The 97,439-nt window shown below is 57.6% G+C and carries 99 protein-coding genes (1 of these 99 running past the window's edge); 35 read left to right on the top strand and 64 right to left on the bottom strand.

What is annotated here, in order from left to right:
• Positions 1 to 290 (top strand): hypothetical protein (locus Q1B40_RS08650; RefSeq protein WP_299812459.1); only part of this gene is annotated, 290 nt, incomplete at its 5' end.
• 203 nt (positions 291 to 493) lie between these two features.
• On the opposite strand, the gene Q1B40_RS08645 is transcribed toward Q1B40_RS08650, so the two are convergent.
• The 16 genes from Q1B40_RS08645 to Q1B40_RS08570 all read right to left on the bottom strand — a co-directional run bounded on the left by Q1B40_RS08645 (position 494) and on the right by Q1B40_RS08570 (position 19,740).
• Positions 494 to 850, bottom strand: a complete 357-nt coding sequence (locus Q1B40_RS08645; protein ID WP_299812457.1) for a hypothetical protein — start codon at positions 848 to 850, stop codon at positions 494 to 496.
• Positions 847 to 1,311, bottom strand: coding sequence for a lysozyme (locus Q1B40_RS08640; RefSeq protein WP_299812455.1), 465 nt, complete (start codon positions 1,309 to 1,311; stop codon positions 847 to 849). The genes Q1B40_RS08645 and Q1B40_RS08640 overlap by 4 nt, the downstream gene beginning before the upstream one ends.
• Complete coding sequence (locus Q1B40_RS08635; protein ID WP_299812453.1) at positions 1,301 to 1,516, bottom strand: hypothetical protein; 216 nt, start codon at positions 1,514 to 1,516, stop codon at positions 1,301 to 1,303. Before Q1B40_RS08635 ends, Q1B40_RS08640 begins: the two co-directional genes overlap by 11 nt.
• An 80-nt stretch (positions 1,517 to 1,596) precedes the next feature.
• Entirely contained in the window at positions 1,597 to 2,331 is a 735-nt protein-coding gene (locus tag Q1B40_RS08630) for a TylF/MycF/NovP-related O-methyltransferase (RefSeq protein WP_299812451.1), read from the bottom strand.
• Positions 2,332 to 2,422: 91 nt separating this feature from the next.
• A complete protein-coding gene (locus tag Q1B40_RS08625) occupies positions 2,423 to 2,932 on the bottom strand; it encodes a hypothetical protein (RefSeq protein WP_299812449.1) in 510 nt (169 codons plus the stop codon).
• Positions 2,932 to 4,860, bottom strand: coding sequence for a hypothetical protein (locus Q1B40_RS08620; protein WP_299812447.1), 1,929 nt, complete (start codon positions 4,858 to 4,860; stop codon positions 2,932 to 2,934). Before Q1B40_RS08620 ends, Q1B40_RS08625 begins: the two co-directional genes overlap by 1 nt.
• Positions 4,861 to 4,907: 47 nt before the next feature.
• Complete coding sequence (locus tag Q1B40_RS08615; RefSeq protein WP_299812445.1) at positions 4,908 to 9,113, bottom strand: hypothetical protein; 4,206 nt, start codon at positions 9,111 to 9,113, stop codon at positions 4,908 to 4,910.
• An 11-nt stretch (positions 9,114 to 9,124) separates the two neighbouring features.
• Complete coding sequence (locus Q1B40_RS08610; protein ID WP_299812443.1) at positions 9,125 to 11,770, bottom strand: hypothetical protein; 2,646 nt, start codon at positions 11,768 to 11,770, stop codon at positions 9,125 to 9,127.
• Between the two features lie 11 nt (positions 11,771 to 11,781).
• Entirely contained in the window at positions 11,782 to 12,261 is a 480-nt protein-coding gene (locus tag Q1B40_RS08605) for a hypothetical protein (RefSeq protein ID WP_156510649.1), read from the bottom strand.
• A 22-nt stretch (positions 12,262 to 12,283) separates the two neighbouring features.
• Positions 12,284 to 14,716, bottom strand: a complete 2,433-nt coding sequence (locus Q1B40_RS08600) for a hypothetical protein (RefSeq protein WP_299812439.1) — start codon at positions 14,714 to 14,716, stop codon at positions 12,284 to 12,286.
• Entirely contained in the window at positions 14,713 to 15,300 is a 588-nt protein-coding gene (locus Q1B40_RS08595) for a hypothetical protein (protein WP_068419559.1), read from the bottom strand. Before Q1B40_RS08595 ends, Q1B40_RS08600 begins: the two co-directional genes overlap by 4 nt.
• Before the next feature lie 18 nt (positions 15,301 to 15,318).
• A complete protein-coding gene (locus Q1B40_RS08590; protein ID WP_299812432.1) occupies positions 15,319 to 15,675 on the bottom strand; it encodes a hypothetical protein in 357 nt (118 codons plus the stop codon).
• Between the two features lie 70 nt (positions 15,676 to 15,745).
• Positions 15,746 to 16,783, bottom strand: coding sequence for a hypothetical protein (locus tag Q1B40_RS08585; protein WP_299812430.1), 1,038 nt, complete (start codon positions 16,781 to 16,783; stop codon positions 15,746 to 15,748).
• Positions 16,784 to 16,860: 77 nt separating this feature from the next.
• Positions 16,861 to 17,739, bottom strand: coding sequence for a hypothetical protein (locus tag Q1B40_RS08580; RefSeq protein ID WP_299812428.1), 879 nt, complete (start codon positions 17,737 to 17,739; stop codon positions 16,861 to 16,863).
• A 2-nt stretch (positions 17,740 to 17,741) separates the two neighbouring features.
• Positions 17,742 to 18,053 (bottom strand): hypothetical protein, encoded by a 312-nt coding sequence (locus tag Q1B40_RS08575; protein WP_299812426.1) that lies wholly within the window; start codon positions 18,051 to 18,053, stop codon positions 17,742 to 17,744.
• Positions 18,040 to 19,740 carry a portal protein gene (locus tag Q1B40_RS08570; protein WP_299812424.1) on the bottom strand — a complete coding sequence of 567 codons (1,701 nt, stop codon included), beginning with the start codon at positions 19,738 to 19,740 and terminating at the stop codon, positions 18,040 to 18,042. The genes Q1B40_RS08575 and Q1B40_RS08570 overlap by 14 nt, the downstream gene beginning before the upstream one ends.
• A 520-nt stretch (positions 19,741 to 20,260) precedes the next feature.
• On the opposite strand from Q1B40_RS08570, the gene Q1B40_RS08565 reads away from it, so the two are divergent.
• A complete protein-coding gene (locus Q1B40_RS08565) occupies positions 20,261 to 21,592 on the top strand; it encodes a hypothetical protein (RefSeq protein WP_299812422.1) in 1,332 nt (443 codons plus the stop codon).
• Between the two features lie 169 nt (positions 21,593 to 21,761).
• Here Q1B40_RS08565 and Q1B40_RS08560 read toward each other — a convergent pair whose 3' ends face one another.
• The 7 genes from Q1B40_RS08560 to Q1B40_RS08530 form a co-directional block, all read right to left on the bottom strand.
• A complete protein-coding gene (locus tag Q1B40_RS08560) occupies positions 21,762 to 22,184 on the bottom strand; it encodes a hypothetical protein (protein WP_299812420.1) in 423 nt (140 codons plus the stop codon).
• 44 nt (positions 22,185 to 22,228) lie between these two features.
• On the bottom strand, positions 22,229 to 23,806 hold the full coding sequence (locus Q1B40_RS08555) for a hypothetical protein (RefSeq protein WP_299812418.1): 1,578 nt from the start codon (positions 23,804 to 23,806) through the stop codon (positions 22,229 to 22,231).
• Positions 23,803 to 24,369, bottom strand: a complete 567-nt coding sequence (locus Q1B40_RS08550; RefSeq protein WP_299812416.1) for a hypothetical protein — start codon at positions 24,367 to 24,369, stop codon at positions 23,803 to 23,805. The genes Q1B40_RS08555 and Q1B40_RS08550 overlap by 4 nt, the downstream gene beginning before the upstream one ends.
• Positions 24,370 to 24,831: 462 nt before the next feature.
• Positions 24,832 to 25,224, bottom strand: a complete 393-nt coding sequence (locus Q1B40_RS08545; protein WP_299812414.1) for a hypothetical protein — start codon at positions 25,222 to 25,224, stop codon at positions 24,832 to 24,834.
• A 184-nt stretch (positions 25,225 to 25,408) separates the two neighbouring features.
• Complete coding sequence (locus Q1B40_RS08540) at positions 25,409 to 27,781, bottom strand: hypothetical protein (RefSeq protein ID WP_299812412.1); 2,373 nt, start codon at positions 27,779 to 27,781, stop codon at positions 25,409 to 25,411.
• A 314-nt stretch (positions 27,782 to 28,095) separates the two neighbouring features.
• Positions 28,096 to 28,467 (bottom strand): hypothetical protein, encoded by a 372-nt coding sequence (locus tag Q1B40_RS08535; protein ID WP_299812410.1) that lies wholly within the window; start codon positions 28,465 to 28,467, stop codon positions 28,096 to 28,098.
• Between the two features lie 11 nt (positions 28,468 to 28,478).
• Positions 28,479 to 28,895, bottom strand: a complete 417-nt coding sequence (locus Q1B40_RS08530; protein WP_299812408.1) for a thermonuclease family protein — start codon at positions 28,893 to 28,895, stop codon at positions 28,479 to 28,481.
• Positions 28,896 to 29,556: 661 nt separating this feature from the next.
• On the opposite strand from Q1B40_RS08530, the gene Q1B40_RS08525 reads away from it, so the two are divergent.
• Positions 29,557 to 31,350, top strand: a complete 1,794-nt coding sequence (locus Q1B40_RS08525) for an AAA family ATPase (protein ID WP_299812406.1) — start codon at positions 29,557 to 29,559, stop codon at positions 31,348 to 31,350.
• Between the two features lie 141 nt (positions 31,351 to 31,491).
• Here Q1B40_RS08525 and Q1B40_RS08520 read toward each other — a convergent pair whose 3' ends face one another.
• Genes Q1B40_RS08520 through Q1B40_RS08505 form a run of 4 tightly spaced genes read right to left on the bottom strand, consistent with a single transcriptional unit; the run spans position 31,492 to position 33,493 of the window.
• A complete protein-coding gene (locus tag Q1B40_RS08520) occupies positions 31,492 to 31,908 on the bottom strand; it encodes a hypothetical protein (RefSeq protein WP_068419918.1) in 417 nt (138 codons plus the stop codon).
• On the bottom strand, positions 31,908 to 32,177 hold the full coding sequence (locus Q1B40_RS08515; protein WP_299812404.1) for a hypothetical protein: 270 nt from the start codon (positions 32,175 to 32,177) through the stop codon (positions 31,908 to 31,910). Before Q1B40_RS08515 ends, Q1B40_RS08520 begins: the two co-directional genes overlap by 1 nt.
• A gap of 43 nt (positions 32,178 to 32,220) precedes the next feature.
• Positions 32,221 to 32,670: a hypothetical protein gene (locus Q1B40_RS08510; protein WP_299812402.1), complete on the bottom strand. Its 450-nt coding sequence runs from the start codon at positions 32,668 to 32,670 to the stop codon at positions 32,221 to 32,223.
• Between the two features lie 4 nt (positions 32,671 to 32,674).
• Positions 32,675 to 33,493, bottom strand: coding sequence for a DUF1376 domain-containing protein (locus Q1B40_RS08505; protein ID WP_299812400.1), 819 nt, complete (start codon positions 33,491 to 33,493; stop codon positions 32,675 to 32,677).
• A gap of 44 nt (positions 33,494 to 33,537) precedes the next feature.
• Here Q1B40_RS08505 and Q1B40_RS08500 point away from each other — a divergent pair, with 44 nt between their 5' ends.
• On the top strand, positions 33,538 to 34,173 hold the full coding sequence (locus Q1B40_RS08500; RefSeq protein WP_299812398.1) for a hypothetical protein: 636 nt from the start codon (positions 33,538 to 33,540) through the stop codon (positions 34,171 to 34,173).
• Positions 34,174 to 34,277: 104 nt separating this feature from the next.
• On the opposite strand, the gene Q1B40_RS08495 is transcribed toward Q1B40_RS08500, so the two are convergent.
• Positions 34,278 to 34,760 carry a hypothetical protein gene (locus Q1B40_RS08495; protein ID WP_068419928.1) on the bottom strand — a complete coding sequence of 161 codons (483 nt, stop codon included), beginning with the start codon at positions 34,758 to 34,760 and terminating at the stop codon, positions 34,278 to 34,280.
• Positions 34,761 to 35,003: 243 nt separating this feature from the next.
• Positions 35,004 to 35,246: a hypothetical protein gene (locus tag Q1B40_RS08490; RefSeq protein ID WP_299812394.1), complete on the bottom strand. Its 243-nt coding sequence runs from the start codon at positions 35,244 to 35,246 to the stop codon at positions 35,004 to 35,006.
• On the opposite strand from Q1B40_RS08490, the gene Q1B40_RS08485 reads away from it, so the two are divergent.
• The 3 genes from Q1B40_RS08485 (at position 35,227) to Q1B40_RS08475 (ending at position 37,180) form a co-directional block, all read left to right on the top strand.
• Positions 35,227 to 36,012 carry a LexA family transcriptional regulator gene (locus Q1B40_RS08485; protein WP_299812392.1) on the top strand — a complete coding sequence of 262 codons (786 nt, stop codon included), beginning with the start codon at positions 35,227 to 35,229 and terminating at the stop codon, positions 36,010 to 36,012. The genes Q1B40_RS08490 and Q1B40_RS08485 overlap by 20 nt on opposite strands.
• Before the next feature lie 18 nt (positions 36,013 to 36,030).
• Positions 36,031 to 36,453, top strand: coding sequence for a hypothetical protein (locus tag Q1B40_RS08480; RefSeq protein WP_299812391.1), 423 nt, complete (start codon positions 36,031 to 36,033; stop codon positions 36,451 to 36,453).
• A gap of 418 nt (positions 36,454 to 36,871) precedes the next feature.
• Complete coding sequence (locus Q1B40_RS08475; RefSeq protein ID WP_299812389.1) at positions 36,872 to 37,180, top strand: hypothetical protein; 309 nt, start codon at positions 36,872 to 36,874, stop codon at positions 37,178 to 37,180.
• 285 nt (positions 37,181 to 37,465) lie between these two features.
• Here the strand turns inward: Q1B40_RS08475 and Q1B40_RS08470 are convergent, their stop codons facing one another.
• On the bottom strand, positions 37,466 to 37,651 hold the full coding sequence (locus tag Q1B40_RS08470) for a hypothetical protein (RefSeq protein ID WP_299812387.1): 186 nt from the start codon (positions 37,649 to 37,651) through the stop codon (positions 37,466 to 37,468).
• Between Q1B40_RS08470 and Q1B40_RS08465 the strand changes: the two genes are divergently transcribed.
• From Q1B40_RS08465 to Q1B40_RS08430, 8 genes are all read left to right on the top strand, one after another.
• A complete protein-coding gene (locus Q1B40_RS08465) occupies positions 37,644 to 38,630 on the top strand; it encodes a PD-(D/E)XK nuclease-like domain-containing protein (protein WP_299812385.1) in 987 nt (328 codons plus the stop codon). The genes Q1B40_RS08470 and Q1B40_RS08465 overlap by 8 nt on opposite strands.
• The gene (locus tag Q1B40_RS08460; protein WP_299812383.1) at positions 38,627 to 39,385 is read left to right on the top strand and encodes a recombinase RecT; all 759 of its coding nucleotides are present in this window, start codon (positions 38,627 to 38,629) and stop codon (positions 39,383 to 39,385) included. Before Q1B40_RS08465 ends, Q1B40_RS08460 begins: the two co-directional genes overlap by 4 nt.
• Positions 39,382 to 39,564: a hypothetical protein gene (locus Q1B40_RS08455; RefSeq protein WP_299812381.1), complete on the top strand. Its 183-nt coding sequence runs from the start codon at positions 39,382 to 39,384 to the stop codon at positions 39,562 to 39,564. Before Q1B40_RS08460 ends, Q1B40_RS08455 begins: the two co-directional genes overlap by 4 nt.
• Positions 39,564 to 39,962 carry a hypothetical protein gene (locus tag Q1B40_RS08450; RefSeq protein WP_299812379.1) on the top strand — a complete coding sequence of 133 codons (399 nt, stop codon included), beginning with the start codon at positions 39,564 to 39,566 and terminating at the stop codon, positions 39,960 to 39,962. Before Q1B40_RS08455 ends, Q1B40_RS08450 begins: the two co-directional genes overlap by 1 nt.
• On the top strand, positions 39,959 to 40,204 hold the full coding sequence (locus tag Q1B40_RS08445) for a hypothetical protein (protein ID WP_299812377.1): 246 nt from the start codon (positions 39,959 to 39,961) through the stop codon (positions 40,202 to 40,204). The genes Q1B40_RS08450 and Q1B40_RS08445 overlap by 4 nt, the downstream gene beginning before the upstream one ends.
• Before the next feature lie 187 nt (positions 40,205 to 40,391).
• Complete coding sequence (locus Q1B40_RS08440) at positions 40,392 to 41,489, top strand: site-specific integrase (protein ID WP_299812375.1); 1,098 nt, start codon at positions 40,392 to 40,394, stop codon at positions 41,487 to 41,489.
• Between the two features lie 121 nt (positions 41,490 to 41,610).
• Positions 41,611 to 42,645, top strand: coding sequence for a hypothetical protein (locus Q1B40_RS08435; protein WP_299812373.1), 1,035 nt, complete (start codon positions 41,611 to 41,613; stop codon positions 42,643 to 42,645).
• Positions 42,646 to 42,746: 101 nt separating this feature from the next.
• A protein-coding gene (locus tag Q1B40_RS08430; RefSeq protein WP_299812371.1) for an IS630 family transposase occupies positions 42,747 to 43,696 on the top strand; the annotation gives its coding sequence in 2 pieces (ribosomal slippage) (positions 42,747 to 43,089 and positions 43,089 to 43,696; 951 coding nt in all).
• A 583-nt stretch (positions 43,697 to 44,279) separates the two neighbouring features.
• Here the strand turns inward: Q1B40_RS08430 and Q1B40_RS08425 are convergent.
• Positions 44,280 to 45,212 carry a reverse transcriptase domain-containing protein gene (locus Q1B40_RS08425; RefSeq protein WP_299812369.1) on the bottom strand — a complete coding sequence of 311 codons (933 nt, stop codon included), beginning with the start codon at positions 45,210 to 45,212 and terminating at the stop codon, positions 44,280 to 44,282.
• Positions 45,213 to 45,386: 174 nt separating this feature from the next.
• Positions 45,387 to 46,265: a retron St85 family effector protein gene (locus Q1B40_RS08420; RefSeq protein WP_299812588.1), complete on the bottom strand. Its 879-nt coding sequence runs from the start codon at positions 46,263 to 46,265 to the stop codon at positions 45,387 to 45,389.
• Between the two features lie 218 nt (positions 46,266 to 46,483).
• On the opposite strand from Q1B40_RS08420, the gene Q1B40_RS08415 reads away from it, so the two are divergent.
• Positions 46,484 to 47,023, top strand: a complete 540-nt coding sequence (locus Q1B40_RS08415) for a hypothetical protein (protein WP_299812367.1) — start codon at positions 46,484 to 46,486, stop codon at positions 47,021 to 47,023.
• Positions 47,024 to 47,430: 407 nt separating this feature from the next.
• On the opposite strand, the gene Q1B40_RS08410 is transcribed toward Q1B40_RS08415, so the two are convergent.
• A complete protein-coding gene (locus tag Q1B40_RS08410) occupies positions 47,431 to 48,144 on the bottom strand; it encodes a GntR family transcriptional regulator (protein ID WP_299812365.1) in 714 nt (237 codons plus the stop codon).
• Positions 48,145 to 48,277: 133 nt separating this feature from the next.
• Between Q1B40_RS08410 and Q1B40_RS08405 the strand changes: the two genes are divergently transcribed.
• From Q1B40_RS08405 to Q1B40_RS08375, 7 genes are all read left to right on the top strand, one after another.
• Positions 48,278 to 49,309 (top strand): TRAP transporter substrate-binding protein, encoded by a 1,032-nt coding sequence (locus tag Q1B40_RS08405; protein ID WP_299812363.1) that lies wholly within the window; start codon positions 48,278 to 48,280, stop codon positions 49,307 to 49,309.
• Positions 49,310 to 49,423: 114 nt separating this feature from the next.
• Positions 49,424 to 51,499, top strand: coding sequence for a TRAP transporter large permease subunit (locus Q1B40_RS08400; RefSeq protein ID WP_299812362.1), 2,076 nt, complete (start codon positions 49,424 to 49,426; stop codon positions 51,497 to 51,499).
• Positions 51,500 to 51,509: 10 nt separating this feature from the next.
• On the top strand, positions 51,510 to 51,632 hold the full coding sequence (locus tag Q1B40_RS08395; RefSeq protein ID WP_299812360.1) for a hypothetical protein: 123 nt from the start codon (positions 51,510 to 51,512) through the stop codon (positions 51,630 to 51,632).
• A gap of 14 nt (positions 51,633 to 51,646) precedes the next feature.
• On the top strand, positions 51,647 to 53,377 hold the full coding sequence (araD, locus tag Q1B40_RS08390; RefSeq protein WP_299812358.1) for an L-arabinonate dehydratase: 1,731 nt from the start codon (positions 51,647 to 51,649) through the stop codon (positions 53,375 to 53,377).
• Positions 53,377 to 54,582 carry a mandelate racemase/muconate lactonizing enzyme family protein gene (locus tag Q1B40_RS08385; protein WP_299812356.1) on the top strand — a complete coding sequence of 402 codons (1,206 nt, stop codon included), beginning with the start codon at positions 53,377 to 53,379 and terminating at the stop codon, positions 54,580 to 54,582. The genes araD and Q1B40_RS08385 overlap by 1 nt, the downstream gene beginning before the upstream one ends.
• Complete coding sequence (locus Q1B40_RS08380) at positions 54,572 to 55,477, top strand: dihydrodipicolinate synthase family protein (RefSeq protein ID WP_299812353.1); 906 nt, start codon at positions 54,572 to 54,574, stop codon at positions 55,475 to 55,477. The genes Q1B40_RS08385 and Q1B40_RS08380 overlap by 11 nt, the downstream gene beginning before the upstream one ends.
• Positions 55,478 to 55,516: 39 nt before the next feature.
• Positions 55,517 to 56,242 (top strand): ribonuclease activity regulator RraA, encoded by a 726-nt coding sequence (locus Q1B40_RS08375; RefSeq protein ID WP_299812351.1) that lies wholly within the window; start codon positions 55,517 to 55,519, stop codon positions 56,240 to 56,242.
• A 77-nt stretch (positions 56,243 to 56,319) separates the two neighbouring features.
• Here Q1B40_RS08375 and Q1B40_RS08370 read toward each other — a convergent pair whose 3' ends face one another.
• The 4 genes from Q1B40_RS08370 to Q1B40_RS08355 all read right to left on the bottom strand — a co-directional run bounded on the left by Q1B40_RS08370 (position 56,320) and on the right by Q1B40_RS08355 (position 61,668).
• Positions 56,320 to 57,195 (bottom strand): DMT family transporter, encoded by an 876-nt coding sequence (locus Q1B40_RS08370; protein ID WP_299812349.1) that lies wholly within the window; start codon positions 57,193 to 57,195, stop codon positions 56,320 to 56,322.
• 185 nt (positions 57,196 to 57,380) lie between these two features.
• Positions 57,381 to 57,917 (bottom strand): nucleoside-diphosphate kinase, encoded by a 537-nt coding sequence (locus Q1B40_RS08365; protein WP_299812347.1) that lies wholly within the window; start codon positions 57,915 to 57,917, stop codon positions 57,381 to 57,383.
• A gap of 144 nt (positions 57,918 to 58,061) precedes the next feature.
• Positions 58,062 to 58,511 carry a nucleoside diphosphate kinase regulator gene (gene rnk, locus Q1B40_RS08360; protein WP_299812345.1) on the bottom strand — a complete coding sequence of 150 codons (450 nt, stop codon included), beginning with the start codon at positions 58,509 to 58,511 and terminating at the stop codon, positions 58,062 to 58,064.
• Between the two features lie 397 nt (positions 58,512 to 58,908).
• On the bottom strand, positions 58,909 to 61,668 hold the full coding sequence (locus tag Q1B40_RS08355) for a cation-transporting P-type ATPase (RefSeq protein WP_299812343.1): 2,760 nt from the start codon (positions 61,666 to 61,668) through the stop codon (positions 58,909 to 58,911).
• Positions 61,669 to 61,835: 167 nt separating this feature from the next.
• Here Q1B40_RS08355 and Q1B40_RS08350 point away from each other — a divergent pair, with 167 nt between their 5' ends.
• Positions 61,836 to 62,678 carry a universal stress protein gene (locus tag Q1B40_RS08350; protein ID WP_299812341.1) on the top strand — a complete coding sequence of 281 codons (843 nt, stop codon included), beginning with the start codon at positions 61,836 to 61,838 and terminating at the stop codon, positions 62,676 to 62,678.
• A gap of 68 nt (positions 62,679 to 62,746) precedes the next feature.
• On the opposite strand, the gene Q1B40_RS08345 is transcribed toward Q1B40_RS08350, so the two are convergent.
• Both Q1B40_RS08345 and Q1B40_RS08340 read right to left on the bottom strand, forming a co-directional pair.
• A complete protein-coding gene (locus Q1B40_RS08345; RefSeq protein ID WP_299812337.1) occupies positions 62,747 to 62,923 on the bottom strand; it encodes a hypothetical protein in 177 nt (58 codons plus the stop codon).
• Between the two features lie 182 nt (positions 62,924 to 63,105).
• A complete protein-coding gene (locus Q1B40_RS08340) occupies positions 63,106 to 63,294 on the bottom strand; it encodes a hypothetical protein (protein ID WP_299812335.1) in 189 nt (62 codons plus the stop codon).
• A 277-nt stretch (positions 63,295 to 63,571) separates the two neighbouring features.
• Between Q1B40_RS08340 and Q1B40_RS08335 the strand changes: the two genes are divergently transcribed.
• Together Q1B40_RS08335 and Q1B40_RS08330 are read left to right on the top strand one after the other, a co-directional pair.
• Positions 63,572 to 64,807 carry a cytochrome P450 gene (locus Q1B40_RS08335; RefSeq protein WP_299812333.1) on the top strand — a complete coding sequence of 412 codons (1,236 nt, stop codon included), beginning with the start codon at positions 63,572 to 63,574 and terminating at the stop codon, positions 64,805 to 64,807.
• A gap of 88 nt (positions 64,808 to 64,895) precedes the next feature.
• Positions 64,896 to 66,095 carry a glycerophosphodiester phosphodiesterase family protein gene (locus Q1B40_RS08330; RefSeq protein ID WP_299812331.1) on the top strand — a complete coding sequence of 400 codons (1,200 nt, stop codon included), beginning with the start codon at positions 64,896 to 64,898 and terminating at the stop codon, positions 66,093 to 66,095.
• 120 nt (positions 66,096 to 66,215) lie between these two features.
• On the opposite strand, the gene Q1B40_RS08325 is transcribed toward Q1B40_RS08330, so the two are convergent.
• The 6 genes from Q1B40_RS08325 to Q1B40_RS08300 all read right to left on the bottom strand — a co-directional run bounded on the left by Q1B40_RS08325 (position 66,216) and on the right by Q1B40_RS08300 (position 70,774).
• Positions 66,216 to 66,821 (bottom strand): MerR family transcriptional regulator, encoded by a 606-nt coding sequence (locus Q1B40_RS08325; protein ID WP_299812329.1) that lies wholly within the window; start codon positions 66,819 to 66,821, stop codon positions 66,216 to 66,218.
• A gap of 10 nt (positions 66,822 to 66,831) precedes the next feature.
• Positions 66,832 to 67,146, bottom strand: a complete 315-nt coding sequence (locus Q1B40_RS08320) for an integration host factor subunit alpha (RefSeq protein WP_023003819.1) — start codon at positions 67,144 to 67,146, stop codon at positions 66,832 to 66,834.
• A gap of 144 nt (positions 67,147 to 67,290) precedes the next feature.
• Positions 67,291 to 68,268, bottom strand: a complete 978-nt coding sequence (locus Q1B40_RS08315; RefSeq protein WP_299812326.1) for a beta-ketoacyl-ACP synthase III — start codon at positions 68,266 to 68,268, stop codon at positions 67,291 to 67,293.
• Complete coding sequence (gene plsX, locus Q1B40_RS08310) at positions 68,265 to 69,329, bottom strand: phosphate acyltransferase PlsX (RefSeq protein ID WP_299812324.1); 1,065 nt, start codon at positions 69,327 to 69,329, stop codon at positions 68,265 to 68,267. Before plsX ends, Q1B40_RS08315 begins: the two co-directional genes overlap by 4 nt.
• A 245-nt stretch (positions 69,330 to 69,574) precedes the next feature.
• Entirely contained in the window at positions 69,575 to 70,141 is a 567-nt protein-coding gene (locus Q1B40_RS08305; RefSeq protein ID WP_299812322.1) for a DUF177 domain-containing protein, read from the bottom strand.
• Between the two features lie 63 nt (positions 70,142 to 70,204).
• Positions 70,205 to 70,774, bottom strand: coding sequence for a ubiquinol-cytochrome C chaperone family protein (locus Q1B40_RS08300; protein WP_299812320.1), 570 nt, complete (start codon positions 70,772 to 70,774; stop codon positions 70,205 to 70,207).
• Positions 70,775 to 70,876: 102 nt separating this feature from the next.
• Here Q1B40_RS08300 and Q1B40_RS08295 point away from each other — a divergent pair, with 102 nt between their 5' ends.
• Positions 70,877 to 71,314, top strand: a complete 438-nt coding sequence (locus tag Q1B40_RS08295; protein WP_068415324.1) for an outer membrane protein assembly factor BamE — start codon at positions 70,877 to 70,879, stop codon at positions 71,312 to 71,314.
• A gap of 197 nt (positions 71,315 to 71,511) precedes the next feature.
• On the opposite strand, the gene Q1B40_RS08290 is transcribed toward Q1B40_RS08295, so the two are convergent.
• From Q1B40_RS08290 to Q1B40_RS08215, 16 genes are all read right to left on the bottom strand, one after another.
• Positions 71,512 to 73,650, bottom strand: coding sequence for a sodium-translocating pyrophosphatase (locus Q1B40_RS08290; RefSeq protein ID WP_299812317.1), 2,139 nt, complete (start codon positions 73,648 to 73,650; stop codon positions 71,512 to 71,514).
• A 218-nt stretch (positions 73,651 to 73,868) separates the two neighbouring features.
• Positions 73,869 to 75,092 (bottom strand): MFS transporter, encoded by a 1,224-nt coding sequence (locus tag Q1B40_RS08285; RefSeq protein ID WP_299812315.1) that lies wholly within the window; start codon positions 75,090 to 75,092, stop codon positions 73,869 to 73,871.
• Between the two features lie 87 nt (positions 75,093 to 75,179).
• Positions 75,180 to 76,178: a thiamine-phosphate kinase gene (thiL, locus tag Q1B40_RS08280; RefSeq protein ID WP_299812313.1), complete on the bottom strand. Its 999-nt coding sequence runs from the start codon at positions 76,176 to 76,178 to the stop codon at positions 75,180 to 75,182.
• Between the two features lie 2 nt (positions 76,179 to 76,180).
• Entirely contained in the window at positions 76,181 to 76,714 is a 534-nt protein-coding gene (nusB, locus tag Q1B40_RS08275; protein WP_299812311.1) for a transcription antitermination factor NusB, read from the bottom strand.
• A gap of 5 nt (positions 76,715 to 76,719) precedes the next feature.
• Positions 76,720 to 77,169, bottom strand: coding sequence for a 6,7-dimethyl-8-ribityllumazine synthase (gene ribH, locus Q1B40_RS08270; protein WP_299812309.1), 450 nt, complete (start codon positions 77,167 to 77,169; stop codon positions 76,720 to 76,722).
• A gap of 148 nt (positions 77,170 to 77,317) precedes the next feature.
• Positions 77,318 to 77,929 (bottom strand): riboflavin synthase, encoded by a 612-nt coding sequence (locus tag Q1B40_RS08265; protein WP_299812307.1) that lies wholly within the window; start codon positions 77,927 to 77,929, stop codon positions 77,318 to 77,320.
• Position 77,930: 1 nt separating this feature from the next.
• Entirely contained in the window at positions 77,931 to 79,055 is a 1,125-nt protein-coding gene (gene ribD, locus Q1B40_RS08260) for a bifunctional diaminohydroxyphosphoribosylaminopyrimidine deaminase/5-amino-6-(5-phosphoribosylamino)uracil reductase RibD (protein WP_299812305.1), read from the bottom strand.
• Positions 79,056 to 79,075: 20 nt separating this feature from the next.
• On the bottom strand, positions 79,076 to 79,552 hold the full coding sequence (gene nrdR / locus Q1B40_RS08255; protein ID WP_068415300.1) for a transcriptional regulator NrdR: 477 nt from the start codon (positions 79,550 to 79,552) through the stop codon (positions 79,076 to 79,078).
• A gap of 29 nt (positions 79,553 to 79,581) precedes the next feature.
• On the bottom strand, positions 79,582 to 80,892 hold the full coding sequence (glyA, locus tag Q1B40_RS08250) for a serine hydroxymethyltransferase (RefSeq protein ID WP_299812302.1): 1,311 nt from the start codon (positions 80,890 to 80,892) through the stop codon (positions 79,582 to 79,584).
• A 362-nt stretch (positions 80,893 to 81,254) separates the two neighbouring features.
• A complete protein-coding gene (locus Q1B40_RS08245) occupies positions 81,255 to 81,482 on the bottom strand; it encodes a serine hydroxymethyltransferase (RefSeq protein ID WP_299812300.1) in 228 nt (75 codons plus the stop codon).
• Positions 81,483 to 81,592: 110 nt separating this feature from the next.
• Positions 81,593 to 82,879, bottom strand: a complete 1,287-nt coding sequence (locus Q1B40_RS08240) for a L,D-transpeptidase family protein (protein WP_299812298.1) — start codon at positions 82,877 to 82,879, stop codon at positions 81,593 to 81,595.
• A 443-nt stretch (positions 82,880 to 83,322) separates the two neighbouring features.
• Positions 83,323 to 83,838 carry a MarR family winged helix-turn-helix transcriptional regulator gene (locus Q1B40_RS08235; RefSeq protein ID WP_299812296.1) on the bottom strand — a complete coding sequence of 172 codons (516 nt, stop codon included), beginning with the start codon at positions 83,836 to 83,838 and terminating at the stop codon, positions 83,323 to 83,325.
• 155 nt (positions 83,839 to 83,993) lie between these two features.
• Positions 83,994 to 84,887, bottom strand: a complete 894-nt coding sequence (gene mmsB / locus Q1B40_RS08230; RefSeq protein ID WP_299812294.1) for a 3-hydroxyisobutyrate dehydrogenase — start codon at positions 84,885 to 84,887, stop codon at positions 83,994 to 83,996.
• A gap of 111 nt (positions 84,888 to 84,998) precedes the next feature.
• A complete protein-coding gene (locus Q1B40_RS08225) occupies positions 84,999 to 85,418 on the bottom strand; it encodes a DUF6163 family protein (RefSeq protein WP_299812292.1) in 420 nt (139 codons plus the stop codon).
• Between the two features lie 18 nt (positions 85,419 to 85,436).
• Positions 85,437 to 86,471, bottom strand: a complete 1,035-nt coding sequence (locus Q1B40_RS08220; protein WP_299812290.1) for an enoyl-CoA hydratase/isomerase family protein — start codon at positions 86,469 to 86,471, stop codon at positions 85,437 to 85,439.
• Between the two features lie 56 nt (positions 86,472 to 86,527).
• Complete coding sequence (locus tag Q1B40_RS08215) at positions 86,528 to 87,667, bottom strand: isobutyryl-CoA dehydrogenase (RefSeq protein WP_299812288.1); 1,140 nt, start codon at positions 87,665 to 87,667, stop codon at positions 86,528 to 86,530.
• A gap of 287 nt (positions 87,668 to 87,954) precedes the next feature.
• Here Q1B40_RS08215 and hemB point away from each other — a divergent pair, with 287 nt between their 5' ends.
• The 5 genes from hemB (at position 87,955) to map (ending at position 91,955) form a co-directional block, all read left to right on the top strand.
• Positions 87,955 to 88,950: a porphobilinogen synthase gene (gene hemB / locus Q1B40_RS08210; RefSeq protein ID WP_299812586.1), complete on the top strand. Its 996-nt coding sequence runs from the start codon at positions 87,955 to 87,957 to the stop codon at positions 88,948 to 88,950.
• Positions 88,950 to 90,197 carry a threonine ammonia-lyase gene (locus Q1B40_RS08205; protein WP_299812287.1) on the top strand — a complete coding sequence of 416 codons (1,248 nt, stop codon included), beginning with the start codon at positions 88,950 to 88,952 and terminating at the stop codon, positions 90,195 to 90,197. Before hemB ends, Q1B40_RS08205 begins: the two co-directional genes overlap by 1 nt.
• 108 nt (positions 90,198 to 90,305) lie before the next feature.
• A complete protein-coding gene (locus tag Q1B40_RS08200) occupies positions 90,306 to 90,812 on the top strand; it encodes an RDD family protein (protein ID WP_299812286.1) in 507 nt (168 codons plus the stop codon).
• Positions 90,813 to 90,974: 162 nt separating this feature from the next.
• Entirely contained in the window at positions 90,975 to 91,181 is a 207-nt protein-coding gene (locus tag Q1B40_RS08195) for a ParD-like family protein (protein WP_299812284.1), read from the top strand.
• Positions 91,182 to 91,955: a type I methionyl aminopeptidase gene (map, locus tag Q1B40_RS08190; RefSeq protein ID WP_299812282.1), complete on the top strand. Its 774-nt coding sequence runs from the start codon at positions 91,182 to 91,184 to the stop codon at positions 91,953 to 91,955. It abuts the gene before it with no gap.
• A 68-nt stretch (positions 91,956 to 92,023) separates the two neighbouring features.
• Here map and Q1B40_RS08185 read toward each other — a convergent pair whose 3' ends face one another.
• A complete protein-coding gene (locus Q1B40_RS08185) occupies positions 92,024 to 92,608 on the bottom strand; it encodes a YeeE/YedE thiosulfate transporter family protein (protein WP_299812280.1) in 585 nt (194 codons plus the stop codon).
• 3 nt (positions 92,609 to 92,611) lie between these two features.
• Complete coding sequence (locus Q1B40_RS08180) at positions 92,612 to 93,163, bottom strand: YeeE/YedE thiosulfate transporter family protein (RefSeq protein WP_299812278.1); 552 nt, start codon at positions 93,161 to 93,163, stop codon at positions 92,612 to 92,614.
• A 338-nt stretch (positions 93,164 to 93,501) separates the two neighbouring features.
• Between Q1B40_RS08180 and Q1B40_RS08175 the strand changes: the two genes are divergently transcribed.
• Positions 93,502 to 94,365, top strand: a complete 864-nt coding sequence (locus Q1B40_RS08175) for a hypothetical protein (RefSeq protein ID WP_299812276.1) — start codon at positions 93,502 to 93,504, stop codon at positions 94,363 to 94,365.
• Between the two features lie 112 nt (positions 94,366 to 94,477).
• Here the strand turns inward: Q1B40_RS08175 and Q1B40_RS08170 are convergent, their stop codons facing one another.
• A complete protein-coding gene (locus Q1B40_RS08170; protein ID WP_299812274.1) occupies positions 94,478 to 95,008 on the bottom strand; it encodes a TspO/MBR family protein in 531 nt (176 codons plus the stop codon).
• Positions 95,009 to 95,231: 223 nt separating this feature from the next.
• On the opposite strand from Q1B40_RS08170, the gene Q1B40_RS08165 reads away from it, so the two are divergent.
• Complete coding sequence (locus Q1B40_RS08165) at positions 95,232 to 97,067, top strand: SLC13 family permease (protein WP_299812272.1); 1,836 nt, start codon at positions 95,232 to 95,234, stop codon at positions 97,065 to 97,067.
• An 85-nt stretch (positions 97,068 to 97,152) separates the two neighbouring features.
• A protein-coding gene (locus Q1B40_RS08160; protein ID WP_299812270.1) for an arginyltransferase crosses the window boundary here: on the top strand, positions 97,153 to 97,439 show its 5' portion. 481 nt of this gene lie beyond the right edge of the window; only the first 287 of its 768 coding nucleotides appear in the window; it begins with the start codon at positions 97,153 to 97,155; its stop codon lies off the right edge, out of view.

Raw genomic sequence — 97,439 nt, 5'->3', positions numbered from 1 at the left:
CATTCCCAAATCGACAATGGGTATGGATTCCAGCATCACGACGGGAGCGAACAGGTGGGGTCCAGCCGCCGCTTACAGCCAAGGCGCTATCGCCTTGGCTTAATCCATGTGCTGTGAATTTTGGCTATAATCTGAACGACCAGCCAAAAAGCACCGAGAAGCGGCAACATCAATTGCGCTTCCCTTGCCGCGAATTCGACAACGCCGTGAATGTTTGGCCACGCAATTGCACCAGCAGCAACAGGCACGGTGACCAAGTCTTGTTTATTCATCTTCAAAGCCCATTTTGATTTCGTCATACCATCGGCTGCAACGCCCTATCCGGGCATTGGCGCGGCCAAGTGCTTGATCTGTTCTGACAAGCGCGACATCGAGCGGCTCGCCAGCGCGCACACCTGACGTTTCCCGCTGTCCACAGTCAATTGGATAGAGTGGCAGCTTCCTGCGCGCCTCTTGCTGGCCGGTCTGGACCGCTGCAGCGCGCAGTCGATCCTCAGCGGTTGCGCAGGCGGTCAAGAAGATCAGACTGCACAGTGCAGCCATCCCCCACACTCGAGACATAGGTTTCAAGCTCCTGTGTTGCGGCTAAAGCTTCTGCTTGGGCCAGATCGATTTCGGATTGAAGGCGGTGGCGCGCTTGGTCAGCGACAGTTTCCCGGCGCTGCAATTCGTCCAGTTGCGCTTTGGCAGCAGTGAGTTCCATGTCGGCGACATACTCGGCCACCGCCCGCCGTACCGCGCTCGACTTGTCGACTGTGTGCCAAACAAAAAGGCCGCCTATAGCGGCGGCCACAGCTAGGACTGAACAGGCGGCGCGGCTTTGAAAGATAGTTCCAAGAAGCCCGATCATTTGAGCCCCGCCAGACAAAGCTCGTGCTCAGCCGCGCGCCGGTTCACAAGCCCCCGGATTGTCTGGCCACCGGCCTTGTTGAACCAGGTTGCCGCGTCACAAGCGCCTCGAACGTCCCCCCGGTCGAGGCGTTTGCGCGCGGTGGATCGGCAGAAGGCCCCTACCCCGATGTTGTAGGTCAGGCTTACGAAGGCGACGTAAGACTTGGCAGGAACGGCGTCCGGCCTCTTGAGGCACCGACGCATCCCACGTTCGTGCTTCTTGAGCGAGGCCAGCAGCATTGCGTCACACTTGGCCTTTGTGTGCTTGTCGCCCAACTCCACCCCGTAGGTTTCGCCATAGCAAACCGTTGGAACGCCGACCACGTCGCGATAGGCAGTCAGGCGCAGACCTTCCCAGGCACCGACAAGCGCGATTGCAGCCGCGCCGACGGTCCCGGCCAAGCGGGTTTTACGTCCCATCTTTCATATTCCTTTGTGCGAGAATGCGTGCCACGAACGCGGCCGCTACAGTCAGCGCCGAAAGAGCGGCGAACCAGCCCGGCGCAATAAAGTCACCCAGGAAGGGCAACGCCACTTCCTCGCCAGAGAGCAGCACGGCAAGGATCATCAGGCGCACGGTCCAAGCCCTTTGCAGGACAGTGCGCCAATTGGGAACCAGATGCATGAGTGTCCTTTCAGGCACAAAAAAAGCCGCCTCAGGGGCGGCTTTGCTTGATTGCAATTTCAACAATGACCAGTTGAGTACTACGGCTTTATCAGGATGCCAGAACCGGTTGGCATCGTGAGAACCGAAGTTCCCTTTGATGCTGCAAACTCGTTCCACATTTCGTACTGCTCTTCATTTGATTGAAATGCATAGTCGTCAATGAGAACTATTGCAGATCTGGAAAGTCTATCCCAAAGCTCTGTGATGACTTCTTTTTCGTATTTGGCGTGATTTAGATCTACAGAAAGGTACGCAATCTTTTCGACTGGAGCTTCCGGCAGAGTCCCTGGTAATGCTCCCTGAATTAACCTGACGTTTGGAAACGGCGAGAAATTTTTCTTGGCATATTCGAAGCAATCAAAATAAGCTCTGTTTTGCTTCTTTGTCGCGTCTCTGCCGTCGTCCGGAATACCGTCGAAAGTGTCAAAGAGGTAGAAATTTCTGGGGATCTGTTCGAACTTCAGACTGTGGCAAATCGTAAGTGAAAGTAGTCCTAAGAACACTCCACATTCGACAAAATCCCCTTCCAAGGTGAGTCCGTGTTTAGCAGCCCATACAGCGGTGTGGGCTCGCCACCGCACATCCTTAGTACGACCTCCCCACGCTGGTCTATTTCCTTCGACGGCCTTTCCCCAAGCAAAAGCAAAATCTTTGTCGCTCATGAACGAAAGATTTTTTTTCCGAACCGCAATATTATCTCCCGCATAATCAAATTGCAGAGGTTGCTGAGGCTTAAGCATTTTCTTGATCGCTCGCCCTACTCCGAATGCCATGTTAACCTCTTGAAATCTGTTGTAGTGCAGCGCGAGATACCACCAAGTTCAAGACTTTGGAATGCAAAATCTGTTTCAGCACACTTGGATGTTAAAGTTGCAAAGCCCTTGCCCATAGCACGTCTATGTCCTCAGGCTTGAAGCCCAAGGACACTGACAAATTGACCACTAGCGGATGCATCCTATTGAAGGTCGCAGCATATTCCCATTCGATTTGCGCTTTCGCTCGCTCGGTTTCGTCTTCTATCGTAGCAATCGCAGCTTCCACCTGGGCGAATGTTCCGCCAGCGTCGAGGAGCCCCAGCCGAAATTGGCGGGCAGACAGTGGTTGCATGCCCTCTCGAATTTCCTCAGCAGTCGGCGGAACCCACGCGCCGATCACCCCGCCAGCACTACGCCAAACCTGTGCGGCCTTGATGACCTCAAGGTTCCATGCGTTGTTCTCACCGGGACGGAGGCCTGTGAAGATTGCCTCGGTGGAGCCATCCGGGTATTCAACTTCGTAATGTGCAACGCCAATGATCCGTCGCATATCCATTTCGGCATGATCGGTTTCCGGGTGACTCTCAAACCCGAAGAAAGAGATGATTTTTGCCTTCATTACGCAACCCTTTGATAGAGAGCTCTTGGATCACCTGCTGTGGCTCCCCTGTATCTCCATGTGCCAGTCAGAGCGGAACCAAGTGATAGGCCACTGTCGCTGGTGTAGAAGTCGGCATTATTGTTGCCTGATAGGCGAAGTGCCTTTGAGGCGGCGCGGTTCGTGAGTGGCCCGTATGCGGAAACGACCGTCCCAATCGGAAAGTTGGTATTGGACGAGGACGATCCATCATAGACCAGCGCTAGCTTGTGAATTCCCCCGTCATTCTCTTCAGCGACAAAAGCGTTTGCGCTGTCGTCCCATCCAAGAAGACGGTCTGCGCCACCGCTGTTGCCATCTTTGAACACGACCCAAGCATCGCCGCTGTTGTCCATGTTCACGTAAATGTAGCCAGTAGCGTACACGTGACCGCCGACACTAAGGTTCCCCGAGATTGTCCCGCTTATGTCAGACCGCAAAAGCTGGCTTGGCGACAACCCTCCAACGGTGCCAGCGTCGTAGCTGGTCGAGCCCTGCGGCCCTTCTGGTCCTGTTGCGCCAACCGGCCCCAGATCACCCTTTGCCGCCAGCAGTCCCCAATCATCGGGCGAAACACTCGGGTTCTGACCGATGTTCACCCGCAACGAGATATATGAAGACCCGTTGTAGGTGACCGTTTCCTCCGAATTGTAGGTATCGCCAGAAGACCAGAAACCGCGATAGATCAAACCGGGATCGCCCTGCGGGCCTTGTGGCCCCTCCGCACCGGTCGGCCCTTGCGCGCCTGTATCGCCTTTCGGACCTTGGATGCCTTCCGGGCCTTGCACACCTTGGGGGCCTTCCGGACCTTGAATGCCCTGCAATCCCTGCAGACCGCGTTCCCCTTTGGCGGTGACAATGTCCCACTCGGCCGCAGCATCGTCCGGAGTGACGCCGGTATGAGCTCCCATGCAGATGAAGTAAGACCCGTCATAGCTGACCGTATCCCGCTCAACGTAAGCCGTTGCGATGTTCCAGGTTCCCCGGTGGTTCAGCCCGACGGGACCGGCCGGACCTTGAATGCCCTGCGGCCCCTGCAAGCCCTGCGGCCCGCGCCCGAAGTTGACACCCGTTGACCAGGCGCCGACCGCGTTGGAGAGCTTCCAATAGACAATTCCGGCCTCAGTATCGAGAAAGGACGTGTCTTTGGGTTCTGCGTCATAGGCTGCACGGTCGGCCGTTAAGCCGGTGTAATCCGGATCGAAAGACTTCCCAATCGGCCCCTCCGGCCCTTGCGGACCTTGCACACCAATCGGACCTTGTGAGCCCGTCGGACCAGATGGGCCTTCGGGACCGCGCGGGCCTTCCGGCCCCTGATAGCCGGTCGGGCCTCTTGGACCTTCATAACCGAGCGGGCCGCGTTCTCCCTGTGGCCCCTGCGGACCTGCAGGGCCTTGCGGACCAGACGGTCCTGTCGGCCCCTGATTGCCAACCGGGCCTTTCGGCCCTTGAGCGCCGGGGAGAGAAGCGATTTCAAGAACCTGCTGCAGTGTCGGCAAGTCCTGATTGTTCGCAGCGTCAAGCGCATTGATCATCCGCCGGCCTTTTAGGTCAAAGCCACCATTGGCCTCAATCAAGGCTCGGGTGGCTACCGACTGCATGTTGATCGCCGTCCTGTCCATGGCGCGTTCCATGACCGCCGGGTCAATCTCCCCGCCCGCCAGGCTGTAAGGCTGATCGTATTTGCTCACCAGCAAGACTGTCAGCGTTTCGCCTACCTGCAAGGCGCTGGCGTCAAAGAGCACGGTTCCTGTGCCGAAGTTGCCGCCGGTAAAATGCCAGTTGCCCGGGCTTTGCTGATACTGCCAAACAGTGATTGCGCCGGAAGAAGTCCGGTGCGTCACCTGCAGGTTGTTTTGGTCGACAAACTGGAAAGGCAAGTCGACACGATCCGTCATGCCGTCGCCCAAGATTTGGGCCCGGCCTTCGGTCAGGGCTGCTACTGTCATGATGTCCTTTAATTCACGGCGTCGAGAAGAGCCGGTTTCACTTGAGTTTCCATTACCGTGCGCGCTCCGGGGAGCGATGCGAATGGAACCTGCCGGATGGCAGCGCGGGCACCGCTTCTCGTAACTTCCCCGCTCAAGGCTTCGCGCACGATTGAAACAATGTCCTGAATGGTCCCGACAGTCGGGCCGCCCAGAGCACCAAGAGTGTTTCGGCTTGCATATCGGGACACATCAGCCCCCTTGTCCGTGTCACCGGCAAGAGCTTGCGCGGCCGACTTGATGCCGAACGGCATACCGACCTTTTCAGCCGTGTTTGAGATGTCCATCAGCACCGGCGCTATGCCGGTTCGGTCGAAGCCGTCAGCAACCCACAAGCCGGGATTTTCTAGCAAGGCATTCGACCGGTCGAAGTCCCCGCGCTCGATGTATTTGAGGTAAGACACCATCATCCCCATCAGCGTTCCAAACAGCAGAAATTCCGCAAGATGCTTCTGCCGCCCCTGCAATCTGGAAAGCATGATGCGTTGATGCGCAGCCAGCCCGAAGCTCTTGAACTGCATGACCAGCTTCCCCGGATTGGTCCGCGACCACAAAGGCCGGTCAGCCACACCGGGCGTGACAACCCCGCCGTCAGCTTCTTTTGCAAGAGCGGCCCCTACGACGCGTCGAGCTTCCTTGTCGGTCCACGATCTGAGATCGAGACCCCAAACCCCGTTTTCCCTAACGCCGAATTTCTGGACCTGATCCGCGACCCTTGAGGCCATACCTTCGTCAATGCCGAGCTTGCCAAGATAGGCTTTGTCCCAGCTAGACAATTTTCCAAAGTCGGCGACCTTGCCGCGCCCCTGCCCCAAATCCTTGAGACTGGATGAAGTAAGCCGCGCGATCCGGCTTCCGGCCTGCACTGTTACGACTGTCTTGAGTGTATCGTTCCAGACACCCATGAAGGTCATCCGCGAGAACAGCGAGACCACATTTGACATGAGCCTATCCGCTGGTGTGCCAGACGCATACGGATCGTTCAGCTCTGCCATTTCAGCAAGACGCGTTTGCAGCACGGTTTCCTTGATTGTTCCCCACTCCCGGCCATCGCGCTTGGCAATTCGGACGGCCTTCGAATTCGATACCAAGACTGGCAGTCCTTCACGCGCAAAGGACTGCATGCCCTGCCGGGTCATCACGTTCGCAAGGTCGGGAATGCTGGAAATCGTCATGCCGCCCAAAAGGCGGATGAAGTTCCAGGATAGGGCGAGCCGAGTCAGAGCCGACCAGTTAGACCGCTCTTCGGCAGTCCGGTAGGTGCCGCGAAGGATGTCCCGGAACGCTTCAACTTGCTTGATGTCGCGCCGCTCACGCACTTCAAGCTTGTCGATCTCTTTTTGTCCCTTCGCCTTCGCCCGCAGAGCGCGATAGTCCTTCCGGATGTCTTCCAGAGCGTCCTTCATATCCGCCCGCCCGAAATTGCGTGTCAGCTCGATTTCCGGCCCCATCTTGCGGACATACCGGCGCGCGATCATTTCCATGTCGTTGACCAGAAAACCTTCAATCAACTCATCGGGTATGTTGAGCGTCCGCCCTTTCAGCGGACCTTGTGTGACCGGCACCGCCCATTCAGGCACATCTGAAACGCTCTTGCCCGTCACCCGATTGAAAACGTCTTCGGTAATCGTTTCGGCATAGGCTTCAAGGTCCAAATCGTCGGCAAAATCCAGTTCGTCGCCACGGTCCTTTGGCTGCATTGGCTTGAGCTTTTCAACCTTTGCCTTGGCCTTAATGACGCGCTCATCAATCGCATTCTTGTCTGAGCGCAAAGCCCGGAGCTGATCAGCCATTTCAGGCGTGAACTCCGCAGTCCCGTCCAGACGTTCGATTGCCTCGATTTTGCGTGTTGCGCCGGTTTGCTCGTAGCGCGCTTTGGCGAGCCTTTTGCGGGCGTCGGCATAGTCCACGACCAGTGCAACCCGAGGGGATGCATTTGCCAGTTCCCTGACCTCGTTTATGTCAGCTTCCAGTTTGTTCAACTCATCAAGAAAATTGTCGGCTTCAGCCTTTGCAATTGCCCGCTGCCGGCTGATTTCATCGGTGAGCCGGTCGAACTCTTCAAGCTCGCCGTTCATCCGGTTGATGGCCTGATCGAGATGGGAAAGTCTGTCCTCGTTTTTCAAGGCTTGCCCAAGATGCTGGCGCACATCCCGGACAGTTGCGTTTTCAGGCAAGCCGATGTCTTTCAACCATTGCCCGACATTCGCCTCAAGGACATCTCGCGCAGCTTCTTCCGCCAACTGGTCTTCCGTCAGAACCGGAGCACCTGCCAGTTCACCCTGGATCGCTTCCAGAATTTCGGCCGGGTCCGCATAGCCGTTCTGATCGGTGCGCATGTTCACCAAAAGGTCATGCTCCCTTGCAACAAGGTTGTCAGCCTCCTTGAGCCTCCCCTTGTCCGAGATCAGGCCGCGCACGGTTTGCGGCGTCACTCCAAGAGCCCGCAATTCCTGATCCAGCCGGGAGTGTTTGCGGACGCCGCCGAGTTGTTTCAGAAGCTGCAAGACAGGGTAAGTTTCACCGTTCTTTGCAGGCTTGGAAACCTCGCGGACAGCCCGCACCATGTAGTCGTCATCCTTACTCGCTTTTGCCGCGTCGATGACTTCGCGTGGTGCCCGGCCTCGGAGCAGATCGAAACGCTCTGCCTCATTCTTGCGGATGGCACTCAGTTTCCGGTCTCTGGCTTCTGCCCGGCCGGTCAACCTACCCTGAATCGAATTGACCCGATCCATGGCCTTCCCAAACTGCTCGTTAACGTCGTCGGAGCGGCTGATTTTCTTGGCCAAATCAATTTCTTCCTGCCGGGCGACAGCGGCCTGCACCTGCTCCTTGACATACCGCTGCAAGATCGACCGGAAGCGCGGCGCTTTCCAGCCTGCCGCTTCGCTGGCAACAATCCGGGCCTGATCGTAAAGGCGGTGAAGGTAGGACGGGGCCGTTTTGACCTTGACGCCTTCGTCCAGCAAACCAACGTCAACACCCTCGTTTTTCAACAGGTCGGCAAGCTCGCGCCAGGCACCAGCCACCTTTGTAACGAACGCGTTGCCATCCGGATCGACATCTCCACGGCGACCCGCACGGGCTACAGCAAGGTCGAAATCCTTCATCTTGCCTTTGAACCCTGCCTTGCGTGCTTCCCTGTAGCTCTGACGCCGAGTGTCGAGGAAGACAGCCAACCCGCCATCATACCGTTTCATTGCGGTTTCAGCGGCAGGCCCAAGCGAACGTCCCTGAATTTCACCCTCAGTCGCAACGTGGTTTTCGGTTAGCCGAAGGAAAGTTTTCCGGGTGACCATTGACGGGCTCGTCAATAGCTCAAGGCCCGGATTGAGCTTGACTGCAGCCGTTGCCTTGGCGACAGCTTCAGCAACACGCCCACCGCCAATTCCGAGCTCTTTCTCCCAATCGATCTTTTCCAGATCCTCGGTTGCTGCAGCACCACCGCTGCGCAGTCTTTGCAGAACGCCTTGCGCTACATCCGAGGGGTTCGCGACCTCCCCGCTGAGATCGTTTTCAAGCGCCTTGCTGAACTTGTTAAACTCTGCACGGCTCAAAAGCCCCGCCCCCGCGCCGCCGAGCAATGTGCCCAGGATGACAGACGAGCCGATAGCAACCGCGCTTTCCGCTCCCGTGCGGGTTTGTTGCGTCATCTGCAACACGCCCTCCTGAAGGCCAGTGCCAACAGCCGCCGCGCCACCCACAGACCCTGCGGAGCGCAGCGCTGAAAAACCAAGTCGGCCAGAGCGAACCATTGCCCCGCCCGGTATCAGGCTTGTTGGGCTCGCCATGGAAGCCCCGAACCCGAGCGCAGTTCCGGTCCAGCCTGAAGCGTTCTGGATGTCCCGGTCCCCCCGCTCCCGCTCGATGTCGGCTTTCACGGCATCGAATGCATCGGCATTGAAAGTATCAAGCAACCGGTCCTGTTCGTCTTCAAAGCCATCGAGCATGTCCGGCGTGATATCGAACTCGGGATCGACCCGATTGAACTCGGCAGATGGCATGTTGGTTGCCTCTGAAACGACAAGCGACACCACTTCATTCTCAAGCCGTGCAGAGGCTCCCAATGCTTCCCCGAACGTCGGCGAAAGCCCGGCTTCCTGATCCTGTTCACCTACCCGGTTCAGGTCATGAGGCGAAAACACGTCTTGAGCCCGTTCAACCGGGCTGCTCATGTCAAATGGCATCAGTTTTTGTCTCTGTGTTTGAATGACCGCCGCGAACGCGGATCATTGCCCCGGCTTGAGCGATCGGGGAATGCATCGACGACAGCGTCAATCCCGCCATCAACCGCGGCGGCCACTGCCGCGGCGCCGCTCTTCAGCGCAATTCCGGCCTCTTTCAGTGTCTCGCTGTCCGGCTTTGATCCGGCACCGCGTTTCTTCTGGCGTTCATATCGGCTGGGAGCTGCCGACTTACGGTCTCGCTCTGCCCGCCAACGCTCGATTTGTGCGCGCTGATCGTCTTCCTGCTGCTGTTCGAAAGCAGCATGCGCCCCGGCAACATCAACCCGGAAGGCAACCGGCCAATATTCAAGCGGGCCGTCTTCGCCTCTGCGGTACTGCAGGGTCATCCGGGGACCAAGCGCTTGATTGCCTGCGCTGGAGCGCATGTCCTGCAATGTGTAGGTCGGGTTGAACTCTAGAAAAACCTCACTTGCGTCAACGCCGTTTTCCTCGAGCAGAGAAAGCGCCTCATCCCTGATATACCCATAACTCTCGCCAATCGGCGGATGCAGATTTTCTGCAGCGTATTTGATGACGACACCGTCACCATGCGCCGAATAGTCAGAGACACCCCAGCTACGAGAGAACCGTTTGAATGCAAGCTCTTTTGCAAGGTCCGGTTCACCCCCGGTTTCAGCAAATGTCTCGGCATAGATCCTCTTGAACTCGCCAACCGCATAGATTTCCGCTTTGGGATTCGATCCAACATCGGGCGCAAACGACAACCAGCCTTCATCGAACAAGCCCGCAATCGTCCCGGCATCCAGTTTTTTATCGGCCGCCTTGTATTCATCGCTTTCCAGCAGAAGCTTTCTACGCTCTTGCGCGTCCGGACTGTTCAATTCCGCCAGGCGCTGCGCGGCTTCGTCTTCGCCAAGCCCCATTTTTTCGCGGTAAAACCGCCATTTGAGCGCGGCCTCTTCAAGAGCTGCACCATTTTCCGCGCCGACAACCGCTTGCTCATCGATCCCGTAAAGATCCACTGCGCGCCGGTAAGCCTGCCCAACCTCTTGCGCATTGCGGCTGTTCAAGCCGTTCCGGATCATGTTGACGTAAGGCCGGGCTACAACGCCCTTTCCCGACACCAGAGTTCGCGCCACTGCATCCGGATCGGCCCCGGCTTCCGTAGCTTGCTGGAACATCAGCTCGGCTGACTTGCGCGCCTCCGGGTCGAGAGGGTTGGATTTCTGTGGCGCGTTCGCCCAATCAATCGCTTCACGCTGCCGCTCGCCGCTCTTTAAAGCGCCATCATGGGCTTTGATCAGCACGGCCTTTTGACCGTCATCAAGCATCGGATCGGCAAGGATTTGTTGGCGTTCCACTGACAGCGGGTCAGTGGCAATCTGAAGCCGAAACCCGTCCATACGGTCAGCAGCAACGCTCACAAGATCTGACTGCGCTTGATCGTACAGTTTGACCTGATCTTCATAGCTCAGGGTGTCCAGCCGCTGTTGAACCTCGGGCGAGGCATTCGGGATTGCCGCGACACCAAGGATGATTGCGGCCTCTTGTTCCCGCCGCGCTTTGTTGACCCCGCCGTTGTCACCAGCCAAACCAAGCACCGCATTTGCCAGTGTTTTCAGATCACCGGACTTGGCAGCCGCATGAAGCCTTTTCGGCAGTTCACCGTAGTTGTAAGTGATCGAGGTCAGAGCTGCTTGCGCCCTGGGCGGCATTGCATTCCACGCGTCAACGCCAATCGACTTGATTGCACTTACACGCGAATTGGCTTCCCTGCGTTTAAGGTCGCGCTCTGCGTCTTCCCGCGTCACGACTGTGTTTTCAGTGACCGTTACAATCGATCCGTCGGCCCGCGTAACAGTGTCGGAGCCAAAACCGGCCCGCCAGCCCGAAAACTGTTTTCCATCCGGCCCGCCTGTGTCGGCATAAGCCTTTTCTCGAAATCCTTCTTTCGAACGGATCAGCGACAAGGCATCGACATTCGAACCTTGCAACAGGGATGCGCGCTCGGATGCTGGAAGCGTTTCGAACCAAGCCAGAGACGCCATGCGCTTCCACGCTTTCAGAGCGGTCTCTTTTTCAATCCGATCCAACCCGCTTTCCTCGATCATTTGTCTGCCGCGAGCAAGCGAACGTTCGTAGGTTTCAGGGTTTGAGCGGATAGTTTTGGCAAGCTGATCGTTGCTCTCAAGGATACCTTCTTCGAAATACCTCTTTTGTTCGTTGGACTGTGTCGCGCTGTAGCGGGCCTGATAGCGATTGCGCAGCGCCTGCACATCGTTTTGGGCCTGCTTGCGAGCGCTTGCCGGTACCGCCCCCAGGAAGGCCTGAGCCTGTTTGTCGAAATTCGCCAGCATGTCTTGCTCAAACCCGGCAGCGCCCGGAGCAAGGTTCTCTAGCGATGTGCGCTCACCTTCGGCAAGCTGACCTTCAAGAGACAACAGACCGCGCTTGCGCTCAAAGTCATCAATGCGCTGCTGGTCGGAGGTAAATTGCTGCCCCAGCCGGTTGACATCGCCAGCCACCCCTTGGAGCTGACGGCCAAATTGCTGGGTCGCCTGTGCGGCAGAAGTGTCCGCGATGACCTGCGCACGCCTCACCCCCGGCAATTGCTGAGTGCCGGCGTACCTGTCCAATCTTGCCACTGCGTTTCTCTCTAGTTTTGCGCGCTGTAGCGCGAATAGGCTGTGCCCAGTGTCGTCACCCCGCCGCTGATCCCGCCAAGGATCGCGCCCGCCGCCCCTGTGCGGCCTGATTGACGGCTTGTTGAGGCTCGCCGCCGGGCCGCACCGGCCTCATATGTCAGCGTGTCCCGTTCACCTTCGGAGCGGAACCGCGTTGCCTCAAGGTCTTCGGCAGCTTCCAGATCGTTTGCTTCCAGGACATCGACCAAAGACCCGGTTTCAGCCAGGCCGTTCTCGGCTCCAGCAGCGCGCACCTGACCCTGAACACGCTGGAGCCTCCCGAGTGTCCGGCGGCGTTCATAGGAAGCTTGCGTCTGGTTGACCGCCTTTTGCCTTTCGGCAAGCTCAGCGCGGGTTTCTTCGGCCTGAGCAGTTGCTTCTGCTTCGGCCCTGATCCCTTGCGCCTGTGTCGCTCCACCAACCAGTGAGAGGCCTGCGCTAATCCCTGCCAAGATAAACCCCGGCTCACACATTCTATGGTTCTCCCGATCTTCCGAAGTTAAGCGCAAGCACTGTGCAGGGCTTTCCGCCCGAGGCTTCAATGGTCAACTGCCCGCCGTCTTCCCAACGGGTCTCGAGGGTCTGATCCAGTACTCCGGTGCGCAGCGGTGCCGGTTGCCCGGCCTGATCGCCCGCCCGGTAATAAATCAGCTCGTCCATGTAGGTTTGAGGCGACCCCACCTTGAGCGTGCCTGTCTCAAGAACAGCGACCTTGCATTCATCAACCCGCGTTTTCCGGCCCATCGATGACCCGTCTTGCGCATTGACCGGAAAGGGCAGCGTTACCGCACGCGCCGTTACATCCAGCCCGATCAGAGCCCGCGCCGCCGTCTGGCCGGAAGGCAGGCGAACGGAACCATTTTCGACCGTTGCCGGGTAATCTGTCCCGTCCGCGTAGATCACAACGTCCTGGCCTTCCAGATGCCCGAGGCCTGAAAAGGAAGAGACCGCTGCCCCGTCATAGAGCGCTGCGCAGTCAAGGTGCCATGCCTCCTTGATATCGGCCGTTCTGAACGGCCTTTGCATGACTTCAATGTATCGCCGGGTCTGGCCATCCACCGTCCTTCGAACGATCATCCAGACCTCATCGGAACGCACCCCGCTCAGTTCCCCCATGCATTCGACGACGCCGCCGAAATCATGCCGGTGCATCCCGTAAACCTGCTGTTGGCGCTCATACGTGAAGCCAATCGCAGCCCCGCCCGTGTCCCACGACCAGATGATGCTGTCCGGGTATTGCTGGTAACAGGCACCCGATATTCCGCGCATGAACAGATGTGACTGGAACTCGCTGACAGATTGCGACAAGCGACCGTCTGCTGAGAAATCGTAGGCCATTTCCCGCATGTCAGTCCCATATGGCCCGAAGTAGAGCAGAACCGATCCGATCTTGATCGGACTGACAGCGTTCGCGCCGAAATTCGTTTCCGGCTTCTGCTCCACGTTCTCAGGCCCGAACACTTCCTGATCCGTCGCCTTGCCTATGGAGCGAACCGCCCGAGAGGTTCCCGCGATCAGGTCATTGTCATCCACCAACCATTGAATGCGGTTCACCTGTCCGGACAGAACGCCCACTGTCACCGCGTCCGTGGCTGTCAGCACATGCGATACAGTGAAGTTGTTGAAGTCACCTGTCTGGCTTTCCCAAATCGTTTGCGGCTCTGTTGCCGTCCCGGCAAACGCAAGCCGGTTCTTGTGCCAGCCCACTGTTTCGGGAAAGCCGGTTGTCTTAGACCAAGAACCAAGCCGCCAAAGCGTGGTTGCACTGGTGTCGGGCAGCGTTTGGCCGAACACTCGAACAAGTGCCTTCGTGGCTGAATTTACCGCGGTGATTTTGAACCAGCGCCAAAATCCATCCGCCCCTCGAAAGCGAACATGCCTGCCGACATCGGAAGCCAGAAACCCCTGTCCCCCATTGATGCCTTCGGTTCCCGATGCCGTCAGGGTGAACGGAGCCTGCGTATCTCCGGCCTGATGGAACAAAATCTGCCCGATGGCGGAATCATCACCCGCCGAACCGCCGCCTTGCGTGAAACGCAGACGGTAGTAAGTGAATGCCGTTTCGTTGTGGAAGGCATAGTCCCGCCATTCACTCGATGCCCAACTGTCCTGAGCATCCTGACTGTCCAAAATGGTCCAGGCAGCACCGTTGTTTGAACCTTCAAGGCTCCACTGCCAGGGCATGTCGTCGTTCTGGCTGTTGTCGTTCGGCGCTTGAAGCATGTAGGCGTCGATCACGACAGCAGCCGGAAACCGGTACTGCACCCAGCCTTCGGAGTCGCTTGAAAAGACCATCTTGCCCGGTTGCCGGTTGAACACCTGAAACGCGGAGCCACTACCGTTTGATGACGATACAGCCCCGCTTGGGACCGTGTTTGAGGTCATCTCCGGGACCGGGTTGCCTGTTTCGGCCGGTACAAGGCTCGTTGGCGCAATGTTCACATCCAGAAACGGCCCGTCTTCAAAAGCCATCGGCGAAATGGACCAATCGGTCTCCGCGCGCCGCTGCAAGGCCTGCGGAGCAACACCGCCACCGGCAATGAACAGAGTGTCCGTCGATTGAACGAATTTCAGAGATGGCAAAACTGCCCGGCTGTACGGGGTCTCAACCTCGACACTCCCCACCCGTCCTTCGCTCGTGAACACCCGAAAGTAGAAGTCACCGAACTCGAGCATGTAGAACTGCCCGTTGCCAAACTCGAACGGGATCAGCCAGCCGCCTTGAGCACTGTCCTTGACCTCACCAATGAACCGCGTTCCGCCTCTTCGCCGAAGTCCACCGCGCTTCAAGGTGATGAAGTTCACGCACTCGGCCAGGGAGGCACGGAACAATTCCAGATCGGCACGGTAGATCAGCTCAGGGTCAAGCTCGCCCCGGCTGAATGTGGCCTGTAGCTGGTAGCTCATCTGCCCTCAATGATTTCAAGATCAGCCATCGGCAAAGGCGTCCCCTGCCCGGCGTCATAGGTTTCTGCACTCTCGAGCGCCTGGCTTGCCGCCTCCCGGAGCTCCTGTGCACGACTGTTCTTGCCCGTGATGACGTGTGCACAGCCCGAGGCTAGAAACAGCGCAAAGCCATGCACAAAGAGCGGCGAAAACTCACTTTCACGTGTCACCCTGCTGATGTAGCGAAGCGGCAATGGCGGTGCCCGGTCTGTCATGATCCACTGACCAGCGACCTCAAAGCGGATGAGTGCCCCGTCCGGAGCCCCGTCAACGGTCTGCTGTGGTATGCGCAAAGCGTCATTCGGCTTTCGGTACCGGTATTTCCAGCGAAACGGCGGCGATACGCCATCCGCCCCGATCCGGGTCAACTCGATTGCGAAATCCCAATCATGTTGTGCAAGATAAGCATCCCGGAAGCTCGCATAATGATTCCGGAACCAACGCGATGCCACGGACGAATAATCGAAATCGCGGATTGGCGCTTCCTTCAAATGAGCAAGTGCAAGATTGGCGACATCGACTGCAGTGTTGACGGTTCCAGACACTGTGCCCCCTTTCTCGCGCTACTTCGAAACTCTGGCTTCGTATGCTTCAAGTGCCTGAATGCTCTCGTCTTTGTTGGACGTTTCAACACCAGCAAATTCGGCGGCCATGGCCTGAAGTGTTTTCCAGTGTGCCTCCCTCCAGCCTTCCGGCAGCGGCCCTTTCTGACCATCTGAAGCGGTCGCCTCTGCGCTACCGAGCCTTTCCGTGCCCGACCGGCTCTTGTTCCAAAGCGCGGACATTGCATCTGCAAGAGCTGCCCGCTTTGCGTCCTTGCGGGTCTTCTCCCGCCCGTGCTCCTTGTCGAACTCTTCCCTATGACGTGCCTCAAGGGCTTTCAAATGCCGTTTCCGGCGCTCGTCTACTGCGGTTCCCATGTGTTCCCTTTCCCAAACAAAAACGGGCGGCCAATGCCGCCCGCTCCTTCAAGCCTGATCTTTCAGTCGGTCAGATATTCACCTTGAGACAAGCGAACTTGACGTTCTTGCGCCGGTACTTCCGGTCCCAATTGGCCGCGTTCTTCAACTCAGCCAGGGCTGCGCCTTGCTGTTTGGCAAGGCTGGCGGCGGTGAAGTCCATCCCGTGCGGGTGGATCAATTCAAACCGGCGCGTGGTCAGGTAGTCCGCGCCGCCGCCGTCACCGATATCCGGATCACGCGTGATTTCCGTGCCCTCGTTGCCGTATTGCGTCGGTCGGCTCGGCACCTGATCGATGTGCATGAACGCGCCCGGAGCGAACAGGAAGCAATCGTATTCATCGGAATTCGCGCCAGCGTTCACCGGCATCATTTCCGAATGAATGACCATCATTCCGGCGAAGTAAGGGACTTCAAACGGCGCTTCGGACGGCTTCTTGAACTCAATCTTTTCATCGTCCAACAAGGTACCGTAAACGAAGCTGTGCATGGCGATCACACGCAGATCGTCAAGGTTTTCGCCCATGGTCAGCCGGGCCTTGTTGATCGCCTGATAGCTGATCCGGTTTGCCGCCGTGGGTGAGGCAACATCCGAGTAGACCGAAAACACCATGTCAGCGCCATCGTTCGCAACGTTATCGGCAATCACCCCCGACGCCGTTGCCATGATCCTTTCTTCCTTGCGACGGCCCCAATAGGAGCCGATCCGCTCCGCAACCCGGTTCATCGCACTATCGCCCCGGCCCGTAGCCGCGTAGCTGGCGACCGTCTTCGCACCCCACTTTTTGGCCATGCGGTGCTTGTAGGCCTTCATGTCGGAAGCGCCGATTTTCGCGGTGCTGATTTTGTTGTCGCTGTCATCGATGATGACCGGCTCGCCATCGTCCAGATCTTCCCAGAAGGGCGTCTCGATCAGGCTGCCGCCGCTTTCAAAACGCTTGCCAATCTCCGGGTCCGGAGCGGCCAGAATGCCGGAGTTTTCAAGAAGGATCAGTTTGGCCGGCTTGTTCTCGGCCATGTAAGGCGTGAATACGCGTGGAACGACGATATCGGAAACAGCAGTGGTCATTCAGTCAAACCTTTCTGTTGGGACTGTCTGGTAGTTTTGTTTTTTTCAGGAATGGAGCGCCTTGCCCCGAGTGGGGCTTACAGCCCGAACAACGCCGGATCGCGGCCTGCAGCCTTGATGAGCGTTTTGGCCCGCTCCGGGTTGGTCCTCAAGAGCTCGTCTTGCTTGGCAAGGTCAGTCTTGCTCTTGTCGAAAGGGTTGCCGCCCTGTTCACCGCCAATCTGGGACAGGCCATCTTCCGTCAGCGCCTTGTCGTGAACAAAAGCCAGCAGCTTGACCGCCGTGGGATCCAGAACCTGCTGGTTCCCCTTTTCATCCGCTTCGCTCATCAGGCCCTTGTCTGCAAACCAGTCGGTAACGTCTACGCCGCCATCTTTCAGCGCCGTCTGAGCACGGACAGCCTTCTCGATCAGGTTCTTGTAGCCATCGCTGTCCGGCTGGCCGTATTCCTTGACAAGAGCGTCATGGGCGGCGCTTGCAGCTTCCGCCGTCTTTGCGGCCTCCGCTGCCTGGGTGGCCGTTGTCTGCTCATGCGCCGCCGCCATCTTGCCAACCCACTTATCATGCAGCGTTTGCGCGACATGAGGCGGCAGCCCGGCTTCCTGAAACCAGCCTCCCGCTTCCTTGGCGAAGGCCTCGTCATAGGGAAAGCTCTCAGCCAGGCCATCCGGCATCTTGAACTCGTAGCCGTCTTTCGGCGTCCAGTGCTGGGAGACAGAGCCGTAAAAGTCGCTCACCTGCTCCGGGGTTGCCCCTTCGCCCGGCAAGGCCACAGAACTTGAGAGCTGGCCCTGCATAGCGCGGTAGCCGTCAAACACCGCACCGCTATCGTTCCAACCCTGCTGGGTGGCCAATGTCTTGTTGTCGTCGCTCAGGGACGACAGGAAGTCAGCACCGGGATTTTCAGCGCCGGGAGTAGGCTGCGTTGTCGTGCCAGCACCAATTACAGTGGTCATCGTCAAGGGTCCTCGTGTGGGAGTGATGGAAGGGTTTCGAGCCGGGCCGCTTCCTGCAAGGCGGCATGCTCTTCCTCAGAAATGCGGATCATTGAGAGGATGCGGGCAAACAGCGCCTTTCGCCCGTCCACGTACCCGCCCCTGCGCGGATCAACGTCAATGGGCGGCGCTTGGTAGATACCGCTCAGCGCCGCGAGATCGGCCAAAACTGTTTGACCATCCGGACACAAAAAAACGGACCGATAGGCCCGTTCCAATTCTGCCGGTCTGCGGCTTATGAAAGGCGTTCGCCGCCGAAGGCTACGCCAGATCATGGCCGCCACCTTCCCGCAATGCCGTCAAGGCCGGGGCAGCATCCTTTGCCATGCGTGCCATGCTTTCACCGGCAGCAAGCTGTTCGGCCTGTTGCTGTTGTTCAGCCCGGTTCTGCCGCACCTGCGCTACCTCTTCCGGAGAGCGCCTGAGCTTTGCCGGAAGCCCGAGAGACTTAAGCGTCAAATCGTATTCCTCTTCCCGGTCATGCAGATCAAGAATGGTTGGATCAGCAGCCGCAGCCGCCCCAAGATACTCCTGAAAGCCCATGATTGCCTCGAAGTGGCCTGCATCGCGCATCTGATCGATTGGAGCCGTGGAAGTCAGCGTCACCTCGCCATCCAGAACGGCTTCAGGCGGCTCTAAGGGCGAGCCTGGGGCAAATGCACCACGGCGGCCGAGCACCCCGATCTCACGCTCAAACAGGTTTTCATTGCCTGCCATGATGTTCGTGGAGAACGGCCCGATCATATCGGCCATTTCCTGACGCCGAATGTTCGCCTCCGTCGCCGTGCGGCCATTGCCTTCCAGAAGCGTTTGCCAAAGGTCGCCATAAAGCCCGATCCGGAGCTTTTCCCGGATGTTCTCAATCTGATTGTCAGCCGCTCCCGGATTGACCGTATCGATCATGGGCCGGAACATTGGCTGACCGCTCTCGTTGATCAGGCCGGGATTGACCCTGCCCGGATTGAGATTGAGCTGCCGCTCCATGTCATGGGTGGCTAGAGGCGGCCGCACCGCCTGAGAACTGGCAATCAATGCCTCTTTGGCCAAGCTCTGAAGGCTCTTGATGTCTCCCATGAGCTTTGCCTGCGGAGGCGAGCCGTAAGGCGACAGCCCGTCCCGATCCCAGCGGCTCACAACAAGCGGATACTCGAAGAAGCCGGAGCGGCGGCAGATATGGCCGCTCTCTTCTTCAAAGTGCAGGCTTTCAAAAGCGGAGCGCGACACATCGCTTGCCCCGGCTTTTCCACCTTCGCGCTTGAAGCAGGCATGCACAAACACATGCTCATTGGACTTGCGCTTTGGGTCGCCCGCGTCCGTGCTGACCTTATCCGAAACGTTGCCCTGATACTCCTTCACGGCCTGCCACGCTTTCAGCGTCCGCACCCGGAAGAAGCCGCAATCGTTGCCCTGTGCGTCCACGACTAGGAACATTTCATAAAGCGGAATATACCGGTAGTGCAGCGGCACACGGATGTCAGCAAGGCTGCCCTCATTCTCGTGCGGCATCAAAATGCCGGTCCCCAGCTTGATCGTGGAAACCAGCCGGGACCGGTTTGCCAAAGCAAAGCCCGAACGCGGCGCATACCGCACCTTGAACAGATGGTCCCGGACAGCCTCAAAGAACTCTTCGTCTACCTGCCCTGGCTCCGGAGCGAACGGATCGCCGAACCCAACGCCGTGCCAGTGGAAGCCTTCCGGCATCGTCAAGGCACCAACACCGGATACAAGCCGGTCAAGCAGCCAGACAGCAGTGCCGTCATAGAGCCCGCGAGAACGCTCTTTCGCTGCCGAACTTTGTAGAGCAACCATACCGGTTGGCGCAGAGACGCCGCGCACCGTGTTGAAACCTCGTTCCATATCCGGCGCCGTGTACTTGATGTAGTCCTGCCAGTCGGTTTCGTACCAAAGCCGCTCGGATCGGGCTGCCTGCAGCTCTTGTTTCAGATCGTCAACGATACCCATCAAGCACCCCCGAGGACCGTGACACCGCCCCGAGAGGCGGAACCGTAGTTGCTCACCCCAAGCGGGCTCGTAAGCGTGGTTGCCCGACCACCGAAGGCCGCAGCCCGGCGGCGGCGGTTGTTCTCACTCAGGTTCTTTGCCTGCCTTTGTGGATCAGGCTCTCGCGGCGCTGCCGGGGCCGGTTCCGGCTCTGGTGTCTTCGCACCACCGCCAAACATGCACATGTCCTAAGACCTTTCTGACTCGTCAGGGAGATTGCTTAACAACTGAATTCATGCCGTCTTGAAGAGTTGATCCTGTGTTCGTGAAACCGCCAAATGGGTCACGTCTGCAACATTCAAGACTCGCTGCTTTTGCGAAGGCACAATCCAATTATGTCGCCATATGTGTGTTTATTTGCAATGCAATTTTAAAATGAACTTATTTGCAATCAATAATATATAATTAATTATTTAATGCAAAAAATTACAACTAAGACTGCACATAATCATAAAAAAATCACTTCATAAGAGGAAATAAAATGAATACTTCTAATACCCTGCCTACTCCAGCCTGCACTTACCTTAAGTTTATAGATACCGAATATTTAATGCCAGGTACTGCTAGTGCATTTATTCGATTCGAACCGCCTGTTTTCGATGGAACTAGCATCACTTTTCTGGGAGACAATGAAGAGCGAGAGGGTCTTTTCGTTCTACGGTATAATGGTGTGTTGGAGCGGATCACAGACAACGCCACCCCGTTACCGGGATTGTATGGTCCGCCGACGGGAGCTGGACAAACCGATGCTTACGTTCAATCATTCAGCAATTCTCCTCTTGATCCCAGTGGTACACTGAATCCCTGTGATACACTGACCATTCCACGCCCGGTGTTTGTTGACGGATTTGTTGCCTTTTTCGCGGCAAACTGGCCACAAAGGCGTGCAGGAATTTTTCTATACGACCGCAGCTCCGGGACTGTTCGACCTAAGCCCTTAGTGTCTAACTCGGAAGGAGCTTTCTTAAGAGGGGCATTCGGACAACCGGTGGCAGGGGCGTCCGGCTCAGTCTATTTCCCTGGCTTTGGGGGACCACAAAATGATCACTCTGGGACAAAGATGGATCCGGGCATCTATTCGGTTTCCGTTTATGATCATGAGCAAAAGATTACGCAAATTCTGAATACCGTGACCGCCAGCACCCCAGAAAGGAATATGCTTCAGTCTATAGGTAATCCGAATGTGTGGCCCCGGTTGCCAGAAGATGAACTCTTGTTTTTTGGACTCAATCTTGACGAGAACGAGGCAATATTTGGTTGCAACATTGACGGATTGCACACCAAAGTAGGACCAGGATACCAATTCAGTGATGGAACTATTTCTGGTGTTTCCGATACCTTCTCGAGCCAAATCAGTGTAGGGAGAAACGGAGGATTATTAGCCTTTAAGACAGAACTTACAATATCAGGAGGCGGCGCGGCAGGTGCTGTAATTGCCCTTTCTTTTGACACTCATCCCGCGCAACCAGAACTCATACTAACGGCCGTGAGCCCCGTGCCTGGGGTAACCGGCCCCAACGTAATGTTTACAGGGAACTCATTTGCAACCCCGCCTGCGACAGACGGCAAGAGAGTCGCATTCTGCGCAGGCTATATGGATGACAACACCACTAACGGGGTCGGACTGTTTGTCTGGAACTCGGGAGCAGCTACCACGAAGTTGGCTCTAAAGGCTGGTGATTTCATGGATATGAAAGAAGTCACGAATATCCACATTGGGACTGACTGCTTTGTAGATGGCATACTGGTTGCGAAAGTCAATTTCCACGACGGGAGCGAAGGCCTTTACAGGTTGGATCTGTCAAACTTCTGATCTCAATATGTGAGTTGCGGCGCGGCCAGAAGGCGAGACTGACTAAGGTCATCCCAAGAAGGCTGCGCCGAAATCATACAGCCGCTATACACATTTCTCATTTCCGCTAGAGATCAGTTTCTTTTATTTTGCGAACAAAAATTCACCTCTCATCCAGCAAGCGATCCAATCAATCTTCCCGAACCCACCCATAAATAACGAAATCCTCTCCATTCCGCCCATACCCTCGTACCTCCCCCTCACGCTTTGCCCCAAAGCCTTCAATCCACCCATGCGCAACATCGTGATCGACATGGGCAATCGCCTGTAACCGCCTGCAGTCCTTCTCAACAATGGGCCGGATCTCGTTGAGGTGCCTTGTCATAATCGGCAGGCACCTCTTGAAATCCTTCGTCCCGAAGGCCCAGGCTTGCCAGCGTCCCCTGTCAAAGGGAGTGACATAGCTGAACCCGTAGGCCGCTGCAGGCTGACCATCGAGCCAGACCGCCCAGCTCATCCCCGGCACCTCACTTTGTAGCGCGGCGATGGCAAAAACCCGGCTATCCCAATGCTCGAACTGGCAGCAGATTTCAGCCCGGTCATGGTCTCGCATATTGGCGGCTATGTAGGAGGCGTCACGGACGGTCAGGCGCTCAATCAGAAGCCTGCAAGTGGATCGTCCATTTCCGCGCTCTGTGCCGATTTCTGAGCGCCCAGCACCTTCTTCAACACTGCTTTGTCCCGCCATTCATTCCCCATCACGATTGCGTCGGCCTCATCTGGTGAGGAACCGGTGCGCTCTTTGATGTCTTCCTTGCTTTCGATCAGGATCTTGCCGCCTGATAGCTTCCAGCGGTGCGCCGTGAGCTGAGCCTTGACCCGTGCGGAGCGTTTGATTGCCAGCCCTGCCCCGCTCTTCGGGTGAAGCGCTTCCCGGAGCCGCCAATAGAGCTGAGCCCGTAGATTGTAGAACGGAATGCGGCTGTCCTTGGCTGTCTCTCCCGAGTGCGAAGAGAACACGCACTTTTCAACCTTGATGCTGTTCTCCCGGCCGAGGAAGCCCACAGTGTCGCCGCCCCAACCGCCCGTGCAGTCAACGACAATCAATGCATTGTCGCGCCGCTCCCTGATGACCAGAGAGCCAACGTCGGCACCATCCTTGGTATCGACACCCTTACGGCTGATTTGCTCCTCAAACCGCCGCCCGTGGACTGGCTGCAAGACTGTCTTGTCTTTGCCCCCTTGCGCCACATCCACGGACAGCACATCCATCGGCAACCCGGCATCAACCCCGGCGTCATACCGTTCGAATGCCAGATCCACCCAATCGGACGGAATAACCTGCATGTCATGATCTTGCCGGGCGGCCATGAAGTCGCCAGTCAGCAACGCCGTGCGGAGCGGTTCCGGTTGTGCGTTGAGCTGCGCCAGATAGTCCCCGCCCAGAAATGCGTTGTCCTGCGTCTTTGCCGGTATGAAGGTCCTGGAGGGCACATCGACAAGCTCACCCTCGATTTCAATCTGTGTGGGCTCCGTAAACCACTCAGTGCGGATTTCAGTGCCGTCCGTGATGAAGTTGCCCCACAGCAGTTGACCGGGCGCGACCGTACCGAACAGCTCATGCAGCGGATCGAGCCAGGGAGCGAACCAGTCAACCAGATAGTCCCCCTGCCCACCAACGGGCGGGTTGGTCGCAATCAGCGCTCGGCAGCGTTGACCCGGGCGCGTGGAGCGCAGCCAGCCCATGACGAACAGAACCTTGCGCGGGTCCATCTGTGCGCCCTCATCGAAGGCTTTCAGGTCATGGTCACGGCCTTGCCAGTCTTCTTCAGCGCCCGGCACACCCAAGTGGCCGAATTCAATCATCCGGCCGTCGGGACCGATCCAGCGGGGCGGGTTGCCGACAATCCGGCCAAGCCCCGCATCCCGCATGATCGCGTTCATACGCTCTATCAGGCCCTTGAGGGATTTCAGACTGTCCCGGAAGATCGCCACCTTGTGGTGAGCGAACAGCGAAAGCCCGGCAATCAGGTCCGTTTTCCCGCCGCCGGCCGCGCCACCATAGAGCGTCAAATCTGCGGTGCTGAAGTAGCCTTCAGTTTGCGGTCCCTCTTGCGGACGCCAGACGTTGAACTGCTCAAGCACCCCGGCTTCATCCAGTTGCTTTTGAAGCGCAACCCGATCCTCTGCAGACATCCGCTCTATCTGCGTGATCAGCGTTTCAAGAGCGTTCATTCACCGCCTGTCTTCTGTTTTGTGAGTAGCGCCATAATGCCAAGGGCAATCTCGGTGTCGCTCCGGGGCTTCAGCGCCTCGATCTTCGCCGCATCTTCAGGGCCACCGAGAATGTTCCGGCTTTCAACGTCCGTTTTGTCCCGCCACCCGGCCCGGTTCTGCATGTTGAACTTCCATGAGGAAGCGTTGAAGCCGTCAATCAGGCCCTCAGTCCCCTCTTTCCCTAGCTTCTCCCACTCAAACAAACCCTTCCTTGCCGCCTCTTGGAGCTTGTCGGCAGGGAAATCATCTGGGTATTGCTCGGCGTAGTAGCGAATGGTCTTCTTGTCCGCGTCAGCGAAACTCTCAAGCGAATACCCTGCTGCTATGTGATCGCAGAACCTTTTGCAGGCTTCCTTGCGAGCTCGCGAGGTCTTCCATTTTTTTGCGTAGTCGTTCCCTTTAGGTGCAGCCATCTGCTTACCTTTCACGCCGTTTCGCAGCTTTTTTGCTAAAACTTGTTTTGAGGCCCATTCAGCGCGAATGCACGGTGAGTTGAGCCCTCTTTTGCCCGCAGGCTTCACACCTCAGGCCACCTCGGAAGCGTTCGTTCCCCGAAACCCGGTAGCCAGGCCCTAGCCGTTCAATCAGATAGCCCATATCCAGCCAGACAAAGCGGCCACAGCACAGGCAATTGACTGACAGGCGGTAGCCGCCAGCCTTCATCTCTTGCAGGGTGACGAAGGATCGCATTTCCATGCCTTGGAGATAGCATGCCGCGAAATGAGAACAAAATAGGAACTTTTCTCAAGTCGCCTATCTTCCCGTAGCCAGCCCCAAACACGAAAGGCCCGCTTTGCGCGAGTCCATCAAATCAGATATCAAGCCGGGTGTTGGCTCCCACCAACGTTGACGCATGGTCCATGTCAAATGACCCGGCGCATGTCTCTGAAAGATGCCTTGAAGGTTCCGCCCCGTTCCGGCCGCACTTCTTCAAGGTATCTCGATGGGGCTGCTTTTAGGCCCATTCTGTGAAACCTGTCCAGCTAGGCAGCTCTTCTGGAAACGTCCCCTAGGGCCAGCTTTTCAGATAGCTTTTTCAGAACAACACGATTGCGCTTGAGCACCGTTGAGCGTTCCCACCCATATTTTTTGCATACTTGGGTGAATTTGCCCCCACCAGCCTTGCACATGACCTCGTATTGCAGGGCTCGGCGTGCGTCGATGTCGTCAATCAGAGCCCACCAGGTCATCGCCTCTTCTGCCCTGGCTATCTCTTGAGCGCTGCAGATCCGTTGACGCTTTACCTTCCTGATCATGTTCGGGTCCGGCCAAGACGCCCACGAGGTACGGGGGCCATCACCTCGGCCCGTAATGGCATTCACTTCGACTGCCTCGACCAGTCGGACCAGCACTTCTTCTAATTTGAAATTCGGCAAAAAAGCCTCCTTTATGAATCTACTCAGCCCAGTTCCCAATGAAATTTGGGAGATGTAGCTGGTTCGAAATCTTTCAAATCAGATTGGTTTTTGGTTGGCCAGCGCTTGTGCAAATTGACCGCTCTATGAAACAGACGCGCAAGGGCAGAAACTAGTGGCCGACCACGACTAAAACTCTCTGCTACTATTCTGGCCTATCAAGCTGATCAAGCTTGTCCCAATCGAATATTAGCACACGTTGATTGGGGCTCACACGAAGGTAAAGTGTCTCAACAAAGATAGGATGGATTGCAAATTCTATATTTTTCATAACTGCTTCAGAGTCAAATGGGAGCTTATGTTGCTTCGCCATAAAATCGAAGTTGAACCCGTTATGGATTGCTCCAGCACCAGCCTGACGCCTACTTCGAAACCCGATAAAACCAATATAGTAAAGAAATTCCACCTTCTCATGAAATGCATTCAAATTTGAGTCGTGGTGATAAAACTCAAAATCCACTCCTCCGATTATGTTCCTTAGATCACGAGACGAAAGAACCTGTTCCACTCCCATAAAAAGCTTTAGAACCTCTTCAATATTCGTCCAAGTATCTCGGAGTTCTCCAATAAACTCAAATTCAACAATCCGTTGAGCCTCCTGGGATATGATCTCTCGGATTGGTTCGGTTACGTCACGCGCACCGCGTTTTTTCATAGACTCCAGATAAGACAATATTGATGAATAGTGTATCAAAACGTCCCGCGGCCTGAAAAGTGTATGCCGCAAAACATACAGAAATAGGTCCATCTTTATTTTTTTACTACCTAACAACACATGAGAGGTCGAAGGAATCTCTGGACAAGCAATGCGACGGCAACTTTCAAATCGAGCTAGAGCATCCTTATGCTGGTGTTTCCTAATTTTTTCATCAGAAACGTCGTACAGAAGCTGAATACGTTTTCGTAACATTGTGACTAACTCTTTCGGTTGCCACCTAATTTCCTCAACGGTTTCTGAGGATACTGAATCCCTCTGTACTCTGCGGATTTCTTCAATCCGATCGAAAGGTAAGACAACCAGAAACTTTACTCTTCCGAAAAACTCAAAAATATCTAATTCTTCGGACAGCCGGTCAGGACGAATAGTTTTATTTACGAAGAGCACCAGAGAACCTAGCCAGTTTACCTCTCGCTCAGATCTCCTTGATCGGATTTGGCTGGACATCTTCGCATCAAACTTGCGATAGCTTTGTATTTCTGTATCAAATCTATCGAGACAGAATAGAAATCTCTTATTTCCGTTGGCATAAATCCCAGATTTCAACTTGGAAAATTCAGCACCAAATAGATCGGTGAGAAACATTCTGATAGAGATGCTCCTGAGCACATCTTGCCTAAACCGAGCCTCATCAACTGAATTCGCATTGTCTACTGCACGCTGGATATAATGCCGGGATGCGGCTACTGAATGATCGAACAACGCAGCGTAGCTAAAGTCCTCGACGCGCTCTGAGTCCGAGATTAGTTCGTCCAACTGCTTGGCACTGAAACTAGAATTTAAGTACCGCCCTGCCCCTCCCAAATACTCATTACCGGCCTTTTTCTCCGAATAAATAATACTCACTACCATGCTAAACGAAACAAATGCCGACCAAACAAAATCGAAAAACTTCACATCAAGATCAATATAACGGAAATCACCTTCAGACTGATTGAAACTAGTATTCTGTATTAATCCATGTAGATTCCAATCGTTTACCGATACGTCGATTACAGGAAAGTAGTCTGAAGCTTGCGCTTCATGCTCTCTAATCTGTACGAGAGTGGTTTTTCCAGCACCCTTTCGACCACTGATAAGCCCAACGTTGCGGTTCTTAAGACGCTTGGAAAATCTTGTTTTCGTGAAGTACCGGTTGAGAAAGCTTTCTGCGTCATAAATGCCATGCTCGTATTTCGTCTGAAGGATCTCTGCAACCGACCGAGTGTCATCAACTGCAGGCTCTTCAGCCTCCAGCATTCGAGAAAGGTTCCTCTTCATCCCCTTCAAGACGCTTTCGGAATTGATTTCCTCATGCGCCAATAGAGCGCTAGCAATTTTGTCGAGAGTTCCTGCATATCTGACTGATAACTCTGAAGCCAAAAATGGGGCACCGTGCTTAGCTCCATGAGCAATGAACCCACCCAAGTTCGCCACAATTGGATTGCGTACCATCAATAAATCTGGGATTGAATTACTAATACTATCACCAGACCAAAGAACTGGTATTAACTTAGGCTTTACGCCCTCAATTCGACCATTTAAACGAGTTACGATCGTATCATATTCTTGAAATGCACCTGAATTATGTGCAGTATTATTTATTCTTTCCTTGTATCCAGGGCCAAACAATCCGAGTATACACTTGCACTGCACCAATCTTTCGTGCATGAATTCATGCAAGCTACTTCCGATCTCTTCATTGTAGTATGCATGGAATTTTATCTTCCCATCCACTCGCTTTTCGAGCTCGGTTATTAGTAACTTCACATCAATTTGACGTTTATCATCTTCACAAAATGTGACAAAGCAATCAATCAAACTCTCCTCCCCCATTTTTTTTCAAATTCAGTTGTGAGCACCACAGATTTTCTTTGGCACGAATTATTTTTGCTCATTTTTGACTGCGAAGTCCGTCAACCTAGCAGTCATATCACTTAAAGTCACAACCTCGCAAATTTGCAAACGTGCAGTAGTTTTTTCGACGTTCGTGGGCCAAAGCTCGTGTTTACTATCTCTCGCACTTCGCGTTTCTGGAGTGATGCCCACCCAAATATTTCGGCCAGGCACAAGCCAACCCCGCCTCCACCAACTCCATCCCAATATCGACTAATCGACCACGGGAAAATACGTCCCTATTCAGGCATTCGAATCCGGTGCACCATTTCAGAAAGAAAGCCAGCTGTTCCCTTGGGTGTTCTTGGCAGGTTCAGAATTTCAACCTGCTTTGAAATAACGCCGTCTTTTCCGAAGTGATATTTCTCAGCTGCAATTGCCAAAATACCGAGGGATCTAGAGAGGTCTGGAGTTGTCTTCCCCGAACCAATGCTAGAGTATTTCATACACAGGTTCATGAAAAACATTCGGGTCGGTAGCTTCCGAATCTTGAAGATATAAAAATCGATTTCCGCTTCTTCAATTATCACTCGAAAAACGTCTGGGTACTTTTTCCGAATGAATTCTAATTGAATATTGATGTCTCTTATCGCTTGCGAAAGTTCAGACATTCACGCCCCCATTATTTTATGCAACGCCCCGACTTGAAGTAGTGCTTTCCTGAGTATTTCTCCCATGCACAGGCGTTGCCCGCTTCCACCAGTTCCCCTGCGATATCCTCCCCGTCCACAAAGCACTGCGCCACAAAGCGGTCGTACGACTTCTTACGTGATCGCCCATCGCATGGCGTCCCCTCGCCCACCGTTCGGCATTGCACGGTTTTCCCGGCAACCAGCGTCTCGGTGTACTGGGTCGCTTCTCTGTAGCCCCTCTGGCCCTTTTCTGGCGTATCGACGCCGCATAGGCGTATCCGAACCAGCGGCCGGCTTAGTTGAAACGTGTCGCCGTCGATCACCCTGGCCACCTTGCTTGTCCATTCTTCAGCATTTGCGCTGGCGGTCAGCAGACACAGGATCGCGGCAATTGTGGCTCTGAGCATTCGTTTCCTCGAGAAAAGGCTGTCTCTGAGCAAGAGTTGCACATGACTGCAAAAACACGCAACCTGTCATTGTGAAGGGAGGTTGCAATTGTGGTCAGGTTTCTTTTGGCTCTAACTATGTTGGGTGCGTTGATTGCTCCAACCCAATCTCAATCAGGCTGCCATCCTAGCTATGACCCATGTGTGCTATTTGCGCTGGATGTTGATTGCGCAGGAGGCCGTGGAGATGGCCCCGAATACGTGGCAGGCCCTATTAGAGTCAAAGGACCTGACGTCTATGATTTGGATCGGGACAACGATGGTATTGGGTGCGAACCTCAGGACATTTTTCATCAAGCCGCCTTCGCCCCAACAAGCCGATCCCCCTCATACGCCAGCAGCACCGCCATCGTAATCGTCGGCAGCCCCCCAAGCCGGACGTTCGGTGTTTCTCGGTCCTATCTGCAATGCAGCCGTTCACTGCAGGCTGATCTAATGCCTTGAAAGGGCGGACAGTGGACCTTCGTTGCTTGGGCAATGAACTCTGTCAGTCGGCTTGAAAGAAGCCGTTCGCGGGGCGGCTTGACCGAAGAAGCAGGTGCCAACCGAGAAAAGAACGCTGCTCGACAAGAGCAACTAAGTAGTCAAAGATCACAGCAACAAACGATTTCGGAGCAGAAACGTGTACTTGCGAAAATCCTTGATCTTACAGAGCGGCCCGATTGAAGACCTCCGGCTCGACTTCGATTTTCACGGAAACGGCAACCCAAAACCGATGGTCATCGTGGGAAAGAACGGTTCTGGAAAATCGAATTTTCTTTCTTACGTGACAGATGCGTTAATCGAGATTGCCGCCAAGAAGTTTGCAGACGTAGCGCCGCCATATGCATCGGGCCAAGGTCATCACTGGCATCGAACCATTGGACGAGCTACAACAAGATCCGGAAGCGCATACGAGCTTGCTCTTCTGGAATTTTCTCATGAGGATGAGGTCCGTCTTTATGTTAGTAAAGGCGGGAACCTTCAGCGAGATGAAGTAGCAGACAAAGTTACCGACTTTGCCAATCCGAATTGGGAGACCGAAGGTTCTCACAAATCGGTCTCAGGTCCTCGCGGAACAATAGATTCGGTCTTCTTGTCGGGATGCTATGTCAGTTTTCCTACTGGCCGTCAGGAGACAACATACTGGTCGGGCATGTCGAAAGACAGAGACATCTCTGACTTTGAGGATCGGTTCGCCCGATTCCTTCGCAAACCAATCTCTGTTGAGTCTACGCTACATGATTTTCGCACTTGGTTGGTTGATGTTGTCATGGACTGTATGGTTGATGCAATTCCCATCCTTCAGCACTTCGAGGCCCATGCAGATCGCAACCAATTACCTGCATCTCTGCCGTTAGCTGCACAGAACGTCAGTGCGCTGGAGAACGTAAATGCAGTCCTGGGACATATCCTTCGAGAACCTAGTGCGAGAGTTGTTCGCGTGGGGCGTCTAGGCAGGTCCCGCAAGTTGATGATTTTTCGGGAGAATGAGTTGCTAATTCCTGGGCTCGATGCGTTATCGGCGGGGCAGGCTATGCTGCTCAGCATATTTGGAACAATACTGCGATATGCGGATACCGGCACCGGTCCACAGCCAACACAAGAGATGACAGGGATTGTCCTCGTCGACGAGATTGATGCGAATCTGCACGCCGATTTGCAACATGATGTCCTTCCCAAACTGATCACCTTGTTTCCAAAAATTCAGTTTGTGCTGACGGCACATTCCCCGCTTTTTCCACTCGGGTTGGAGAAAGCTTTTGGTGACGACAACTTCACCTTGGTCGAATTGCCGGCGGGTACTCAGATCACAGCGGAAAGGTTCAGTGAGTTCGTTAACTCGTTCGAATACCTGCGAGCAACGAAAGCGTTCGATGATCATGTTCTCGAGAGAGCAGCGGCAGTCGAACGCCCTCTTGTTCTTTGCGAGGGGCAGACAGATCCCAGGTATTTGAAGACTGCTGCCGAGCTGCTCGATTTCCAGAGGCTCAACGAGCAGGTCGACTTTGACTGGATTGGAGTGCTTGCCGACGGCCAAGCGAGGGATGGTGGCGAGGGGAAACTCCGACAAGCGCAAAAGACGCTAGAGAATAATCCAGGTCTTCTCCAATTCCACACACTGCTATTGTTCGACTGCGACCAAGCCGATCAAGAAATTGACCACGGGCTTCTGCATGTTCGAGTGATGCGCCAGAATGCCGAGGATGCGAAATATGACGTTGGGATCGAAAACCTGTTGCCTTCGGCCGTGTTCGAAGACCCGTTCTATTCTGAGTCTCGCCACGAGAGGGGAACTAAGACGGTTGTGACGACCGATCTCAACAAGGTTCAACTGTGCGACTATCTTTGCAACGAAAAACGTGATCCCGCCGACTTCGAAAAGTTCAGACCTGAATTAGAACGGATAGAAGCGTGTCTCTTTCCCGAGGACTGAGAGAAATGCCATTTGCATCACCGCAGCATCGCAGATCGACGCCCTATGACAGCAAAGGGCCGGAAGCGCCAACGTTAGCACTATCGGCCAATGTCGGTTTCGCACTTCTGCATTGCCCCCTCACCTCAAGGCCTCGCCCTCTCACGCAGCCTCCTTCGCCTCTTGCTCGGCTATCAGCCGATTGACTTCGTAGGACAGCAGAACCGCCGTGGTAACGGTTGGGGCCGAGGCGTTTGCCTGTTTGGCGCTCTTCAAAAGAGCATCCAGATCGATCCGGTCGAACAGGTCCAGAAAGTCCGCCCGCTTCAAGAGATCGGGCTTGTTTAGCACCAGCCTGGACACAGCCGTGAAGCAGGCCGCTTGCCAGTTTCCCCGGTTCTTGGTCGTGTTGATCAGCCCAAACACAAGCCGCAGGTGCTCCGGCCCGTGTTTCTTCAGGATCGTTTGGCAGGTTCGCCGGGCGCGGCTTTCGTGCCGTCCACGCGGTTTAATCGTGTGGTCCACGAAGTGAACGCCAAACTCGGCGGCGATACGGTCTACATGCCCTCCGGAAGCCATCAGGAACCTACTTTCTGCAGCGATGCGAAGGCTGCTTCTGCTCTGTCTTTTGCGGATTTAGGCTTTGGCTGCGGCGCCTGTCCTCTCGCCGGCTTCTTTTGCAGCCGCACGATCTTGTTCAGGACGCGGTTTTCCAGTGTCAGGAGCCAGTTTCTCGCGCACTGCAGGCGCAACTCATCTTCAATCGTCGCATTCGGCCTGGCTGCCGCTCTCTTGCGGATTTCAACCTGCCTCTGGGCTTCTTCTATCTGCTCTTTGAGGTGATCCATTGTCTTTGCCCCATTCTTGTTTTTGTTTTGTTCTGGCAGCGCTTTACGCCTGCCCTATCGACTTCCAGAATGCGATGGTCTGGCTAATCCGACCTTCCATGTCCGGCGCGTAGCAGATGAACGGCAGTTCCAAGTCCTGGAACCCTTTCCGCCTCTGCTGGTGAAGCTTCAAAACCGCGTCGTATTTCACCGGGTCATTGGCCTTGAACACGATCCGCAGGCCGCAGACGCCGAAGTCCATCAGCCGCCGCTGGAACTCCCCCGCCTCATCGACCAGCTCTTGCAGGAACTCGTGAACCTCAGCGATGGCCGGGGCGAACTTGCGGCCCTTAGGGATGCCGTTGACCGGGCAAGCCGCGATCAACCCGGCTTCAACCGGATAGCTCTGGAACACGGCAGACATGCCAGCCGCGAACGTCTTCGGGTCGTGCAGGTCCGAGGCCCGGTAGAGCCCGATCAATCCCCGTGCCATCCACGAAGCCTGTTCAGCCATTGGCCTACCCTCGCCCTTCAGAGCGGCCGAAAGAGCCCTCAAGGTCAAGAACTGGTCCGGCGTTGGCGGAACCATCGTCGCCCCAAGGGTGCGGGCCATCTTCAGCAGCCCGGATCTCCCGCTGCAGCTCGTCAAAAGCGTTTGCAAGCTTTTCGCCGTTTGATCGATTGCCCACCGGTCGGCCACGGCCTGCGGGTTTTCGCTCCGCTGCATTGCGGCACCAGTTGCGCCATGTCGCATCCCAATCGAGCTTGGAAGCTTTGGCTCCAGTTGCTGAAATCCAGTAGTCTCGGAATTTGTTGGCCTCATGCCGCACCTCGTCCGTTGTCAGGCCGCAAGCCTGAGCGTCTTGGATGTTTCGATTTGAAAGGGTCCAGTGAGGGGGAAGCCGGGTTCCCCTTTTTTGGGAACCTTTAGGTTCCTTTTTATCTGGTTCTGGTTCTGGTTCTGGTTTAACGCGCGTTAGTTCAGCGGTCGCTTTTGTTAAGCTGTTGTTTTTATTAGATCGAGAGCCGTTTTCACGGTTTTTATCTCGCAGTTTCGACAGAGTTTCGAGCTGTTTTAGCGCGCGATAATTCGTCAGAAACTCGCCTGAAACGACGATTTTATCTGCCGCAATCAGCTTCTCGCGGATGCTCTTCCACTTGCGAATTGAGCAGCCGAGAAGCCCTGAAATGTATCTTGCATCATCCGGCAGATCGCCACCCTGCATGTAGATCAGATCCAGTATCACCCGGTAGGTGCACTTGACCTCGAACTCCATGCCAATGGTGCCTTCGATGAAGTCACGCGGATAGGCTTTGTAATATGGAAGCCCGTTCACGCGGCGACTCCACAGCACAACTGAGCCGTGTTATGGCGGATGGTATGAAACTCTATCGCCAAAACATTGCTGTTGTGATTTTCTCGATAACTTTGCTGACAATCGTCGTTGGTGTTTTCCTGACATCCACTGATTGGAACGAAGGACGCGCATTGCAATGGATAAGCGCGTTGAGTGGCTGGGTTGCAGGCATTTTCGCAGCAATAACGGCTGGCGTTCTGATAAGTCAGATGAAGACAATGCGAAAGCAGCTTGCTAATCAGGAAGCACAAACAAATTTTGTTACGGGCAACCTTCCACCCGAATTTTACCCCTACACGCCTGAAAATGAATTCGCACTCGAGTTTCGCCTCGAAAATAATAGCATCAGATCCGTCAGAGAAGGCGCAATCGAAGTGCTGCGTCCTTCCCAAATCCAACCGCAGCTGTTTGATCATGGCCGTGAGATTGACTACGCTGATACCTACAATGACGCGACAATGTTCATCTGCGATTTGCCTGGCTGGTACAACCGAAACGCAGCTTCGCCATACACAATAATTTCGCTCTGCTTTGTTGATCAAGCAGGAGAAACTTTCAGAGGTTCGGTAGAGCTTAGAATTAGGCTCAAGATGTCTGGGGACGACGATTTCTCTTTTGAACGAGTGATTGAAGTCGACCTCGACAAATGGCTCCCGTGAAATTCTCGTTGATGAACAATCTCCTACGGAAGTCATCAAAAACGCCGCGAAACTGCGCCTACCGCCCACCGGTGGCTGCAAGAGCCTTTCATGCCAAATCTGCTTCATCCCTCCACCCTCTCCCCGCGAAGGATCACGAGCGTTCGGGAAGCCTGATCCAGCAGTGCATCAAGCCGTTTGATGCATTCCTCCTGCTCTTCCGCTGTAAGCTTTCCATCCGCATAGGCATCCATGACCGAGCCGGTTGCCTCACCGAAGGACTTCATCAGATCGGATAAAGACGAGAGTGTGCTGGTATCCCCCCGGCAGGCCGTTCTGCGGACCAGATCGAACCCGGCCATGTCGGCCAGCACTTTGGTGACCGGCGGAACCCGGCCGCTCTCGACTACGTCAGCTTCAAGCTCCGCAATTGCCTTGACCGGCAGAAAGCGCCGGTCCTGGCCCTCAATCGTCGTGCAGCGCTGGATTTGATAGGCCTGCTTGTAACCGGTGATCTCAAGCGCCCTCACCGGCCCTCCTGCCAGTTTCACAAGGTCTTTGCTGGCAAGCGACAGGCGGTCGTATTCTTCGCGGCTCAGATAGTCCATGGTGCTGTTATTCCATCCTCACAACCGTGAAGGTCTTTTCTGGAGTTGCTAAATCCGGGGCATGGATGAGAAACAAACACCCCGTAGGCTTTGGCTTGTTGCTTCTGGAACCCGGCGCTCCGATGGCTTAGCTGACAGGCTCAGAAAGCGTCGGATCAGGTTGGTGTGGAACTGCGACGCAGAACCATGTGGCTCCGAAAGCTCACCCGAACGAAGGGCAAGCAGTAATGACTTCGCGCCCTACTAGGCGGCGGCATTGCCTTCGGTATCCTGCCGAGCGGCGACGTTCGCGGCATAAATCTCGTTGGGCTCTGTGCCAGCCAGATCCGCAAAAATGTCCCAGTATTTTTCCGGGATGCCTGCAGACGGCCACTTGTACGGGCCCCACTTCGACAGCTTCAGTTCGCGGGCGTTCGCTTCCTCGACGATCTTCTCTGCGCCACCTGCGCTATCGATAAGTTCAGCGATGGTTCTTTCTTCTAACATCGGGCAAACAGCCTTAAATATGGATTTAAATTCCAATATTGGTATTGGCGATTTTTTCCAACCTGTCAATTCCGAATTGGAATATCTTTTGGAAATGACTTGGAACAACCGAATTGTTGAACTTCGGAAAGAGAAAAAGCTCTCGCGCGCCGAGCTGGCACGGCGGGCCGATGTGAATTATGACGCGCTCAACAAGTCGGAACGTGGAGAGGTTGAGCAGCCGCGCGGTGACTTCCTTGCACGGATTGCTCAAGCCCTCGGTACTACCGAACAGTTCCTGCGATATGGCAGCGAAGGCGGCGGAGAGCAGACAAAGATCACCCCGAGAGGTCTGGTTATCCGCGGCGAAGTAGCTGCCGGACTTTGGCTTGAGGCTGACCTTTTCGAAGGCGAAAAGGAAGAGCGATCAAACCTTTTTGGCGGTGATGAGCGCTATCCAGCCGACGCTCAATACCTGCTCCGCATCAAGGGCGAGAGCCTCAACCGGATCGCCCAGGATGGCGATTTGATTTTGTGCGTCGACTACCTTCAGGCCGGGTTTGAAATCAAAGCTGGTGACCTGATCGTTGTGGAGCGGTCCCGTGATGGTGGGCACACACTTGAACGCACAGCAAAGCGCATCATCCGGCACAATGGAGAAATCGAATTGCGCCCTGAATCTAATGATCCGCGTTTTCAAGAGCCAGTAATCTACGACGAACACAGCGAGGAAGCTTCCGAGGTTCGCATTTTAGCGAAGATTATCGGGGTATTCCGCCAGTTTTAGCTTCGTTGGGAGGACGCTATGAAGTGGTCGATAGTCGTCGTTTTGGTATCTGGCCTCTACGATTCAGGCGCAGGCGGCGGCACTGTTACCACCAACACCTCATTTGATACTCTCGAGGAATGCTCGATCGAGGCTGGCGCCTATATCGATGATTGGCGAGCAGCATATAAAAGGATTGAAGACGTCAAAAAACAGCGGATGAGGTCTTTGACCAATTCCGTTAACGAGCAATACAGCGACGAGAAGATCGACGCCATCGAAGATGCAATCAAGACGAACGTGCCAAATCGCGAGGATGTTCCTGCATTTCTTCGTAAAATCGGCGAAGAAGATCTGGCCAAAATTTCGGAGCAGATGGACACTCTCAAGTCCTGGCGTCCAGATAAGCAAGCACGCCTGGCGAATGATGCCGAGGCTGTCTGCATTCCAATAACCGACTGATCTGTCGCTACACTCTAACTCATTTGTCTGTAGATTGGAGGGTGAGGAGTTCCACGCGCGATAGCCCCTCCCCTGACAAACCCAGAAGACGGGGAATCCATGACCTGCGTCAGTCGACCAGAGCCGGGAATGGGATACGTACGCCAGAACGCCTTTCGGCTATTCCGTCCTCTGTTTCTTGCAGCACCGCAGGACTTTCGACCCTGGCGCTTGTGATTTTCATCCGGCAGGGAATTGCACCCCGTCTCTGCGATTAAAACATAGCTCCCCAGAAACCCCTCCGCCGAGCATAGTTGGATTTTATTTCCATTTTATATTGACACCTCCCAGATTTGGATTTAAATTCCAATTCGTCAGCACAGGAACGAAGACGGCACCCCGCCAGATCTTCCGCAAAGCTTCAAGAGGAAAAACGCCCATGTCTCTCAACACAGACACCACCTTCTTTTCGATCATCTGCGACCTCGACCAGACGGTCTATGCGCAGGAACTCGACGTTGAAGAGATGCGGTTCAACAAGATCGTTGAGGACATCCGGGACGGCCAGATTGAGAACGTGAAAGCGGTCTTTGAATTCAATCCCGCTGAGGGCTGGTCGAACGACATCACCGCCGACGTGATGGCGGCTGCATTCCCCGAACAGGACGAAGACGACGGTTACAGCGACTACCATGCTGAGCGGATTACCGGCGCTGTTGCTGGTGTTGAGCATCGGATGGCGGCTTGAGCCGCCTCTCTTTGCCGCCGCAACTTCGCGGCGTGTCCTATAGGGGTTTTAGCCTGCTGCATTCCGCACTTTCCCATGCCGGATTGGCTGCAATGCTCCTTCTGGCCCTCACCATCTTGAGCCACTTCCGACACTGACCGAATTGCAGCGGGTTTTCCTCCCCGCTGCATACCCTCCCCCGGCTGGATCATGCGGCGCCAGCCGGGGGCAACGAAAAGCCCGAAACCGGGCACTGACCATCCTCCCACCAACTGGCCGGATCTTCCGGCCCCTTTTTCAAACTGCCTATGGCGGTTTCAACAAGGCGACTCCGGAGTTCCCCAAATGGATTTCAATTTGGTCTTGATGACAGACGACGGCGAGCAGCGCCGCTTCTTTTGCGAGAACGGTTTTGTCTCTCGCGTTGTTGCGGCTGTGTTCGCCGAGAACCGGGCGGACGCTGAACGGGTCTGCAAAATCCTGAATGAGCATGCAAAGCGCTGCGAGCGATGCCATGATTGAAGCGATTGAGTGGGATGGTTCAACAATCACTGAACCCGGCGTCTATACCGGCATCGATCTGGCCGACTATCACGGCAAGCTGGACCTTCTGGATGCGCCGAGCGTTTCCAAGTCGTCCCTAAAGCATCTGTTTCCAGCCCTTGGCGGCAGCCCGAAGCAATTCTGGCATCTTTGGAAGCACAATCCGAACCACATCACGCTCAAGCCCACCAAGGCGCTCAATATGGGCCGGGCCGTTCATTCGCTCATGCTCAACGACGAGGTCTTTGCGGACAACTTTTCAGTTCAGCCGGAGAGCTATGAGGACATCAAGACCGGTGCGGAAAAGCCTTGGAGCAACAACGCCAAGGTCTGCAAGGCATGGACGGAGGCACAGGAAGCGGCCGGCAAGGCTGTTGTCACCCTTGAGCAGATCGAGAAGATCAAGCGGATGGCGGAAGACGCTGCCCGCGATCCCATGGTGCAGCAGGGCATTCTGAACGGCTCTGTTGAGCGCTCGATGTTCTTCAAGGATGCCAAAACCGGCCTTTGGTTCAAGTCCCGTCCGGACAACGTGGCGATAGACGGCTTTTACGCCGACCTCAAAACAACCTCTTCCATGGATGAGCGTTTCATCCGCCGTCAGATCAAGGACAATGGCTATTTCGTTCAAGGCGGCGGCGTAAGGCGCGCGGCCCGAGAGCTTGGCCTGCCCTTTGACAGCTTCTGGAATGTCTACGTCTCCACCGGCGACACACCGGACACGCAGTCCGTCGAGTTGGCCCCGGAAGATCTGGAGCTTGGCGAAGCTGTCATTCGCAAGGGCCTCGACACGATTGCCCGGTGCATGGCGTCCGGCTTCTGGCCGGGAGCCCGCCCCTTTGAGGCCCGCCCCGTCCGCATCGGTGATTGGGACCGGGAAGCCATTGAGCAAGACCTTCAAACCCCGCAACTGGAGCAAGCCGCATGAGCCAGACTTCACAGCTACAGCAATACAGCACATCCGCAGCGCAGGTTGGCATTGCGTCCGACCAGGGCGCGAAGATCGCCCCGCAGAACCTTTCCGAAGTTGTCCGTTTCGCCGAGGTCATGTGCCGGGCTGACATCGCCCTGCCGAAGCACCTTCGCGGCAATGCCGGTGCCTGCATGGCTGTCGCCCTTCAGGCCATGGAATGGGACATGTCGCCCTTTGCGGTCGCCTCAAAGTCCTATGCGGTAAACGGACAGATTGCCTATGAGGCGCAGCTCATCGCCGCCGTGGTCAACACACGATCCGGCATTCAGGGCCGCTTGCGCTATGCCTTCGAAGGTGAAGGCGACAAGCTCACCTGCACCGTGACCGGAACACTGGACGGGGAAGAGTACAGCTACCAGTCGCCGCCAGTCGGCGCGATCACCACCAAGAACTCTCCCCTCTGGAAGACCGACCCGCACCAGCAGCTTGGCTACTACTCCGCCCGAGCATGGGCGCGCAGATACACGCCCGAGGTTCTGCTTGGTGTTTATGACCGGGAAGAGGTTCAGAGCTTTCAGGGGCCTGATAACGCGGTGGATGTCACCCCGAGCGGTGCGCAACGCCTTGCAGCCAAACGCGCTGAGCTGGCTGAACTGCAGGAGACAGAGCAACAGCCAGCCGAGCCGGAAGAAGGCTTCAATCTGGATTTGGTGGAATGGGTCGCCTCAGAAGCAGCGAAGGACAGCGAGAACACGGAGAACAAATCATGAATCACGACATCGTTCTGTGCCCTGGCACCAAGCGCTCCCGCCCCATCGTGATCAAGACCGAGACAAGAACGGCTCTCGACCACCGCTGCAAAAAGGCCTCGTGGAAGAACCCGCAAGGCGGACAGCGGGTTACAATCACCCTGCCCCGCATCGATGCATTGAAGGGAAAGCAAGCCTGATGGGGTTCCAGTTCTTCAATCCCCATGCCCGGACAGCGTTCACGCTGGACCCGAGCGGCAAGGTCCACAAACGAATCAAAGATGAAGAGCATCTGGCCTTCATCCGGCAACTGCCGAGCCTGATATCAGGCATTCAGGGCTGTGAGGCCTGCCACGTCCGCTACGGCGATCCGCGCCACCGCAAGCCGAGAACAGGTAAAGGGGTGAAACCGGATGATGCGTGGACGGTGCCATTGACGCCAGAGGAACACCGCCTCCAGCACAGCATGAACGAACAGGCGTATTGGCAGAGCGTTGGGATCGACCCGCTTGAGGTTGCCATTCAGCTCTATGCCGTCTCCGGAGACATCGAGGCGGGGCGCGCCATTATCATGAAAGCTAGGAATGAAACCAAATGAACGATCAAGAGATGCAGTTCCTTCCAAAGTGCGAGCACCTAGCCGCAAAAATGATCGATCAATTGGATCTCGCCACAATGGTCTTGGACACATCCGAACGTCGGGCAGTCTTTCAAGGTGCACTTATTGTGTGTGCCAGGACTGCCATCAAGCGTGCGCTGAAGACAGATCCACTCCTTGCTCAACGCCTTGCCGCTTCCTTCAACGAAGGTATCGATCTAGCACTTAGAGAAACTGACTAATGGCTCTACCGGAAAATTGGGACGAAGACACTCCAATCACGCTTGCAGAGGCCTGCAAGGTGCTGTTTCGCGGGGCCATCAAGCCCGCAACTCTGAAGGCAGAGGCAGAGCGTGGAAAACTTGTGCTGGAAAAAATCGGCCGCGCGTATTTCACTACACCCAAAGCAATTCGCGAAATGAGAGAGCAATGCCGCGTCCAAGAAAAGCCCCAAGACTCTGGTTCCGCAAAGAAAGAAGCGGCACCGGTCAATGGCTCATCCTCGACGGATCAAAGCAAGTTCGCACAGGCTGCGCTTATGAAGACACTGCAGGGGCTGAACAGCAGCTCCAAGCCTACCTCGCGCAAAAATACCAACCAACCAACAGCCTCGATCCTCGAACTATCCCAGTCGCGGACGCGCTGAACTTCTACGCCACTCATCACATTCCGACTTTGGCCAACCCAAAAAACGAGGGCTACATCCTGAAAGCCCTTGTTCCTTTTTGGGGGGAGCTCTTTCTAAGCGATGTCGCCCGCTCAAACAGCAAGCGATACGCAACCGAGCGGTTCGCGACAGGCGTAAAGCCCGGAACTGTCCGCCGCGAACTCAAGGCGCTACAAAGCGCAATCAACATGTACGTTGAAGACCGGGAAGTGCCGTTCGTCTGCCGGATGGAGTTTCCCCGCGCCGGCGAATCGCGTTTGCGCTGGCTGACCAGATCAGAAGCCGCCGCATTCGTTCATGCCGCAAGGCGCAGAGGCAATCACCACATTGCCCGCATCATCCTGATCGGTATCTACACCGGCACAAGAATCGACGCGATCAAGCGCATGCAATGGTACCCGAACCCGGCAAGCGGCTATTTCGATCTGGACGAAGGCGTGATGTATCGGAAAGGCTGGGAGGAAACCAGCACGACGAAGCGACGCCCGAGCGTCCACATCTCCGATAGACTGCTGCCGCATTTGAAGCGTTGGAAGCGCCTGGACGCCAACCTCCCCTGGGTCATCCACTATGAGGGCGAGTCTGTGACTTCGGTCAAACGGGCATGGCGCAACAGCCGGGCCGACGCTCAACTCGGCGCCGAGGTAGTCCCGCATACGTTACGCCACACAGCTGCGAGTTGGGGCATTCAGAACGTTGAATCAACACAGGAACTTCAAGCTCTGGCAGACTTTCTGGGCATGTCATTGAAGATGTTACTTGAGGTCTATGGTCACCTGAATCCGGCGCACCAAAAATCTGCGGCGGCAGCGATTGGTCGTAGGCCAACGCAAAATTTGGGAATTTTTTCAAAATCTTGATAAGTGTGGATCCTGAAACCAATAGCAGCACGCTGTCTAGAGACATCATAAAGATAGAATATTGGATTCCCGGAAAGTAAACTCCTCAAAATTGAATATTGCTACAATGAGGTCAGAGTAAATGCTAAGTGAACTTGCAAATTTCCTAGGCTTCTCTGGCGTAGCAAGCGCAATTGTTCTTTCAGTTATCGCCTTGTTCTGGAAAGGTGATGACTTATTTTCAACAGAATTCAAAGACGACATTGCGCTTGCTCTACTTTGCTTAAAAGCACCATCTGACTCCAATAGCTGGACAAAAATATACGTAAAAGTTTTTGAGAAAATATTTGGATCACGCCACCTAAGCTGGAAATGTATTTTAAACTCAATACTATTTTCAACTTTTTTCTACCTTGCTTGCCTTTATACGATTATTTCTCTATTTGGAGCTGACGTCGGAGGCATAGAAGAAGATGACTTCTATATAGCTATCTCAATTTCCTTATTATTCGGCATCCCCATAAATCTATTTGGCGACTACTTATCACTATGGCAGACTCGAATATTTCTGAAAATACTTTCAGGTTCTAAATATATATTAATTTCAACTATTTATTTATTTATTGACTTTATGCTATCGGCACTACTGTTTGTGATAATTTTTTCATTTGCTTTATCTCTTCTTCAAGATCCGCCGCATCTCGTACCTCATTATCTTGTTTTGTTCTGGTTTAAGACTAACCCAGCCTTGCAGGCTATGGTGATTAGCGCATTAGTGCCATCACTTTGGCTATGGTTCTATTTTATTGGAGTGACACTACTGCGAGCAGCTTCGCAGTCTCGTCCTCTGTTAATTTTCTTGCAATACGCCTTGCCAATTGAAAGCCGACCAGTTCGATCTATTGGGATCGTCGCAAGTTTAGTGACTGGTGTGCTATTCGTGATAGTTGCGGGTCTAGGGGTACATAGTTCTGAGAAAGCGAATGGCGTGCCGATTGTTCCAGAAATCACGCCTGAACTCCCCATAACTCCGGAACTTACGCCCGACCTTCCGGTAGTTCCAGAGCCAGTGCCAGACCTTCCGGTAGTTCCAGAGCCAGTGCCCGACCTTCCGGTAGTTCCAGAGCCAGTGCCCGACCTTCCGGTAGTTCCAGAGCCAGATTTTTATAACCTGTAGCGACCTGCTAGAGCATTTCCCGAGAAGTCTGAATCGTCTTGGATTCCGTTTGATCACGAATTGTGATTCAAACTGAGGGCTGGACAAGGAGGCCAGCCTTCATGACGCGACCTTTATCGATTGACTTACGCAAGCGTTTGATTGGTGCCGTTGAAAGTGGAATGTCCCGTCGGGCGGCGGCAGAGCGGTTTGGAGTTGGGGAAGCAACGGCAATCCGCTGGGTGGAACGGTATCGACGAACCGGCCGCATCGAACCCGAGAAGATGGGACCTCGTTCGCCGCGCAGTCCGCTCGAGGCATTTCGCGATGAGATTCTTGAGCTGGTGGAGGCGAGGCCCGATATCACTCTCGCGGAAATCGTGGACCATCTGCACGAGATATTCGGTCTGAGAACATCAACCAGTTCTGTTGATCGCTTCCTGGCCCGCAACGCCATCACGTTCAAAAAAAGACTGCGCACGCCAGCGAACAGGAACGCGCCGATGTGAAACTCCGGCGGGAGAGTTGGTTCGAGGCCCAGCCCGATCTCGACCCAGAGCGTCTGGTGTTCATCGACGAGACCGGCGTCTCCACCAAGATGGCTCGAATTCGCGGGCGTTCGCCGCGCGGTGAACGTTGTCGCGCACCGGTTCCGCATGGACACTGGAAGACGACGACATTCGTTGGCGCTTTGCGGTTGTCGGGGATCACAGCGCCCATGACGCTGGGAGGCGCTATGAATGGCACTGCATTCCTGGCTTATGTCGAGCAGGTCCTGGCTCCGACGTTGACGCCGGGGGACATCGTTGTCATGGACAACCTGCCTGCCCACAAACCCGTCGCGATCCGCCACGCTATCGAAGTCACAGGCGCGCGGTTGTTCTTCCTGCCGCCGTACAGCCCCGACTTCAATCCGATCGAGATGGCTTTCTCGAAGATCAAGGCCCTCCTGAAAAAAGCCGCCGCCAGAACCGTCGAGGATCTATGGGCGGCAACCGCGTCTGCGATAGATGCAGTCACGCCCGCAGAGGCGAGAAACTACTTCGCTGCGGCCGGATATGAACCGGAGTAAGTGGGAAATGCTCTAGTACCTGATCTGCGAATACTCGAAATATCCGGCACGAATACTCAACTAGACAGTCTAGCGAAAACCCAAGTGACAACTTCCGTACCGACGCAATGAAACTGCAATGAAACCCGCGAACAGACCGGAACATTTCTAGAACTTTCAAAAACAAAAACGGCTGTTTTCTGCCATTTCTGGCTACGCCCCACCCACTGGGGGTGAAGGGGTCGTCGGTTCAAATCCGGCCTGCCCGACCAAACAATCCAGATTTTTCCATCATGTCACCGACATCGGTATTGCCCGTGAAGACCCCTTGTCGTCATGTAGCGCTGTAACGCGCAACTTCGGTTGGCATTCAGTTTTTATTCAAAACCGGCCAAATTCAGGTCAAGCAGATCTCAGTGCCGAGATGTCCGCATTGCGCTTCAAATTCAGTCGCTCGTCCATATTCGTCTCGACCCTTGAAGCCGACGTTCATCGCGACGCAGTGAATTCACAGTTTGGGCGGGAAGCGGGCGTTTGCTGCAAGAGCATAAAATCTGTGTGGAATGAGAAGGAGCGGTCATTGACGCTAAATCGTCGTCGCGGTTTACTGGCTGCGATAAGAAGTATGAATTTTGAGACTGCTAATGTTTTTATGTATAGCTCTGTACTGATTGAAGGCGTCGTCCTTACCGTGAACGCTTTTGTACCACTCAAGAATTCCCTTTAACCGGGCTTCGTTTGCGTATGCCCATTCGAAATCACGCGACGCTCTATGAAATGCGGCTCGATACTCCTTTCGGGCAGGACCGGGAATTCTTGGTTTGTCCCCATGAGTCAGCAATCCAAGTGTTAATCTAGGCACCCCACGCGGATGGAATCGAGTTTTTGCAATATTTACTGCAAAACCATTGTGTTCGATAATCAAGGTCGCAAGCTGCGCCAGTTTAGGGTGATTGAAATTTTTATCTTTATAAAAGAACACGTCATCGCTGTAGCGTAGATATTTCATTTCCCAAGAGGTCGCGAGCTTCTTCATTTGCCGATCAAAGCGCCTCATGATCAAATTTGATATGGTGGGACTAGTCGGAGCTCCCTGCGCGATGCAGTTATTCCTTAATGACAATTGAGACAAAATATATGCGACGTTGTCGTTGAATCCTAAACTCTTATAGAGACCTACAACGCGCTGTCCCGTAATGCTGGGAAAAAAGTCCTTAATGTCCAATTTTAGGACTGCCTTGCCACCGCAGAACTCTTTAGCCGCGTGGTAAATGGATTTACCACTAACATACGAATAAGCGCATTCGCTCAATGGATATTTTTGGAGTATTTTTCGATTTATTGCTCGCTGAACACCTTTTAGTTCGCTGTAAGGAATATCCAAATTTCTGAATGAGAGTGGATTAGAGTTTTTAGGTATTCTAATTGTAGTATAAAAATTGTTTGGATTTTCAACGAGATAAAAAATGTGCTGCGGAGCAAAACCTATAAAAGAGGAAATGCCCACCAAATCTAAGCTATCCTCCGCAGCACTCATATCCTACTTCTTCTCTGTTTCGATTCATTTCAAACGATTTCTTAGGCGAAGAGCCTACGACTTCGTTTGGAATGAAGGCTTCTGCGTACTTTTCGTGCTCACAACGATGCGTTGTGTCTCCCATTAGGGACTTGCTAGGATATCTGTCCATGCCATCATAACGAGCGGGGAAGGTCAAGCGGCAGCAAGTAGTTTTGCACGCGCTAAGCTGATGGCGGTCGTGCTGAAGGGCTTTAGTATTGCGTCGCTGTAACCCTCAACTGAATGGTATTTTGCCGCCGACACTTTTACGACTTTTTCATCAAGTAAAAGTGCATGCAGGCTCGCATTCAATTGCATTGGCCCCAAACCAGTAAGGACCAATAGCTCAGAGTAACTTGGGTGATCACCAACTAAAATTCCAATTAGCGTTATAGCTTTATGGAACGAATTTCGTGTATTATTAATATACTCACTATAAGGAATTATAGCGCCTTGCTTCATCCGTGTGATGCGCGTTTTAGCAAGATATTCTGGTCCCAATATATGATGCGCATATTTATAGAAAGTAAGTGGATAGAGAACGCGACCAAGCATTTCTGACTGGCGCGAGCTATCGAAATAGATCACATTCTGAGGGCTTCTTTTTGAAAGCAGGCTCAACGGCCCACGTGCAATATAACTTTCCGCACGAAAGAAGTTATTAGGAACCAATACTACAAGTCTATCCTGAAGGTGCGGAAGTTGCGTAAAAGTTCCGAGTTCGGCTATTGATCCTGCAGACTCGAGTATGAGGAGGGTAAAATCAACGTCATGCGCGAACCGTGCCTCCAAGGTCTGCAAATCCATCCCTTTTCTTGAGTAAAAATATTCTTTCTCGATCTCCTCTCCATAAACGACAGTTACATTTCGCATTTTTTCAAGCTCTTTTCGAGCTAAGTTCCTTATGTCCACACGCCCCGAATTGAGGCCGGGGCCGCAAACGAAAACCTTCGATTGGACCTTTTGTGCTTTGTCATTGAGGAGGGTGGGCTGAATTAACATACAGACAAAATAGCTATAAACTTCCTTCACACTCAAGCTTGGTTTGACCGCAGGACACCGATTGGTCGAAAAAGTGTCTCACCGGGCGCGAATGCCCGCTCTCGGAAGGCTGCTCTCCCGCAAGAAGTGTACGGCTGAATGCCCGCTCAGGGCCGGAGTTGTATGACTTCAACTAAATTTGGCGTCCGATGCCAACATCTGATCTGATGCAAGCTCTTGTGAGATGCCGGCAAAAGGAAGCGTTCATAATGTCACCTAACGATAAAATTTGGTTGTTGGATGAAGTTGTGTCGACGGCTACCGCTTCCTGGCGCATTTACATCGCTGCGTATAACAAATTCTCTGATTGGCCAGAAGAGCGACAAAACAGTCCTGAGTACAGCGGCTATACCACTATCAGGGCCCTGCTTAGCCACAGCCTGATGTCCGCTTGTTATGCTTCTGTGGAGTCTGGAAAACGTTCTTACTCGATGCACCATGCGATCAACGACCCGGACATGATCGTCTCGCCCTTGGCCAAAATTGAGTGCAAAAATTGCCTTGATCTGAGGACTAAGATCGCAACATACCGTAACAATATAACCGCGCATGTGAACACCAAGCGGAAGCAAGCCGAATGGGCCAATTTTGCGGACATCAAAAACGGCGAAATCGATACCTTCTTGAAAAGTGCCAGAACCGTTGTCGAAGAACTGGGCAAGTCAAATTTGGACGCCACTTTTATAGCTAGCTCTCGAATGTCCTTCCAAAGAAACTTCCGCGAGTTTTGTCGTGTGATGCAAAGCTGAACCCGTTGGGCCTTTTAAGGATGAAATCTGATGTTACCTTTGACTGGCCGCACCGCAGCATATTGAACTGAGACCAAGGACAGCTAAGGGCCGAAAGCGACGGAAGGCTCGCCGCATACAACTTTCCGCTTTGCTTTTCGCATGAATCCAATGCGGACGGTCTCCTCGTGCCCCCTGACCTGCTCCCCGGTCATTCTTCACGCCAGAGACCTTGCCCCCCACCCTACTTCCCAGCGCAGTGCAGAAGTTCACACCTTAAATCGGCGTGGGCGGCGGACGGGTTCATGTCGGCCCGCAGTTGTCTGCGGTTTTTCCGATGGAAACTTGCGTTAGTTTGCCAGGCTACAGAGCGCCGGGTAAATTCCGCCCGGCTCGAAACGGACACTCGAACCTGTGCCCGCCCCGACTTACGGATATTTGCCGTCAGTGAAATAGTCCGGGAACTCCTCACGCAATTTTTCGACCCGGCTGATCGTTCCGGACAGATGCTCGTTCATTGCCGCCGCCGCGCCTTGTGCATCCCCTGCTTCGAGCTCTTCGATCACCCTGGCGTGTTGCTGCAGAATTGTTTTCATCTTGCCCTCCACCGGAAGCTCCAGTCGCTGACACCGGGCAAGGTGGCCCATCTTGCGGCGTACCATCTCGTTGATCCGGCTCATGCCGGCACCTTCGAAAAGCGCTGCGTGAAACGACCGGTCGAGCTCGTTGAAGAGATCCATCTTGTTGATCTGCCCCTCCAGCGTCGACTGCATTCGCAGGATGGTCCGGGCGCGGTCGATGGTCTCGGTCTGCCGCGCATCGGCGAGCCGCCGGACCACCTCGCATTCCAGGGCCACGCGCAGAAACTGGTTTTCGTAAAGCTGCTTCACGTCGATCTGCGAGACCAGGGTCCGGGACTGGGGGATGATCAGCACCAGCCCGTCTTCCTCCAGCGCCTGGAGCGCTTCCCGGACGGGGGCCTGGCTGACGCCGTATTTCTCCGCGATCTCGTTCCGGCTCAATGAAGCGCCCGGCGGCAGGTCGAAGTTGAGTATGCGCTCGCGCAGTTGCCGGTAAACCCGGTCCGGTGCACCGCCAGTCTTCGATCCCCCCGACCGTGTTTTCGTCAAGCCTTGCTGCATGTTTCTTCCGTTCCAGTCAAAGGGAGAAAATATGCCGTTGCCAACAATAGTCAACTAATATATTAGTCATATCTTCGCTCTGATCGAGCAGAATGAAAACTGACTGCACGGAGCGAACTTTGGGAGGAGTTCTATGAAAATCAATAACCTGGGCAAGGCGCTCGCCGTTGCCGCCGCATTGGGAGTCAGCGTCGCGACTTCTCACGCGGCAGATCGTGTTCTGAAGATTCAGACGTCATCCAATGCCAGCCACGCATCGCTGAGTTACCTCAACGAGGAATGGGTACCGAAGCTGGAACAGATGACCGGCGGTTCGCTGTCCGTCGAACTGTTGCCGATCGATGCTGTCGTGCCGCGCCGCGAAACGGCCGAGGCGATTTCCGTCGGCATTCTTGATGGCGACCTGACGTCCATCAACTATTTCGCCGGCATCGACCCGGCCTTCGCCCTCATGGGTGACCTGATCGCAGGCTATGACAGCGCCGACCAGATCCAGGCCTTCTGTGCCCAGGGTGGCGGCAAGGAAATTCTGCAGAAACTCTATGACGCGCACTTTCCGGGCGTTCACGTCATCGGCTGTGGCGCCTATGCGCGCGAAGCATTCGTGTCCAAGGTTCCGGTGCGCGGCGTTGCCGATCTCAAGGGCCTGAAAATTCGCTCGCCGGAAGGTCTGGCCGCGGACGTGTTCAAGCGCGCAGGCGCAGCTCCCGTTTCGATGTCGGGTTCGGAAACATACGGTGCGCTGGAAAAAGGTGTCATCGACGCAGCCGACAACTCGGCCTATGCAAACAACGACGCCAACGGCATGCACAAGATCGCGAAATACCCGATTTTCCCGGGTATCCACTCGACGCCGATCCTGCAGTTCACCGTCAGCCAGGCGGTCTACGACGAGTTGAGCGAACAGGAGCGGGTCGCGCTCGAGACCTGGTATCTCGCCGCCTATAATGGGCTACGCCAGCATTTCGACCGGCTCGACCGTCAACTTGTCGCCCGCGACAAGGCTGCAGGCGAAATCGAGGTTATCGATTGGCCGCAGTCCGAACGCGACGCGCTGCGCGCGATTGCTCAGGAAGCGTGGAACGACTTTGCAGCGGGTTCAGACCTCGCCCAGGAAGTCTTTGACGCGCATGTTGCCTTCATGAAGCAAGCCGGCCTGTTCTAGGGCTCTCACACACCACGATGATGCACCCCGGGCCTGACCCGGGGTGACATGCCTTCCCGTGCACATCATGGGCGGGGAAGGTCCGGATATTGTCCGGTAAGGGAGAGGAATGAGATGGGCGACCAATACGACAAGGCGCTGGAAGCAACGGAAGTCGAAATCGCGGCGCAGGATCCGGAGCATCACGAAGCGGATACGCCGCGCAGCATGTATGGCCCGGTCGAACATGTCAGTCACGTCACCGGCATTGCAGTTTCGACGTTTTACCTGATTGCGGCTCTTGCAACGCTAGTTGAAGTCTTTTCCAGATACGTTCTGAATGCGCCGACCTTCTGGGCATTTGAAACCGTCATGGTCACCGTCGCCGCCGCATGGATGTTGTCGGCGGGTTATGTGACCCTGAAAAAGCGCCACATCGCCATCACGGTCATCCACAATATTGCCGGCCCGACGCAACGCTGGTGGCTGGAACTGTTCGCGATGATCATCGGCGTCATCGCCCTTTACATGCTATTGACCGACGCATCGATCCGCGCCTACGACAGTGTCGGGCGCATCGAGAAATCGGGGTCGGCTTTCAACTCCCCGCTGCCGATGATGATGAAATCGCTGATGGTGATCGGCGCCTTCATGTACCTCGCGCAGCTGATGGTGAACCTGCATCGGCACCTGACCTCGGCCTGGGCCAGATGGCTGGTCAAGATCGTTGCCGTCTATTTCGTTGCCTATTTCGCCTCTGCCTTCCTGAGCCACGCTCTCGACATTCAACTGTTTGGCTATTTCTCGGATTACATGTCCGACATCGGCAAGGCGCTGGACCCGTCGAAAGCCCTGCAACTGCGCAGTATGGACCTGGGCACCATCTCCATCATCATGGTGGTGCTGCTCATCGCCTTGATGATGACGGGCATGCCGCTCGGCATCGTGACGCTGATCGTTTCGGTGATCATGGCCGTCGGCTTTTTCGGGCCGCGTGGATTGTTCCTGGTCAGTTCCAACGCCGTAGGCCTCCTGGAACACTACTCGCTGGTCGCGGTGCCGTTCTTCGTGCTGATGGCCTCCATCCTGGAGCGCGCGGGCATCGCGGAAGACCTGTTCGATGCCATGTCCATCTTCGCCGGCAACATGCGCGGCGGCGTGGCGGTCCAGACCACAGTCGTGGCGGTCATTCTGGCGGCAATGTCGGGTGTGATGGGCGGAGAGATCGTCATGCTGGGGCTTGTAGCCCTCCCCCAGATGTTCAGGCTCGGCTATGACCGCAAGCTTTCAATCGGTCTGATCTGCGCCGCCGGAGCGCTGGCCACGCTGATCCCGCCGTCAATCATAACCATTGTTTATGGCGTCTCGGCGGAAGTCGGCATCGGGGACCTGTTCATGGCAGGCGCGATCCCGGGTATCATGCTGGCGGTCTTCTATGCCGGTTATGTGTTGATCCGGGTGAACCTGAACACATCTCTGGCGCCGACCGCCGCCGAAGTGGCCGAGGTGACGGGAACCCAGCAGAAACTGTCACGCGAACGCCTGACCGCCGTCATCCTGTGCGTCATCCTGATCATGATGGTGATGGGGTCGATCTACGGCGGCATCGCCAGCGTGACGGAATCCGCTGCCGTCGGCTGTATCGGAGCCCTCTTCATCGCTGCCGTCCGCAATCGCTTCAACTGGTCGGTCATCTCGGCCTCGCTTCTGGGCACCATGACGACCGTCGGCACGATCATCTGGCTCATTCTGGGTGCGGTCAGCTTCGTCGGAATTTTCAACCTTGTCGGCGGCGGCGACTTCATTCGCTCGCTGTTCCTGAACCTCGGGCTCAGCGCCATGGGCACCATTGTGGTGATGATGCTGATCCTGATGGTGCTCGGCACCTTCATGGAGTGGATCGCCATCGTGCTGATCACCGTTCCGGTGTTTGCGCCGGTGGTGATGACCCTGGCTCCGGAGCTGGGCCTGACTGAAGATCAGGCGAAAATCTGGTTCGGCATCCTTTTCGTGATGAACATCCAGATCTACTTCCTGTCGCCTCCCTTCGGTCCCGCATGCTTCTGGCTGAAGTCGGTGGCGCCCAAGGACGTTACCTTGCAGGAAATCTTCATTGCCGTTCTGCCCTTCATCGCCCTGCAGATCACAGGTCTGGTGCTGGTGATGATGTTCCCGCAGATCGCGCTCTTCCTGCCCGAACTCTTGAACTGAGGAGACTGCCATGATCGGTCGCGATTCCGATGACGACATCAACGGCTATGGCATCTGGCCCTGGGTTTTGGGTTTGGTGCTGGCCGGAGTGATCATATTGTTGATGTTTACCCTTGCCCAACCCATTTCCTGATTGAGATCCGACGCATGAAGAAACGCCCCGAAGACCTCAGATCCGCCCGCTGGTTTGCGCCCGATGACCTGCGCTCCATGGGTCACCGATCACGCGCCATGCAAATGGGACTCGACGGTGAAGACTGGGAAGGCAAACCGGTCATCGCGATCATCAACACATGGTCGGACCTGTCCCCCTGTCACCACCATCTGCGCGACCGGGCGAAGTTCGTGAAAAAAGGCGTGTACCAGGCCGGTGGCATGCCGGTCGAATTGCCGGTGCATTCCTTTTCCGAGCAGTTCCTGAAACCCACGTCCATGCTCTATCGCAACATGGGGGCGATGGAAGTCGAGGAAACAATCCGTTCGCACCCGATCGACGGTGTCGTTCTCATGGGCGGGTGCGACAAGTCCACTCCCGCCCTGATCATGGGCGCATTGTCGATGGGCATTCCCTTCATTTTCATGCCTGCCGGCGCGATGCTCCGGGGAAATTATGCCGGACAGAAACTCGGCTCCGGCACGGATGTCTGGAAATACTGGGACGAGCGGCGCGCGGGCAACATCGGCAAGGAAGAATGGGATGGTGTCCAGGGCGGCATCGCCCGCAGCTACGGCACATGCATGACCATGGGCACCGCCAGCACCATGATGTCGATTGCCGAAGGCTTCGGGCTGACCTTGCCGGGCGCCTCGTCGATCCCCGCACCGGATGCGGGACACAAGCGCATGGCGGCAGCCTGCGGCCGCCGTATAGTCGACATGGTGTGGGAAGACCTGACGCCCGACAAGATCGTCACCCCCGCAGCGACCGCGAATGCCACGGTCGTGGCCATGGCCACCGGCTGCTCGACCAACGCCATCATTCATCTGGTCGCAATGGCCAAACGGGCCGGGATTGACTGGGGTCTGGACGATCTGGACCGGATTGGTCACCAAGTGCCGGTGCTAGCAAATATCCGCCCGTCGGGCAGCGAATATCTGATGGAAGATTTCTTTTACGCCGGCGGGCTTCCGGCCCTGATGAAGGAACTTGGCGACAAGCTGGACCTCTCGGTCCTGACGGTGAACGGCAAGTCCGTTGGCGAGAACATTGCCTCTGCGGTGAACTACAACGAGGACGTGATCCGTCCGCTCTCCAACCCGGTCTATCACGAGGGCTCTCTCGCGGTTCTGCGTGGCAACCTTGCGCCCGACGGGGCCGTCATAAAACCCGCGGCCTGCGATCCGAAATTTCACAAGCATTCCGGCCCGGCGATCGTCGCCGACAGCTACCCCGAGCTGAAAAAGATCGTTGCCGATCCCGATTACCCGATGACGCCCGATCATGTGCTGGTCCTGCGTAACGCCGGCCCCCAGGGCGGTCCGGGAATGCCGGAATGGGGAATGATCCCGATGCCGCAGGCGCTTCTCAAGGATGGACACCGGGACATGGTGCGTCTCAGCGATGCGCGCATGTCCGGCACGTCTTTCGGCGCGTGCGTGCTGCATGTCGCCCCTGAATCCTTCATTGGTGGGCCGCTGGCACTGATCGAGACCGGCGATATCATCGAGCTGGATGTCCCCAACCGGGTTCTGCGTGTCGACATATCCGACGAGGAGCTTGCCAGGCGCCGGGAAAACTGGACCCAACCGGAACCACGCTATGAACGTGGCTACGGGCACATGTTCTCCAGGCACATCGAGCAGGCCGACAAGGGCTGCGACTTCGATTTCCTGCGCACCGACTTCGGCAAGCCCGTACCGGAGCCGGAAATCTACTGATGAGCCTCGATCTCTCCCTTCGTCGCATTCCGGCACGTCCGCCCATGGCAGGGCTGCCAAGGGGTCCGGCCTCTCAGGATGCGATCACCGGCAGCCGGGTCCTGCATGTGACCTTGCCGCTGGATAAACCCATCTCGGACGCAAAAGTGCTGACCGGCCGGCAAACACCCTTGGCTGCGCACGAACTTCTGTTTGTCGAGATTGTCAGCGAGGCCGGGCACCGCGGCCTTGGCTTCAGCTACACGCTGCGGGCGGGCGGTTCGGCTCTTTACGGTATCGGTTGCGAGCTGGCCCCCATCCTCCAGGGGCAGGACCCGAACGACATCGGGCGCCTCTGGGAACGGCTGGCCTGGCAATCCATTTCACTGGGACGCGGGGGTGCCGCTTATCAGGCGATCTGCGCCTTCGATGTCGCGCTTTGGGACATGAAGGCGCGCCGCGCCGACCTGCCGCTCGCCAAGCTCTTCGGCGCACATCGCGATTCCTGCAGGATCTACAATTCCTCGGGCCAGTATCTTCAAGCCTCGGTCGCCGAGATGAAAACGGCGGCGGAGCGCTCGGTGCATCAGGGCATCGGCGGCATCAAGATGAAGGTGGGTCAACCCGATGGGCAGGAAGACCTGAAACGCATCGATGCTCTGCGGACCCACCTGCCCGACGGAATTGCCCTGATGATCGACGCCAACCAGCAATGGGACCGCGCCTACGCATTGCAATTCGGACGGATCGTGGACGAATTCGGGCTCGCCTTCATAGAGGAGCCGCTCGACGCCTGGGATTTCGAAGGCCACGCAAACCTGGCACGCGCTCTGGCAACACCGGTTGCGACGGGAGAGATGCTGACCTCCCCGCAGGAACATTTTCACCTTATAGGTCTTGGCGGATGCGACATAAGTCAGGCGGATGCGCCGCGCATCGGCGGGATCACGCCCTTCCTGAAGGTCATGGCGATGGCAGAAGCCAGCCAGGTCCAGCTCGCGCCGCATATGGTCATGGAGTTGCACCTCCATCTTGCCGCGGCCTTCCCGACGGAGCCCTGGGTCGAGCACTTCGAGTTCTACGACCCCCTCTTCAACGAACATAACGAGATCCGTGACGGACGCATGCATGTCTCGGATCGTCCCGGCCTGGGTCTCAGCTTGTCCGGCCGGGCGCATGACCTGACCGTGGCCTCACAAACATTCGGAGACTTCCATGACGCATGATCTGAGCCGCGCCCTTACCGGCGTCTCCGGCATCCTTGTCACGCCATTCGGAGCCGATGGCGAAATCGCCCCCGCCCTGCAAGCTTCGGTGGTCGATCGTGCAGTCGCTGCAGGCGTGCATGTGCTGACCGCCAACGGCAACACAGGCGAATTCTACGGGCTGACCACGGATGAAGCCATCGCGATGGTGCAGGCCGCTGCCGGCCATATCGCCAAGCGCGTGCCGCTGGTGGCCGGTGTCGGCCGGGGAATTCGCGACGCCTGCCGTCTGGCAGAGGCATCCGCCGCCGCCGGTGCCGACGCTCTGATGATCCATCAGCCGCCCGACCCGTTCGTCGCTCCGCGCGGCATCGGTGACTATATCCGCGCGGTTCAGGAGGCTGGTGACGGACTGCCTCTCATCTTGTATCTGCGCAATGACGCTATCGGCACCGGCGCCATCGCAGACATCTGCAGGTTACCCAATGTCATCGGCGTCAAATGGGCAACGCCCAACCCGATGAAGCTGAAGGCGGCGATAGAGGCTGCGCCGGACCACATCATCTGGACAGGCGGGCTGGCAGAGGTTTGGGCTCCGGTCTTCTATGCCGTCGGAGCCAGAGGGTTCACCTCCGGACTGATCAACGTCTGGCCCGAGCGCTCGGTGGCGATCAACACCGCTCTGGAAGCGGGTGATTACGCCGTTGCCAGGCAGCTCATCGCCGAAATGCAGGTCTTTGAAGACATCCGTGCCGAAGAGCAAGGCGGTGCCAACGTTCCCGGCGTCAAGGCAGCTCTTGCTTTGATGGGAGAGGATTGCGGTCATGCCCGCCCGCCTGCCGCCTGGCCCTTGAACCCGGATCAGATAACCCGCCTGACCGCCTTCATGCGAACCCACAATCTGATCAACGCCTGAAACCGTGGCGGATTTGCCGCCAAACCCTGAGAGAGATCGATGACCGACACGCCCCCGAACCCCGCCACGCTCGAAAAACTCCGCCATGTCTCGGTCGCAACACTCGCAACAGCGCTTTACAAACGCGGACTGCGTCACCAGGTGATCCAGGACGTTCGGCCCGTCAAGGCCAAGGGCCGTAACATGGTCGGCCCGGCCTTTACTTTGCGCTACATGCCGGCCCGCGAAGACCGCAACCAGCTCACCGAGTTCCGCAACCCCAAACACCCGCAGCGACACGCAATCGAAACTTGTCCGGCAGGACATGTTCTGGTCATGGACAGCCGCCGCAATGCGGATGCGGCAAGCGCCGGCGACATTCTCATCACCCGGCTGATGGTTCGCGGTGGCGCGGGTATCGTGACCGATGGCGGTTTCCGGGATGCGATGAATATCGGTGAACTGGAAATGCCGGCCTATCACTCGCGTCCTTCAAGTCCGACCAATCTGACAATCAACGAGGCCATCGACATCAATGTCCCGATCGGTTGCGGCGATGCGCCCGTCTTCCCCGGCGACATCGTCGTGGGCGACGATGACAGTGTCATTATCATTCCGGCGCATCTGGCCGACGAAGTTGCCGATGAAGCGACCGAAATGACGGCTTACGAGGACTTCGCCATGGAGCAAGTCCTCGCCGGAGAAACGATCATCGGCCTCTACCCGGCAACAAGGGAAGAAAATCTCCTCAAGTTCAACGACTGGCGCGCGCAAAACGGCAGATGAGAGGGGGAAGCACCCCCTTCCAGTCTGGCTAGCAATTCCCCACAAGTCTCCGACGGCAGATTTACGCCGTTCCAGCCTCACCGGGCAGCACGACGTTCCGCCATCACGGCGCGATAGTTCGAGAACAGGATGATGCCGCCACCAAGGAAGACCCAGAGGTCTATGGCCTCTCCATAGGCGTAGTATCCGACAACCGCGGCGAGCGGCACGCGCAGGAAGTCTATCGGCATGACCACGGAGGCCTCCAGCCTCTTCAGCGCCTGCGCCTGACAGAAATGGGCACTGAGAGCCCCGATACCGGCGACGAGCATCCATGGCACGTCCGTGAGATGCACCTCGTTCCAGGCGGTCAGGGCCGCGACAAAGCCCAGCGGCAGCTGGATGAGGATCATCCACACCACGATCACCCCGGGCGAGCAAAAGCCTGTCAGACGTTTCACGAAGATCAGCGAAAGACCGTAGCCGGCCGCCGCGATCAGAACGAGGCCGGCGGCGGGATCGACCATGCCGACACCCGGGCGCACGATTACCAGCACCCCGATGAACCCGCCGATGGTGGCAAGGATGCGCGGTCTGGTCAGGCGTTCCTTCAGGAACATCCAGGCGAAGAACGCCACCCAGATCGGCATCGTGAATTCCAGCGCGAAAACGGAAGCCAGGGGCAGCATGACCACGCCGATGGTCCAGAAATACTGGGCAGTGAAATGGACGACGTTGCGCAGCACATGCAGCCGCATCATGGTCATCTGCCGCACTTCCGGCAGCAGGGATCTGCCCACGGCCAGGATCACGAAAAAGCCGACCAGCGCGCGGAAAAACAGCACCTGGTTGATGGACAGCGTGGCCGCCAGTTCGCGTGAACCGACCGACATCCCGATGAAGGACACCATGCTGAACGCCATCCACATCAATCCCAGACCGAATTCCGGCCGTGTCAGAACTTGAGTAGGCAATACGCCGTTCGTCTTCAATGGTTCGTATCCTCGTTTGGGCATGGGGTATGGAACGCCAGCGGCCCCAGATCAACAGACCTTCAATTCAAATCGATTGAAGGCGGAAAAACTGATCGATTTCAGAGTGCCGGAGCCTCCTGCGTTCATTTGCAAACAGGTGGCTCCGGCGGACGGGTTTCGAAGTGTCAGGCAGCGGACGGTCCGGGATCGTCGCAGCAATCCAGCGCCTGCTGCATGCCTGAAGGCTTGTCATCGGCGCCGCCCCGGACCAGCCGCAGCAAAGGCCTTTGCTGGCGCGGACGGGGTGCGGCTTCGCCCGATTTTTCACGCCGCACCGCCTCCGGCTGATAGTCCACCGTCGCCAGCATGACCGTCTCGGTCAGGCCCTGGCCGTTCGTCAGGACGAACTCCTGGCCTTGCTCAAGCCCGAGCAGGGCAAGGCCGCGCAGTGTGGTGATCGGCAGGAACATGCCAACGGGCGCCGCCATCCGTTCCAGGGAAAGAACACGGGTATCGGAACTACCCCTGTTGACTGAAAAGGTCACACGGCTGTTCACGCTGGCGACATTTACAGGCAGATCCTCGCGGAACATGACCTGGGCACTGCCCAGTTTTCGCGCCAGGATCTCCGCAAGCGGCTCATGCCGGTTGATGCAACGGTTTCGCATGGCTTCGAGAATGGTGAAGTCCTTGGTGGTGAGGATACAGGTCTCTTTTGACATCGCAGGTCTCCATCGCCTCCGTCGAGAAGGCGGACAAATTGGATCGGTTTCCGGAGTGTCCCCTGGCCCATGGGCACAGGGGCTAGCCTCCTGCGATGAGACAGCCTCCCAACAGCGCCAGGCGGGGCCGTGATCGTGGGATTGTCATTGTGAGGACCCAAGCCCAGCGGGCTCGGCAAGTGCCGGAGCATCGTCCGGCACGCCGACAGATTGCACGGTCAGACGGTGGATCCGGCCGCCACGGTCTTCCCAATCGATGGACTGCCCCTCAGACAAGCCGATGAGCGCAACGCCTATGGGTGTCAGGATGGACACCTTTCCCTCGGCGATATCCGCTTCACCCGGGAAGACGAGCGTCACGCGCCGGTCCTCGCCAAGGTCGCTGGTGAAGCGAAGGGTGGATCCCATGCGCACGACGTTGGCGGAAATGCGGGCGTCTTCGACAACGCGCGCACGTTCGAGTTCTCCCAGGAGCACTTCGGCGAGATCTTCGTCGCGCGAAGCATGGGCCTCGGCCAGCAGCCACAGCCGCTCGTGATCTGATCGGGTCACTGTTATGCCGGGCTTGCGCTGTCTCTTTTGTCCGGGAGCCATTCCGGGCCTCCTTGCCAAGGTGGCTGCAAATGCACCTGCGGCGTCCTTGTGGTCTTGATTTTCTGGATGGTGTCGCTTGTGTTTTTGTTGACCGTCAATCAGGTCAACCGCCTGAGCCCCGCGGCTGGCGCGACGCGACCAAACCGGGGGTTAAATGCCCGGGATGGGGCACAACCGATTGCAAATCAAAAGGAGCGGTTTGAACGACATGCAACGAGATTGGCGTCAGGCGATGCGGAAGTCAAGTGACGTGGACAGACCGGTGGAAGAACCGTGACACGACCCCGTCATGGTGTTGCGATCGCCCTGAGAGCCTGGACGTCATCGGGACCTTCTGCCGCTTTCCAACGGCGGCAGAAGGTAGAACCTGGGCGTATCACAAAAACTCCGGGGCGCCTTATTCAGGCCCCCTACCCTTCGTGGATCTTTCAGGTCGGGTGGCCGCGTTCAGGTGATTGCGATTCCGGTCAGGGGATTGCCCCAGACAGGACAGCACCAAGAAAACCTGACCGATGACAAGCGGCACAAAGCTCATCGAGACAGCGAGAAGCATCCCCTCCGCGCCTGGCCAGTGAAGACCCAGAACATCGGCAAGGGTGGGATGTCCCATCGCGAGCCCCAGGAGCCCGAGGCAGAGCGCCAGGGCGGCCCAGATATACGGGTTGCGGCTGATTTCATTGCGCACAACAGCCAGGGAAGGCCGCCGGACGTTGAAAACGTTCCAGAGCTGCCCCAGGGCAAGGGTCAGAAAAGCAACAACCACTGCGGTTTCGGCTCCCATGTCGAGATAAAAAAGCGCCAGCATGAAGGCCGAAAGAGTGGCTATGGTGATCGCCCCGCCAAGCAGCCCGATCAGGAACCATCTTTTCCTGTCTATGATCGGCTCGTTCGGATCGCGCGGAGGTTCCGACATGGTTTCGGCGTCTCCCCGTCCAAGCCCCAGCGCGAAGGCGGGGAAGACATCCGTGACGAGATTCAGAAACAGGATTTGCAGGGGTAGAAGCGGAACCGGCAGACCGACCCCGACGGCAATCCCGACAATCAGGATTTCGCTGACATTGCAGGACATCAGGTAGACCACGAAATTGCGGATATTTGCGAAGATCGTCCGCCCCTGGCGCATGGCCATGATGATCGTCGCGAAAGCATCGTCCTTCAGAATGATGTCGGACGCTTCGCGCGCCACCTGCGTGCCGCGCAACCCCATGGCAATGCCGATATCTGCCTTTTTCAGAGCCGGCGCGTCATTGACGCCGTCGCCCGTCATGGCCACCACGTGGCCCTGGTCCTGAAAAAGCGAGACCAGCTTGAGTTTGGTATCGGGCGCCACCCGCGCGAATACATCCGTCCGAAGCACGTTCTCACGCGTCTCTTCATCGGCGGATGACGGGTCGATAGCGGCAAGATCACGCCCGGTCAGCACCTTGAGCGGCTCCGTGCCGATGCCTGCCTCCTGAGCGATCTTCGCCGCCGTGTCAGCGTGATCGCCGGTCATCATGACGACGCGCACGCCTGCGTTCTGGCTTGCCTTGATGGCTGCGGGAATGTCCTCGCGCAGAGGGTCGAGAAAGCAGACCAGCGCGACCAGCGTCAGTCCCTCATAGGGGTCTTCGGTTTCCGTTGCCGCCGTCTTCATGGCCAGGGCCAGAACCCGCAGCCCCCTGCTCGCCGCAAGGGTGCTACGCGCGCGCCATTCGGCCAGGTCCTGCTCGCTCATCTCCCGCGAGCCGCCGTCCGCAAGAACCGACCGCGACACGTCGAGCACGTATTCGGGGGCGCCCTTCACTGTGTAGAGGATGTCATCATCGCGGGAAAAGACGGTCGCCATCATCTTGCGAAGCGGGTCGAAAGCATGCTGCCTGACCTCCCGGAAATCCGCTTCAAGGGAAGTTCGGGTCAGGTCAGCCTTGGCGGCAGCCGCAAGCAACGCGATTTCCATGGGGTCGCCGATGCGGGCGCTGCCGTCTCGCAGGTCCGGCTCGGCCGTGTTGCAAAGAACACCAATTTTCAGCGCCCAGTTCAGGCTCTCCGATCTCGCAGGGTCGCCGCTGTCCGACATACGGAAGGCAACATCTTCCCCGTCGCGCGCGACCTCGACGTCGGCGCCGTCGAGGAGATAGCTGACCACCGACATCCGGTTCTCCGTCAGAGTGCCGGTCTTGTCGGTCAGAATCAGGGTGGTCGCTCCGAGGGTTTCCACCGAGGACAGTTGAGTAACGATCGCATTGCGCGCCGCCATCCGCCACATGCCGCGTGCCAGACAGAGCGTGGCGACGACCGGAAGCCCCTCCGGGATTGCCGCCACGGCCAGCGCCACTCCGGTCTTGATCATCTCGGCAACGGAGTTCCCCCACAAGATGCCAGCAAGACTGGTCAGCGCCGCCAGACCGAGGGTCAGCCAGACAAGCTTCTGACCCAGTTTGTCGAGACGTTGCTCCAGGGGCGAGGCGTCGGAGTCCGCTTCCTCGGCAAGCGCGCTGATATGCCCGAGTTGCGTTTCCATCCCGGTGGCGACGACAATCCCCTCCCCCAGCCCCTGGGTGACTGCCGTTCCGGTGAAGGCCATGTTCGTCCGGTCCGCGACGCCAGCATCGAGAGCGATGCCGGCGGTCTGTTTCGCAATGGGCGCGGATTCGCCGGTGAGCAGGGATTCATCGCAAAAAAGGTTCGAGACGTTCACGAGCCGCAGATCGGCGGTGACCACGTCACCGGCTTCCAAGACCACAATATCGCCCGGAACCAGTTCGTGAGCGTTTACTTCCCGCACCCGCCCGTCCCGGCGCACGCGCGTGTGGACTTCGGTTATGCGCATGAGAGCTTCCATCGACCGCGCGGCACGCAGTTCGGTGAAAAACCCGATGGCGCCATTCAGCAGCAGAACGATCATGATTGCGACGGAGTCCGCGACATCCCCCAGAACGAAGGACAAGACCGCCGCAGCCGCAAGCATCCACACGATGATGCCGGTGAACTGATGGACCAGGATGAGAAGCGTGCTGCGAGTCTTGTGCTCGCGGAGCCGGTTGGGACCATGAACACCACGGCGGCGAACGGCTTCAGCCTCCGACAGCCCCTGCTCCGGCCGGGTGTCGAATTTCTCGGCAATCTCCCCGGCCTCGAGAGCAAAGGCAGTTTTTGCGGTTCCGGTCGTTTCCATGGTTCCTCGGGTCACATTTTCCAGTTTGTTTCGGCCGGGCCATTCCCTATTCTTGTCGGCAGACAGGGGTATCTGATACCGGCTTGCCGCCGATACATCCTATCGTCGATAATCGCTTTCCTGACAGGCGTTCGGTGCGCCTTCCTCCCCTTTCAAAGAAACAAGCAATGTCCATCAGAACAATCCTCGCGATCATGGAATTCAAGACGGCCCTGGAGAGTCTCGGCCTGGCCACCGCCGTGGCGCGCGCGCATGATGCCCATCTGACCGTCCTCAACATCGGTGAAGTGCCGCATCTTCCCTTTTACGGGTACGGCGGGCACGGCTATGTGGAGATCTGGTCCGAAGAGTGCGACCAGCGCAAGGCAGACCTTGCCGAAGTCAACCTGCGGATGGACCAATTGCTCGCACGGGAAGGTCTTTCCTACGATCTTCGTCCCTATCTGTCTTCCCCGGAGCGGGAGGACAATCTCGTGGCGCGCCATGCGATCTACTGCGATCTGGCGGTCGTCCTGCGCTCCGCCGAGCAGGAGCTTGAGAGCGTGGAGAAAAACGCGATCGATGGTGCCCTGTTCGATTCCGGCAGACCGGTCCTCTACATCCCAAAGGCTCCGGAATCGGAAGTCTTCGGCCAGCGGATCGCGATTGCCTGGAACGCTCAGCGGGAAGCCGCCCGCGCGGTGACAGATGCCTTGCCGTTTCTGAAAAAGGCGGCTCAGATCGATCTCCTTGTCATCGATCCGGTCGTCGGCGACGAGGAGCACGGTCAGGACCCGGGTAGCGATATGGCCCTGATCCTGTCCCGCCATGGACTGAAGCCCAACGTTCGCATCGTTTCTACCGAAGGCAGACCAGTCTCCCAGGCCCTGCTTGAAACGGCCGGCGAGATCAAGAGCGACATGATTGTCATGGGGGCGTACGGACATTCGAGGCTACGTCAGAACATCCTGGGAGGGACCACGTCGGAAATGCTTGAAAACAGCGGTATTCCCCTGCTGCTGTCGCGATAACCTTACAAAACCCAGCGTTGACGCCCTCTCGCGCGGCTCGCCGGCGGGGCATGGCAGCGGTCCGTCCCCTAACCAGTGCGGTCCGTTTTCGGTTTCGAAGCCGGTTCCAGCATGGCCGGTGGATCGCTGGCCGGGAAAGTTTCGTCCAGGGCCTCGTCGAGCAGATCTTCGAGATGCTCCCTTTTCTGCTCCGGCGTGCTGCCGCTTTTCGGCTCTTTACCTGTTTCTTCGGGTGTCGGCACCATTTCTCGTCTCCACGGCACGGGCGAATTCAGGTGGTTCAGAAACCACGAAAAGCACCGTAGCACATTGACAGGCATCAACGCCCTGCGGCCGTGATCGCAGTGCTTTTCAGACTCAAATTATCCGTAAGAGGAACGGCGTTGGTATGCGGACAGGGTGTCCCCCTGTTCGGGACGCTCCGTTTTCAGGCTGCCTCGCGTTTCGCCCGTTCGATCCTGCCGATGAAATCCGACAGCCAGGCGATTTCCTTCAGGTAGACATCCATGCTGAGCGATGCGAGTTCCATCAGCAAGGCCTGCGGGTTCGGATTGTCGAACCCTGTTTCCTGCAAGAAGGTCTGATATTCTTCCCTGAAAGCCCTGGGAACACGCATAACGGCCTCACGCACCTGAATTATTACACCGGACTGGAGCGGGGCATGACCGCCGCGCGTTAACGAACTGTTAAGAACCTCGATCCCACACGGTTATCGTCAATTCTGTCCTTTCCTCGCAATCCCCAGGCGTTGTCCGCAGGCACGGGGAAAAGCATGAAGAACAGCAAAAACCCGATCACAACCCGAGCTTTTCGCTTGCACTCGGCCAGCCAAATCCTCGACCCTGCCAAGAATCACAATTCTACCCGATCGCTGTTCGCCCCAAGAGTCCTGCATGCCGCCGTCCACAGACCTTTGCTTTGCGCCCCTGTCAGCCGAATTCGCACAGGACCCCTACCGGTATTATTCGGCCCTGCGCGCCGCGGAGGGCCTGACCTACTTCGAGGAGTTCGACATCTGGCTGGCGTCGCGATTTTCCGATGTTTCCCGAATTGTGCTTGATGACCAGATGGTGCGTTCCCTCGACCATGTCGCCGAGCCAGAGGAAATCGCCGCGCAGAAACGGGCTCAAAACTGGCATGACATGCCGCATCATTCCCGCTTCGTGCAGTTTTCCCTGCTTGACAGCGACGGCGCGGTGCACGACCGGCTGCGCAAGCAGGTGTTCAAGCTGTTCACGCCGGTGATGGTGGGCAAGCTGAGGGACGACATTCAGGCTTATGTCGATACGCTGTTCGACAGTCTGGGCGACCGCGACGGGATCGACTTCATCGGCGATCTTGCCGCCCATGTGCCCGGCCATATCATCGGCCGCGTTCTGGGCGTGCCCGACGACGACTGCCCGCAGTTGCGCATCTGGTCTGAGCACATCGTGCAGTTCTTCGATATCGACCGGTCGGATGAGCGCAAGGAGCTCGCCGAGCGCAATACCACCGAGTTCTATGATTACCTCCTGAAGCTCAAGGCCGAACGGGAAGCCAACCCGGCAGACGATCTGATAAGCCTGATGATCGAGGCCGAACGGCAAGGCCATCTGAACCACGACGAGTTCATCTCCACCGCCATGCTGATCCTTATGGCGGGGCATGGCTCGACAATTGATGTGCTGGGCAGCGGAATGCATGCGCTGTTGAAATTCCCGGACGAGATGCAGCGCCTGCGCGCCGATCCGGGCCTGATGAAAACGGCTGTGCAGGAGATGTTCCGCTATGAATCTCCCCTGCCCTTCTTCCACCGTTACTCAACACAAGAGGTCGAGATCGGCGGGCGGACCTTTCCGCGCGGCACCAAATTCGGGGTTCTTTACGGATCCGCCAACCGTGATCCGGAGCAGTTTCCGGATGCGGACAGGTTCGACGTGGGCCGTGCGCCCAACTGGCACATCGCCTTCGGACGCGGCGCGCATTTCTGCCTCGGCAATCACCTTGCCCGGTTGGACATGGACATCATCTTTTCAACTTTGATCAAGAGGTTCCGGAGCATTGAACTGGCGGAAGACACCGTCAGGTACAAGCGCGGACTGTCCGTTCGCGGTCCCGAGACGCTGCGGATCGGCTGGACGGCGGCCTGACCCCTTCTTGTTCCCCGCCGCCGGTCCGCTATATTCCGATACACTTCGAGTTTCGCCATTCCCGCCCTCGCAAATTACCGGACAAAAGATGCTTTCCGCCCTTGCCGTTGTTTCACTGATCGGACTGACCCTTGCCTCCCCCGCCCATTCCGGCGAAATCGAACTTGGTCCCCGCCCGGCCTATCTGGTCGGGCAGATGGCGGAGAGCCCGTTGAAGGACAAGCTTGCCGCCTGCATCGGCCAACCGGCGGAACGGACCCTGTTTTCCGTCAGCCATCGCGGCGCGCCCCTGCAGTTTCCCGAGCACACGGAGGAAGGCTACCGCGCCGCGGGCCTCATGGGCGCCGGCATTCTGGAATGCGACGTCACCTTCACGAAGGACAAGGAACTGGTCTGCCGCCATTCGCAGAACGATCTGCAGACGACCACCGACATCTTGGCAACGGATCTGGCGGCGACCTGTACGGAGCCCTTCACGCCTGCGCAGGGCGACACTCCGGCGACGGCCGAATGCCGGACTTCCGACCTGACACTGGCGGAATTCAAGTCTCTGCGCGGCAAGATGGACGCAGCCGACAAGGCCGCGCTCACCGTGGAAGACTACCTGAAGGCAAATGTTCCCTGGCGGACCGAACTTTACGCCGGCACCGGAACCCTGCTTACTCACAAGGAGTCCATCCGGCTTTTCAAGGATCTTGGTGTCAAGTTCACGCCGGAGCTGAAGACCCCGGTTGTCGACATGCCCTTTGACGGCTTCACCCGCGAAGCCTATGCGCAAAAGATGATCGACGACTACAAGGATGCCGGCATTCCGCCGGAAGATGTCTACCCGCAGTCGTTCGATCTTGACGATGTACTCTACTGGATCCGCAACGAACCTGAGTTCGGCCGGCAGGCGGTCTTTCTCGACGCACGACGCGGGCTCGATCCCACGGATCCGGCCACTTTCTCGCCGTCGATGTCCGAGCTGAAGGAGATGGGGGTGAATTTCATCGCGCCGCCGCTCTTTGTCCTGCTTGCGCTGGAAGACGGCAGGATCGTGCCGTCCGCCTATGCCATTGCTGCCAAAGATGCGGGTCTGGACATCATCACCTGGACCCTGGAGCGTTCCGGTCCCCTGAATTCCGGGGGCGGCTGGTATTACCAGAGCGTCAGCCCGGCCATTGATGGCGACGGACGCATGATGGAAGTGCTCGATGTCCTGGCGCAGGATGTCGGTGTGAAGGGGGTCTTTTCGGACTGGCCGGCGACAACCAGCTTCTACGCGTCCTGCATGGGCCTGGAGTAACGCCGGGGATCAATGATCGTGACAGCGGAGGATGTCACGTTCAGGACATCGCCCGAGTGAATTCAGGCAATTTGAAACAGGTTGTCGAGTGAGGAGAAGATGGAATGCTTTATCAGGCTGTCAGCGCGCCTGATCGAGTGTGCGCTTGCATTCCAGAAGCTCGAACAAGGTGGACTGTAGCCGGCGGATATCTTCCTTGGCGACTGCGGGCTGGGCCGCCGATACGCTTGCCGCTGCCTTGTCGCCGCGAAGCCTGCCGAGAATGTTGAGACCTCCGGAGGAGGAATGGCTGCCCGCGTCGGGAGCCGTTTCAGCCAGAACGCCGCTGGGCAGCTTGTCCTGGTGTCCGTTTGCGGTGGAGTGCGATGCCGCGCGCGTCTGCTCGCCGTTTGTATGGTCTGCGGGCTCCGGCGCCGCCGGTGCGGCTGTCTGCAACGGGGAAGCATCTTCCCGCCATATCTGCATGACAAATCTCGGGCCTTGCTCCTTCAGGATACGCTGCACACCCTTGATGGTGTAGCCTTCTCCATAGAGCAGATGCCGAATTCCCTTCAAGAGCTCGACATCGTCCGGACGGTAATAGCGTCGCCCTCCGCCGCGTTTCAGCGGCTTGATATGAGAGAACCGCGTTTCCCAGAACCGCAACACGTGTTGCGGCAGGTCAAGGTCGTCAGCGACCTCGCTGATGGTTCTAAAGGCGTCCGGGCTTTTATCCAGTGAACTCATCCGGTCTTGTTTATTTGCTGGCCTGTCCTGTGAGCGCATCATTGATCCGCTGCTTCAAAACATTGGATGGCTTGAACACCATCACACGGCGCGGTGAAATCGGGACTTCCTCGCCTGTCTTCGGATTGCGGCCGATACGTTCCCCCTTGGAACGAACCACAAATGAACCGAAGCTTGACAATTTTACCGATTCTCCCGTGACAAGACAGTCCGAAATTTCAGAAAGTACACGTTCGACCAATTCGGATGATTCAGTTCGTGACAGACCCACTTTTTGATAAACGGCCTCACACAGATCCGCACGGGTAATAGTCCGGTTGCCCATAACCCCTCCTCAACGACGCCAGTGATCTGGCTGATTTTGCAAGAGAACTCCGACGCAATGCGATACGGTACGGCCTCACGGCGGGCCGGTCAACCAGAACTCCGCGTCAAGTTAAGATTTATCGCAATTAGGCCGCAGGGAGGGTTACCAGCGCAGGAGAACCGATCCCCAGGTAAATCCGCCGCCCATTGCCTCGAGCATCAGGAGATCGTTCTTCTTGACGCGCCCGTCCCTGACAGCCGTATCGAGAGCCAGCGGAATGGAAGCTGCAGAGGTGTTGCCATGCAACTGTACGGTGGTAACGACCTTCTCCGGCGCGATGCCGAGCTTCTTGGCGCTGGCGTCGATGATCCGCTTGTTGGCCTGATGCGGTATGAACCAGGTCAGGTCCTCGGAGGTCAGACCTGTCGCCTTGTAGGCGTCCTCGATCACGTCGGTGATCATTCCGACCGCGTGCTTGTAGACCTCGCGGCCTTCCATGCGCAGGTGACCGACCGTCTGCGTCGACGACGGCCCCCCGTCCACATAGAGTTTATCCTTGTGTCGGCCATCCGAGCGCAGATGCGATGTCAGGATGCCCCGGTCTTCATTGCCGCCGGTCCCTTCAGATGCTTCCACGACAACAGCCCCTGCTCCGTCGCCGAACAGCACACAGGTGGTCCGGTCCTCCCAGTCGAGGATACGGGAGAAGGTTTCCGCGCCGATGACGAGGCAGCGTTTGGCAAGTCCCGTGCGAATGTAGGCATCGGCGGTGGTCAGCGCGTAGACGAAACCCGAACAGACGGCATGGATATCGAAGGCGGCGCCGTGATGGATGCCGAGACCGGCCTGCACGGTGACTGCTGTTGCCGGAAAGGTATTGTCCGGGGTCGCCGTCGCCAGGATGATGGTGTCGATATCCTGGGCATCGCGACCGGCGGCCTCGAGTGCTCGCCTGGCGGCCGCTAGAGCCAGATCCGAGGTCAGCTCGCCTTCGGCCGCGACATGGCGCTGCCGGATGCCGGTACGCTGAACGATCCACTCGTCGGACGTGTCGACTATCTTGGACAGATCATCATTCGTCAGGATTTTTTCCGGCAGGAAGCTTCCGCAGCCGGTTACGGTTGAACGGATAACGCTCACAAATCACCTTCCGATGTCGGCGCGGCTTCTGCGAAGCGGCCGCGATGGTAATGCACAAGATCCTGGGCGATCTTGTGGGTCAATTCGTTTTTCACCATGTCATAGGCCAGATCGATCGCGGAGGCATAGCCCTCCGCATCCGTCCCGCCATGGCTCTTGATCACGATGCCGTTCAACCCCAGAAACACACCGCCATTGACTTTGCGCGGGTCCATTTTCTCGCGCAGCAGATCAAACGCACCCTTTGCAAAAAGATAACCGATCTTGGACATGAAAGTGCGGTTCATGGCCGATCGCAGGTAACCGCCGATCTGCTTGGCGGTGCCTTCCGCCGTTTTCAGGGCGATATTGCCGGCAAAGCCCTCGGTCACGACGACGTCGACCGTGCCCTTGCCAAGATCGTCGCCTTCGACAAAACCGGCGTAGTTCAGAGACCGCAAAGGCGTCTCGCGCAGCAGGCGGCCTGCCGTGCGCACCTCCTCCAGACCTTTCACTTCCTCAACGCCGATATTGAGAAGACCCACCGTGGGACGCTGGATACCAAACAGAGCGCGGGCCATGGCGCCGCCCAGAATGGCGAAATCGATAAGCTGCTGTGCATCGGCGCCGATGGTCGCGCCGACGTCCAGCACGACCGATTCCCCGCGCAGCGTCGGCCAGATGGCGGCAATGGCGGGCCGCTCGATATTGGCCATGGTGCGCAGGCAGAACTTGGACATGGCCATGAGAGCGCCGGTGTTGCCGGCGGAAACGGCGACGGACGCCTCTCCGGTCTTCACAGCTTCGATAGACCGCCACATGCTGGAGCGCCACCGCCCCTGACGCAGGGCCTGGCTCGGTTTGGTATCCATCGCAATGGCGACTTCGCAGTGATGGACGGTCGAAGCGTCGCGCACCCGGGGATATTTCTCCAGAAGCGGACGGATAACCTGTTCGTTGCCGTAGAGAAGGAAGCGGATATCGGGATGGCGGACAAGCGCGATTTCCGCACCGGGTATGACAACTTCGGCCCCGTTATCGCCGCCCATGGCATCCAATGAAATCGGAATCGTTTTCGCCATTTAGAAGGTCTTTTTAACGTTTTTCTACAAAGGACGTCACCTGGACGGTACGCCCGCAATGTCCCACCGGTTCGGCAGGGGCCCTGATCCGGCGCGAACATAACGGTTTTGGACGGAGTGACAACCGTTTTCCGCATCCTGACGGGTGGAGAGACCGAAAACCGGCGGAAAAACAGTGGCCGGAGCACAGGCCTGCCGCAGCAAACCGGTGCCAGGGCCGTCACATGTCGGACGAGAGCAAAGTATCAGTTTTCCTTCGCGTCCTTGAGGGCCTGCAGGGCGGCGAATGGCGAAGGCTTTTTCTCCGTCACCTCGTCATCGGCTTCCACGTCACCGCCTTCGAAGGCAACGCCCGGCTTGCGCGGAAACGGATCGAGCGACAGGGCCAGTTCCTCGCAGATGACCGCACCGAGGTCCAGAACCCCATCAACGATGACATCGGGCGGATCCAGCGACTCAAGATCGATCTCGATTTCCCCGTCCTCGTTGAGGTCCCTGATCTTCCGCTGTTTGCCGGAATGGGCTTCGAAGGTCCGGTCGACATCGAGCTTCAGGGAACTCTGGAACGGTTCGAGCGATACGACACAGACCTGGGTAATGGTGGCGGAGATCGGCCCCACCACCCTGAGACCCGCCTTGCGGTAAGGCTTGAGGGTGAACTCCGCCTTCAGATCATGAACCGCTTCAAGGTCGAACGCCTTGTCGATCGCCTTCAGGCCGGCTTCGTCCGGCGCCACCAGGACGGTCTGGTCCTTGTCGATCACACTGGCGGCGGTCACCTTGAAGGAATAGGGAAATTTATCCTTTGCCATGGGTCTTCTTTCTTCTTGTACCTTTTGCCTGAGGGTCTGCAGCCCGAGGGTCTTTGGCCGACTTCAAACCGGCAGGTCCCTGAACGCTTCCGGATCGGCCCATTTGATCTGTCCGCTCATCAGATCCGCAGCCGTCTGATCGCCAAGTCGGCTTGCCGACTCAAGGATATAATGTGCCAGGCGCGTCTGTGCGACAGGTTCGGGATTGTCCGGGAAGATATTGCGGCCGAGCGCCGCGGCAAGCTCCTCGACATCAGCGTTGTCTATGGCAGGGTTGTAGACATTGGCGCGGCCGAAAAAGGCCTCCCCCATGACAGTGATCTTTTTCTGCACGCGGCTGTCGCTGACGCCCATCTCGCGCAGGGACGCATCCATGTCCTGGAAAAACAGATCGAAGACATACTGGGTAAACTCGGAAACCGCCTTCCCCTCCCCGCGCATCCGCCGGAAATACAATACCGCATGGGCGACGATCAGGTCGAACCGGCCGTCGATTGTGTCGGGTACATGGAAGTCGCTATAAAATACCGGTTGCCGTGCTTGAGCCACGATTTCACAATAGACCTTGTGCTCGGCATCGCGGTTGCGGCGGCGGAACAGGCCGAAAATCATGACGGTCTCCAAAGTCTTCATTCGAGTCTGCTGTTGTCATGTGCCCTATCCCACGATAGAGATTTTGCCAAGCAACGAAATTCAAAGGCAGCCAGACCGATCTGGCCAAACGGGACTTCTTAAATGAACTTCAAGGCAAGCGCCCTGATCCTTCCGCTTCTGGCTACTCTGCCGCTGGGCGGCTGTTTCACGTCCACCTATACGCATGGGCACGTGGTCACCACCGACATGCTGAACCAGGTTCAGGTCGGCTCCAGCCGCGAGCAGGTCGAGCTGGTGCTCGGATCGCCGTCAACCACGTCGAGCCTCAACGGCGATGCCTATTATTATATCTCGCAAAAGACAGCGACGACCGCCTTCATGGCGCCCGACATTGTCGAACAGCGCGTTGTGGCCGTTTATTTCGACAAGGACGGCTATGTGCAGGATCTCGGCAACTACTCGCTGCAGGACGGCAAGATCGTCGATATCGTCACCCGCAAGACCCGTACGGGCGGTGCCGACTACGGCTTCCTGACGCAGATCCTCAGAGGCGCTGCAAACCCGAGCCTCGGTCTTTAAGAGCGTTTCGCTTCATTCAGGTTTGGATGATCCGCGGGTCATCAACGAGAAACCCCGGCCAAAGCGGCCGGGGTTTTTTCTTTCAGAGCGTCAGGCGTTTAAGAAACGCCCGATGCTCTGCCATTCAGGAGTCGATCAGCTTTTGGCCAACAAGCCGTTTCCGGCTTATCGCCCGCTGATCTAGGCACCAATGGAGATCAGTGCGCCAGGACCGCCAGAAGCAGCAGGGCGACGATGTTGGTGATCTTGATCATCGGGTTGACTGCAGGACCTGCAGTATCCTTGTAGGGATCGCCGACAGTGTCGCCGGTAACCGATGCCTTGTGTGCTTCGCTGCCCTTCTGATGAGTGACACCGTCCTTGTCGGTGAACCCGTCCTCGAAGGACTTCTTGGCATTGTCCCAGGCACCACCGCCCGCCGTCATGGAAATGGCGACGAAGAGACCGGTGACGATCACGCCAAGCAGCATCGCGCCCAGTGCGGCAAAGGCAGCAGCAGGTGTCGCCACCGCCTTGACCACGAAGAACACGACAATCGGCGAGAGCACCGGCAGCAACGACGGCAGGATCATTTCCTTGATCGCGGCTTTGGTCAGCATGTCCACCGCCCGGCCGTAATCCGGCCGTTCGGTGCCCTGCATGATGCCGGGCTTCTCCTTGAACTGACGGCGGACTTCCTCAACCACCGCTCCGGCCGCACGGCCGACGGCCGTCATGGAGATACCTCCGAAGAGATACGGCAGAAGACCACCGAACAGGAGCCCCGCCACCACATAGGGATTGGACAGCGAGAACAGCGTGGAGACATCGATGCCGTAGAAGATCGATCCCTCGACCGCCGTGCTGGAGAAGTGTTTCAGATCCTCCGTATAGGCCGCGAAGAGCACCAGCGCGCCCAGACCGGCGGACCCGATGGCATAGCCCTTGGTCACCGCCTTTGTGGTGTTGCCGACCGCGTCGAGCGCATCCGTCGTTGACCTGACTTCCGCCGGCAGATCCGCCATTTCGGCAATGCCGCCGGCATTGTCGGTCACGGGGCCGAAGGCGTCCAGCGCCACGACCATCCCCGCCAGCGCCAGCATGGTCGTCACCGCGATGGCGATGCCGAACAGGCCCGCAAACGTATGGGTGACGAGAATGCCGGCAATGATGATGATCGCAGGAAGCGCCGTTGCTTCAAGAGACACGGCAAGACCCTGGATCACGTTGGTGCCGTGGCCGGTCACCGACGCCTGGGCGATCGATCTCACCGGCCGATATTCCGTGCCGGTGTAATATTCGGTCACCCAGATGATCAGACCGGTGATGATCAGACCGACGAGGCCGCAGATGAAGAGGTCGAAGCCGTTGAAGCTGAAACCTCCCGACGTGGTGTATTCGGTACCGGCACCTAGCCAGCCGAAGATGATGCCGCCAAGCGCGACCGCCGACAGCAGAGCCGTAGCGATGAAGCCCTTGTAGAGGGCGCCCATGATCGAGTTGTTCTTGCCGAGCTTGACGAAGAAGGTTCCGATGATGGACGTCACCACACAGCTTGCCCCGATCAGAAGCGGCAACAGCATCAGTTCGATGGCCTGCCCCCCGGAGAAGTAGATGGAGGCCAGAACCATGGTGGCGACGACCGTCACCACATAGGTTTCGAACAGATCGGCCGCCATGCCCGCGCAGTCGCCGACGTTATCGCCGACATTGTCCGCGATCGTTGCCGGGTTGCGAGGATCGTCTTCGGGAATTCCGGCTTCCACCTTGCCGACAAGGTCACCGCCGACATCCGCACCCTTGGTGAAGATACCGCCGCCGAGACGGGCGAAGATCGAGATCAGCGACGCGCCGAAGCCGAGTGCAACGAGTGCGTCGATCACCGTGCGGTCCGTCGGGCCGTATCCCATAACCCTGGTCAGGATGGCGTAGTAGACGGCCACGCCCAGAAGGGCCAGACCGGCGACGAGAAGACCGGTGACAGCACCGGACTTGAAGGCGATCTCCAGACCTGCCCCGAGGCTCTGGCTCGCGGCCTGAGCGGTCCGCACATTGGCGCGGACGGAAACCATCATGCCGATATAACCGGCGCTTCCGGAAAGAATTGCGCCGATGGCAAAACCGATTGCCGCCGGACCGGAAAGCAGTAACCAGGCAATCACGAACACAACCGCACCGACAATGGCGATGGTCGTGTACTGACGGTTGAGATAAGCCTTGGCCCCTTCCTGGATCGCCCCGGCGATCTCCTGCATGCGGGCGTTGCCCGCGTCCGCCGCCATGACGGATTGAATTGCCCAGGCGCCGTAGGCGATGGACAAGAGACCACAAATTATGATGACGACAAGCTCGATCATGCTTCCTCCCAAAACTGCGGCGGACTGGTTTTGTTTTTGTTTATCCCGCCTGACTGTGCCTCACGCCGATTCCTCTGCGTGAGGGATTGACACGATAGCAACAAAGCAGAGCTGCTCGTCAAGCTCTCAGATCGACTAATTAGCTAGTTCCGTCGCGGTATTATTTGGTGCAGTGCAGTATTTATGTTGCGCTGACGAAATAGAATTTGGGAAAAACTTTAAGCAGTTGTAACTGCTTTTCTTTCAGCCAAAACGAGCCAGACCAGAAGACCGAGACACAGCACCACGAACGGGAAAACGAGAATGTTCACCGTGCTCCAGCCGTAGATATTGAGAAGCGCACCGGAGGAAAAGGACGCCGCCGCCACGAATCCGAACACCATAAAATCATTGACCGCCTGGACCAGGTTGCGCTCTTCCGGCCGATATGTGTCGGTCAGCATGGCCGTCGCGCCGATGAAGCCGAAGTTCCAGCCGAGGCCAAGCAGAACAAGAGCCGTCCAGAAATGGCTGAGCTCGACCCCGGTTAGCGCAACCACCGCGCAGCCCGCCAGGAGAGCCAGGCCGATGGAGACAATCCGTTCCTTGCCGAAGCGGGCAATCAGGCTTCCGGTGAAGAAACTCGGTCCGAACATGGCAAGCACGTGCCATTGAATTCCGAGCGCGGCATCGGTTTCCGTCAGGCCGCAGGCGATCATCGCCAGCGGGGTGGCGGTCATCACCAGGCTCATCAGGGCGTAGGAACAGATCCCGCATGCCACTGCCACGAGGAAGCGCGGCTGCGCCATGATCACGCGCAACGGACGCCCGCCGGCCTGTGCGTGCGTGCGCCGCGGCGGGATGGGGATCTTGATGAAGGCAAGCAGGCACAGGGCGATCAGCGCCAGTCCGGCCTGCGCCAGATAGGTGCCGGCGAAAAGGATCGGCTCGAACAGGTCCTTGGTCGCAATCACGGTCTGCGGACCGACCACGCCGGCCAGAACGCCACCGGCGAGTACCCAGGAGATCGCCTTGGGCTTGAAGGCATCGCTCGCCGTATCGGCGGCAGCGAACCTGTACTGCTGGACAAAAGCCCCTGCCAGCCCGCCCAGGCAGCACGCAAGCGCGAACAGCAGGAACCGGTCCTCGAAAACCGCGTAGGAGGCCAGAAGGCCGGAAAGCGCTCCCAGCAGCGCCGCGCCCATGAAGCCTGTCCTGCGACCGTAGCGGCGCATGATCATGCCTGCAGGTATCGTGCCGAAGGCCGTCCCCAGAACCATCGCCGAAACCGGCAGTGTGGCAAGGGACTTGTCCGTTTCCAGCATCATGTAGCCGACTAGGGGCCCGGTCGCGATGACGATGGACGCCGAGGCACCGCCGATGGCCTGAGACAGAGCAAGAAGCAGCGCATTGCGTTTGGCCAGACGGTCATCGACGAATACGTCCGGAGTTGCGGCAGTCATGGCTGATCTTTCGAATGGCTTGGTTCGTTACAGGCGGGTTCAGATTTTTACCATGCTCGCCCATGACGGGATAGTCACTGCGACAGATCAAAAATGGCGAAAACCGCTGTCGGAATCGAGCCGGAACGGTTTGCCCGCTTCCGTGAGATGAACGTCGCCAGGGCCTTGCTCTACCCGGCCGATTTCAGCAACGGGGCATCCGGCGGCTTGCGCCGCCTGCTGAAAGGCTGCCGCCTCGCCTGCCGGCACGCTGGCCAGGATTTCATAGTCGTCACCGCCATTGAGGCAGCGCGCGAAGTATTGCGGCGACTTCACCTTGAGATGCTGAAGCGCGCCGGAGAACGGGACCTGCCCCACATCGATCGTTATATCGACGGCGGAGGCCTTCGCCATATGGCCGCAATCGGCAATCAGACCGTCGGACACATCGAGGGCGGCACTGGCAAACCGGGTGATGAGCCCCGCCAGCCGGGTTCTCGGCCGCGGCAGCAGATAGCGGTCCAGAATATGCAGTTCTTCGCTTTCGGTCAGGTCATGATCGTGGCTGAATTGCGGGTGAAGGCGGACCTCGAGACCGGCGGCGGCATCGCCAATGGTGCCGCTCACGAAAAGAATGTCGCCAGGGCTTGCTCCCGACCGGCGGACGGTCTTGCCAGTTTCCACTTCGCCGATCGCGGTAATGGAGATCTGCAGGCCGTTTCCGGAGCGGATGGTGTCTCCTCCCAGCAATTGAACGTCATAGGCGGCCTGGTCCGCGGCCAGCCCCTTGCAGAAACGCTCCAGCCAGGTTTCCGTCCAGTCGGCGGGGAGAGCAAGCCCCATCAGGTAGCCGCGCGGGCGGGCTCCCTTGGCGGCCAGATCCGACAGATTGACCCTGAGCGCCTTGGCGGCGATCGCCTCCGGCGCGTCTTCGGAGAAAAAGTGTATGTCGGCAGCCAGCATGTCCTTTGTCAGGACAAGGTCGTGGCCGGCTTCGGGTGTGAGCACCGCGGCGTCGTCCGTCAGCCCGAGGCTCCCGGGATCGTTCGCCAGCGGCGCGAAATAGCGCTGGATGAGCGTAAATTCGTCCGGCCGGTCACCATCCATGATCAGGAGGCACCATCAACCTTGCTGACCTCGGTATCGGCATCAAATTCCGCGTTGCGCAGGTCGTGGGCCAGGCGGTCGAGCACACCGTTGACGAGACCCGGCTCGTCTTCCTCGAAGAAGGCCTTCGCGACGTCGATGTACTCGGAAATGATGACCTTGGCCGGGACATCCTTGCGGCGCAGCAGCTCATAGGAGCCGGAGCGCAGGATGGCGCGCAGCAGGCTGTCGATCCGCTTCAGCGGCCAGTCTTCCGTCAGCGCCGTATGGATAAAGGGGTCGAGAAACTTCTGGTCCTCGACCACGCCGGAGACGATCTGCTTGAACCATTGTTCGTCGGCATCACGGTACTGGGCGCCGTCGATTTCCTTGCCGAGGCGAAAAGTGGTGAATTCGCTGATCACATTGGCAAGCGGTGAGCCGCCGACATCCATCTGGTACAGGGCCTGGACCGCCGCAAGACGGGCCACGCCGCGTTTATTCGCCGGGCGCACAGTTTTTGCAGCCGGTTTCTCCGGGTCGGCCTTTCCGGTCATTTTTCTTATACTCCAAGCCGTTCGCGCAGGGCGATCATCTGCAGGGCCGCCTCGGCCGCCGCTCCGCCCTTGTTCTTGTCGTCCACCTTCGCACGGGCCCATGCCTGTTCGCTGTTTTCGACGGTCAGGATACCGTTGCCGACGGCGAGATCGGCGTCAATGATCAGGTCCATGATGGCCCGGTTCGATTCATTGGCGACAATGTCGTAATGCGAGGTTTCGCCGCGGATCACAACACCCAGAAGCACGAAACCGTCATACAGTTCGCCCTCGTTTTCCATGGCTGTCATCGCCATGGACAAGGCGGCCGGGATTTCCAGCACACCCGGAACGGCAATCCGCTCATAACTGGCGCCCGCAGCTTCAATCGCCTTCACCGCACCTTCGGCGAGCGCGTCGGCGAGATCCTCGTAGAAGCGGGCTTCTATGATCAGCAGTTTCGGGGCAGCGCTCATGGGTTTTACCATCCAGTATCAGGCCGCGACAGGAACCACGTCTGCCCCGGTTTGTCCAGTCATTCATGGACAATCGCACCGTGGCGACCACACCACATCGCAATCGTGTTTAACAGGAACAGCTCACGTCCGGAATAACGTTGCGTCTTTAATCAATTCTGCTGAACTCGGCGAGACGGGCCGCATAGCGGGCCATCATGTCCACTTCAAGATTGATGCTGTCTCCCACCTGCCGGTCCGACCATGTGGTCACTTCCAGCGTATGCGGAATGAGGAACACGGAAAACAGCAGTCCATCGACCTCATTGACCGTCAACGAGGTGCCATCCAGGGCGACGGAGCCCTTTTTGGCAATGAAGGGTGCGGCTTCCGCGGGCGCTTCGAACTGGAAATAAACGGATTCCGGATGATCTTCGCGCCTGGTGACGGTCGCGACGCCGTCCACATGCCCCAGAACCAGATGCCCGCCGAGCTCCGCTCCCATCGTCAGAGACCGTTCCAGATTGACATTCTGGCCGGCCCGCCAGTCAGAGACCGTTGTCAGCGCGAGCGTTTCGGCGGCGGAGACCACCTCGAACCAGTTGCCGTTGGAAGCATTGTCCTTGGCGGTGACCGTATGGCAGACACCCGCACAGGAGATCGAGGCTCCGATATCGAAGCTCTCCGTGTCATAAGCGGTGCGTATCCGGGTGCGTTTGCCCGCCGGAACGTCTTCGATGGAAAGGATTTCGCCGAGGTCGGTCACAATGCCGGTAAACATGTCAGGCTTCTCTCCGTCTCAAATAGATAAAGCTGTCCGGCCCGAATTTACCGGCGTCTACCCGCTCAAATCTGGGGTCCTGAAGAACATCTGCAAGGTCGAGACCGTGCAGGGCCGGTATGCCGTCCGCGCCGATCAGGATGTCGCCGGTGACGACACAAAGATCGTCTACAAGATCGGCGGTCAGGAAGGAGGAGGCTATCCGCGCTCCGCCCTCCACCATCAGCCGCGTGATGCCACGGGTCGCCAGCGCGCTGAGGATGACGGAGGGGGCAATGCCGGTCTCGGACGCAGGCACGCGGATGATATTCACCCCAGCCTGCGCGAGGGCATCGATGCTGTCGGGGTCCGCAGCGTTTCCGCAGATCAGCCAGACCGGAACATCCGCACAGGTACGCACCAGCTTCGATCCCAGAGGCAGGCGTGCGAAGCGGTCGACGACCACACGGACGGGCGAGCGGTCCGCAAGTCCGGGCAGACGGCAGGTGAGTTGCGGATCGTCCGCGAGCGCCGTGCCCGAGCCGATCAGAATGGCGTCGTAGGCGGCCCGGAAGCCGTGCACCTTGCGCATAGACAGATCTCCGGAAATCCTGATCTGCCCCTCTCCAGCCTTGCCGATATATCCGTCTTGCGAAGCGGCGAGCTTCAGGAACACATGTGGCCGCTGGCGGAGCTGGCGCATCGTGAAGCCGTGATAAAGCACCTTCATCGCCGCTTCGCGCACACCCACGGTGACCTCGATGCCGGCCTCTTCCAGCATCTTCACGCCGCGGCCCGCAACACGGGGGTTCGGGTCCAGCATCCCGACGATCACGCGGCTGACGCCGGCATTGATCAGCGCAAGCGCACACGGCGGCGTGCGGCCATAGTGGGAGCACGGCTCGAGCGTCACATAGCACGCGGCGCCTTTTGCCTTGTCGCCTGCCTGGTTGAGCGCATTCACTTCCGCATGCGCCATGCCCGGGCGCGACGTCACGCCCCGTCCGACGACAACAGGGCCGCCCTCGTCTTCGCGGACAATAAGGGCGGCCACGGAAGGGTTGGGCCAGACATGGCCGAGCCCGCGGCGGGCCAGACGTTCGGCCGCCGCCATGAGGCGCTCATCGAGATCGGGATTAGCTGACATGAAAAGCCGGTCGCAACGGGTCAGTTGTCTTTCACGGGGTGCTTCTCCGGATCGCTGAGTTCATCCAGAAGAGCTTCGAAATCCTTGGCTTCGCGGAAATTCCTGTAAACGGACGCGAAGCGCACATAGGCAACGTCGTCGATTGCCTTCAGGCCTTCCATCACATGATTGCCGATGGTTTCCGCAGTGATTTCGCTTTCACCCGAACTTTCCAGCTGACGGACGATGCCGCTGACCATGCGCTCGATCTTTTCCGGATCGACGGGCCGCTTGCGCACCGCGATCTGCACGGAGCGCATCAGCTTTTCCCGGTCGAAGGGAACCCGGCGGCCGGAGCGTTTGAGCACCATCAGCTCACGCAACTGAACCCGTTCGAATGTCGTGAACCGGCCGCCGCAGGTATTGCAGATCCTGCGCCGGCGGATGGCGGTGTTGTCCTCGGTCGGGCGGGAATCCTTGACCTGGGTTTCCTCGCCGCCGCAAAACGGACATCTCATCTTTCAAAGCTCCTGACGGGACCCGTCGATTACCCCCCGTAGATCGGGAACCGGGCCGTCAGTGCTTCTACCTTGGCTTTGACGGCCGCTTCAACCGCCGCGTTGCCTTCTTCGCTGTTCGCTGCCTTCAATCCGTCCAGAACTTCGGTGATCAGCAGGCCGACTTCGCGGAATTCCGCCACGCCGAACCCGCGTGTGGTTGCGGCCGGAGTTCCGAGCCGGATGCCCGATGTCACGAAGGGTTTTTCCGGGTCGAAGGGGATGCCGTTCTTGTTGCAGGTGATGTTGGCGCGGCCGAGAGCCTTCTCGGCGACCTTGCCGGTGGCGTTTTTCGGGCGCAGGTCGACCAGCATCAGGTGGTTGTCCGTTCCGCCGGAGACGATGTCGAGGCCCTGCTCCTTGAGCACCTCGGCCAGTGCCTTGGCGTTTTCGGCCACGGCGCGGGCGTAGATCTTGAATTCCGGCTGCAGCGCTTCCTTGAAGGCCACCGCTTTGGCCGCGATCACATGCATCAGCGGGCCGCCCTGGAGACCTGGGAAAACGGCGGAATTGATCTTCTTGGCGAGCGCTTCGTCATTGGAAAGGATCATGCCGCCGCGCGGACCGCGCAGGGACTTGTGGGTGGTCGTGGTGACCACATGCGCATGCGGAACCGGGGACGGATGCACACCGCCGGCCACCAGACCCGCGATATGAGCCATGTCGACCATCAGGTAAGCGCCGACGCTGTCTGCGATCTCGCGGAACTTCTGCCAGTCCCAGAGGCGCGAATAGGCGGTGCCGCCGGCCAGGATCAGCTTCGGCTTGTGCTCATGGGCAAGACGCTCGACCTCTTCCATGTCGAGCAGATGATCTTCCTTGCGCACGCCGTAGGAGACGACATTGAACCATTTGCCCGACATGTTGACCGGAGAGCCATGGGTCAGGTGGCCGCCGGAATTCAGGTCGAGGCCCATGAAGGTGTCGCCCGGCTGGAGCAGCGCCAGGAACACGGCCTGGTTCATCTGGCTGCCGGAATTGGGCTGAACGTTGGCGAAGCCGCAGCCGAACAGCTGCTTGGCGCGTTCAATCGCCAGTGTCTCGGCGACATCGGCAAATTCGCAGCCGCCGTAGTAGCGCTTGCCCGGATAGCCTTCGGCATATTTGTTTGTAAAGATCGATCCCTGTGCTTCCAGAACGGCGCGGGAAACGATGTTCTCTGAGGCGATCAGCTCGATCTCGTGCTGCTGACGGCCGAGTTCGTTTTCAATCGTATCGAAAATATCGCGATCGGCCTCTTCGAGACCACGGGTGAAGAAACCGGACTGCAGGGGCTGATTGGAGCTTTCCATCAAAGACATCGCACCATCCTTGTTCTACGGCCCTGACGCAGGGCCTTGTTTCGCGGCCCTGTTGTCAGGCCCATTTTCATAACGGTCCACATCTCCGGGATACCCGGGACGTGTTCCAGCAACTCGATCTCGGCGACCGGGGCTTCGCAGCCGCATCGGTCCGGACGGCAGGGCCCCGGCGCATCACCCGGGCAACGGCGCCTTGCAGGTGAAGCAGCGCCATGCGGCGGCCAATCCAACTCGAGGCGAGGAATTAACACAGGCCCCGGGAAGAACCAAGGGTCTTACCGACGCACGCCAACTTGAAAACGACGCCGCTGTGCAGATGCCATCACCGGAGCGGGAATGCGCGGGCAATGCGGCTTGATTGCTCAGTAGAGCGTCGGATCGGACCCTGTACCGGCTGCTTCGCGTTCCAACTCTATCCGGCGTTGAAGCTTACGGATGGCGATCCGTTTCAGATCTGTCTGGGAAGCAGAAGACGGTCCGAAGGCCGACACCTCGATACCGGTCGCGGCATCCATCGCGATCACCTGGACCTGACGGCCGATCGAACGGAATTCAAGATAGATCTCGCCGGAGTTCGGCTCGCGACTCATTTTATCGATCCTTGCGCGCAGGCGCCCAGAATCCACGAAACGCCGGTCTTATCAAGGCCGGCGTTTCGCAGTGAACATAAATGATCGGGTCGTCAGGCCGGAAAACCGCGTCAGAGACGGGCCTGTGTACCGGTGCCGTAGAGATCGTCCCGATTGTAGATGTCTTCGCGGAAATGCACGACGCCGTCCGCATTGGCCCATGCGGTGACATAGGTCAGATAGAGCGGGATCTGACCTTTCAGCTTCACGTCTTCGCGCTCCCCGGTGCGGATGACCGAATCCACGCGGGTACGGTCCCAGTCCGGGGTCGTCGACTGCAGAAGCCATGTCACAAGCTCGCGCACGTTCTGAACACGCACGCAGCCGGAGGAATGAAACCGGTAGTCTTCGCCGAACAGCGTCTTGGACGGAGTGTCGTGCAGATAGACCTGGTGCTTGTTGTGGAAGTTGATGCGAACGGAGCCGAGTGAATTGTCCGATCCCGGATCCTGGGTGAAGCGGTACTGGGTCGCCTCTTCGGTGTTCCAGTCGATCTGCTGCCAGGACATTTCGTTCCCGCTCCAGTCGAAGATGCGGATATTGTTCTTCGCCAGATATTGCGAGTCCTCATTCATCTTGGGGATCAGATCCTTGCGGATGATGGAGACGGGCACGGTCCAGTAGGGATTGAAGTTCAGCTCGTAAATCTTGCTGTTCAGGATCGGCGTCTGACGGTCGATCTTGCCGACAACGGCGGTATGACGGGAGCGCACGCGGCCGTTCTCAACCGCTTCGATCTCGGCAGCCGGAATATTCACCATCACGTAGCGGTCGCCAAGGAAACCGGACATGGAGCGCATGCGGATCATGTTGGTTTCAAGCTGGCGCAGACGCACATCGGCGGGAATGTTCAGTGCGGTCACCGTGCCCTCGCCCATCACGCCGTCCGGGATCAGACCGTGACGAAGCTGAAAGCGGCGCAGGGCCGTATCCACGTAGGAATCGAACGTGTTGGAAAGGCCTGCCTGCTGCTCAAGATCGCCGGAAACGATCAGGCGGCGGCGCAGTTCGACAACGCGCGGGTCTTTCGCACCGATTCTCAGAGGCTTGCCGCCGGGTGTGACCATACCCCAGCCGCCGGCCTGCACGATGCGCTGATAGCGGTCGATGGCGATGGCGATGTAATCCGCCGTTTCGGGCGACAATGTCGGCGCGGACGACTTCACTTCCTTGATGTTGTCCGTGGCGATGTCGAAGTTATCGGCCCACTCGACCTGCTGGCCGGAGGATTGCGCCTGTGCCTGGGCACCTGCCAGAAGCGGCGCCACGATCCCGAGAGCGCACAGTCTCCCGAGCGTCCGCCGGGTAATCCATCCGTGGTGAAGCTTTATCCCGAACTGCCCGGATAAAAGGTTCATTGCCGACCCCATCTTGCTGCGTTTCACGCGCTGACTTGTCTCAAGAGCACCTTCCGTTCGGTTGAAAGCGAACAACGTGCCCTAACACTTTAAAATCAATCAACTACCGGACGAACAATCGGTTCCGACCGGACATCCGCTGATCTCGTGCCTGAGGCCCTGGTGACGAGTGAATACGCACCGAACCGCATTTTTCCAGCTTCGAGTCCTACCGGAAGGGAGTTAACAAATCGCTCGATTTTTTAACCGTCATCTTGCTGGAAGCACCGCACAAAGCCATTTCAATGTGACCTAAAGATGTCGGTAACAGCAACTCGTTTCCGACATGTCTTCAACAAGGATATTTTGCAAGAATTCGGCCGCCTGAAAACGCAAATTCGCGTGAGGCGCCAAAAAGAAAGCACCGCCCGATGGGCGGTGCTTATCGTGTCTGCTGTCTGCCGTTAAAGGCGGTACAGGATCTGGTCGGTCCAGAACCGCTCGAGGCGGCGAAGGGACTTGTTGAGAACCGCGAAGTCCTCGGGTCCGATTTCACCGACCTGCTCGACCGACAGAACGTGACGCTCGTAAAGATCGTTGACGATCTTCGCCACTTCCCCACCCTTTTCCGTCAGGCTGACGCGAACGGAGCGACGATCCATGCGGGAACGCTGGTGGTGGATGTAACCGGTTTCGACCAGTTTCTTCAGATTGTAGGAAACATTCGATCCCAGGTAATAACCGCGCGTGCGCAGCTCACCTGCCGTCAGTTCCGAATCGCCGATGTTGAACAGCAGCAGTGCCTGCACGCTGTTGACATCAGACCGGCCCATACGATCGAACTCATCCTTGATAACGTCGAGAAGACGTCGATGCAGCCGCTCTACGAGCGTAAGAGCCTCGAGATAAAGCGGCTTGATTTCCGCTTCTTCGCTCTGACTCGGTGCAACAGCGTCAACTGCCCTGTTTGCTGTAATCATTGTAATTGCGCCTCTTCAAGTACCTGTCGTTCGACGGATATTGTTCCCGCCTTACTAAGCAATTTAACCGACCGATTCTAAAATCTGCTTAAGAGACACGCTGAATCATTGGTTAATTTCAAAGAGGTCTTTAGGAAGCCCATTTAATACTTTGTTTATGATGATCCTCGCAGGAACTTCACAATGGCAGAGAAATCCTTGCTTTCACCACCCGAGTTGCAGAACAGCGCATAGAGAGCAGCCGCTTCTGCACCGAGCGGCGTTGCCGCCCCGGAGGAATTGGCCGCTTCCTGTGCCAGTTTCAGATCCTTGAGCATCATCGCGGCAGCGAAGCCCGGCTGGTAGTCCCGGTTTGCAGGGCTGGACGGCAGAGGACCCGGCACCGGGCAGTAGGACGTCAGCGCCCAGCACTGGCCCGAGGCGGTGGAGGAAATATCGAAAAGTTTCTGCGCGTCCAGTCCGAGCCGTTCCGCCAGCACGAAGGCTTCTGACACGCCGATCATGGAAATGCCCAGGATCATGTTGTTGCAGATCTTGGCAGCCTGACCGTTGCCGGCACCGCCTGCATGCACGATCGTCTTGCCCATGATGTCGAGATAGGGCCTGGCCGCCACGTACGCATCCTCGGTGCCGCCGACCATGAAGGTCAGCGTCCCGGCGGCTGCTCCGGTGACACCCCCGGAGACCGGAGCATCGACCATGGGCATGCCCACTTCGGTCGCCGCCGCGATCACCGCGCGGGCGCTGTCGACATCGATGGTCGAACTATCGATCAGCAACGTGCCCGGTTTGGCATTTTCCAGAATGCCGCCCTCACCCTGATAGATCTGGCGCACATGTTTGCCGGCCGGCAGCATCGTCACGATAACGTCGGCAGCCGCCGCGAGTTCGGCAATGCCGGCCGCCTTCTCTCCGCCGGCATCGGCATGGGCGGACATGGACTGCTCGGACAGATCGAAGCCGAGCACCCTGTGTCCCGCCTTGACGAGATTGACCGCCATCGGGCCACCCATGTTGCCAAGCCCGATGAAACCGATTGTCTGTGCCATTGCGTTTCTCCCGAAAGAAAATTTGTATTATTTTTGAATCTGTTATGCGAAGCGGTTCACGGCCGGAATCAACGGGACCGGATAACCAGCGAACCGGAACCCGTGCCCGTATCAGCCGGACCCGGCGCGGTTTTCCTTGTCCATCAGGTAATACAGAACGCCGAAGATCGCGATTGTCAGCAGGTAGAAGGCAATCTCATAAGGCCGCCGGCCATAGAGATCTGAAAAAGCCGTATGCATGACGATCTGGCTGAAGCAGCGGAACAGCCACATGACCGTACCCCAGGACACTGTCAGCCAGAGGCCCGTCGCCGCGACAAGGTCCAGCACCGCGAAGAAGACGATTGCACCCTGAAGAGCCACCGGCATGTCCCAGAACCACAGGCCGCGCCATTCGAGAATGCCGATAATCCGCGCCCAGTAAATAACGCCGCCGCCAATCAGAAGAATTGCGATCGCACGCAGGTACCAGACCAGAACGGCGCTCCACGGCGGGCGCGAGTCGATCAGGTCCTGAAAACTGGTAATCATGGGCGGTCCGGTCCCGGTCTAAAGTGGAAGATCTCCAACAGTCGGTTCCACGAAATACGACGCCAGATCAGCCCTGTCCACCTGACTGAAGTGGGAAGGCGTCCATTTCGGATCCTGGTCCTTGTCGACCAGCACGGCACGAATGCCTTCGAAAAAATCCACGCCCTGAAGGATGCGGCACAGGATGCGGTATTCGAGCCGCATGCATTCCTCGAACGAAAGCTGCGCACCGCGCTGCATCTGTTCAAAGGCGATCAGCACGCTGGTGGGAGATTTCTGGCGGATTGCTTCCACGGTCTTTTGCGCGAAGGCATCCTGTGAGGCCTCCAGGCGTTCGAGAATCTCCTCGACCGAGCCTGCTGAAAACGCCTGTTCGATCAGATCGGCGTTCTCGCTCAACGGCCCCTTTTCCGGCGTGACCAGATAGGGTGCCAGGGCCGCGCCGATGTCGCTGGCGGTTTCCAGCGCCTTTTCCAGATCCGGCAGGGATGCTTCGTCGATTGCGTGGGTCAGAACACCGGTCGCGAGTGCGTCGCCCTGCTTCATGCGTCCCGCGCTCAGGGCGCAATAGACGCCTGTTCTTCTGGGCATGCGCGGCAGAAACCAGGTGCCGCCCACATCCGGAAAGAAACCGATTGCCGTTTCGGGCATGGCGAACAGCGTCTTTTGCGTGCCGACGCGGTGGCTGCCGTGTACGGAGACGCCGACACCGCCGCCCATGACGATCCCGTCGACCAGGGCAACGTAAGACTTCGGATAGGCCTTGATCTGCGCGTTGAGAAGATATTCGTCGCGGAAAAAGGCGCTGAGCCCGTCAAGCTGTCCTGCCTGGCGGGCATCATAAATGCTGCGGATGTCGCCACCGGCGCAAAAGGCTTTCTCGCCGGCGCCCGTGACGACCACGTGAGCCACATCCGGATCTTCGGCCCAGCGCTCAAGCTGGGCGGCGAGCGCTGTGACCATCGCGTGATTGAGCGCGTTCAAAGCCTTTGGACGGTTCAGCGTGACAAATCCGGCCAGGCCGCGTTTTTCAAACAGGATGTCGTCGGTCATGCAGGCGCCTCACGGAATAGTGGAGTCGTTTCAGGAAGTAACGGGAACCGCTTCACTCAGTCCTTGAGAAGCTGGCGGGCGATGATAAGCCGCATGATCTCGTTGGTGCCTTCCAGGATCTGATGGACCCGGACATCGCGGAAATAACGTTCGATCGGATAGTCCCGCAGGTATCCGTACCCGCCATGAAGCTGCAGCGCATCATTGACCACCTTGAAGCCGGTATCCGTGGCAAGACGCTTTGCCATGGCCGCGAGCCCGGTGGCATCGGCGGCTTTGCTCTCCACGGCCTGCGCGGCCTTGTGCAGCAGCAGACGGGCGGCTTCCAGTTCGGTCGCCATGTCCGCGAGGCGGAACTGCAGGGCCTGGAAATCGGCAATCGGCTTGCCGAACTGCTTGCGTTCCTTGACGTAGGCGAGGGAATAATCGAGGCAGGCCTGCGCCGCCCCCAGCGAGCAGGCGCCGATATTCAGGCGCCCCCCGTCCAGCGCCGCCATCGCGATGCGGAAGCCCTGCCCTTCTTCGCCGACCAGATTGGCCTTGGGAACCCGGCAATCGGAGAAATTCACTTGTGCGGTAGGCTGGCTCCTCCAGCCGAGCTTGTCCTCGTTAGCTCCGAAGCTGAGGCCCGGCGTATCCTTTTCCACCAGAATGCAGGAGATGCCCGACGGGCCCTCGCCTCCGGTGCGCACCATAACCGCATAGAGGTCGCTCACGCCGCCACCGGAAATAAAGGCCTTGGAGCCGTTCAGAACATAATGATCGCCATCCTCTTTGGCGCTGGTGCGCAGGCTGGCCGCATCCGACCCGGACCCGGGCTCGGTGAGGCAATAGCTGGTCAGGAGGTCCATGGCGCACAGCCGGGCGAGGTATTTTTCGCGCAAGGACTGCGACCCGTAGGTGTCGATGATCCAGGACACCATGTTGTGGATGGACAGATAGGCGGCCGTCGAGGTGCAGCCTCTGGACAGCTCCTCGAAGATCAGCGACGCATCCAGCCGGGTCAGGGCAGAGCCCCCGACATCCTCACGCACATAGATGCCGGCAAAGCCGAGTGCGGCAGCCTTGCGCAGGGTCGGAACGGGAAAATGGCTCTCCTCGTCCCATTCCTTGGCGAAGGGCGCCAGTTCGTCACGTGAAAAGCTCGCCGCCATGTCCTGAAAGGCGCGCTGATCTTCATTCAGAGAAAAGTCCACGGATTGTCCTCCCAAGCGCGGCGGAGACCGTGGCCTCCCGCCGCAATCCCTTTCGCAATAGCCTGTCATTTCACTGTCTGGAAAGCACTAAAGCATATTTGACGCTCACGTCAAACAAACTCTTTTTCGTCATTAAATTCAGTTGTTTTACAGGATGTTGGAAAGCTCAGATCTGCGTGATAGATTGCGGCTCACACATGCGGAAACGCAGATTCACCATCACGCTCATCATGCAGACAGGGTCCATGTCGTCCAGATCCCAGATTCCGCCCATCACCCCAGACCATATGGATACGCTTCTGGCAGGCACGCGCATGCGCCGGAACCGCCAGACGGACTGGTCCCGCCGCCTGGTGCGCGAGAACACGTTGACGGTAGACGACCTCATTTGGCCGGTCTTTCTGGTCGATGGCGAGAAGGTGCGCCAGCCCGTGGCCTCCATGCCGGAGGTCTTCCGCCTTTCGGTCGATGAGGCGGTGCGGGAAGCCGAACGCGCCGCGCAACTCGGTATTCCGGCGATGGCGCTGTTTCCCTATACCGAACCCGAGTTGCGCGACGAAACAGGCTCGGAAGCGCTGAACGCGAACAATCTCACCTGCCGCGCCCTGAAGGCGATCAAGGCCGAAGGGTTCAATCTCGGGCTGATGACCGATGTGGCGCTCGATCCCTATACCAGCCACGGCCATGACGGGCTGATGAAGGGGGAGACGATCCTCAACGATGAAACCGTCGACCGGCTCTGCCGTCAGGCGCTGGTTCAGGCGGAAGCGGGATCGGATGTCATCGCGCCGTCCGACATGATGGACGGACGGGTCGCCGCCATCCGCCAGTCCCTCGACGGGCAAGGCTTCCGGGATACGCAGATCATGGCCTATTCGGCCAAATACGCCTCCGCCTTCTACGGTCCGTTCCGCGATGCGGTCGGCTCGTCCGGAACGCTGAAGGGCGACAAGCGCACCTACCAGATGGACCCGGCCAATACGGACGAGGCCTTGCGCGAGACGGAACTCGACATCGCGGAGGGCGCCGACATGGTCATGGTCAAGCCCGGCCTGCCCTATCTCGACATCGTCAGGCGCATCAAGGACACCTTCCAGGTACCCACCTTCGCCTATCAGGTCTCCGGCGAGTACGCGATGATCAAGGCGGCCGGGGCAAATGGCTGGCTGGATGACGAACGCGCCATGATGGAAAGTCTGATGGCCTTCAAGCGCGCCGGCGCAGACGGCATCCTGACCTATTTCGCTCCGAAAGTTGCCGCCATGCTGGCGGACGCCAATTGATGGATGCCGCAGAGGCTGAAAACGCTCCGGTGACTCTGGAGGAGATCCTTCAGGCCGCCGAACTGATCAGGGGCGCGGTGCTGGAAACACCCTGCCTGCCCGCCCCGCGCCTGTCTCAGCTCACCGGCGCGGATGTCTTTGTCAAATACGAGAACATGCAGGTCACCGGCGCCTTCAAGGAGCGCGGCGCGCTGGTCAAGCTCGCAAGCCTCGACGCGACCAAGAAGGCGCGCGGTGTGATTGCCGTTTCGGCCGGCAACCATGCGCAGGGTGTTGCCTATCACGCAGGCCGCCTCGGCATTCCGGCAACCATCGTCATGCCGGTGCTGACGCCGTTCGTGAAGATCTCCGCCACCCGGGGCTACGGCGCCGAAGTGGTCTTGGCCGGCAACACGCTGGCCGAAGCCAAGGCGGAAGCGGACCGGCTGGCGGAAGAGCGCAATCTGGTCTGGGTGCATCCCTATGACGATGCGCATGTGATCCGCGGCCAGGGCACGATCGCGCTCGAAATGTTGGCAGCCCAGCCGGATCTCGATGTGCTTGTGGTGCCGGTCGGCGGCGGCGGGCTGATTGCCGGCATGGCGACGGCTGCGAAGGCACTCAAACCCTCCATCGAGGTGATCGGCGTCGAGACGGTGCTTTACCCGGGCATGTGGGGAGCCCTTTACGGCAAGGAGGTTCGCTGCGAGGGCGCGACCATTGCCGAGGGCATCGCCGTGCGCGACATCGGCGTGCTGACGACCGAAATCGTCAGGAAAACGGTCGACGATATCCTGCTGGTTTCCGAAAGCAGCATCGAACAGGCGATCAACGCCTATCTCACCCTGCAGCGCACGATTGCCGAGGGCGCGGGCGCCGCCGGCCTTGCCGGACTTTTGAGCGAGCGGGACCGGTTCACCGGCAAGCGAGTGGGCCTCGTTCTGTGTGGCGGCAACATCGATCCGCGGCTGTTGTCGAAGATCGTGGTGCGCGAACTGGCCCGGGACGGAAAACTGGTCTCCATCCGCATCGACACCCCGGACCGGCCGGGTGTTCTGGGCGAGATCGCCACGGTCATCGGCGATCTGCAGGGCAATGTCGTCGACGTTGAACATCACCGGCTTTTCCTCAACGTTCCGGCCAAGGGCGCGACGCTGGACGTCACCTTCGAGGCGTTCGACCGCCCGCATGGCGAACGCATCGTCGCCGCGCTGCGTGAACGCGGCTACGGCGTGCGCTATCTGGAAATCGGCGAGCGGATGGAGTGAACCGGAAGAGCGGCAAATCTGCCGCTCTTGTGCGCAAGAGAACGCGGGATTTGCGAATCCCGGCGAAAGTTCCCACATTCAAGCCATCACACAACCGGGAGCCGGATCATGTCAGCTGAAACTTCATCGCAATACGACCGTCAGGACGTGTTCGACGCCGCCCTGCATCCGGACCTGTTCTCAGGCGTGCGCAGCCGCCGGATCTTCGCGTTTCTGATCGACGTGATCGCGATCGCACTGCTGACCCTGGCGGCCGGGGTGCTGGTGTTCGTGCTTGGTGTCTTCACGCTCGGCCTCGGCTTCCTGCTCTACGCCATTCTGCCGACCGCCGTCGCGCTGATCTATGTCGCCTTCACGCTGGGCGGCCCTCAGTCCGCAACACCGGGCATGCGCGCCATGGGGCTGGAAATGCGCCTCTGGTATGGCGACCGGCCCTATCCCCTGCTCGCGGCGGTCCACGCCATCCTCTTCTGGTTCTCCATCTCCCTGCTGACACCGCTCGTCCTGCTGGTCTCGCTTTTCTCCGACCGCAAGCGCCTGCTGCACGACATGGTGCTGGGCGTGGTGGTGATGAATTCGGCGTATTACCGGGAATATGTGGCGGGGCGCGACTGAGGCACGCCGTTATGGACGGTATCTGGGATCACGAACCGGACCATGGAATGAGGGTGAGACCCACGTGAGCGGTTCCTGCGGGACATATCGTCCTCCTCCGATTGACTGATTGATATATGAAACATATACACTTCGTATATCGCTCAGCAAGGAGAGGCATCCATGGGCATCGTGAAAATCGCAGACGAGTTGCATGAGGAAGCCCGCAGGGCCAGTACGGTGATGTGCCGGTCAATCAACGCGCAGGCCGAGTTCTGGATGAAAATCGGCATGCTGGCCGAAGCCAATCCGTCCCTGTCTTTCAACGACATCGTGAAGATGCAGCTGGAGGCGGCCCATGAGCCGCATGCGGATTTGGCGGTCGCCTAGATGGTCAAGACCCCCGACGATCTGGCACTCATGCGCGTGTCAGGCAGATTATTGGCATCCGTTTTCGAAATGCTCGACGGTCAGGACCTTGTCGGCATGTCGACATTGCAGATCAACGATCTGGTCGACCGCTTCATCACCGTGGACCTCGCCGCCCGTCCGGCAAGCAAGGGGCAATACGGCTTTCAATATGTCCTGAACTGCTCGATCAATCATGTTGTCTGCCACGGCGTGCCCGATCCGGGCGAGATAATCCATGACGGCGACATCATCAACCTCGATATCACCCTCGAAAAGAACGGCTTCATTGCGGATTCGAGCAAGACCTACCTGGTCGGCAATGCCCCGCCTGCCGCGCGGCGGCTCGTGCGGGTTGCCCAACAGGCGATGTGGAAAGGCATCAAACAGGTGCGGCCCGGAGCACATCTGGGAGACATCGGATTCGCGATCGAACGGCATGCCAAGAAGAACGGCTATTCGATTGTGCGAGAATATTGCGGGCACGGCATCGGCCGCAATATGCACGAGGAACCGCAGGTGCTCAATTATGGGCGACCGGGAACGGGTTTGAAGCTGTGCGAGGGTATGGTCTTTACCATCGAGCCCATGGTCAACCAGGGCACCCGCAAGGTCTCGACCGAGGGCGACGGCTGGACGGTCGTCACCAATGATCAGAAGCTCTCCGCGCAATTCGAGCACACAGTGGCGGTCACGGGCAATGGCGTCGATGTCCTGACCCTTCGCCGCGACGAGTTGCTTGCGGGCAGAGTGTGATCACCGGCCGCGATATGTGCACTGCGCAAAGCAGCGTGCGCCTGAGGCGCACGCTGCAAGGTAAGAGATCATTCCGCAGGTAGACGCGTGTCCTTGCGGATGATCCGTTCCGGCAGAACGAAGGCCACGGCAACGAAGACCAGACCCAGCAAGATGCCGAGAGTGTCGCCGGGCAGACCGGTCAGCCCCGGGTAATCCGTGCCGGGGATTGTTCCCAGCGTTGCGTTTCCGCCGAGAATTGCGTCAAGAAGGCCGGTGGCCTTGACGGCGGGATAGGTCGCCATGTAGGCGGCGGCACCCAGAAGACCGCCCGCTATGAAAGCGAATGCATCCCGGCGGCCCGCGCCGGCGGCGACAACGCCGGTTCCCGGGCAATAACCGGCAAGCGCCCAGCCGACGCCGAGCATCAGGCCGCCGACAAAGACGCCCAGATAAGCCGTTTTCACCGACATGTGGCCGACATCGACGATGCCAAGCATCTGCCCGCCGAACATCAGCACAGACCCGACACCGATGGCCAGCAGGATCGCCTTCATCAGCTTGAGGTTGGTGAGGTTGAGCATGCGCCCGATCACATTCGGGCTGGAAGCGCCAATGCGGTCCAGAACCGCGCCGAAGGCACCACCGATCACAAGCGCGAGAATGATTTCCATGGGTTACGCCTCCTCTTTATAGAGCATCAGGGCGGTGGGAACCGCCGCGGCGAAGGCGCCTGCAGCAAACAGATAGCCTGACACCGCCGTCTGCATCATGCCGGACATCATGTGGCCGGAAGTGCAACCGCCCGCCAGCCGCGCGCCGTAAAGAACGATGAAGCCACCGGCGAAGGCCGCCGCATAACGCTTGATCGGGCTGTCGCCGAAGTTCGCCTTCCAAAGCTCCGGGACGCGGCGCTCCGCAGGGCCCACGCCGCCGCGCTGCCAGGCCGAGGCGGCACCACCGAGCAGCATGGCCAGAACGAAGAGGAAACTGTAATTCAGCGGGTTGGCGACCGCCTTGGCGTATTTTCCGCCCGACTTGGCAAGGTAAGCGTTTGTCGCCGTATAGCCTTCCTCCGTCTGTGTCACCACAGCAGGATCGACTGCGTCCCACAGCACTCCGTCGAGGATTACGAACTGGGTCGAGACCCCGATGGGCTTGACCAGCAGCACCGCCGCGAAAAAGACCAGCCCCAGGGCCAGCCCGCCTGTTTTCCAATCCAATGTCATGTCAGCCTCCATATATATTCATTTATTCGAATATATTTAACTACATGGAATTGGCTTTGATTTCTGTCAATTTTCCTCGAAAATTCGGGAATTTGGCGTGTGAGGAAAATCATCGAATGGACGGGCGCCAGTTGGAACCCACCGGCGTACGAAAAGTTGTTTCACTTTAAGAACATTCCATCGGTGATTGTTAATTTTACAGATACTCAACCCGATTAAGTTGTACCTGAGAATAATAACCGCGCGCCATCTGCCGGGCATCCCCGCTCACCAACCAGCCGCAAGCGGTCCCTGCGCGCGAGATAATTTCCTGGCTGAATCTCTGGGAGGAGACACGCATGACATCTATAAAATTCAAGATATCGAACCAGTCCGGCAAGGACCTCTATGTCTATGACTTCAATTACGGTTCGCAGTCCAAGGTCAAGCCACTGGGCGGTGGGCCACTGAATAAGAAAGATACGCTTTCGCTAAAACTGGAGCCCAACGCCGAACGGCGTATCTATTTCGCCGAGCAGAGGTTGAAGGAGAGCCTTGAAATCGGGAAGGCGCCCGATCCCTTCAATATCGGGGTGGACGGCTCGGTGATGTTCTCCTTTGCCGAATACAATTATGACCCCGGAAATAACCGCTACACTGTCGACCTCTCCTATATCGATGTCTTCTCCTACCCGGTGACGATCCAGTTCTCTGACCTGGGCACCTACAAGGGCGCAGTCGCAGGGCACGAGTACGGCCCGAAAAGCGTCAAATCGATTCTGAAAGAATTGGGTGAGCAGAAGGATTACGATTGGTCCGCCCTGGTCTGGCCGCTGAAACACGTGAAGAGCCAGTGGGGTCAATTTCCTGATGGAATTCATCGCGTCATCGGCCCCAACACCGCCTGGCAAGGCGAGTTGGAAGGCTCTAAAATCGGCCCGTGGGTGCCAACCAGCTACAAGAACTTTTTCTCTTCCCTGCCCAAAAGCGGAACTCAATTGTTCGGCAGCGAAAGCAATTGGAAAGGGTGGCAAAGCCTGACGCAGTCGGCCGCAAAAAGTCCAAGCGACACCGGCTATGTGAAGGCCATGCAAGCCGCCGCAAAACGGGATGCAAACGGCAAGTACGGTTTTTTCTGTTATCCAAAGGACAACACCGCCGGCGAATTTACATGGGTACCGGACAGTGCCCACAGCCAGATCACCGTATACCCCTTCAAATAGGATCAGGAGACGGTACTGCTACAACAACTGATGCCGTGCGATGGCCTTGCAGGTCATCGCGGGCACTTTCTCTCCAGCGTGTCCTTCACGCAGGAGAGTGTTCGGCGGCTGTTCAGTTCAGAACGGCAATCGAGAGGTTCAGCAGCCCGGCGAAGGCGACCCAGGCCGCGTAGGGCAGGAACAGCAGCGCGGCTGTGCGGTCGGTGTTCCAGGCGCGGGCGATGAAAATCAGAACCAATGCGAACAGCACGGCAATCACAGCGAATGCCGCCCAGATCTGATGGAGCGCGAAGAATACGGGTGTCCACGACCAGTTGAGAAACATCTGCGTACCCCACACGCCCATCAACAGGCTGCGCGGCGCAGAGCGGTAGACACGCCAACCGGCGACGGCGATCAGGACATAGATGACCGTCCAGACCGGTGCGAAGACCCAGTTGGGCGGATTGAACGGCGGCTTTCGCAGCGCCTCGTACCACGGCCCCGGGGCAGACAGGGTGCCGATCAGGATTCCCACGCCGACAACGGCGACTATGAACAGCACCAAAGCCGGCAACTGGCGGCGCGCCGGGCGGCGAGTATCAGATATCTTCATAAGCACCTTAACGCGCTTCCAGCCGGAAAGTTCCGCCGGCGTGGTCATTTTCAGGGACTTCTCCGCGAGATAGCGCTGACCATGGGGCCGTCGACCAAAATTTCTGCCCCTCGCCGCCGGCAGACCCACACTTTTTGTGCAAAGACGCCCGGCTCCGGCCTGACCCCGAACTATCTATGCCAATCTGGTGACTTGCCTCTTTCAATACCGTGATCGCCTGTTTTAAAGTGCGCGCTCGTCAGGATCGGCGATGCAGTCCTTGGGCAGGTGAATGGAAGCAGTAGATATTGCGATGACGCTGACCTTCTTGGTGATTGCGTCGACTGTGGTTCTCTACGCCATCGAGCGCTATTCAATCGAAACAATCGCGCTTGGATCCGTTGCCGCCTTTATCGTCATCTTTGCGATCTTTCCGGTCAGCAAACCGGACGGATCGCCGGTTATAGCGGCCGATTTTCTGGCCGGGTTTGCCAATCCGGCGCTGATCACGGTCATCTGCCTGCTGATCATCGGCCAGGGGCTGTTCCAGACTGACGCTCTGGAAGGTCCCGCCAAAGCCATCGTGCGGATGACGCGCGGCCGCTCGCACCGGGCGGCAATCCCCATTCTGATCGTGGTTGCCGCGCTCAGCGCGTTCCTGAACAACACGCCCGTGGTGGTGATGTTCCTACCGATCCTGACCGCTGTCGCGGCGACCGTCGGCCAGTCCCCTGCCCGCGTGCTGATGCCGCTCTCCTTCATTGCGATCCTCGGCGGCATGACCACTCTGATCGGCTCCTCCACCAACCTTCTGGTCGCCAATTATGCCGCGCAACACTCCGATCTCAAGCTGACGTTTTTCTCCTTCACGCCCATTGGCCTGATCGTCGCCGGCGCCGGAGCAATCTACGTCCTGTTCCTCATGCCGCGCCTTCTGAAAACCCGCAAGACCATGGCGGAGGAGTTTCAGGCGACTTCCGGCAAACAGTTCATCGCGCAGATCGAGATCACCTACGGTCATCCGCTTGTTGGAGTCGAAGCGGTCTCCGGCATGTTCCCGAAGCTCAAGGACATGACCGTGCGCCTTGTGCAGCGCGGCCAAAAGCCGCTCCTGCCGCCGTTCGAAAATGTCGTGCTGTCGCCCGGCGACACGGTGATCGTCGCCGCGACACGCACCGCGCTCGCCAATGCGCTTGCCCGGCGTCAGCCGCTCATGGAAGCGGAATCGGACGGGAACGTCGCCGGCCGGGAACCTTCCGCCGCAACACCCGGGTCCATCAGCCTGGCGGAAGTGGTCGTAGCGCCTGCCTCGCGCCTGATGGGCAGGACCTTGCCGCAATCGGGCTTCTACAGCGAAACCGGCTGCCTGGTGATGGGCATCCAGAGGCGCAGCCGCATGCCCCGCATGGCGATGAACGACATTCGCCTGGAGGCAGGGGACGTGCTTCTGGTTGCCGGCAAGGAAGACGAGATCGGACGCCTGCGCGGCAACCGCGACGTTCTGCTGCTCGACTGGTCGACGGCGGAATTGCCCAGGCGGCGCTACGCTCCGCAAGCGCTGATCATCTTTGCCTGTGTGGTCGCGCTTGCCGCCAGCGGCCTGGTGCCGATCGTCTCGACCGCCGTGGCTGGTACCTTCGCGATGATCGCGTCGGGCTGCCTGAACGTCCGTCAGGCCCTGCGCGCCATCGACAGCCGGATCTTCATGCTGGTCGGCGCCTCGCTTGCCGGCGCGGTGGCGCTGGAATCGACCGGAGGCTCGACGGCAATCGCCTCGGCAATGGTCAATGTGCTGCACGGCGCCTCGGCGCCGGTGATGTTGTCGGCGCTTTTCTTCGTCGTGATGCTGCTGACAAATTTCCTGTCCAACAATGCGGCAGCCGTCCTGTTCACGCCGATCGCGATCAATCTGGCCGACCAGATCGGCCAGAAGCCGGAGGCCTTCGTGGTCTGCCTGATCTTTGCCGCCAACAGCTCCTTCGCCACCCCCATCGGCTATCAGACCAACCTGATCGTCATGGGGCCCGGCCACTACAGGTTCATCGATTTCGTGCGCGCCGGCACACCGCTGGCTCTTATTTTATGGTTGACCTTCTCTCTGGTCGCGCCATGGTATTACAGATTGTAAATGTGGAGGAATGCCGGAGAGCATCGATCATGGTTCATCGCTCTTTGGCACGGGATCAGGCCTTGAGGTTTCGCGGGACATTACGGTGACACGGCACCCAACGGATCATCCGCAATTCTATCTGACGGCGCCTGCGCCCTGCCCCTATCTCGAGGGTCACCAGGAGCGCAAGGTCTTCACGCATCTGGTCGGCCACAATGCTCCGGCGCTCAACGAGGTTCTGACCCAGGGCGGGTTCCGCCGCAGCCAGAACATTGCCTATCGGCCGGCCTGCGAGAAATGCCAGGCCTGTATTTCCGTGCGCGTCCGGGTGGACGATTTCAAGTGGACAAAGTCCCTGAGGCGTGTGTGGAAGTCCGGAGCGGATCTCGT

This window comes from uncultured Roseibium sp., from assembly GCF_947496995.1.
Taxonomy (GTDB): domain Bacteria; phylum Pseudomonadota; class Alphaproteobacteria; order Rhizobiales; family Stappiaceae; genus Roseibium.
Note: the sequence above shows the minus strand (reverse complement) of the source record. Positions and strands in the feature narration are given on the sequence as shown.

Coding starts and splice junctions, on each gene's coding strand:
- Q1B40_RS08645 (WP_299812457.1), bottom strand. CDS start 850: ATGATCGGGCTTCTTGGAACTATCTTTCAAAGCCGCGCCGCCTGTTCA.
- Q1B40_RS08640 (WP_299812455.1), bottom strand. CDS start 1,311: ATGGGACGTAAAACCCGCTTGGCCGGGACCGTCGGCGCGGCTGCAATC.
- Q1B40_RS08635 (WP_299812453.1), bottom strand. CDS start 1,516: ATGCATCTGGTTCCCAATTGGCGCACTGTCCTGCAAAGGGCTTGGACC.
- Q1B40_RS08630 (WP_299812451.1), bottom strand. CDS start 2,331: ATGGCATTCGGAGTAGGGCGAGCGATCAAGAAAATGCTTAAGCCTCAG.
- Q1B40_RS08625 (WP_299812449.1), bottom strand. CDS start 2,932: ATGAAGGCAAAAATCATCTCTTTCTTCGGGTTTGAGAGTCACCCGGAA.
- Q1B40_RS08615 (WP_299812445.1), bottom strand. CDS start 9,113: ATGAGCAGCCCGGTTGAACGGGCTCAAGACGTGTTTTCGCCTCATGAC.
- Q1B40_RS08600 (WP_299812439.1), bottom strand. CDS start 14,716: ATGAGCTACCAGCTACAGGCCACATTCAGCCGGGGCGAGCTTGACCCT.
- Q1B40_RS08590 (WP_299812432.1), bottom strand. CDS start 15,675: ATGGGAACCGCAGTAGACGAGCGCCGGAAACGGCATTTGAAAGCCCTT.
- Q1B40_RS08585 (WP_299812430.1), bottom strand. CDS start 16,783: ATGACCACTGCTGTTTCCGATATCGTCGTTCCACGCGTATTCACGCCT.
- Q1B40_RS08580 (WP_299812428.1), bottom strand. CDS start 17,739: ATGACCACTGTAATTGGTGCTGGCACGACAACGCAGCCTACTCCCGGC.
- Q1B40_RS08575 (WP_299812426.1), bottom strand. CDS start 18,053: ATGATCTGGCGTAGCCTTCGGCGGCGAACGCCTTTCATAAGCCGCAGA.
- Q1B40_RS08570 (WP_299812424.1), bottom strand. CDS start 19,740: ATGGGTATCGTTGACGATCTGAAACAAGAGCTGCAGGCAGCCCGATCC.
- Q1B40_RS08565 (WP_299812422.1), top strand. CDS start 20,261: ATGAATACTTCTAATACCCTGCCTACTCCAGCCTGCACTTACCTTAAG.
- Q1B40_RS08560 (WP_299812420.1), bottom strand. CDS start 22,184: ATGCGAGACCATGACCGGGCTGAAATCTGCTGCCAGTTCGAGCATTGG.
- Q1B40_RS08555 (WP_299812418.1), bottom strand. CDS start 23,806: ATGAACGCTCTTGAAACGCTGATCACGCAGATAGAGCGGATGTCTGCA.
- Q1B40_RS08535 (WP_299812410.1), bottom strand. CDS start 28,467: ATGTCTGAACTTTCGCAAGCGATAAGAGACATCAATATTCAATTAGAA.
- Q1B40_RS08530 (WP_299812408.1), bottom strand. CDS start 28,895: ATGCTCAGAGCCACAATTGCCGCGATCCTGTGTCTGCTGACCGCCAGC.
- Q1B40_RS08520 (WP_068419918.1), bottom strand. CDS start 31,908: ATGGCTTCCGGAGGGCATGTAGACCGTATCGCCGCCGAGTTTGGCGTT.
- Q1B40_RS08515 (WP_299812404.1), bottom strand. CDS start 32,177: ATGGATCACCTCAAAGAGCAGATAGAAGAAGCCCAGAGGCAGGTTGAA.
- Q1B40_RS08510 (WP_299812402.1), bottom strand. CDS start 32,670: ATGGCTGAACAGGCTTCGTGGATGGCACGGGGATTGATCGGGCTCTAC.
- Q1B40_RS08500 (WP_299812398.1), top strand. CDS start 33,538: ATGAAACTCTATCGCCAAAACATTGCTGTTGTGATTTTCTCGATAACT.
- Q1B40_RS08495 (WP_068419928.1), bottom strand. CDS start 34,760: ATGGACTATCTGAGCCGCGAAGAATACGACCGCCTGTCGCTTGCCAGC.
- Q1B40_RS08485 (WP_299812392.1), top strand. CDS start 35,227: ATGGTTCTTTCTTCTAACATCGGGCAAACAGCCTTAAATATGGATTTA.
- Q1B40_RS08490 (WP_299812394.1), bottom strand. CDS start 35,246: ATGTTAGAAGAAAGAACCATCGCTGAACTTATCGATAGCGCAGGTGGC.
- Q1B40_RS08480 (WP_299812391.1), top strand. CDS start 36,031: ATGAAGTGGTCGATAGTCGTCGTTTTGGTATCTGGCCTCTACGATTCA.
- Q1B40_RS08475 (WP_299812389.1), top strand. CDS start 36,872: ATGTCTCTCAACACAGACACCACCTTCTTTTCGATCATCTGCGACCTC.
- Q1B40_RS08465 (WP_299812385.1), top strand. CDS start 37,644: ATGAGCATGCAAAGCGCTGCGAGCGATGCCATGATTGAAGCGATTGAG.
- Q1B40_RS08470 (WP_299812387.1), bottom strand. CDS start 37,651: ATGCTCATTCAGGATTTTGCAGACCCGTTCAGCGTCCGCCCGGTTCTC.
- Q1B40_RS08460 (WP_299812383.1), top strand. CDS start 38,627: ATGAGCCAGACTTCACAGCTACAGCAATACAGCACATCCGCAGCGCAG.
- Q1B40_RS08455 (WP_299812381.1), top strand. CDS start 39,382: ATGAATCACGACATCGTTCTGTGCCCTGGCACCAAGCGCTCCCGCCCC.
- Q1B40_RS08450 (WP_299812379.1), top strand. CDS start 39,564: ATGGGGTTCCAGTTCTTCAATCCCCATGCCCGGACAGCGTTCACGCTG.
- Q1B40_RS08445 (WP_299812377.1), top strand. CDS start 39,959: ATGAACGATCAAGAGATGCAGTTCCTTCCAAAGTGCGAGCACCTAGCC.
- Q1B40_RS08440 (WP_299812375.1), top strand. CDS start 40,392: ATGCCGCGTCCAAGAAAAGCCCCAAGACTCTGGTTCCGCAAAGAAAGA.
- Q1B40_RS08435 (WP_299812373.1), top strand. CDS start 41,611: ATGCTAAGTGAACTTGCAAATTTCCTAGGCTTCTCTGGCGTAGCAAGC.
- Q1B40_RS08425 (WP_299812369.1), bottom strand. CDS start 45,212: ATGAGTGCTGCGGAGGATAGCTTAGATTTGGTGGGCATTTCCTCTTTT.
- Q1B40_RS08415 (WP_299812367.1), top strand. CDS start 46,484: ATGTCACCTAACGATAAAATTTGGTTGTTGGATGAAGTTGTGTCGACG.
- Q1B40_RS08410 (WP_299812365.1), bottom strand. CDS start 48,144: ATGCAGCAAGGCTTGACGAAAACACGGTCGGGGGGATCGAAGACTGGC.
- Q1B40_RS08405 (WP_299812363.1), top strand. CDS start 48,278: ATGAAAATCAATAACCTGGGCAAGGCGCTCGCCGTTGCCGCCGCATTG.
- Q1B40_RS08400 (WP_299812362.1), top strand. CDS start 49,424: ATGGGCGACCAATACGACAAGGCGCTGGAAGCAACGGAAGTCGAAATC.
- Q1B40_RS08395 (WP_299812360.1), top strand. CDS start 51,510: ATGATCGGTCGCGATTCCGATGACGACATCAACGGCTATGGCATCTGG.
- araD (WP_299812358.1), top strand. CDS start 51,647: ATGAAGAAACGCCCCGAAGACCTCAGATCCGCCCGCTGGTTTGCGCCC.
- Q1B40_RS08385 (WP_299812356.1), top strand. CDS start 53,377: ATGAGCCTCGATCTCTCCCTTCGTCGCATTCCGGCACGTCCGCCCATG.
- Q1B40_RS08380 (WP_299812353.1), top strand. CDS start 54,572: ATGACGCATGATCTGAGCCGCGCCCTTACCGGCGTCTCCGGCATCCTT.
- Q1B40_RS08375 (WP_299812351.1), top strand. CDS start 55,517: ATGACCGACACGCCCCCGAACCCCGCCACGCTCGAAAAACTCCGCCAT.
- Q1B40_RS08365 (WP_299812347.1), bottom strand. CDS start 57,917: ATGTCAAAAGAGACCTGTATCCTCACCACCAAGGACTTCACCATTCTC.
- rnk (WP_299812345.1), bottom strand. CDS start 58,511: ATGGCTCCCGGACAAAAGAGACAGCGCAAGCCCGGCATAACAGTGACC.
- Q1B40_RS08355 (WP_299812343.1), bottom strand. CDS start 61,668: ATGGAAACGACCGGAACCGCAAAAACTGCCTTTGCTCTCGAGGCCGGG.
- Q1B40_RS08350 (WP_299812341.1), top strand. CDS start 61,836: ATGTCCATCAGAACAATCCTCGCGATCATGGAATTCAAGACGGCCCTG.
- Q1B40_RS08345 (WP_299812337.1), bottom strand. CDS start 62,923: ATGGTGCCGACACCCGAAGAAACAGGTAAAGAGCCGAAAAGCGGCAGC.
- Q1B40_RS08340 (WP_299812335.1), bottom strand. CDS start 63,294: ATGCGTGTTCCCAGGGCTTTCAGGGAAGAATATCAGACCTTCTTGCAG.
- Q1B40_RS08335 (WP_299812333.1), top strand. CDS start 63,572: ATGCCGCCGTCCACAGACCTTTGCTTTGCGCCCCTGTCAGCCGAATTC.
- Q1B40_RS08330 (WP_299812331.1), top strand. CDS start 64,896: ATGCTTTCCGCCCTTGCCGTTGTTTCACTGATCGGACTGACCCTTGCC.
- Q1B40_RS08325 (WP_299812329.1), bottom strand. CDS start 66,821: ATGAGTTCACTGGATAAAAGCCCGGACGCCTTTAGAACCATCAGCGAG.
- Q1B40_RS08320 (WP_023003819.1), bottom strand. CDS start 67,146: ATGGGCAACCGGACTATTACCCGTGCGGATCTGTGTGAGGCCGTTTAT.
- plsX (WP_299812324.1), bottom strand. CDS start 69,329: ATGGCGAAAACGATTCCGATTTCATTGGATGCCATGGGCGGCGATAAC.
- Q1B40_RS08305 (WP_299812322.1), bottom strand. CDS start 70,141: ATGGCAAAGGATAAATTTCCCTATTCCTTCAAGGTGACCGCCGCCAGT.
- Q1B40_RS08300 (WP_299812320.1), bottom strand. CDS start 70,774: ATGAAGACTTTGGAGACCGTCATGATTTTCGGCCTGTTCCGCCGCCGC.
- Q1B40_RS08295 (WP_068415324.1), top strand. CDS start 70,877: ATGAACTTCAAGGCAAGCGCCCTGATCCTTCCGCTTCTGGCTACTCTG.
- Q1B40_RS08290 (WP_299812317.1), bottom strand. CDS start 73,650: ATGATCGAGCTTGTCGTCATCATAATTTGTGGTCTCTTGTCCATCGCC.
- Q1B40_RS08285 (WP_299812315.1), bottom strand. CDS start 75,092: ATGACTGCCGCAACTCCGGACGTATTCGTCGATGACCGTCTGGCCAAA.
- thiL (WP_299812313.1), bottom strand. CDS start 76,178: ATGGATGGTGACCGGCCGGACGAATTTACGCTCATCCAGCGCTATTTC.
- nusB (WP_299812311.1), bottom strand. CDS start 76,714: ATGACCGGAAAGGCCGACCCGGAGAAACCGGCTGCAAAAACTGTGCGC.
- ribH (WP_299812309.1), bottom strand. CDS start 77,169: ATGAGCGCTGCCCCGAAACTGCTGATCATAGAAGCCCGCTTCTACGAG.
- Q1B40_RS08265 (WP_299812307.1), bottom strand. CDS start 77,929: ATGTTTACCGGCATTGTGACCGACCTCGGCGAAATCCTTTCCATCGAA.
- ribD (WP_299812305.1), bottom strand. CDS start 79,055: ATGTCAGCTAATCCCGATCTCGATGAGCGCCTCATGGCGGCGGCCGAA.
- nrdR (WP_068415300.1), bottom strand. CDS start 79,552: ATGAGATGTCCGTTTTGCGGCGGCGAGGAAACCCAGGTCAAGGATTCC.
- glyA (WP_299812302.1), bottom strand. CDS start 80,892: ATGTCTTTGATGGAAAGCTCCAATCAGCCCCTGCAGTCCGGTTTCTTC.
- Q1B40_RS08245 (WP_299812300.1), bottom strand. CDS start 81,482: ATGAGTCGCGAGCCGAACTCCGGCGAGATCTATCTTGAATTCCGTTCG.
- Q1B40_RS08240 (WP_299812298.1), bottom strand. CDS start 82,879: ATGAACCTTTTATCCGGGCAGTTCGGGATAAAGCTTCACCACGGATGG.
- Q1B40_RS08235 (WP_299812296.1), bottom strand. CDS start 83,838: ATGATTACAGCAAACAGGGCAGTTGACGCTGTTGCACCGAGTCAGAGC.
- mmsB (WP_299812294.1), bottom strand. CDS start 84,887: ATGGCACAGACAATCGGTTTCATCGGGCTTGGCAACATGGGTGGCCCG.
- Q1B40_RS08225 (WP_299812292.1), bottom strand. CDS start 85,418: ATGATTACCAGTTTTCAGGACCTGATCGACTCGCGCCCGCCGTGGAGC.
- Q1B40_RS08220 (WP_299812290.1), bottom strand. CDS start 86,471: ATGACCGACGACATCCTGTTTGAAAAACGCGGCCTGGCCGGATTTGTC.
- hemB (WP_299812586.1), top strand. CDS start 87,955: ATGGATACGCTTCTGGCAGGCACGCGCATGCGCCGGAACCGCCAGACG.
- Q1B40_RS08205 (WP_299812287.1), top strand. CDS start 88,950: ATGGATGCCGCAGAGGCTGAAAACGCTCCGGTGACTCTGGAGGAGATC.
- Q1B40_RS08200 (WP_299812286.1), top strand. CDS start 90,306: ATGTCAGCTGAAACTTCATCGCAATACGACCGTCAGGACGTGTTCGAC.
- Q1B40_RS08195 (WP_299812284.1), top strand. CDS start 90,975: ATGGGCATCGTGAAAATCGCAGACGAGTTGCATGAGGAAGCCCGCAGG.
- map (WP_299812282.1), top strand. CDS start 91,182: ATGGTCAAGACCCCCGACGATCTGGCACTCATGCGCGTGTCAGGCAGA.
- Q1B40_RS08185 (WP_299812280.1), bottom strand. CDS start 92,608: ATGGAAATCATTCTCGCGCTTGTGATCGGTGGTGCCTTCGGCGCGGTT.
- Q1B40_RS08180 (WP_299812278.1), bottom strand. CDS start 93,163: ATGACATTGGATTGGAAAACAGGCGGGCTGGCCCTGGGGCTGGTCTTT.
- Q1B40_RS08175 (WP_299812276.1), top strand. CDS start 93,502: ATGACATCTATAAAATTCAAGATATCGAACCAGTCCGGCAAGGACCTC.
- Q1B40_RS08170 (WP_299812274.1), bottom strand. CDS start 95,008: ATGACCACGCCGGCGGAACTTTCCGGCTGGAAGCGCGTTAAGGTGCTT.
- Q1B40_RS08165 (WP_299812272.1), top strand. CDS start 95,232: ATGGAAGCAGTAGATATTGCGATGACGCTGACCTTCTTGGTGATTGCG.